The sequence below is a fragment of the Stenotrophomonas sp. Steno-C18 genome (assembly GCF_056393195.1).
Map to the genome: position 1 here is coordinate 339315 of NZ_JBWJOX010000002.1, position 112510 is coordinate 451824.

The 112510-nt window shown below is 67.9% G+C and carries 101 protein-coding genes and 2 riboswitches (2 of these 103 only partly in view); of the genes, 47 read left to right on the plus strand and 54 right to left on the minus strand.

Features of this window, described 5'->3' with window-relative positions; genetic code table 11:
• Positions 1 to 737: the 5' portion of a tRNA dihydrouridine(20/20a) synthase DusA gene (gene dusA, locus AC06FE_RS06135; RefSeq protein ID WP_478072519.1), read on the minus strand. Its footprint begins 253 nt before the window's first position; the window shows 737 of its 990 coding nt (coding positions 1-737); the start codon lies at positions 735 to 737; its stop codon lies off the left edge, out of view.
• Positions 738 to 1339: 602 nt separating this feature from the next.
• On the opposite strand from dusA, the gene AC06FE_RS06140 reads away from it, so the two are divergent.
• The 3 genes from AC06FE_RS06140 to AC06FE_RS06150 all read left to right on the plus strand — a co-directional run bounded on the left by AC06FE_RS06140 (position 1340) and on the right by AC06FE_RS06150 (position 4674).
• On the plus strand, positions 1340 to 1849 hold the full coding sequence (locus AC06FE_RS06140) for a hypothetical protein (RefSeq protein WP_478072520.1): 510 nt from the start codon (positions 1340 to 1342) through the stop codon (positions 1847 to 1849).
• Positions 1850 to 1994: 145 nt separating this feature from the next.
• Positions 1995 to 2672, plus strand: a complete 678-nt coding sequence (locus tag AC06FE_RS06145) for a hypothetical protein (protein ID WP_478072521.1) — start codon at positions 1995 to 1997, stop codon at positions 2670 to 2672.
• A 169-nt stretch (positions 2673 to 2841) separates the two neighbouring features.
• On the plus strand, positions 2842 to 4674 hold the full coding sequence (locus tag AC06FE_RS06150) for a patatin-like phospholipase family protein (protein ID WP_478072522.1): 1833 nt from the start codon (positions 2842 to 2844) through the stop codon (positions 4672 to 4674).
• An 8-nt stretch (positions 4675 to 4682) separates the two neighbouring features.
• On the opposite strand, the gene AC06FE_RS06155 is transcribed toward AC06FE_RS06150, so the two are convergent.
• From AC06FE_RS06155 to AC06FE_RS06170, 4 genes are all read right to left on the minus strand, one after another.
• The gene (locus tag AC06FE_RS06155; protein ID WP_192286932.1) at positions 4683 to 5030 is read right to left on the minus strand and encodes a DUF3307 domain-containing protein; all 348 of its coding nucleotides are present in this window, start codon (positions 5028 to 5030) and stop codon (positions 4683 to 4685) included.
• A gap of 36 nt (positions 5031 to 5066) precedes the next feature.
• Positions 5067 to 7211: a CHASE2 domain-containing protein gene (locus AC06FE_RS06160; RefSeq protein WP_478072670.1), complete on the minus strand. Its 2145-nt coding sequence runs from the start codon at positions 7209 to 7211 to the stop codon at positions 5067 to 5069.
• Between the two features lie 77 nt (positions 7212 to 7288).
• Positions 7289 to 9088 (minus strand): FecR family protein, encoded by a 1800-nt coding sequence (locus AC06FE_RS06165; protein WP_478072523.1) that lies wholly within the window; start codon positions 9086 to 9088, stop codon positions 7289 to 7291.
• 10 nt (positions 9089 to 9098) lie between these two features.
• Entirely contained in the window at positions 9099 to 10532 is a 1434-nt protein-coding gene (locus AC06FE_RS06170; RefSeq protein ID WP_478072524.1) for a tetratricopeptide repeat protein, read from the minus strand.
• A 122-nt stretch (positions 10533 to 10654) separates the two neighbouring features.
• On the opposite strand from AC06FE_RS06170, the gene AC06FE_RS06175 reads away from it, so the two are divergent.
• From AC06FE_RS06175 to pncA, 3 genes are all read left to right on the plus strand, one after another.
• The gene (locus AC06FE_RS06175; RefSeq protein WP_132863597.1) at positions 10655 to 10987 is read left to right on the plus strand and encodes an SMR family transporter; all 333 of its coding nucleotides are present in this window, start codon (positions 10655 to 10657) and stop codon (positions 10985 to 10987) included.
• A 120-nt stretch (positions 10988 to 11107) separates the two neighbouring features.
• Positions 11108 to 11341: riboswitch (cobalamin riboswitch) on the plus strand.
• A gap of 206 nt (positions 11342 to 11547) precedes the next feature.
• The gene (metE, locus tag AC06FE_RS06180) at positions 11548 to 13833 is read left to right on the plus strand and encodes a 5-methyltetrahydropteroyltriglutamate--homocysteine S-methyltransferase (protein ID WP_478072525.1); all 2286 of its coding nucleotides are present in this window, start codon (positions 11548 to 11550) and stop codon (positions 13831 to 13833) included.
• Between the two features lie 475 nt (positions 13834 to 14308).
• Positions 14309 to 14932 carry a bifunctional nicotinamidase/pyrazinamidase gene (gene pncA / locus AC06FE_RS06185; RefSeq protein ID WP_313253298.1) on the plus strand — a complete coding sequence of 208 codons (624 nt, stop codon included), beginning with the start codon at positions 14309 to 14311 and terminating at the stop codon, positions 14930 to 14932.
• A gap of 160 nt (positions 14933 to 15092) precedes the next feature.
• On the opposite strand, the gene purU is transcribed toward pncA, so the two are convergent.
• Positions 15093 to 15944 (minus strand): formyltetrahydrofolate deformylase, encoded by an 852-nt coding sequence (purU, locus tag AC06FE_RS06190; RefSeq protein WP_192286939.1) that lies wholly within the window; start codon positions 15942 to 15944, stop codon positions 15093 to 15095.
• A 216-nt stretch (positions 15945 to 16160) separates the two neighbouring features.
• On the opposite strand from purU, the gene AC06FE_RS06195 reads away from it, so the two are divergent.
• On the plus strand, positions 16161 to 17099 hold the full coding sequence (locus AC06FE_RS06195) for a substrate binding domain-containing protein (RefSeq protein ID WP_478072526.1): 939 nt from the start codon (positions 16161 to 16163) through the stop codon (positions 17097 to 17099).
• A gap of 67 nt (positions 17100 to 17166) precedes the next feature.
• Here AC06FE_RS06195 and AC06FE_RS06200 read toward each other — a convergent pair whose 3' ends face one another.
• The 5 genes from AC06FE_RS06200 to AC06FE_RS06220 form a co-directional block, all read right to left on the minus strand.
• Entirely contained in the window at positions 17167 to 18276 is a 1110-nt protein-coding gene (locus tag AC06FE_RS06200) for an NADH:flavin oxidoreductase/NADH oxidase (RefSeq protein WP_478072527.1), read from the minus strand.
• Between the two features lie 72 nt (positions 18277 to 18348).
• Complete coding sequence (locus AC06FE_RS06205) at positions 18349 to 19212, minus strand: NAD-dependent protein deacetylase (protein ID WP_478072528.1); 864 nt, start codon at positions 19210 to 19212, stop codon at positions 18349 to 18351.
• 10 nt (positions 19213 to 19222) lie between these two features.
• Positions 19223 to 19624 (minus strand): acyl-CoA thioesterase, encoded by a 402-nt coding sequence (locus AC06FE_RS06210; protein ID WP_132863610.1) that lies wholly within the window; start codon positions 19622 to 19624, stop codon positions 19223 to 19225.
• Positions 19625 to 19818: 194 nt separating this feature from the next.
• Positions 19819 to 20838, minus strand: coding sequence for a ribonucleotide-diphosphate reductase subunit beta (locus tag AC06FE_RS06215; RefSeq protein WP_478072529.1), 1020 nt, complete (start codon positions 20836 to 20838; stop codon positions 19819 to 19821).
• A gap of 498 nt (positions 20839 to 21336) precedes the next feature.
• Positions 21337 to 23646, minus strand: coding sequence for a ribonucleoside-diphosphate reductase subunit alpha (locus AC06FE_RS06220; protein ID WP_478072671.1), 2310 nt, complete (start codon positions 23644 to 23646; stop codon positions 21337 to 21339).
• Between the two features lie 264 nt (positions 23647 to 23910).
• Positions 23911 to 24131: riboswitch (cobalamin riboswitch) on the minus strand.
• A 265-nt stretch (positions 24132 to 24396) separates the two neighbouring features.
• Here AC06FE_RS06220 and AC06FE_RS06225 point away from each other — a divergent pair.
• On the plus strand, positions 24397 to 25194 hold the full coding sequence (locus tag AC06FE_RS06225; protein WP_192286944.1) for a DUF2884 family protein: 798 nt from the start codon (positions 24397 to 24399) through the stop codon (positions 25192 to 25194).
• A 76-nt stretch (positions 25195 to 25270) separates the two neighbouring features.
• Here the strand turns inward: AC06FE_RS06225 and AC06FE_RS06230 are convergent, their stop codons facing one another.
• From AC06FE_RS06230 to AC06FE_RS06240, 3 genes are all read right to left on the minus strand, one after another.
• The gene (locus AC06FE_RS06230) at positions 25271 to 26767 is read right to left on the minus strand and encodes a vWA domain-containing protein (protein WP_478072530.1); all 1497 of its coding nucleotides are present in this window, start codon (positions 26765 to 26767) and stop codon (positions 25271 to 25273) included.
• A 118-nt stretch (positions 26768 to 26885) separates the two neighbouring features.
• Positions 26886 to 27980, minus strand: a complete 1095-nt coding sequence (gene zapE, locus AC06FE_RS06235) for a cell division protein ZapE (protein ID WP_478072531.1) — start codon at positions 27978 to 27980, stop codon at positions 26886 to 26888.
• Positions 27981 to 27984: 4 nt separating this feature from the next.
• Positions 27985 to 28656: an alpha/beta hydrolase gene (locus AC06FE_RS06240; protein ID WP_132863620.1), complete on the minus strand. Its 672-nt coding sequence runs from the start codon at positions 28654 to 28656 to the stop codon at positions 27985 to 27987.
• 63 nt (positions 28657 to 28719) lie between these two features.
• Here AC06FE_RS06240 and AC06FE_RS06245 point away from each other — a divergent pair, with 63 nt between their 5' ends.
• Entirely contained in the window at positions 28720 to 29580 is an 861-nt protein-coding gene (locus AC06FE_RS06245) for an EamA family transporter (protein ID WP_323437625.1), read from the plus strand.
• A gap of 141 nt (positions 29581 to 29721) precedes the next feature.
• On the opposite strand, the gene AC06FE_RS06250 is transcribed toward AC06FE_RS06245, so the two are convergent.
• The 3 genes from AC06FE_RS06250 to AC06FE_RS06260 form a co-directional block, all read right to left on the minus strand.
• Positions 29722 to 31452, minus strand: coding sequence for an ExeM/NucH family extracellular endonuclease (locus AC06FE_RS06250; protein ID WP_478072532.1), 1731 nt, complete (start codon positions 31450 to 31452; stop codon positions 29722 to 29724).
• Between the two features lie 109 nt (positions 31453 to 31561).
• The gene (locus AC06FE_RS06255) at positions 31562 to 32080 is read right to left on the minus strand and encodes a c-type cytochrome (RefSeq protein ID WP_478072533.1); all 519 of its coding nucleotides are present in this window, start codon (positions 32078 to 32080) and stop codon (positions 31562 to 31564) included.
• A gap of 124 nt (positions 32081 to 32204) precedes the next feature.
• Positions 32205 to 32822: a TetR/AcrR family transcriptional regulator gene (locus AC06FE_RS06260; protein WP_478072534.1), complete on the minus strand. Its 618-nt coding sequence runs from the start codon at positions 32820 to 32822 to the stop codon at positions 32205 to 32207.
• A 145-nt stretch (positions 32823 to 32967) separates the two neighbouring features.
• On the opposite strand from AC06FE_RS06260, the gene AC06FE_RS06265 reads away from it, so the two are divergent.
• From AC06FE_RS06265 to AC06FE_RS06275, 3 genes are all read left to right on the plus strand, one after another.
• A complete protein-coding gene (locus AC06FE_RS06265; protein WP_478072535.1) occupies positions 32968 to 34131 on the plus strand; it encodes an isovaleryl-CoA dehydrogenase in 1164 nt (387 codons plus the stop codon).
• 201 nt (positions 34132 to 34332) lie between these two features.
• Positions 34333 to 35943 carry a carboxyl transferase domain-containing protein gene (locus AC06FE_RS06270; RefSeq protein ID WP_478072536.1) on the plus strand — a complete coding sequence of 537 codons (1611 nt, stop codon included), beginning with the start codon at positions 34333 to 34335 and terminating at the stop codon, positions 35941 to 35943.
• A 19-nt stretch (positions 35944 to 35962) separates the two neighbouring features.
• Positions 35963 to 37933 carry an acetyl/propionyl/methylcrotonyl-CoA carboxylase subunit alpha gene (locus tag AC06FE_RS06275; protein ID WP_478072537.1) on the plus strand — a complete coding sequence of 657 codons (1971 nt, stop codon included), beginning with the start codon at positions 35963 to 35965 and terminating at the stop codon, positions 37931 to 37933.
• Positions 37934 to 37975: 42 nt separating this feature from the next.
• On the opposite strand, the gene AC06FE_RS06280 is transcribed toward AC06FE_RS06275, so the two are convergent.
• The gene (locus AC06FE_RS06280) at positions 37976 to 39127 is read right to left on the minus strand and encodes a putative peptide maturation dehydrogenase (protein WP_478072538.1); all 1152 of its coding nucleotides are present in this window, start codon (positions 39125 to 39127) and stop codon (positions 37976 to 37978) included.
• Positions 39128 to 39231: 104 nt separating this feature from the next.
• Between AC06FE_RS06280 and AC06FE_RS06285 the strand changes: the two genes are divergently transcribed.
• On the plus strand, positions 39232 to 39588 hold the full coding sequence (locus tag AC06FE_RS06285) for an NHLP-related RiPP peptide (RefSeq protein ID WP_478072539.1): 357 nt from the start codon (positions 39232 to 39234) through the stop codon (positions 39586 to 39588).
• Here AC06FE_RS06285 and AC06FE_RS06290 read toward each other — a convergent pair.
• From AC06FE_RS06290 to aceB, 4 genes are all read right to left on the minus strand, one after another.
• Positions 39528 to 42188 carry a putative peptide modification system cyclase gene (locus tag AC06FE_RS06290; protein ID WP_478072540.1) on the minus strand — a complete coding sequence of 887 codons (2661 nt, stop codon included), beginning with the start codon at positions 42186 to 42188 and terminating at the stop codon, positions 39528 to 39530. The genes AC06FE_RS06285 and AC06FE_RS06290 overlap by 61 nt on opposite strands.
• Positions 42188 to 43210 (minus strand): GGDEF domain-containing protein, encoded by a 1023-nt coding sequence (locus tag AC06FE_RS06295; RefSeq protein ID WP_478072541.1) that lies wholly within the window; start codon positions 43208 to 43210, stop codon positions 42188 to 42190. The genes AC06FE_RS06290 and AC06FE_RS06295 overlap by 1 nt, the downstream gene beginning before the upstream one ends.
• A 172-nt stretch (positions 43211 to 43382) precedes the next feature.
• Positions 43383 to 44714, minus strand: a complete 1332-nt coding sequence (gene aceA / locus AC06FE_RS06300) for an isocitrate lyase (protein WP_132863639.1) — start codon at positions 44712 to 44714, stop codon at positions 43383 to 43385.
• A gap of 40 nt (positions 44715 to 44754) precedes the next feature.
• Complete coding sequence (gene aceB, locus AC06FE_RS06305) at positions 44755 to 46395, minus strand: malate synthase A (RefSeq protein ID WP_478072542.1); 1641 nt, start codon at positions 46393 to 46395, stop codon at positions 44755 to 44757.
• A gap of 108 nt (positions 46396 to 46503) precedes the next feature.
• Between aceB and AC06FE_RS06310 the strand changes: the two genes are divergently transcribed.
• Both AC06FE_RS06310 and AC06FE_RS06315 read left to right on the plus strand, forming a co-directional pair.
• Entirely contained in the window at positions 46504 to 47472 is a 969-nt protein-coding gene (locus tag AC06FE_RS06310) for a LysR family transcriptional regulator (protein ID WP_132863642.1), read from the plus strand.
• A gap of 86 nt (positions 47473 to 47558) precedes the next feature.
• Positions 47559 to 48470, plus strand: coding sequence for a LysR substrate-binding domain-containing protein (locus AC06FE_RS06315; RefSeq protein ID WP_478072544.1), 912 nt, complete (start codon positions 47559 to 47561; stop codon positions 48468 to 48470).
• A gap of 181 nt (positions 48471 to 48651) precedes the next feature.
• Here the strand turns inward: AC06FE_RS06315 and AC06FE_RS06320 are convergent, their stop codons facing one another.
• From AC06FE_RS06320 to lepB, 6 genes are all read right to left on the minus strand, one after another.
• Positions 48652 to 49944: an MFS transporter gene (locus tag AC06FE_RS06320; protein WP_478072672.1), complete on the minus strand. Its 1293-nt coding sequence runs from the start codon at positions 49942 to 49944 to the stop codon at positions 48652 to 48654.
• 345 nt (positions 49945 to 50289) lie between these two features.
• Positions 50290 to 51987, minus strand: a complete 1698-nt coding sequence (dld, locus tag AC06FE_RS06325; protein ID WP_478072545.1) for a D-lactate dehydrogenase — start codon at positions 51985 to 51987, stop codon at positions 50290 to 50292.
• Complete coding sequence (lldD, locus tag AC06FE_RS06330; RefSeq protein ID WP_478072546.1) at positions 51984 to 53123, minus strand: FMN-dependent L-lactate dehydrogenase LldD; 1140 nt, start codon at positions 53121 to 53123, stop codon at positions 51984 to 51986. The genes dld and lldD overlap by 4 nt, the downstream gene beginning before the upstream one ends.
• Positions 53124 to 53127: 4 nt before the next feature.
• A complete protein-coding gene (gene lldR / locus AC06FE_RS06335; protein WP_478072547.1) occupies positions 53128 to 53892 on the minus strand; it encodes a transcriptional regulator LldR in 765 nt (254 codons plus the stop codon).
• A gap of 53 nt (positions 53893 to 53945) precedes the next feature.
• On the minus strand, positions 53946 to 55604 hold the full coding sequence (lldP, locus tag AC06FE_RS06340; RefSeq protein ID WP_478072548.1) for an L-lactate permease: 1659 nt from the start codon (positions 55602 to 55604) through the stop codon (positions 53946 to 53948).
• A gap of 257 nt (positions 55605 to 55861) precedes the next feature.
• The gene (gene lepB, locus AC06FE_RS06345) at positions 55862 to 56482 is read right to left on the minus strand and encodes a signal peptidase I (protein ID WP_478072549.1); all 621 of its coding nucleotides are present in this window, start codon (positions 56480 to 56482) and stop codon (positions 55862 to 55864) included.
• 281 nt (positions 56483 to 56763) lie between these two features.
• Here lepB and AC06FE_RS06350 point away from each other — a divergent pair, with 281 nt between their 5' ends.
• From AC06FE_RS06350 to AC06FE_RS06360, 3 genes are all read left to right on the plus strand, one after another.
• Entirely contained in the window at positions 56764 to 57165 is a 402-nt protein-coding gene (locus AC06FE_RS06350) for a hypothetical protein (protein WP_478072551.1), read from the plus strand.
• A gap of 3 nt (positions 57166 to 57168) precedes the next feature.
• Positions 57169 to 57612: a 3-dehydroquinate dehydratase gene (locus AC06FE_RS06355; protein ID WP_478072552.1), complete on the plus strand. Its 444-nt coding sequence runs from the start codon at positions 57169 to 57171 to the stop codon at positions 57610 to 57612.
• 148 nt (positions 57613 to 57760) lie between these two features.
• The gene (locus tag AC06FE_RS06360) at positions 57761 to 57985 is read left to right on the plus strand and encodes a hypothetical protein (protein ID WP_446540836.1); all 225 of its coding nucleotides are present in this window, start codon (positions 57761 to 57763) and stop codon (positions 57983 to 57985) included.
• 199 nt (positions 57986 to 58184) lie between these two features.
• On the opposite strand, the gene dcp is transcribed toward AC06FE_RS06360, so the two are convergent.
• The 8 genes from dcp to AC06FE_RS06400 all read right to left on the minus strand — a co-directional run bounded on the left by dcp (position 58185) and on the right by AC06FE_RS06400 (position 68891).
• Positions 58185 to 60344 carry a peptidyl-dipeptidase Dcp gene (dcp, locus tag AC06FE_RS06365; RefSeq protein ID WP_478072554.1) on the minus strand — a complete coding sequence of 720 codons (2160 nt, stop codon included), beginning with the start codon at positions 60342 to 60344 and terminating at the stop codon, positions 58185 to 58187.
• Between the two features lie 115 nt (positions 60345 to 60459).
• Complete coding sequence (locus tag AC06FE_RS06370) at positions 60460 to 61062, minus strand: lysophospholipid acyltransferase family protein (protein ID WP_313253370.1); 603 nt, start codon at positions 61060 to 61062, stop codon at positions 60460 to 60462.
• Between the two features lie 3 nt (positions 61063 to 61065).
• A complete protein-coding gene (gene arfB, locus AC06FE_RS06375) occupies positions 61066 to 61497 on the minus strand; it encodes an alternative ribosome rescue aminoacyl-tRNA hydrolase ArfB (protein ID WP_192286969.1) in 432 nt (143 codons plus the stop codon).
• A 202-nt stretch (positions 61498 to 61699) separates the two neighbouring features.
• The gene (locus tag AC06FE_RS06380; protein WP_478072555.1) at positions 61700 to 62650 is read right to left on the minus strand and encodes a hypothetical protein; all 951 of its coding nucleotides are present in this window, start codon (positions 62648 to 62650) and stop codon (positions 61700 to 61702) included.
• The gene (locus tag AC06FE_RS06385; RefSeq protein ID WP_478072556.1) at positions 62647 to 65019 is read right to left on the minus strand and encodes an LTA synthase family protein; all 2373 of its coding nucleotides are present in this window, start codon (positions 65017 to 65019) and stop codon (positions 62647 to 62649) included. Before AC06FE_RS06385 ends, AC06FE_RS06380 begins: the two co-directional genes overlap by 4 nt.
• Before the next feature lie 19 nt (positions 65020 to 65038).
• Positions 65039 to 66304 carry a YaiO family outer membrane beta-barrel protein gene (locus tag AC06FE_RS06390; protein ID WP_478072557.1) on the minus strand — a complete coding sequence of 422 codons (1266 nt, stop codon included), beginning with the start codon at positions 66302 to 66304 and terminating at the stop codon, positions 65039 to 65041.
• 23 nt (positions 66305 to 66327) lie between these two features.
• The gene (locus tag AC06FE_RS06395) at positions 66328 to 67836 is read right to left on the minus strand and encodes a glycosyltransferase family 2 protein (protein WP_192286973.1); all 1509 of its coding nucleotides are present in this window, start codon (positions 67834 to 67836) and stop codon (positions 66328 to 66330) included.
• Positions 67833 to 68891, minus strand: a complete 1059-nt coding sequence (locus AC06FE_RS06400) for a HEAT repeat domain-containing protein (protein ID WP_478072558.1) — start codon at positions 68889 to 68891, stop codon at positions 67833 to 67835. The genes AC06FE_RS06395 and AC06FE_RS06400 overlap by 4 nt, the downstream gene beginning before the upstream one ends.
• A gap of 298 nt (positions 68892 to 69189) precedes the next feature.
• Here AC06FE_RS06400 and AC06FE_RS06405 point away from each other — a divergent pair, with 298 nt between their 5' ends.
• The gene (locus AC06FE_RS06405) at positions 69190 to 69726 is read left to right on the plus strand and encodes a DUF2059 domain-containing protein (protein WP_132863666.1); all 537 of its coding nucleotides are present in this window, start codon (positions 69190 to 69192) and stop codon (positions 69724 to 69726) included.
• 160 nt (positions 69727 to 69886) lie between these two features.
• Here the strand turns inward: AC06FE_RS06405 and AC06FE_RS06410 are convergent, their stop codons facing one another.
• Genes AC06FE_RS06410 through AC06FE_RS06420 form a run of 3 tightly spaced genes read right to left on the minus strand, consistent with a single transcriptional unit; the run spans position 69887 to position 72953 of the window.
• Entirely contained in the window at positions 69887 to 70630 is a 744-nt protein-coding gene (locus AC06FE_RS06410; protein WP_478072673.1) for a pseudouridine synthase, read from the minus strand.
• 8 nt (positions 70631 to 70638) lie between these two features.
• On the minus strand, positions 70639 to 72306 hold the full coding sequence (ubiB, locus tag AC06FE_RS06415; RefSeq protein ID WP_192286977.1) for a ubiquinone biosynthesis regulatory protein kinase UbiB: 1668 nt from the start codon (positions 72304 to 72306) through the stop codon (positions 70639 to 70641).
• On the minus strand, positions 72303 to 72953 hold the full coding sequence (locus AC06FE_RS06420) for a ubiquinone biosynthesis accessory factor UbiJ (protein WP_478072559.1): 651 nt from the start codon (positions 72951 to 72953) through the stop codon (positions 72303 to 72305). Before AC06FE_RS06420 ends, ubiB begins: the two co-directional genes overlap by 4 nt.
• 286 nt (positions 72954 to 73239) lie before the next feature.
• On the opposite strand from AC06FE_RS06420, the gene ddlA reads away from it, so the two are divergent.
• Positions 73240 to 74346, plus strand: coding sequence for a D-alanine--D-alanine ligase (gene ddlA / locus AC06FE_RS06425; RefSeq protein WP_132863671.1), 1107 nt, complete (start codon positions 73240 to 73242; stop codon positions 74344 to 74346).
• A complete protein-coding gene (locus tag AC06FE_RS06430; RefSeq protein ID WP_478072560.1) occupies positions 74343 to 74846 on the plus strand; it encodes a GNAT family N-acetyltransferase in 504 nt (167 codons plus the stop codon). Before ddlA ends, AC06FE_RS06430 begins: the two co-directional genes overlap by 4 nt.
• Positions 74847 to 74915: 69 nt before the next feature.
• On the opposite strand, the gene AC06FE_RS06435 is transcribed toward AC06FE_RS06430, so the two are convergent.
• Positions 74916 to 75071: a DUF1328 domain-containing protein gene (locus AC06FE_RS06435; RefSeq protein ID WP_104940304.1), complete on the minus strand. Its 156-nt coding sequence runs from the start codon at positions 75069 to 75071 to the stop codon at positions 74916 to 74918.
• Between the two features lie 96 nt (positions 75072 to 75167).
• A complete protein-coding gene (gene oleD / locus AC06FE_RS06440; protein ID WP_192286980.1) occupies positions 75168 to 76154 on the minus strand; it encodes a 2-alkyl-3-oxoalkanoate reductase in 987 nt (328 codons plus the stop codon).
• Between the two features lie 304 nt (positions 76155 to 76458).
• Between oleD and AC06FE_RS06445 the strand changes: the two genes are divergently transcribed.
• Positions 76459 to 76794, plus strand: coding sequence for an endonuclease domain-containing protein (locus AC06FE_RS06445; protein ID WP_478072561.1), 336 nt, complete (start codon positions 76459 to 76461; stop codon positions 76792 to 76794).
• Between the two features lie 227 nt (positions 76795 to 77021).
• On the opposite strand, the gene oleC is transcribed toward AC06FE_RS06445, so the two are convergent.
• Positions 77022 to 78668 (minus strand): olefin beta-lactone synthetase, encoded by a 1647-nt coding sequence (gene oleC, locus AC06FE_RS06450; RefSeq protein WP_192286981.1) that lies wholly within the window; start codon positions 78666 to 78668, stop codon positions 77022 to 77024.
• A gap of 104 nt (positions 78669 to 78772) precedes the next feature.
• Here oleC and AC06FE_RS06455 point away from each other — a divergent pair, with 104 nt between their 5' ends.
• Complete coding sequence (locus AC06FE_RS06455; protein WP_132863676.1) at positions 78773 to 79204, plus strand: YkgJ family cysteine cluster protein; 432 nt, start codon at positions 78773 to 78775, stop codon at positions 79202 to 79204.
• A 57-nt stretch (positions 79205 to 79261) separates the two neighbouring features.
• Here AC06FE_RS06455 and AC06FE_RS06460 read toward each other — a convergent pair whose 3' ends face one another.
• The 5 genes from AC06FE_RS06460 to AC06FE_RS06480 all read right to left on the minus strand — a co-directional run bounded on the left by AC06FE_RS06460 (position 79262) and on the right by AC06FE_RS06480 (position 85567).
• Positions 79262 to 79951, minus strand: coding sequence for a phospholipase D-like domain-containing protein (locus AC06FE_RS06460; RefSeq protein ID WP_478072562.1), 690 nt, complete (start codon positions 79949 to 79951; stop codon positions 79262 to 79264).
• A 157-nt stretch (positions 79952 to 80108) separates the two neighbouring features.
• Positions 80109 to 81002, minus strand: coding sequence for an alpha/beta fold hydrolase (locus AC06FE_RS06465; RefSeq protein WP_478072563.1), 894 nt, complete (start codon positions 81000 to 81002; stop codon positions 80109 to 80111).
• Positions 81003 to 81084: 82 nt separating this feature from the next.
• On the minus strand, positions 81085 to 82101 hold the full coding sequence (locus AC06FE_RS06470; protein WP_132863681.1) for a 3-oxoacyl-ACP synthase III: 1017 nt from the start codon (positions 82099 to 82101) through the stop codon (positions 81085 to 81087).
• A gap of 119 nt (positions 82102 to 82220) precedes the next feature.
• Complete coding sequence (locus tag AC06FE_RS06475; protein ID WP_132863682.1) at positions 82221 to 82538, minus strand: DUF4156 domain-containing protein; 318 nt, start codon at positions 82536 to 82538, stop codon at positions 82221 to 82223.
• 167 nt (positions 82539 to 82705) lie between these two features.
• The gene (locus AC06FE_RS06480; protein ID WP_313253403.1) at positions 82706 to 85567 is read right to left on the minus strand and encodes a M16 family metallopeptidase; all 2862 of its coding nucleotides are present in this window, start codon (positions 85565 to 85567) and stop codon (positions 82706 to 82708) included.
• A gap of 352 nt (positions 85568 to 85919) precedes the next feature.
• On the opposite strand from AC06FE_RS06480, the gene AC06FE_RS06485 reads away from it, so the two are divergent.
• Complete coding sequence (locus tag AC06FE_RS06485) at positions 85920 to 86324, plus strand: hypothetical protein (RefSeq protein ID WP_192286985.1); 405 nt, start codon at positions 85920 to 85922, stop codon at positions 86322 to 86324.
• A gap of 41 nt (positions 86325 to 86365) precedes the next feature.
• Positions 86366 to 86845, plus strand: a complete 480-nt coding sequence (locus AC06FE_RS06490; RefSeq protein WP_313253405.1) for a tRNA (cytidine(34)-2'-O)-methyltransferase — start codon at positions 86366 to 86368, stop codon at positions 86843 to 86845.
• 145 nt (positions 86846 to 86990) lie between these two features.
• On the opposite strand, the gene AC06FE_RS06495 is transcribed toward AC06FE_RS06490, so the two are convergent.
• Positions 86991 to 88217, minus strand: a complete 1227-nt coding sequence (locus AC06FE_RS06495; protein ID WP_313253407.1) for a CaiB/BaiF CoA transferase family protein — start codon at positions 88215 to 88217, stop codon at positions 86991 to 86993.
• A gap of 656 nt (positions 88218 to 88873) precedes the next feature.
• Here AC06FE_RS06495 and AC06FE_RS06500 point away from each other — a divergent pair.
• The 9 genes from AC06FE_RS06500 (at position 88874) to AC06FE_RS06540 (ending at position 93227) form a co-directional block, all read left to right on the plus strand.
• Positions 88874 to 89614, plus strand: a complete 741-nt coding sequence (locus AC06FE_RS06500) for a GntR family transcriptional regulator (RefSeq protein ID WP_478072564.1) — start codon at positions 88874 to 88876, stop codon at positions 89612 to 89614.
• Between the two features lie 119 nt (positions 89615 to 89733).
• Positions 89734 to 90132, plus strand: coding sequence for a hypothetical protein (locus tag AC06FE_RS06505; protein ID WP_313253412.1), 399 nt, complete (start codon positions 89734 to 89736; stop codon positions 90130 to 90132).
• A gap of 30 nt (positions 90133 to 90162) precedes the next feature.
• Positions 90163 to 90738: a hypothetical protein gene (locus AC06FE_RS06510; protein WP_478072565.1), complete on the plus strand. Its 576-nt coding sequence runs from the start codon at positions 90163 to 90165 to the stop codon at positions 90736 to 90738.
• Between the two features lie 89 nt (positions 90739 to 90827).
• A complete protein-coding gene (locus tag AC06FE_RS06515; protein WP_192286991.1) occupies positions 90828 to 91217 on the plus strand; it encodes a lysozyme inhibitor LprI family protein in 390 nt (129 codons plus the stop codon).
• A gap of 79 nt (positions 91218 to 91296) precedes the next feature.
• Entirely contained in the window at positions 91297 to 91668 is a 372-nt protein-coding gene (locus AC06FE_RS06520; RefSeq protein ID WP_478072566.1) for a bleomycin resistance protein, read from the plus strand.
• A 136-nt stretch (positions 91669 to 91804) separates the two neighbouring features.
• Positions 91805 to 92227, plus strand: a complete 423-nt coding sequence (locus tag AC06FE_RS06525) for a hypothetical protein (protein WP_478072567.1) — start codon at positions 91805 to 91807, stop codon at positions 92225 to 92227.
• A gap of 65 nt (positions 92228 to 92292) precedes the next feature.
• Positions 92293 to 92661 carry a hypothetical protein gene (locus tag AC06FE_RS06530; protein ID WP_478072568.1) on the plus strand — a complete coding sequence of 123 codons (369 nt, stop codon included), beginning with the start codon at positions 92293 to 92295 and terminating at the stop codon, positions 92659 to 92661.
• Positions 92658 to 92924: a hypothetical protein gene (locus AC06FE_RS06535; protein WP_313253429.1), complete on the plus strand. Its 267-nt coding sequence runs from the start codon at positions 92658 to 92660 to the stop codon at positions 92922 to 92924. Before AC06FE_RS06530 ends, AC06FE_RS06535 begins: the two co-directional genes overlap by 4 nt.
• A 96-nt stretch (positions 92925 to 93020) precedes the next feature.
• Positions 93021 to 93227, plus strand: a complete 207-nt coding sequence (locus AC06FE_RS06540) for a hypothetical protein (RefSeq protein WP_478072569.1) — start codon at positions 93021 to 93023, stop codon at positions 93225 to 93227.
• A 26-nt stretch (positions 93228 to 93253) separates the two neighbouring features.
• On the opposite strand, the gene AC06FE_RS06545 is transcribed toward AC06FE_RS06540, so the two are convergent.
• Positions 93254 to 93916, minus strand: coding sequence for a DUF2306 domain-containing protein (locus tag AC06FE_RS06545; protein WP_478072570.1), 663 nt, complete (start codon positions 93914 to 93916; stop codon positions 93254 to 93256).
• Positions 93917 to 94238: 322 nt separating this feature from the next.
• On the opposite strand from AC06FE_RS06545, the gene AC06FE_RS06550 reads away from it, so the two are divergent.
• From AC06FE_RS06550 to AC06FE_RS06565, 4 genes are all read left to right on the plus strand, one after another.
• Complete coding sequence (locus AC06FE_RS06550) at positions 94239 to 96368, plus strand: TonB-dependent siderophore receptor (RefSeq protein ID WP_478072571.1); 2130 nt, start codon at positions 94239 to 94241, stop codon at positions 96366 to 96368.
• 79 nt (positions 96369 to 96447) lie between these two features.
• Positions 96448 to 96768 (plus strand): iron uptake protein, encoded by a 321-nt coding sequence (locus tag AC06FE_RS06555; RefSeq protein WP_478072572.1) that lies wholly within the window; start codon positions 96448 to 96450, stop codon positions 96766 to 96768.
• A 13-nt stretch (positions 96769 to 96781) separates the two neighbouring features.
• Complete coding sequence (locus AC06FE_RS06560; RefSeq protein WP_478072573.1) at positions 96782 to 98449, plus strand: PepSY-associated TM helix domain-containing protein; 1668 nt, start codon at positions 96782 to 96784, stop codon at positions 98447 to 98449.
• Positions 98442 to 98780, plus strand: a complete 339-nt coding sequence (locus tag AC06FE_RS06565) for a DUF3325 domain-containing protein (RefSeq protein WP_478072574.1) — start codon at positions 98442 to 98444, stop codon at positions 98778 to 98780. The genes AC06FE_RS06560 and AC06FE_RS06565 overlap by 8 nt, the downstream gene beginning before the upstream one ends.
• Positions 98781 to 98953: 173 nt before the next feature.
• Here AC06FE_RS06565 and AC06FE_RS06570 read toward each other — a convergent pair whose 3' ends face one another.
• A complete protein-coding gene (locus AC06FE_RS06570) occupies positions 98954 to 99844 on the minus strand; it encodes a LysR substrate-binding domain-containing protein (RefSeq protein WP_478072575.1) in 891 nt (296 codons plus the stop codon).
• Positions 99845 to 99943: 99 nt separating this feature from the next.
• Here AC06FE_RS06570 and AC06FE_RS06575 point away from each other — a divergent pair, with 99 nt between their 5' ends.
• The 3 genes from AC06FE_RS06575 to AC06FE_RS06585 all read left to right on the plus strand — a co-directional run bounded on the left by AC06FE_RS06575 (position 99944) and on the right by AC06FE_RS06585 (position 101959).
• The gene (locus AC06FE_RS06575) at positions 99944 to 100141 is read left to right on the plus strand and encodes a hypothetical protein (RefSeq protein ID WP_478072576.1); all 198 of its coding nucleotides are present in this window, start codon (positions 99944 to 99946) and stop codon (positions 100139 to 100141) included.
• 212 nt (positions 100142 to 100353) lie between these two features.
• On the plus strand, positions 100354 to 100770 hold the full coding sequence (locus AC06FE_RS06580; protein WP_313253448.1) for a hypothetical protein: 417 nt from the start codon (positions 100354 to 100356) through the stop codon (positions 100768 to 100770).
• An 82-nt stretch (positions 100771 to 100852) separates the two neighbouring features.
• Entirely contained in the window at positions 100853 to 101959 is a 1107-nt protein-coding gene (locus AC06FE_RS06585) for a DUF4241 domain-containing protein (RefSeq protein WP_478072577.1), read from the plus strand.
• A gap of 116 nt (positions 101960 to 102075) precedes the next feature.
• Here AC06FE_RS06585 and AC06FE_RS06590 read toward each other — a convergent pair whose 3' ends face one another.
• Together AC06FE_RS06590 and AC06FE_RS06595 are read right to left on the minus strand one after the other, a co-directional pair.
• Positions 102076 to 102939 (minus strand): PA4780 family RIO1-like protein kinase, encoded by an 864-nt coding sequence (locus tag AC06FE_RS06590; RefSeq protein WP_132863708.1) that lies wholly within the window; start codon positions 102937 to 102939, stop codon positions 102076 to 102078.
• Between the two features lie 170 nt (positions 102940 to 103109).
• Positions 103110 to 104282, minus strand: coding sequence for an acyl-CoA dehydrogenase family protein (locus AC06FE_RS06595; protein ID WP_192287004.1), 1173 nt, complete (start codon positions 104280 to 104282; stop codon positions 103110 to 103112).
• Between the two features lie 286 nt (positions 104283 to 104568).
• Between AC06FE_RS06595 and AC06FE_RS06600 the strand changes: the two genes are divergently transcribed.
• Together AC06FE_RS06600 and AC06FE_RS06605 are read left to right on the plus strand one after the other, a co-directional pair.
• Positions 104569 to 105150 carry a hypothetical protein gene (locus AC06FE_RS06600; protein WP_446540861.1) on the plus strand — a complete coding sequence of 194 codons (582 nt, stop codon included), beginning with the start codon at positions 104569 to 104571 and terminating at the stop codon, positions 105148 to 105150.
• Between the two features lie 34 nt (positions 105151 to 105184).
• The gene (locus AC06FE_RS06605; protein WP_478072578.1) at positions 105185 to 107107 is read left to right on the plus strand and encodes an ATP-binding protein; all 1923 of its coding nucleotides are present in this window, start codon (positions 105185 to 105187) and stop codon (positions 107105 to 107107) included.
• Positions 107108 to 107221: 114 nt separating this feature from the next.
• Here AC06FE_RS06605 and AC06FE_RS06610 read toward each other — a convergent pair whose 3' ends face one another.
• On the minus strand, positions 107222 to 107956 hold the full coding sequence (locus AC06FE_RS06610; protein WP_192287007.1) for a hypothetical protein: 735 nt from the start codon (positions 107954 to 107956) through the stop codon (positions 107222 to 107224).
• 140 nt (positions 107957 to 108096) lie between these two features.
• Between AC06FE_RS06610 and AC06FE_RS06615 the strand changes: the two genes are divergently transcribed.
• The 3 genes from AC06FE_RS06615 to AC06FE_RS06625 all read left to right on the plus strand — a co-directional run bounded on the left by AC06FE_RS06615 (position 108097) and on the right by AC06FE_RS06625 (position 110485).
• The gene (locus tag AC06FE_RS06615; RefSeq protein WP_192287008.1) at positions 108097 to 109473 is read left to right on the plus strand and encodes an amino acid permease; all 1377 of its coding nucleotides are present in this window, start codon (positions 108097 to 108099) and stop codon (positions 109471 to 109473) included.
• Between the two features lie 94 nt (positions 109474 to 109567).
• Positions 109568 to 110152 (plus strand): YdeI/OmpD-associated family protein, encoded by a 585-nt coding sequence (locus AC06FE_RS06620; RefSeq protein ID WP_132863714.1) that lies wholly within the window; start codon positions 109568 to 109570, stop codon positions 110150 to 110152.
• 63 nt (positions 110153 to 110215) lie between these two features.
• Entirely contained in the window at positions 110216 to 110485 is a 270-nt protein-coding gene (locus AC06FE_RS06625) for a hypothetical protein (protein WP_192287010.1), read from the plus strand.
• A 191-nt stretch (positions 110486 to 110676) separates the two neighbouring features.
• Here AC06FE_RS06625 and norR read toward each other — a convergent pair whose 3' ends face one another.
• Complete coding sequence (gene norR, locus AC06FE_RS06630; protein ID WP_478072579.1) at positions 110677 to 112215, minus strand: nitric oxide reductase transcriptional regulator NorR; 1539 nt, start codon at positions 112213 to 112215, stop codon at positions 110677 to 110679.
• Between the two features lie 162 nt (positions 112216 to 112377).
• Here norR and hmpA point away from each other — a divergent pair, with 162 nt between their 5' ends.
• A protein-coding gene (hmpA, locus tag AC06FE_RS06635; protein ID WP_132863720.1) for an NO-inducible flavohemoprotein crosses the window boundary here: on the plus strand, positions 112378 to 112510 show its beginning. It continues 1049 nt past the right edge of the window; 133 of the gene's 1182 nt are visible here — the first part of the coding sequence; the start codon lies at positions 112378 to 112380; its stop codon lies off the right edge, out of view.

Consider the following 112510-nt stretch of genomic DNA (forward strand, 5'->3'; position numbering starts at 1 on the left):
GCGGCCTCCAGCGCGTGCAGCACGTAGGGGTCGTGGTAGGCGGCGCGGCCCAGCATCACCCCGTCCACGTGCTGCAGATGCGCCTGCGCGGCCTCGACGCTGGCAATGCCGCCATTGAGCGCCACCGGCAGGTCCGGGCGTTCGCGCTTGAGCCGGTAGGCCCAGTCGTAGCGCAGCGGCGGGATCTCCCGGTTCTCCTTCGGCGACAGGCCCTGCAGCCACGCATTGCGGGCGTGCACCACCACCATCGCCGCGCCGGCCTGCACCTGGCGGTCGACGAACCCGGCGAAGCGGTCGTACTCGTTGTCCTCATCCACGCCCAGCCGGCACTTGACCGTCACCGGGATGTCCACCGCCGCGACCATGGCCGCCACGCAATCGCCGACCAGCTCCGGCTCGCGCATCAGGCAGGCGCCGAAGCGCCCGGCCTGGACCCGGTCGGAGGGGCAGCCGCAGTTGAGGTTGATCTCGTCATAGCCCCAGTCGGCGGCGATCCGGGCCGCCGCAGCCAGCGCGACCGGCTCACTGCCCCCCAGCTGCAGCGCCAGCGGGTGTTCGCAGCGGTCAAAGCCGAGCAGCCGCTCGCGGTCGCCATGGATCACCGCATTGGCGTGCACCATCTCGGTGTACAGCCGCGCGCCCGGCGCGAGGATGCGATGGAAGACCCGGCAATGGCGGTCCGTCCAGTCCATCATCGGCGCAACCGATACGAGATTAATATTATATTTCAATGACATACGACGAATCTGGATTCGAAATGGGGGCTGCACACTCCCCCGTAAGCCCCTGATTTTCCCTTTAGATCCCGGCGCAACGTACCTCCGCTGCACCAAGGGAATGCCGTGCACCCCATGGAGGTGATCGGGCGACTGGGGTAAAGAATGACGCGCCTTGGCGCGTCCGCGGGGCGCATCCTACCCTCTCCAGGACTCCTTCAACGGAAAAGAAGGCTGCAGGGATTGGGCAAAGCTTACAGAGGAGGCCCTGAAGGCCAGCAAGACCCTCCCGGGAGCCGGCCATGACCAACCTTATCGACCGGTAGCACGAAGGAGGTGGCCGGCTCCAAGCCGATGCCGGCACGAAGCGCGGGAATCTAACGCGCTGGAAGGAGCTCGCTCGGCGTCGGGATGTTTCCCTTCTGCCTCCCAGGACATGCTCGACCAGATCAGCAAGCGAATGACCGGCAAACCGGCATCAAAGGATCTGGCTTGCATGCTCCTGCGCACCGCCGTCCGGCACATGCTGCCTAACTGTTGCCCGTGGCAAACCCAGGTCGGCCACGCAGCGCGCGTTTGCTCCCCCCCTGACATCGACTTGTGCACCGATCCCAGCGCGCGAGTTGGCTTTTTCGTGTATCGGCAACTTGCTACATCCACACGCCATTACCACGGACAATCAGGCGATACCCGAGAACGACGAAATAGCCGTAGCAGCTCGAGTTGCTATCGAAGGCTCAGGGCGCACCAAGAAGAAGATCGCCAATGCGTTTGGCGTGACGGAACAACCTAAGTCCGGCTGGTTGAGGACGGAAAAGGTAAACAAGCGCAAGTTGCCCAAACTAGCAGCGCTGGCCGGAAAGTCCCTTTCCCATTTCGGAAGGGAGGTCGAGGGTGATTCCATCTCTTCATTCGTACGCGAATACATCCGCAACATTGCAGGCTTTAACCGGCCGCGCCTTATCTCCGGCAGTGGAGACTCGATGCTGCGACTGGTCCAACCTGGCGATGCCGTAATGATTGATAACGGGCGTCAGCTCATGCGACGACGATGGAATCTACCTGATCAACATGGGCAACAACCATCAGATCAAACGCCGGCCGGATCGGGATGTGATCCATGTCGCCAGTGAGAACAAAAGGTTAGAGTTACGGTGACCCGTTCCCGATGCCGGAAGGCACACAAATTGGCGGCAAGGTATATCTTCGGATAGGATCGGGCGGCTTAGTCAGGGCGGAGGCTACCTCCGGCAGATGGAATTACAACAGGGGAAATGGATGAACATCAAAGCAATTTCGCTAATGGCGGTTCTTGCTCTCACCGGCTGCGCGTCATCCAGCGTGCTTGTAGGCAATCAGCGCCCGCCAATTGATCCCTCTCGCGTACGTATCTATCTGGATCCGCCGGCCCGATTCGAGAAAGTTGCGCTACTGGATGCCGGCAGCCGTAATTCATGGGCCATCACCGATCAGGGCAAGACCAATAAGGTGATGGAGCGCTTGAAACAGGAGGCGGCTGACCTCGGTGCCAATGGCATCCTTATTGGCGGAATGGGCGATCAGCAGATTGGCTCCGTCGGCTCCGGCCAAGCTTGGGGTTACGGCAACACTGCCTATGGGCTTGGCGTAAGCAGCGGGGTTTTCCAGAAGAAAGGCGCAGGCCTTGCCATCTATGTGTTTGAAGATGGGCAGGCGCAAGCCACTGTCCAGCCACAGGCACCGGTTGCCACCGCTTCGAATGCACCGCAGCCGCAGCAACAAGCCACCCAAGCTCAATCGCAGTCGCAGTCGCAGTCGCAGTCGCAGTCAGGATCGACTGGTGGGTCCGGTTGGCGCAGTTGGGGCTCACAAAGTGCCACCGCTCAGCAGAAAACCCTGTACCGCTGCCCGGGAAGTGATGGCTCTCAGGTTGTCACCGAGACGCCAGCGGCGGGCTGCACTGTTATTGCCCCGTAACGCATAGGCGCGGCTACAAAGTAGCCGTGCCTAACACCTGATCGCGGCCATTGGCCGATCCGTTCAGGTGGCGGGACGGCCGGGGCCATCCGCTCTTACGTTGGCGGGGCACAGTGGCATGCGGACAACCTCCGCTGTCTGATCCCGCCCTTGTCGCATGAGCCCCGCCGTGTCCGCCGATGCTTCCTCCGTTCCCCGCTCCGAGCTACTGGCCGGCCTGTCCGAGACCCAGCGCGACAGCATCCTGGCGCAGATGCGTCGGCTGGCGCTGCGCAAGGGCGACTACCTGGTGCGGCAGGGCGATACGGCCGACCACGTGTACTACGTGGTGCGGGGCCGCTTCGAGGTGCTGCTGGACGGCCGCCACCTGGTGGCCGAGATCGGCGCGGGCGAACCGGTCGGCGAGATCGCCTTCTTCGGCGGGCTGACCCGCACCGCCGACGTGGTGGCCAGCCGCGACTCGGAGGTGCTGGAACTCAGCCGCGAGAGCTTCGACCGGTTGTCCGCGGCGCAACCGGACTTCACCCAGTCCATCCTGCGCACGCTGGGACGGCGGCTGGCGGCGACCACCTCGGCCGCCGCAACCCTGGCCCCCCGCACCGCCGATGCGATCGGCCTGTGCCCGGCCGGTGGCGCACCGGTACCCGAAGCCCTGGTCGCGCAGCTGCTGCAGGCGCTGCGCGACAACGTGCCACGGGTGACCGTGCTGCGCGCGCATGACCTGCCCGCCGGGCTGGAGGCCGCCGACGAGCAGCAGCTGTCGCGCTGGCTGGGCCTGCAGGAGTCGGACGGCGGCAAGCTGCTGCTGGTCGCCGGTGACGGCCATGCCGGCTGGGACCGCGTGGCATTGCGCCACTGCGACCAGCTGCTGCTGTGCGGCCGGCTGGACGAGGCCCGCCAGGGCACCGTGCCGTTGGGCACGCTGGAAGCCTATGCGTTGCCGCTGTTCCGCCCGCGCCAGGTCGGCCTGCTGTTGTGGCGCGAACATGCCAGCGAGCCCATCGCCGGCACCGCACATTGGCTGCAGCAGCGCCCGCTGCACCTGCACCACCATGTCGCCCTGGACAGCCCCACGCACCTCGGCCGCGTCGCGCGCCTGCTCAGCGGCCACGCGCTGGGCGCGGTCCTTGGCGGTGGCGGCGCGCTGGGGGCCGGCCACATCGGTACGTTGCGGGCGCTGAGCGAAGCCGGCGTGGAACTGGACATCATCGGCGGCACTTCGATCGGCTCGGTGGTCGCGCGCGCCTATGCCGCCGGTGACGATGCCGCGCGGATGATGGCCGACTACGACCAGTTCTTCCTGCAGCGCAAGGCGCTGGGCCGCTTCACCCTGCCCTGGTACAGCCTGCTCGACCACCGCCACCTGGATGCCTGCATGCACGACCAGCTGGGCGACTCACGGCTGGAAGACCTGCCGATCAACTGCTTCGCGGTGGGTGCCAACCTGTCCACCAACGAGTTGGAGGTGGTGCGCCACGGCCTGACCCGCGATGCACTGCGCATCTCCACCGCCATCCCCGTCGCGCTGCCGCCGTGGATCAGCGCGCAGGGCCACGTCCTGGTCGACGGCGGGGTGATGAACAATGTGCCGGTGTCGGTGATGCGCGCGATCAAGAGCGGCCCCAACCTGATCTCGATGCTGTCCTCCGACGACGAGTGGCGCGTCAGCAGCGCCTACGCGCAGGTGCCCACACGGCTGTCGCTGGCCTGGCAGCTGCTGACCGGCAGACGCAAGGGCGATGACTTCCCGCGCATCGGCGTGGTGGCCGCGCGCTCGATGCAGATCACCTCCGGGCGCATGCTGCGCGGTGCCGGGCGTGGCAACGACCTGCTGCTCAAGCCGCCGACGGTGCCGGGCATGGGCCTGCTGAACTTCAAGCTGGGCCGTGCGCAGGAGCAGGCCGGCTACGAATACACGCGCCGATTGCTGGAGCGCATCGATGGGCTGGTTGGCCTGCGCGCCTGGCAGCGCGGCGAAACGGTACCGGCGCTGGAGGAATAAGGGCGCGCTCAGGGCAGCGCGGGCACCCAGGCCAGCAGCCCCAACCAGATGAACTTGCACACCACGTGCAGCAACTGGTCGACGTTGTAGCTGATGCGATGGCCGCATTTCAGGTCATCGATCAGCATGTGGCTCAGCGCTTCCAGCACGCCCAGCACGATGCTGCCGGTGATCACGCCGACCGCACCGCCGTGGATCACCGCATGCGCACCCAGTGCCTGGTACCACGGCACACCGGGGACCGGCGCGAAACGGTTCTTGGCCTTGGCCAGGAACTCGCCCTGCAGCGGGTAGTCGGCCAATGCGTGGCCGACGATCAACAGGGTCAAGGTCTGCAGCAGTGCGTGGGAATCCATTGGCAACCTGCCTCGGGCTGAAGGTGGAGTCTGGCACTACTTGGAGGTGGCCGTGAAGATGCCATCCCACCCCTCGGGTGGTTGGTCCAGCAGGTGCTCGAGGCGTTGCGCGTACAGCGCGTGCAGGGCCTGCAACGGCCGCGCCGCCGGCGTGTCGCCCAGTGCCTGCAGCAGCACCCGCGCCTGCTGGAAATCCCCCTGCCGGTAGCTGGCCAACATGGCCGCGTGGTGCCGGGCCAGCGCCAGGAAGGCAGCGTCGACCGCGTGGCGGGCATCGCCCAGCAGCGCATGCAGCACCACCGGCTCGCCGCGCCCCACCACACGCACGCGGTCGACCTCGACGAAGGCCAGGTCCGCGGCCTGCGCGCGCACCGCCTCGGTCACCAGCACGGTGACGCCGTAGAACTTGGTCAGGCCTTCCACGCGCGAGGCCAGGTTGACCGTGTCGCCGATGGCCGAATACGAGAAGCGCTGCTGCGAGCCCAGGTTGCCGACGCAGGCATCGCCGCAATGCAGGCCGACGCCGATGCGGAGCGCGCTGTCGCGGGTCCGGTTGAGTGCGGCCACCGCATCGGCCATGCCCAGGGCGGCCAGGCAGGCCTTGCGCGGATGGTCGGCGATATCCACCGGGGCGTTCCAGAACGCCATGATGGCGTCGCCGATGTACTTGTCGATGGTGGCCTCGTGCGCCAGCAGTACATCGGTCATCGGCGTGAGGTAGTGGTTGAGCAGCGCGGTGAGCGCGTCGGGGCTGAGCTGCTCCGACAACGTGGTGAAGCCACGGATGTCGGAGAACAGCACCGTGATCTGCCGGGTCTGGCCGCCGAGCTGCAACGCCTGTGCATCCTGTGACAGGCGCTCGACCAGGGCCGGCGACAGGTAGCGTCCGAACGCGGTGCGCACGAAGCGTTTCTCGCGGTTACCCAGGAACAACAACGCCGGCATCATGGTCAGGAACACCACCAGCAGGCATAGCAGGCCAGGCAGCGGATCGAGCAGCATCGCGTGGCTGCGGTAGCCCCACCACGCGCCGCCGAGCACGCCGCCCACCAACACCAGCAGTGCCAGCGAGGACAGCACCGGCCGTCCCAGGCGCAACACTGCGAGCAACAGCAGCGTGGCGACCACCGCCGCCAGCACCTCGGCACCGCGTGCCCAGTCCGGGCGTTGCAGGAACTGCTGGTTCAACGCCTGGTCGATCAGCTCGGCATGCACGTTGACACCCGGTTCGGCCGCGACGCGCGGCGTGGCGACGATGTCGCGCAGGCCGATCGCCGAGGTGCCGATCAACACGATGCGGCCCTCGACCTTGTCGGCCAGTGCGGCGCCATCGTCCTGCAACAGCTGCCAGGCCGGGATCACGGTCATGTGCGGCATGCCGGAGAAATGCACGCGGAAGCGGCCATCGGCCATGACCGGAAGCTCCAGCACCCCGACCCGCACCGACGTCATCGCCACCGGGCCAGCCCCCACCTCCCCGCTCGCGTCGCTGGAGCGCAGCGTCAGCCCCGATGCGCCCTGGGCGACGCGCAGTGCCTCCACGCCGAGGCCCGGGTACACCTGGCCGGCCGCGACCGCGGCCAGCGGCAAGGTGCGGATGATGTTGTCGCGCGCCGGCGGGAACGAGAAGCTGCCGATACCACTGGCCGCGTCGGTCAGTGCCGGCAGGTTCGACAAGCCACCGCGTGTGGCGTCCAGGTAATCACGCGGGTCACTGCCGGCAAACGACAGGCCTGCCACCGGCGGCAGCAACGCGCGCCCGCCTTCGTCGGACAGCGCCACGCCCATCACCACCGGATTGCGTGCGATGGACGCGGCGAACAACGCGTCGTTGTCCAGTACCGCCCCGGCCGGAACCTGCACGTCGATGCCCCGCGCCCGCAGCCGTTGCAGCTGCGGGCCGAGCGAGGTGCGGTCCGGCTCGGTGAATACCATGTCGAAGGCGATGGCGGCCGCGCCCATGCCACCGAGCACATCCACCGCCTGGCCGATGCGGTCACGCGGCCACGGCCATTGCCCGATGCGCTGCAGCGAGGCTTCGTCGATGTCGACCACCACCACGCCCGGGTCGGCGGTGGCCGCCCGGGGAGCGGCGCGCTGGAACGCGTCGAAGACCAGGTCGGCCAGGCGCGAGAAGCCGTCGCGGAAGGTGATGTCCAGCGTCAACGCGAGCAGCAGCATGGCCACGCCGGCCAGCAGCAACCGGAATCGGCGTGGGCGTTCACCAGAGTGCGGGCGCGTGGCCAGGACGGGCGACCTCAAAGGCCGTTGGGCGGCGCATCGCCGGTCTTGTCACCGGCGAAGACGCCGCTGGCCGACCAGCTGCCATCGCTGCCCCAGAACGTGCCCAGCATCGCCGCCGCCGGATCGGTGCCGTCACTGGCGAAACCAGCCGAATACTCGCCATAGAAACCGCTGTTGGCATCCATGCCGAGCGAGCCGCTGAACGCTCCGTCCGGCATGCCGGACATGAGCTGGTCCAGGTTGAGTGCGTTGTCGCCGAAGCTGCGCCCATCGAAGTTGGCGATCTGCAGGCTGCCGGTGCCGCTGCCGAAATCCACCGTGGCGGTGAAGTCGCCGGTCACGCCGGTGGTGACCACGCCGTTGTCCGACACGCTGCCGATCGCGGTGCCCGCATAGCTGGCGATGACATCGGTCGGCAGTTCGGCCAGCGGCGTGAGCTGGCCGATGATCCAGTAGCCGTCCTGGGCCGAGTAGGTGGTGCCATTGGCCGCCACGTCCGCCGACCACTGCCCCCAGCTCAGGTAGTCGCAATCACACAGGGCGTTGCTGTCACCGACCACCTGCGCGTCGCCCTCGCCGGTGGTCACCCCATAGCTCAGGTCGTGCAGGTAATCCCCGCTGCCGGTGAACGCCGCCCCTTCCCAGGTCCGCGGGGCGATGCGCGCTGTCACCGTGCCGCCATCCGGGTCGAACTGGAATTCGGCGCTGCCCGGCTGCAACGGCGAGCCGCCACCGAGGCCGCCGGCAAAGCCCTGCAGGATGCCGGAGAAGGTTCGGGTTGGGGCGGGATCCACAGGATCTACCGGATCTACCGGATCTACCGGATCTACGGGATCTACGGGATCTACGGGATCCACGGGATCCACGGGATCTACGGGATCTACGGGATCTACGGGATCCACGGGATCCACGGGATCCACGGGATCTACGGGATCTACGGGATCCACAGGATCTACGGGATCTACGGGATCTACAGGATCCACCGGCGGCCGCTGTTCGATGCCTGTCTCGATCAGGGACTGGCCCACGCTGGTGGCCGGTGCAGCGGTGGGCAGTACAAGCAGTGCCAGCAGCGGATCGACCCCCGGCACACCCAGCTCCGGTGCCATCGGGCCGCCGCTGAAGCCGGCCATGTGATTGGGTTGTGCGTCCAGCCCGCCGGTGAGCTGGCTGCCCGCCGGTGCCGCCGGCAGTGCAGCCGCCGGGTCCACGGGCATGCCCATCACCGGAAGCAGCGTGGCGCCCATGCCGTTGGATGCGAACGAGGTCCCCGGCTGGTGCAACGCGACCGGCGTGCCCTGGTTGGGCGCGAACGTGGCACCGATACCGAACTCGAGATCGCCGCGGGCGCTACCGGCACAGCCGGCCGGCGCGTCATCCACGCACAGCCCGAGGATGCCGCCACGGATGCCCGCCACGCCAACCGGCGTCTTCACCGTCACGCCATCGGCGCTCTTGGAAGCGGCACCGCCGATGAAGCGCATGACCCCGCGCGACATGCTGCCGGCCAGGCGGGCCGTGCCCTTGTCGGGGTCGTACACGAAGTGGTCGATCACCAGCGACGAGCGCGGCCCGATGGTGAAGCTGGAACCGTCCACCAGCAGCACCTGCACCACGCCCTTCGCATCGGTCTGGAAACGCTGCTCGCGCACCACGTTGTCCCCCAGCCGCACCACCTGCAGCGGTGCGTTGCCGGAGCGGCTGCGCGCATCGGGCGCGACTGCCGCGGCCACGCCCACTTTCTCGGCCTGCGCCACCGCCGGCGCACCAAGCGCCAGGCCAATCGCCACTACCAGGGGAAGGGAAATACGCATGCCCATGTCCTCAGAACGCCTGAACCAGCGAAACGCCCGCGAAGCGATTGCGGTAATCGCGCAGGTCGTAGTTCGAGCTCACCCGGCGATAGCCGGCATACACCTGCAGGTCGGTGCCACGGCGCAGCGGGATCGTCTGCATGGCCTGCAGCACCAGGTCGTTGCCGCGCTGGCTGGCCTGCCGGTCAACCGCACGCAGTGGCGCATCGTTCCGGCGTCGCGCCAGCTGCGCGCTCACCGCTAGCAACCATGGCTGGCTACGGCTGCCCAGCAGCGCCGGGAAGCGGTAGTTCACCGCGGTGTTGAAGCGCGGCTCCCAATGGCTGTTGGCGTCCACGGCCGCTTCGCGCCGCTCCACGCCGGGACTCAGCAGCAGTTGCCAGTCGTCATCCAGCTGCCGGCTGTAGGTGAAGCTGGCGCGGTAGCGGTCGCCCGAGTAACCGCGCGCACTGGCCATCGCCGGGGCCGGGGTATAACGCTCGTCGCGCCAGTCCAGGTTCGCGGCGATGGCAGCCTCACGCCCGACCGGCCTGCGGAAGCCCAGCGCCAGGCCGGCGGCATGCATGTAGCGCGCATCATCCAGCCAGGTCTGGCCGAGCAATGCGGCAATGGCCACGCGGCCGTTGCGCATGCCCCAGCGGTTGAGCGAAACCTCCGGCCCGACCTGCAGCTCGGCCACGTCGCTGTCCAACCCATGCAGGTCGCGATAGCGGTTGGAGGCCGTGGCAAGGCGTGTGTCGAGCACGTCGCCCTGCGCCGACAGTGGCAGCCGGTAGCGCAGTTGCAGGCCGAACTGGCCGCTGGCATCACCGGCCGCGCGCGAGTCCGGGCTGAGCTCGAAGTCCAGGCCGTTGAGGCTGATCGCATGCCGGTCCGGTGCACCGTTGGCATTGCTTTCCACCCGTGCGCCGAGGCTGACCCGACCGGAGAAGCCACCTTCGCGCTTCTGCTCGCCGTCGATCACCGCCATGTAGCCGCGGATCCGGCGCTGTACCGCATCCGGCGTTTCCGGCAACGCGTGCACCTTCTCGAACAGCTGGCGCGCGCGTGGATAGGCCCCCAGGCGGAAGTACAGCGCGGCCAGTTCCAGCTGCAGCCGCGGCGTACCCGGCCGCTCGATCAGCATGCGCTCATAGGTGGCGATGGCGGCTTCGTAATCGCCCAGGCGCGTGGACAGCACCGCATAGGCAAACCCGGCCTCCAGGTCGGCCGGGTTGTCCAGCACCTGCTGGAACAGTTGCCGGCGTTCGGCTTCCCGCTGCGGCACCTCGGCCGCGGGCACGCTGGCCGGTACGTTGTAAGCACGATGCTGTGCCAGCACGTTCGTTGCCATCCCCGGGCACAACAGGGCCGCCAGCAGCATGAAGCGCACGCCTCCCCGGCGCGGCTGCATCCCCCCCTTCGCCTGGCGGCGCCCCTGTCGCTTGCCCGTTGCCCTGACCACGTCGCTCTCCTGCCCCTGCGCAGACCGCCATGGCTGCAGCCGGCGGCCACTCTACGCAGGCCCCGTAAGACCCCCGGTACGACCATCGCTAGAATCCCCTCTTCCCCCTGCCGGCCATCGTCATGAACGCCTATGCCCTGCTCGCCTGCGCCATCGCGCTGGAAGTGGCTGCCACCTCCCTGCTCAAGGCCTCCGATGGCATGACCCGGCTCTGGCCCACGCTGGGTGCGCTGTTCGGCTATGGGGTGTGCTTCTGGTTGCTGTCGATGGTGATGAAGACCGTGCCCACCGGCATCGCCTATGCCATCTGGTCCGGGGTGGGGATCGTGCTGATCTCGCTGATTGGCCTGTTCGTGTTCAAGCAGAAACTGGACCTGCCGGCGCTGATCGGCATCGGGTTGATCTGCGCCGGCGTGGTGGTGATCAACGTGTTCTCGCACTCCACTGCACACTGAATGCCGCCCGGCACGGCAGCGCTTGCGGCCGGGGCCGGGGCGAACACCCGTGCGTGGTGCGCTTCCGGCAGCCGCCGCCTTGCATGGAAACCATCGCTTGACCGCGCGCGCGGTCCGGCCTATTTTGTGCGCGCCCCAGGTATTCATCCCTCTATCCGCATGAAGGGATGAATTTAAACGGGAATCCGGTGAAGCGGCCTCGTGCCGCCATTCCGGAGCTGCCCCGCAGCGGTGAATGGAAACAACCGCCGTCATCCAGCACTGGGTTCATCCCCGGGAAGCGACGGCCAGTAGGTGGGCATCCCGGTGCCCGTGTCCATCAGCCCGAATACCGGCCTTGGCCGGGGGACCTGCCGTCCCTCGATTCGACCTGGAGCCTCCGCGGGGAGGCGGCCGGTACCGATGCCCTGCCTCGCCGCGGGCCGGTCCGCCGTGTCCCCGCCATGAATCCGGTTCGCCCGCGGGGGCGAAGGTCGCTGGCGTGGCGGACGTGGCTGCAAGGCCGCGCACGATGCGCGGTTCCTTCGTTCCTCAATGCCCAATGCAATGAGGACACTGACATGACTATCGTTACCAACCTGGGGTTCCCCCGGATCGGCGCGCGCCGCGAACTCAAGCACGCGCTGGAAAGCTATTGGCGCGGCGAGACCGATGCCGCGCAACTGCAGGCGACCGCCGCCGAACTACGTGCCCGCCACTGGCGGCTGCAACGCGATGCCGGCGTCGACGTACCGCCGAGCAACGACTTCAGCCTGTACGACCAGGTGCTCGACACCGCGGTGCTGTTCGATGCCATCCCGCAGCGTTACCGGGCACTGGCGCAGCGCGCGCCGCTGGACGGCTACTTCGCCATGGCACGCGGCCTGCAGCGCGACGGCGTGGACCTGCACGCGCTGGAGATGACCAAGTGGTTCGACACCAACTACCACTACCTGGTGCCCGAACTCACCCAGGACCAGGCCTTCACGCTGCATGCCGACAAGCCGTTGAGCGAGTACCGCGAAGCCCGGGCACTGGGCATCGAGACCCGGCCGGTGCTGCTGGGCCCGGTGAGCTTCCTGCGGCTGTCCAAGGCCACCGACGGCAGCGATACGCTGGCCCTGCTTGATCGCCTGCTGCCGGTGTACGCGCAACTGCTGGCCGAACTGAAGGACGCCGGTGCGGCATGGGTGCAGCTGGACGAGCCGGTACTGGTGCAGGACCTGGACGACACTGCCCGCGCCGCCTTCGAGCGCGCCTACCGTTATCTGGCCGATGTGCCGCGCCCACAGCTGCTGCTGGCCACCTACTTCGGTGCGCTGGGTGACAACCTCGCGCTGGCCACGTCGCTGCCGGTCGATGGCCTGCACGTGGACCTGGTGCGTGCGCCGGAGCAGCTCGACGCCGTGCTGCATGCCCTGCCGGCCACGCGCATCCTGTCGCTGGGGCTGGTCAACGGCCGCAACATCTGGCGCGCCGCGCTGGACAATGCGCTGATCCTGGCGCGTTACGCCCTGGGCCATCGGGGACCGGACACGCTGTGGCTGGCACCCTCGTGCTCGCTGCTGCATTGCCCGGTGGACCTTGGCCAGGAGAAGAAGCTCGATGCCGAGCTGCGCAGTTGGCTGGCGTTCTCGCGCCAGAAGCTGCAGGAACTGCGCGTGCTGGCCGATGCCCTGGACGGCAAGGCCTCGGCGGAGGCGGCGCTGGACCAGGCACGTGCGGCCATCGAATCACGCCGCCGCTCGCCACGTGTGCACAACCCCGCGGTGAAGGCACGCGTAGCCGCGCTGACCGCCACCGATGCCGCCCGCGCCACACCGCACGTACAGCGCCAGCTGCAGCAGGCACAGGCACTGCGCCTGCCCGCGTTCCCGACCACCACCATCGGCTCGTTCCCGCAGACCCAGGACGTGCGCCTGGCCCGTGCGCGGAACAAGTCCGGCAAGCTCTCCGATGCCGACTACGATGCCTTCCTCGCCGAGCAGACCGCGCATTGTGTGCGCGTGCAGGAACAGATCGGCCTGGACGTGCTGGTGCACGGCGAGTTCGAGCGCAACGACATGGTCGAGTACTTCGGCGAACAGCTCGATGGCTTCGCCTTCACCGGCAATGGCTGGGTGCAGAGCTACGGCTCGCGCTGCGTGAAACCGCCGGTGATCTTCGGCGACGTCAGCCGGCCGGCGCCGATGACGGTGCGCTGGTCGCGGTACGCGCAATCGCTCACCGACAAGCCGATGAAGGGCATGTTGACCGGGCCGGTGACGGTGCTGCAGTGGTCGTTCGTGCGTGATGACCAGTCGCGCGTCGATACCTGCACGCAGATCGCGCTGGCGCTGCGCGATGAGGTGAACGACCTGGAGGCGGCCGGCATCCGTGCCATCCAGATCGACGAGCCGGCCCTGCGCGAAGGCCTGCCGCTGCGGCGCGCGCAATGGCAGGACTACCTGGACTGGGCGGTGCGTGCCTTCCGCATCAGCGCCAGCGGCGTGGCCGATGCCACCCAGATCCACACCCACATGTGCTACGCGCAGTTCAACGACATCATCGAAGCGGTGGCCGCCCTGGACGCGGACGTGATCTCGATCGAGACCTCGCGCTCGCGCATGGAACTGCTGGATGCGTTCGCGCGTTTCGACTACCCCAACCAGATCGGCCCGGGTGTGTACGACATCCATTCCCCGCGCGTGCCCGACAGCGCCGAGATGGTGGAACTGCTGCGCAAGGCCAGCGACGTGCTGCCCCCGGGCAAGTTGTGGGTGAACCCGGACTGCGGCCTGAAGACCCGCGGCTGGCCGGAGACCCGGGCCGCGCTGGAAGCGATGGTGGGTGCCGCACGCACGCTGCGTGGGGAAGTGGCCGCGTAGGGCTGCAGTGCGCCGTGCTCCGGCAGATCACCACAGATGCTGCGTCTGCCCCCTCCCTTTCGCGCAGCGAAGGGGAGGGTTGGGGAGGGGGCCTTTCGCAGCGATGGCGCGCGTTGCTGCCCACGCCGAAGCAACGGCAACGTCCAACCCCTCCCCCGCCCTCCCCTTGCCTTCGGCAAAGGGAGGGAGTGTTCCGCGTGCACTGGCAGATCACCGCAAGGCCCCGCTTTTCAATCCCTTTTCGCGCAGCGAAGGGGAGTAATTCCGCGTGCACTGGCAGATCACCACAAGCCAACCTTTTCCCCCTCCCTTTCGCGCAGCGAAGGGGAGGGTTGGGGAGGGGTGCTTTTGCCCCGGAAAGTCCACCTCGTTGCGTCACCGCACCCCACCACCGCGGCGGGCAGGAATTCCCCGGTCATGCCCTGCCATGCTCCACCGCTTAGACTGTCGTCACTCCCGCGTCAGGAAACAGTCGATGTACGCAGCCGATGTAGCGTTGCTGGTGGTGGACCTGCAGCCCGATTTCATGCCCGGCGGTGCCCTGCCCTGCCAGCAGGGCGATGCCATCGTTCCCGGGATCGCCGCGCTGCTGGCGTCGCGCCACTACCGCACGGTGGTCGCCACCCAGGACTGGCACCCAGCCGACCACGTTTCCTTCGCCAGCCAGCATGCCGGGCGTGCGCCGTTCGAGGTGATCGACCTGCATGGCCACGCGCAGACGCTGTGGCCGGACCATTGCGTGCAGGGCAGCCCGGGGGCCGCGCTGGACCCGCGCGTGGGCTGGGACGTGGCCGACCTGATCCTGCGCAAGGGCACCGACCAGCAGGTGGATTCGTACAGCGCCTTCCGCGAGAACCATGGCCCACGCGGTGACCGCCCGGCGACCGGGCTGGCCGGCTGGCTGCACGAACGCGGCATCACCGAGGTCCATGTCTGCGGCCTGGCGCGTGACTACTGCGTGCTGTGGAGCGCGCAGGACGCGGCGATCAGCGGCTTCCGCGTACGTTTCCTGTGGGAACTGACCCGGCCGGTGTCCTCGGCCAACGACGCGGCCACGCGGATCGCGCTGGTCGAAGGCGGGATTGAAGTAGTGGGATAAGCCTCTGCAGGAGCGGCCTTGGCCGCGAAGCCGGGCCGCCTTCCCGGCAACGTGTAGCACCCTCCCCCAGCCCTCCCCTTCGCTGCGCGAAAGGGAGGGTGCACGACAAAGCTCCCTCTCCCCCGTCATCCGCTTCGCTACGCGAAGGGGAGAGAGCAGATCAGCGGAACACCACCGTGCGGTGCCCGTTGAGCAGGATGCGGTGCTCCACGTGACGCCGCACCGCGCGTGCCAGCACCAGCGATTCGGTATCGCTGCCCAGCTGCACCAGGTCACGCGGCGTCATCGCATGGTCCACGCGCGCCACGTCCTGCTCGATGATCGGGCCTTCGTCCAGGTCGGAGGTCACGTAGTGCGCGGTGGCGCCGATGATCTTGACCCCGCGCGCATGCGCCTGGTGGTACGGCTGGGCGCCCTTGAAGCTGGGCAGGAAGCTGTGGTGGATATTGATCGCCCGCCCGGCCAGCGCCTGGCACAGGCGCGGCGACAGGATCTGCATGTAGCGCGCCAGCACCACCAGGTCGATGCGCTCGCGTTCGACCAGATCGATGATCTGCTGCTCCTGCTGCGCGCGGTTGTCCGCGCTGACCGGCAGGTGATGGAACGGCACCCCGTAGGAACCGGCCAGGCCGGCGAAGTCGGCGTGGTTGGAAGCCACCGCGGCGATGTCCACCTTCAGCTGGCGGCTGTGGGTGCGGAACAGCAGGTCGTTGAGGCAATGGCCCTGCTTGCTGACCAGCACCAGCAAGCGCGCACGACGACGGGCATCATGCAGTTCCCACTGCATCGCGAACGCCTCCCCCAGCGCCTGCAGGCGTGCACGCACGGACGGCACATCGCCGGCATTGCTCATGTCAAAGTGCACGCGCAGGAAGAACCGGCCACTTTCCTCGTCACCAAACTGCTGCGCATCCAGGATGTTGCAACCCGCCTCAAACAGCAGGCCGGACACGCGGTAGACGATGCCGGTGCGATCCGGGCAGGACAGGGTCAGGATGAAATCAGGGCGCATGGCCAGCAACACGGCGGGGGACCGCGCAAGGTAACCGCTCCGGCAGCAGCCCGGCAAAACCGGTTGCAGCTGACACGGTCGCCGCCACCGGCAGCGGAACCGTCGACGAACGCGAACCCGCCAGTCTGGCCGGCCCCACCACGGCCAGCTAGATGGCTCGGGCTTGGCGCTTTATAAAGAAATACTTGGCAATCCCCCCGGAAAATGCGCGCCGGCATGAACATCCTCCAGTCCCTCCGCAGTTTCATCCGCACCGCCGATGCCGGCAGCCTGGCCGCCGCCGCACGCACCCTGGGCATCAGCCCGGCCGCGGTGGGCCAGAACATCGCCCGCCTGGAAGCCCACCTGGGCGGGCGCCTGCTCAACCGCACCACCCGCCAGCTGGCCCTCACCGAACGTGGCGCGCTGTACCTGGCGCAGGTGCGCCATATCGAGCGCGACCTGCAGCGTGCACAGGCAGCCGTCACCGACCCGGATGCCACGCCGGCCGGCCGGCTGCGCATCGCCAGCAGCGCCGCCTTCGGCCGGCATGTCCTCGCGCCCCTGTTGCCAGCGCTGCAGCAGCGCTATCCACGCCTTGCGATCGAGCTGCTGCTGACCGACCGCAGCGTCGACCATGCACACGAGGACGTGGACGTGAGCTTCCGCATCGAAACCCAATTGGAGGAAGGCCTGGTGGCGCGGCCCGTCGCGCAGGTGCCGTTCGTGTTCTGCGCGTCACCGGCCTATCTTGCCGATGCGGGAACACCGCGCTCGCCGGAAGACCTGCGCGAGCACCGTTGCCTGTTGTTCCGCCATCCGCTGGACGGGCGCTACCTGCGCTGGGGCTTCACCCGCGACGGCCTGCATTTCGACGCCGACGTGCAGCCGGCGCTGGTCAGCGACGACATCGACGCGCTCGCCGCGATGGCTGCCAACGGGGGCGGCATCACCCGTCTGGCCGCCTTCGTCGCCACGCCCTACCTGGCGCGCGGAGAGCTGCAGCCGCTGTTCACCGCCCCGGGCGGCGACGAGGCCCGTGCTGCTCCGGCACCGATGCGGTTGTTCCTGTGCGTCAGCGACCGGCGCGACCTCACGCCGAAGATCAGGGCGCTGCTGCAGCATGTGGTCGATGCCCTGCCCCCCGCGTGGCGGGTGGACATCGACCACCCGTAGTGCCGCGCCACGCCCGGCGCGGATGCGTTGGCAAAGCCGGGCGCAGCATGGCTGCGCCCGGCCCGGGTCAATCGCAGCGGCCGACGTCGAACAGGCCGCGGGCTTCATGCGGCTCGCAGCGCAGGTACTGCGGCGAGGCGCTGATATGCGTGCCCAGGGCGGCGGCGGCGTGCCACGGCCAGCGCGGGTCGTAGAGGATCCCGCGGGCGAGGCCGATGGCGTCGGCACGGCCTTCGACCAGGATCGCCTCGGCCTGGGCCGGCTCGGTGATCAGGCCCACCGCGATCACCGGCGTGCCGATCTGCGCCTTGATCGCCTCGGCGGCCGGCACCTGGTAGCCCGGGCCCACCGGGATCTGCTGGCGCGGGTCCAGTCCGCCGCTGGAAACATGCAGGAAATGGTTGCCGCGTGCTTCCAGTGCCTTGGCCAACGCGATGCTCTGCTCGACGTCCCAGCCGCCATCGACCCAGTCGGTTGCCGAGATGCGCACGCCCACGGCGACCGTGGCCGGCACAGCCGCACGCACGGCATCGAACACCCGCAGCAGCAGGCGCATGCGGTTCTCCAGCGAACCGCCGTATTCATCGGTGCGGTGGTTGCTCAACGGCGACAGGAACTGGTGCAGCAGGTAACCGTGCGCGGCATGCAGTTCGATCAGGTCCAGGCCCAGGCGCACCGAACGGCGGGCCGCCGCGGCGAACGCCTCGACCACGCCATCGATGCCGGCTGCATCCAGTGCCTGCGGGGTCGGCTCACCCTCCAGGAACGGCAACGCCGAGGGGGCCAGCACCTGCCAGCCATGTTCCTGGTCCGGTGCGATCGCCCGGCCCCCGTCCCACGGCAGGGCGGTGGACGCCTTGCGCCCGGCGTGGGCCAGCTGCACGCCGATCGGCATCTTCGACCAGCGCCGTACCGAGGCCAGCACCTTACCCAGCGCGGCTTCGGTGGCCTCGTCCCACAGGCCCAGGTCGGCCCAGCTGATGCGCCCTTCCGGCAGCACGGCGGTGGCTTCGAGGATCAGCAGGCCGGCACCGGACTGTGCCAGCTGGCCCAGGTGGATGGTGTGCCAATCACTGGCCTGGCCATCCTCGGCCGAGTACTGGCACATCGGCGCGATGACGATGCGGTTGGAAAGCGACAGCGGGCCCAGCGACAGGGGCGAGAACAGGTGGCTCACGGGAAGATCCGCAAAAAGTGGGGAGCGCACATTGCACGCCCCCGCCGGACCCGATTCAACCGGCGTGGTGGATCACTGCGTCTTGGTCCCGTCGAGCAGGAACCCCAGCGCCTGCGCGCAGGGCATCTGCACCTTCAGCGACAGCAGGTGATCGGCGCGGGTGCGGCCCAGGTTCACCGCCGCGATCGGCAGGCCGGCCTTGGCGGCGGCATCGACGAAACGGAACCCGGAATAGACCATCAACGATGACCCCACCACCAGCACTGCATCGGACTGCTGCAGGTGCGCCTGCACCGCCGCCACGCGTTCGCGCGGTACGTTCTCGCCGAAGAACACCACGTCCGGCTTGAGCAGGCCGCCGCAGTGCTCGCAGTCCGGCACCTGGAAGGCACTGAAGTCGGTTTCCAGGTCGGCATCGCCGTCCGGCGCCATGCCGGCGTCGAGCCGGTCCCAGCCGGGGTTGGCGGCGAGCAGGCGCACCTGCAGCTGTTCACGCGACGAACGTGCTTCGCAGGCCATGCAGCGCACCTGGTCCAGCCGCCCGTGCAGGTCGATCACGGTCTGGCTGCCGGCACGCTGGTGCAGGCAGTCCACGTTCTGGGTGAGCAGCAGTTCCACCCGGCCATCGGCTTCCAGTGCCGCCAGCGCGTGATGGGTGGTGTTGGGCCGGGCCAGGCCGAAGCGTGGCCAGCCGAGCAGGCTGCGGGCCCAGTAACGCTGCCGCGTCGCCGCCTCGCCCATGAAGGCCTGGAACGTCACCGGCGGGGTGCGTTTCCACTGGCCGTCGGCATCGCGGTAATCGGGGATGCCCGAGTCGGTGCTGCAGCCGGCGCCGGTCACCACCAGCAGGCGCCGGTGCCGGGCGATGAACTCCGGCAGTTCGGCCACCAGTGCGGGGGACAGGCCACCCAGCGGCGGTGGGGACGAGGTGGTCATCGCAACCGGGTCACAGCGGCGGCAGGGACGGCACGCTGGTCGGATGACCCTCGGCGTCGAGCGCGATCATCACGAAGGTACCCTTGGTGCACAGCTCGCGGGCACCGGTGAGCAGGTCCTCGGTCACCAGCTCCACTTCCACGTGCATCGAGCTGCGGCCCACGCGCACCACGCGGCCGATGGTTTCCACCATCTGGCCGATGCGGATCGGCAGCTTGAAGTCGACCTGGTCCGAGCGCGCGGTGACCACGGTACGGCGCGAATAGCGGGCGGCGGCGAGGAAGGCCGCCTTGTCCATCCATGCCAGCGCCTGGCCACCGAACAGCGTGCCCATGTGGTTGGTGTGGTTCGGGAAAACGATCTCGGCCATGCGTACTTCAACGGGCGGATCGGTCTGCGGGATCGGAGTCATGGGACGTCGGCAATGGGGGAATGCCGGGATGATACGCCGCACGGGCTGTGCGGCTGGTGTACGCCGATCACATCGGCTTCGCGGCCAAGGCTGTTCCTACGCGGCGATCCTGGCTTCGTCCCCGACTGCAATCCGAAAACAGGAACACCCCGGGCGTTCGCACCGGGGTGTCAGGTATAGCCGATGCGCGACGATCAGAACGCTTCGTCGAAGGACACCTCGCCCTGCACGCCGACCTGGTAGGCCGAGACGCGGCGCTCGAAGAAGTTGGTCAGCTCCTGCACGTCCTGCAGCTCCATGAACGGCAGCGGGTTGCGCACGTTGTACTTCTTGGCCATGCCCAGCTTGGCGAAGTGCTGGTCGGCGCAGTGCTGCAGGTACTGGCGCATGTCGCGGGTGGAGATGCCGGCCACGCCGCCGGACAGCACGTCCTCGGCGAACTGCACTTCGCACTCGATGGCTTCCTCCAGCATTTCGTAGACCTGCTGTTCCATCCTGGCGTCGAACAGGTCCGGCTCCTCGGCGCGGATGGTGCGCACGCACTCGAAGGCGAACTCCATGTGGCAGCTCTCGTCGCGGAACACCCAGTTGGTGCCCGATGCCAGGCCCGGCAGCAGGCCACGCGAACGGAAGTAGTACACGTAGGCGAACGCGGCGAAGAAGAACAGGCCCTCGATGCACGCGGCGAAGCAGATCTGGTTGAGCAGGAACTGGCGGCGCTCCTCGCGCGTCTCGATCCGCTTCAGGCCCTGGATGGAGTCGATCCACTTGAAGCAGAAGTCGGCCTTCTTCTTGATCGAATCGATGTTCTCCACCGCGGCGAACGCCTTGAAGCGCTCTTCCGGGTCCGGCAGGTAGTTGTCCAGCAGGGTCAGGTAGAACTGCACGTGCAGTGCTTCCTCGTACAACTGGCGCGACAGGTACATGCGCGCTTCCGGCGCATTGAGGTGCTGGTACAGGTTCAGCACCAGGTTGTTGGAGACGATCGAGTCACCGGTGGCGAAGAACGCGACCAGGCGGTGGATCAGGTGGCGGTCGGCCGGCGTCATCTTGTGGTGCAGGTCGGTGATGTCGATCTGGAAGTTGATCTCCTCCACCGTCCAGCTGTTCTTGATGGCGTTGCGGTACATCTCGTAGAAGTCCGGGTAACGCATCGGGCGCAGGGTCAGCTCGAAGCCGGGGTCGAGCAGCATCTGCTCACGTTTCTCGATCATTTCAGTTTTCCTTACATAAAAAGCTGGGCCACTTGAGTGGCCCAGCTTGTAGCTATTTACCGTTCCTTGTTGGACTGAGCCAAAACACTAGCTGCCAACTTTCGCGTAGCTTCCGAGTACTTTTCACTCGTGAGCACCTTTCCAGCCAGGCCTTCCACCTGAGATCCAGTCTGGCTACCGGTACCCCGTTGCGCCAAAGCCGACCCCGCAAGCCGTTTTGCTACTTGCGATGAAGCGCTATTGAGCAACGTTTTGGACGCAAGAGAAGCAACCGAACTGGAAGTTTCTTTAGTATTTTTACTCATTACAAACCTCGTGACTTTCTTAAGGATGCTTGAGCTCAAATCTTGATCCACACCTAACCTTTTCATTTGACAAAAAAGGTATAGTCGCCGAACTTCTTAGCCGAAGTAGCAGAGCAAGAACACCGTTCCCAAGCGATTGGTGTTTTGGCAAAGCACATGAAGGGGCCCGATCTGCAAATCGGGCCCCTTTTTTTTACTGGCAGGCTTCGCAGGCTTCCGGGTTTTCCAGCGAGCAGGCGACGGCTTCCACCGGCGTGTAGGCGCTGACCGTGGTCTTGGCGATCTTGGTCGCCGGGCGCGAACGCAGGTAGTAGGTGGTCTTGATGCCCTTCTTCCACGCGTACATGTACATGGACGACATCGCGCCGATGTTCGGGCTTTCCATGAACAGGTTGAGCGAGGCGGACTGGTCGATGAACGCGCCGCGGTCGGCGGCCATGTCGATCAGCGAGCGCATCGGCAGCTCCCACGCGGTGCGGTACACCTCGCGCAGCGTTTCCGGGATCTGCTGCAGGTTGCGGATCGAGCCATCGGCGAGCTTGATCGCATCGCGCATTTCGTCGGTCCACAGGCCCAGCTGCTTCAGCTCGCCGACCAGGTAGCGGTTGATCTGCAGGAAGTCGCCGGACAGCGTCTCGCGCTTGAACAGGTTGGACACCTGCGGTTCCACGCACTCGTAGCAACCGGCGATGGAAGCGATGGTGGCGGTCGGGGCGATGGCGATGATCAGCGAGTTGCGCAGGCCGTGCTGCTTGATGCGCGCGCGCAGGTCGTCCCAGCGCGCGGCGTCTTCCGGCACCACGTTCCAGGCGTCGAACTGCAGCTCGCCGTGGGCGGCGCGGGTGTCGTTGAACGAGGGGTGCCTGCCACGCTCGGTGGCCAGCTCGCACGAGGTTTCCAGCGCGTGGAAGTAGATGGTCTCGGCGATCTTCCTGGACAGCGCGCGGGCCGGCTCCGAATCGAAGGCCAGGCGCTTGCGGAAGAACACGTCCTGCAGGCCCATGCAGCCCAGGCCGACCGGGCGCCAGCGCAGGTTGCCGCGGCGGGCGGTCTCGATCGGGTAGAAGTTCAGGTCGATCACGCGGTCGAGCTGGCGCACGGCCAGGCGCACGGTCTCGGCCAGCTTCTCGAAATCGAAGTCACCGTGCTCGTCGAAGTGGTTGCCCAGGTTGATCGAGCCCAGGTTGCACACCGCGGTCTCGTCGTTGGAGCAGACCTCCAGGATCTCGGTGCACAGGTTGGACAGGTGGATGACGTTGCCCGGGCGCAGGGTCTGGTTGCTGGCCAGGTTGCACTTGTCCTTGAAGGTCATCCAGCCGTTGCCGGTCTCGGCCAGGGTGCGCATCATCCGGCCATACAGCTTGCGGGCGTTGATGGTGCGCACGGCCTTGCCCTGCGCCTCGGCCTGCAGGTAGGCCTGCTCGAAGGCCGGGCCATACAGGTCGGTGAATTCCGGCACCACGCGCGGGTCGAACAGCGACCATTCTTGGTCGGCCTCCACGCGCTGCATGAACAGGTCCGGCACCCAGTTGGCCAGGTTGAGGTTGTGGGTGCGGCGCGACTCGTCGCCGGCGTTGTCACGCAGCTCCAGGAAGTCCTCGATGTCGGCGTGCCAGGTTTCCAGGTACACGCAGGCCGCGCCCTTGCGCTTGCCCCCCTGGTTGACCGCCGCGACCGAGGAATCCAGCGTCTTCAGCCACGGCACGATGCCGTTGGAGTGGCCGTTGGTGGACCGGATCAGCGAGCCGCGCGCACGCACGCGGGTGTAGCTCACGCCGATGCCGCCGCTGAACTTGGACAGCTGGGCGATGTCGCCGTACTTGGCGTAGATGGACTCGAGCGAATCCTGCGGCGAGTCCAGCAGGAAGCACGAGGACAGCTGCTCGTGGCTGGTACCGGCGTTGAACAGGGTCGGGCTGGACGGCAGGTAGTCCAGGCTGCCCAGGCGCTGGTACAGCGCCAGTGCCTCGGGCACGTCCTCGCTCAGCGCGCTGGAGATGCGCAGGAAGAACTGCTGCGGGGTCTCGATGACCTTGCGCGAATGCGGGTGGCGCAGCAGGTAGCGGTCGTACAGCGTGCGCAGGCCGAAGTAATCGAAGTTCAGGTCGTACTCGGGGTTGATCGCATCGTTGAGCTTGCGCGCGTTGATCTGCACGAAGTTCAGCAGGCGGTCGTTGATCAGGCCCACTTCGTGGCCGCGCCCCACCGACTGCGAGAAGGCGTGGATTTCCTGGCCGGACACTTCCTTGGCGATGAAGTTGGCCAGCAGGCGCGCGGCCAGGCGACCGTACTCGGGCTCCTCGCCGATCAGCAGCGCGGCGGTGCGGATGGACAGCTCGTCCAGTTCCTGGGTGGTGGCGCCGTTGTACAGGCCGGAGATGGTGCGGGTGGCCACGCGCATCGGGTCGACCGAATGCAGCCCTTCGCAGCAGCGCTGGATCGCGCGGACGATCTTGTTCAGGTCCACCGGCTCGGTGTTGCCATTGCGCTTGGTCACGCTCATGGCGGTGGCGGTGGGCGGCGGGGTCAGTTCAAAGCCGGCCTCGGCCGGGGCGACTTCGGTAGCGGAAGTGGTCACGACGGTGTGTCCTTCATGGCGTGGTGCACGGGGTGCCTGCCCTCGCAGGAACCGGGGCCGGGCGGGTCGTGAGCATGGAAGGGCGGCGTCGCAGCGGCCGCGACGGCATCGACCCGGGGGTCGGCGTCAGCAGCTCCACGTCACCAGCCGTCTTCCCCTCGAAGACACCGCAGCCGGCACCGCGCGGTGTGCTTCGCGCGGCTGTCGGCAGGTCTTCGGACTCATGGGCATGAAGGCGGGGGCCTTCTCCTACTCCGCCGCTTCCCAAGGCCGCTGCCTCAGTGCTGTGTGGCGGGGTCGTTCCCAATTACCGCTGCGGGGCAGTGCCGGACTGGCCTGAAGGCGTCACCGGCTTCCCTTTGAATCCAGCGGGGAGCAAACCCGCCGGAACCGACGACCCACAAGATAGTGGGGGTGTATGACAGGGTCAACACGAAATGTTGTGAAATTTCGCCAAGCCTTGTGGCACAAGGGCTGCGCCGCAACTGTCCGGATAATCACGATCCGAACTGTCTGAATCGACTGCGCAGTCAAGGGGTTTGACGGATTTCTTTGTGCGGAAATCAGTTGTTCTGATGGCGTGAAAATCACGTCCCGCCGTCAGGCGTGACTTTCGACCGGGGCCAACCTGCCGCCAAGTCGCGAAGCTGGCGCCATCCCAAGGACGACATCGCCATGCGCACCGCTGCCCTCGCCACCCTGCTGCTCCTGCTCCCCGTCGCCGGCCACGCCGCCACGGTGAACGCCCCCTCTCTCTCGGCCGACCAATGTGGCGTGGAAACCGACTACGACGTGCTGGTCGATGGCGGCGGCATCTGGCTGCGACGCGACACGCAGGCGCTGCGCGAGATCGTCTTCCACGACGGCGAGCTGAGCATCGATGGCAGGATGCAGCCGGTCTCGGCGGCCGATGCCCAGCGCCTGCGGGCGCTGGAAAACGGCGTGCGCCAGTTGATGCCAGCGGTCACCGGGATCGCCACCGAGTCGGTGGGCATCACCTTCGATGCGCTGGACGCGGTGTACGAGACGCTGACCGGCGACGCCAACTCGCGCAAGGTACGCAAGCTGCGGCGCGAGGCCGAGGACTTCGTGGCGCATACCATCGGCCGCGGGCGCTGGGAACAGGACGCCTTCGACGAGGGCTTCGAGCAACGCGTGGAAGCCGCCGCCGAGTCGCTGGCCGGCTCGATGGCGCGCAGCGTGTTGTGGACGGTGTTCACCGGCGGCTCGGACCGCCTGGACAAGCGCGCCGACAAGCTCGATGCGGAAATGGAACAACGCCTGGAAGCGCGCACGCAGGTGCTGGAACGGCATGCGCAATCGCTCTGCAACCAGGTACTGGCGCTGGACCGGCTGCAATCGGCGCTGGAATTCCGCTACAACGGCCAGCCGCTGCAGATGATGCGCGTCACCGGCGATGCCACCGCCGCCGTGCACGAGCGGGAAACCGGCAACAGCATCCCGCTGCCGTAAGCGCGGCCGAGGTGCCTGCCATTGGCTTGGCAGCCGAAGCCGCGCCCATCGCAGCGCGGCGACGCCTCCCTCCGGATCAGCCCTTGGGCAACCGCGCCAGCTCCTCGCGGACCAGGCGCACCACCAGCTGGTCCAGCGTGTCGACCGAATAGTTGCTCACGTCATGCGTGGTCTGGGTGCCGGCACCGCTGGCCGGGTCGGCGGCGTCCTTGTAGGTCAGGAAGATGAAACGCCCGCCGGTGTACTGCGCGATCTGGCGTTGCACGATCTCGCCGGTGGTGTCCTGGCCGGACGCGGCCACGCTGAACACCTTGATGCCCTTGCCCAGCGCCGCCAACGCGGTCTGGTCATAGCGCGGCGGCGCGTAGTCCATGTGCGGCGGCGCATCGGCCAAGGACACCAGCACGCGGGTGGTCGACGGGCCGCGCCAGCTCAACGACTGCACCGCGTGGTTGAAGGCCTCGTTCATGGCCTCGGGATAGTCGCCGCCGCCATTGGCCTGCACGCCGTTGAGCACCTGCTGGAACGCGCCGACATTGCCGGTCAGGTCCCAGCCGCGCACGAAGTACTCATCACCGCGGTCGCGGTAGGTCACCAGCCCCAGGCAGATGTCCGGGTTGGACGGCAGCCGGCTGATGTCGCGCACGATGCCCTGCAGCGAGCCGCGCAGCTTGTCGATCTCATCGCCCATCGAACCGGTGGCATCGACCATGAACACCAGGTCCAACCGCGCACGGGCCGGCGGCGCGACGTCGGGCATCACCACCTGCAGCGCGTTCTTCTGCCCACGCTGCAGGGTCGCCTCCACGCTCCGGCCGCCACGGCGCACCTGCACCTGGTAGCGCGGCGTATCGCGGTCATCGAAGGCATTGGGGTGCACCCACACCTGGCCACCGGCATCGGTACGCGCCCACATCCGCGCGCCATTGCCGGCAACGACCGACACCTCCGCATCCGGCACCGGGCGGCCCCGGGTATCCACCACCTGCAGGCGCTGGCGCACGCGGATGTCGCGGCCCAGCTGCGCGGACTCGCCATGACGCTGCAGGAACTGCTGGAACGCTCCGAAGTCGGCGTTGTCGTCGACCACGCCGGCCGTCACCGGCACCTGCGACTGCTGGCGCACCGCGACCTCACTGGCGCGGCCGGCCGGCGCCATCGCCTTTGCCGAGGTCCGGTAAGCCGCATCGGCCGCCGGGGCCGGGCGCGGCACGGGCGCCGGCGGAGCCGGCGGCGACGGCGGCATGACCGCCTCGGACACCATCGCCGCTTCGCTCTCGGCGATGGCGTGGCGGCTGCGGCGGGTGTGCTGGACCTGGCCACGATCGGGGTCGGGCACTTCGCTCAGTACCGGGGTGTCGCTGCAGGCGCTGCCTGCCGGCGGCTGGAAGTTGGCGCGTGTTTCGCGCACGCGCTGCACGCCCGGTGCCTGCAGGTCGCCTTCCACCACGGACGACGGTGGCCCGGCGGTGCGCACGGTGGCCAGCACCGGCAAGCCGACCAGCAGGGTGACGGCCGCGGCCAGGGCCGCGGTACGGGCCGGGGACCGCTTCGATGCGTGGGTGTGCTTCATGGCGCTGGCTCCTGTGCCGATGTGGCGTGCGGATACAGGAACGGCCGGGGATGCGGAACGGGGTCAAGCGGTGGTGCGCCGTGGCGCCGAGCGTGGCCCGGCACTCCCGGCGGTGCCCTCAATGGCGGTGCGGGGTACCGAGGTACTCGGCGCTCTGCATCTCGATCAGGCGGCTGGCGGTGCGCTCGAAGGCGCCGGCCAGGCGGGTGCCCGAATACAACAGCGGCGGCGGATCCTGCGCGGTGCAGACCAGGTTGACCTGGCGGTCGTACAACTCGTCGATCAGATTGACGAAACGACGCGCCGCGTCTTCGTTCATCCGGTCGAAATGCGGGATGCCACCGAGCAGCACGGTGTTGAACTCGCGCGCGATCTCGATGTAGTCCGACGGGCCACGCGGCCCCTCGCACAACGCCGGGAAGTCGAACCAGACGATGCTCTTGCCGCGCCCACGCACCGGGATCTTGCGGCCTTCGATGGCGATGTTGCCGTTGCGCGGGTCGTCGCTGCCGCTCAGTTCCTTCCAGCGGCCCAGCAGCCATGCATCGCTGTCATCCTCCAGCGGCGCGCGGTACACCGGCGAGCGGGTCAGCGCACGCATGCGGTAGTCCTCGGTGCCTTCGGCGTACAGCTCCACGCAGTACTTCTGCAGCAGCGCGATCGCCGGCAGGAAGCCCTCGCGCTGCAGGCCGTTGAGGTACAGGTTCTCCACCGCGGTGTTGGAGGTGGTCACCAGCGTCACGCCCTCGGCGAACAGGCGCTCCAGCAGGCGCGCCAGCAACATCGCATCGCCGATGTCGGTGACGAAGAACTCGTCCAGCACCAGCACGCGCAGGTTGTTGCGCCACTCCTGGGCGATCTTGGCCAGCGGGTCGCTCTGGCCCTGGTGCTCGCGCAGGCGCTCGTGGATGCCACGCATGAAGCGGTGGAAGTGGGTGCGGTACTTCTGCTCGATCGGCAGCCCGTCGTAGAACAGGTCGACCAGGAAGGTCTTGCCGCGGCCCACGCCACCCCAGAAGTACAGGCCCTTGACCGGCTCGGGCTTCTTCCAGAAGGCGGACAGGCGGTCCAGCCAGCCGTCCTGCGCCGAATCCACCAGCGCCTCGTGGATGCGGTCCAGCTCGGCCAGCGCCGCATGCTGGGCCGGGTCATCGCGCCAGTCGCCACGGGCCACGCCGGCGGCGTAGCGTTGTGAGGGGGTCAGTGCGTCCATGCGGTCAGCTGCTGCTGTCGGGCAGCCAGCGCCGCACTTCATGCTGGATCGCGCCACGCAGGTCGATCAGCTTGCGATGGAAGAAATGCGAGGTGTCGGGCATGCGCACCAGCTGCGGCGGGTTGTCCAGCGACGCCAGCCACTGGTAGACCGCCTGCGCATCGACCACTTCGTCGGCCTCGCCCTGCACCACCAGCCAGTTCGACGGCGGCTGCACCTGGCTGAAATCCCAGGTCCTGCGGCCCACCGGCGGGGCGATCGAGATCAGGGCCTGCGGCTGCAGCGCACCGGCCGCACGCAACGACACGTAGGCGCCAAAACTGAAACCGGCCAGCCACAGCGTGGCGTCCGGCCGCTGGCTGCGCACCCAGTGCGCCACCGCGCGCAGGTCATCACCCTCGCCTTCACCGTTGTCATAGACCCCTGCCGAGGCACCGACGCTGCGGAAGTTGAAACGCACGGTGGTGATGCCCAGGTCGCGCAGCGCGCGCGAGACCATGGTGACCACCTTGTTGTGCATGCTGCCGCCTTCGATCGAGAGCGGGTGGCAGATGACGGCGATGACCGGCCGCGGCGCGGCGTCGCCATCGGGCAGGTCGACGGCGACCTCCAGCGGCCCGGCCGGGCCTTCCAGGGTCAGCGTCGCCGATTCGTGGGGGAATGGGGGCGTTTGCATGCAGCCATAATACCGGCCCCGACCGGCGGCATCACCGCCGTGGTCTTCACGGTAGCCGAAACAATGCATTTCCTGTTCCTGAGCGTGGCCTGCAGCGTGCTGGTGTCGGTGTTGCTGAAACTGGCGCCACGCCGCGGCATCGACATCGCCCAGGCCGTGACCTGGAACTACCTGGCCGCCAGCGTGTTGTCGCTGCTGGTGCTCAAGCCTTCCCTGCAATCGCTGCAGGGCGGGCACACGCCATGGCTGGCCCTGCTGGGCCTGGCGGTGGCGCTGCCCGGCATCTTCCTGGTGCTGGCGCGGGCGGTGCGGCAGGCCGGCATCGTGCGCAGCGACGTGGCGCAGCGGCTGTCGCTGCTGCTGTCATTGACCGCGGCGTTCGTGTGGTTCGGCGAACAGGCCAACGGCTGGAAGCTGGCCGGGTTGGCGCTGGGGCTGCTGGCCATCGTCGGGGTGAGCGCACGCAACGGCGATGCGACGACGCCGACCGGTTCGAGCTGGGGCTGGCTGCTGGGCGTGTGGGCCGGCTTCGCGCTGGTGGACATCCTGCTCAAGCAGGTTGCCGCCGCCGGCACCCCGTCGACATCGGCGCTGCTGGTGAGCTTCGGCATCGCCTTCGTGCTGATGCTGGCCTGGCAGCTGCAACGCCACTTCACCGGCGCCTCGCGATTGGATGCCCGCAATCTGGCCTATGGCCTGCTGCTGGGTGCGATCAACTTCGGCAACATCCTGTTCTACGTGCGTGCGCACCAGGCATTGCCGCACAGCCCGGCGACGATCTTCGCCGGGATGAACATCGGCGTGGTGTGCCTGGGCGCACTGGTGGGCGTGTGGGTGTTCGGCGAGAAGACCAGCGTGCTCAACCGCGTGGGCCTGCTGCTGGCGGTGGCGGCGATTGGCTTGATCGCGCGCGGGACGCTGTAGTGCTTCTTTCCGCGGTGAGGCTTCAACCGCAACGGCAACGGTACCCCTCCCCGGCCCTCCCCTGCGCCTTCGGCGCAAGGGAGGGGGCAACGCCTTTTCCTCCCTTTGCCTCAAGGGAGGGCGGTCTTCGCGTACGGGAACTTACGGCTCGAAGCCCAGCAGCAGCGGATCATGGTCCGAGCTGCGCCATGGGCCCGGGACGTTGCGGCCCTGGTAACCGGCCTCGTCGGCTTCATCGGCGTTGGTATGCCACTCCGCCGCGCCCTTCAGGCGCGCTGCCATGCCCGGGCTCAACAAGGCGTGGTCGAGGCGCCCGGTCAGGCCGTTGTAGACGTAGCTGTAAGGCTGCTCCACGCCGGCCAGCTTGAAGGCGTCCTGCCAGCCATCGGCGGCGAGCTGGCGAATCGGGTCTTCCATCGCATAGGCATTGAAGTCGCCCAGCAGCACGGCGTCCTTGCTGCCGCTGCCGGTCGGGTCTTCCTGCAGCCAGGCATTGAGCAGGCGGGCCGATTCCACGCGGGTGGCGTTCCAGCAGCCCTGCCCGTCGTTGCGGTCCGCATCGGCACCGCTGGCTTCCGAGCAGCCCTTGGACTTGAAGTGGTTGGCCACCACCACGAACGGCGTGCCCTTGCGGCCCATGCGGAACGCCTGCGCCATCGGCACGCGGCTGCGCTCGCCGAACGGCTCGCGCTCCAGCACCGCCGGCCTGCCGACCGGGCTCACCTTCGAGCGACGGTAGATGATGCCAACGCGGATCGGGTTGTCGCCCGGCCCGTGGCCGGCATCGACGAACGCCCAGTCGCCGTCCCTGCCCTGCCCTTCGTTGATCGCACGCACCAGCTGGTCGATCGCCGAACCGGGGCCGTAGCCGTCGTTCTCCAGTTCCATCAGCGCGGCCACGTCGGCGTTAAGGCTGCGAATGGTGGTGACCAGCTTGGCCTGCTGGGCCGCCTGCTGCTCGGCGGTCCTGGCGCCTCGCAGGGTCGGGTAGCCACCGCCCTTGCCGTCACCGTTGAAGTAGTTCTCCAGGTTGAACGCCGCGATGCGCAGGCCGCCGGCCACCGTCGGCGGCTGCTGCGGACGCTGCGCCTCGGCGACGGTCAGCGGTGCGGTCAGCTGCAGGCGGATGTCACCATCAAAACGCTGGTCGACGATGCCCTGCACGTCGGTGAGCTGCGCGCCGGTACGCAGCAGCGTGCCTTCGGCCAGGTACGGCACGCTGCGCGGATCACGTTGGCTGCTGCCATCGTCCAGGCGGATGCGACGGCGGGCGTTGTCGGCGATCACCGCCGCCTGCTCCGGGCTGCCGGCGACGGCCACTTCGCTGGGCTGCCACAGGCGGCCACCGAAGGCCGCGGTCAGCTCACCGTAACGCGACAGGCCATCCTGACCGGCCAGGGTCAGCGGCACGGCGATGCGGACCTGCATGCCTTCCAGGGCTTCCCAGTTGGCCGGCACGTCCTGCAGCACGGTCACCGCCGGGGCCGGGCGGGCGGCGATGGCGGTGACCTTGTCGGCCTGCAGGGTGGTCAGGCGGTTGTCGCTCTTGCCGGCCGGCAGCTCCTGCACGGTACCGGTGATACGCAGCCACTGCCCGGGCTGCACCGCCTGGTCCTTGGGCAGCTGCACGAACAAACCGTCGGAAGTCCCCGCATCGCCATCGCCGGCGTCCTGCACATAGATGCCACCCAGGCCTTCGCGCAGGTCGGCGCTCACGGCGGCCTCGATGGTGACGGTCTTGCCTTCATGGGCGCTGCGCGCGCCGTTGCCCTGGACCTTGCCGATCGGCAACATCGCTGGCGGGGCGGCCAGCGCAGGACCGGCGCAGGCCAAAGCCAGTGCCAGGGCGAGAAGGGTGGGGGTACGGCGCATGGGCAACTCCGGTTGGCGGCGGCGGGCAAACAAAAAGCGCCGCCCGTCGAGGGCGGCGCCGGATATTGTGCAGCAGCCGATGTGACCGCAAGCCACCGAATCTGGCGGCTTACTTCAGGTTGTCGAGCATCCAGTCCACGGCGGCGTGGATCTGCTCCTCGCTGAGCCCGGCATTGCCGCCCTTCGGCGGCATGATGCCGCCGTCCGGGCCGGTGTAGCCCTCGATGGCGTGCTTGTAGAGGGTGTCCTTGCCCTGCGCCAGGCGGCTGTCCCAGTGCGCGTGGTCCAGCGTCGGCGCCTTGCCCACGCCGGTGGTGTGGCAGGCGGTGCACAGGCTGTCGAAGATCGTCTTGCCGTCGAGGGTGCCGCCATAGGCACCGCTGGCCGAAGCCGCCGCGGCGGCGGCCGCTGCAGCCGCGGCCTGGGCCGAGGCACCGGTCGCACCCGCATACACCGCACCGATCGGCGCGATGCGCTGTTCAACGCGCTTGGCCACGGTGGGCGAGACTTCGGCGGGGATGGAGTGCTGCAGGAAGTACGCGAAGATGATCAGGCCAACCGTGATGACGGCCAGAATGACGATGACGATGGAAAAGCGCTTGAGAAACTCGAGGTCGTAATTCCGCACGTCTCAATACCCCAGGCGAGTAGTCGAAGGACTATGGCTGCCGGCGAGTATAGACCAGCGTTGGGCCGCGCCCGCAACGGGTACGCAGCCTCAATGAATGCGGCGATGCACCATCAAACCGGCTTCAAACCGGCAACGCGGCACCCGCGGCACGCAGGCACAACGTGCCGATCGCATCGACCAGATGCTCGCCATCGCGCAGGCCATCGCGGCTGGGGGCGACGGGCCCGACCAGTGCCTCGGTGAAGGCACCGACGATGCAGGCCGCGCTCACGTCCAGGTCCTGCGGCGGCAACTCGCCGGCATGCACGCCGTCGGCAAGGATGCGCTTGAACACGTCACCGAACAGGCGCCGGCAACGGATGCGCTCGGCCTCCACTTCCGGATCCACCGGCTCGGCGATGAAGGCATAGGCCAGCCATGGCCCGGCCATCGCGCGCCGCACGAACGAAGCCACCGCCGCGTGCAGGCGTTGTGGCGCCGGGCGCGCTTGCCCGGCAATCGCCGACAGGATCTCCAGCTCATGTTCCACCGCCGCGGTCAGCACCTCGACGAACAGCTCCGCCTTGGACGGGAAGTGGCGGTAGATCAACCCGGTGGAGACCCCGGCCTCGGCCGCCACGGCAGTGACCGGTGCATTGCGGTAGCCGCCGGCCGCGACCAGTCGCCGGGCGGCCGCCAGGATCGCCTCGCGGTTGCCGGCGAGGCGCTTTTCCATCAATTCCGAGCGTTTGTAGGCCATGGAGTGATTCTAAGTTCAATTTTTGAATTTGTATTCACTTTTTCATGAAGACCGGCTAGGCTGCGCGCAAACGCCCGTGCGGACGGCCGCAGCCGTCACCCCCACCCCGGAGCGCCCCCTCGCCTGGTTGTACTGGAGCCGCCCCATGCACGTCCCCACCCTGTCCTTCGATCTCGGCGAAGAGATCGACATGCTGCGCGAAAGCGTGGCCCAGTTCGCCGCCGCGCACATCGCCCCGTTGGCCGCGGAAGCCGACGCCACCAATCACTTCCCCAACCCGCTCTGGCGCCAGCTTGGCGAGCAGGGCCTGCTCGGCATGACCGTGGAAGAGGAGTACGGCGGCACCGGCATGGGCTACCTGGCGCATGTGGTGGCGATGGAGGAAATCTCGCGCGCCTCCGGCGGCATCGGCCTGTCCTACGGCGCGCATTCCAACCTGTGCCTGAACCAGCTGCGCAAGAACGCCAGCCAGGCACAGAAGCAGAAATACCTGCCCAGGCTGTGCAGCGGCGAACACGTCGGCGCACTGGCGATGAGCGAGCCGGGTGCCGGCTCGGACGTGGTGTCGATGAAGCTGCGCGCCGACAAGCGCGGCGACCACTACGTGCTCAACGGCAACAAGATGTGGATCACCAACGGCCCGGATGCGGACGTGCTGATCGTCTATGCCAAGACCGACATCAACGCCGGTTCACGTGGCATCACCGCCTTCATCATCGAGAAGGGCATGAAGGGCTTCTCCACCGCGCAGAAGCTGGACAAGCTGGGCATGCGTTCGTCCAACACCTGCGAGCTGGTGTTCCAGGACTGCGAAGTGCCGGTGGAGAACGTGCTGGGTGAGGTGGGCGGCGGCGTGAAGGTGCTGATGTCCGGGCTGGACTACGAGCGCGTGGTGCTGTCCGGTGGCCCCCTGGGCCTGATGGCCGCGGCGCTGGACGTGGTGCTGCCGTACGTGCACGAGCGCAAGCAATTTGGTGAAGCCATCGGTACGTTCCAGCTGATCCAGGCCAAGCTGGCCGACATGTACGTCGGCTTCAATGCTTGCCGGGCATACGTCTATGCGGTGGCCAAGGCCTGCGACCAGGGCCGCACCACGCGCCAGGACGCCGCCGGCGCGATCCTGTACTCGGCCGAGAAGGCAACCTGGGCCGCTGGCGAGGCGATCCAGATCCTCGGCGGCAATGGCTACATCAACGAGTACCCGACCGGCCGTTTGTGGCGTGATGCCAAGTTGTACGAGATCGGCGCCGGCACGTCGGAGATCCGCCGCATGCTGATCGGGCGTGAGTTGTTCCAGAAGACCGCATGATGCCGCTTGAGCCCCTCTCACGTTCACGGGAGAGGGGTTGGGGTGAGGGGAAGCTCCGAGCACGCGGACTCAACGTCCGAAGAGCACCCTCATCCGCCCCTTCGGGGCACCTTCTCCCGCGTGCGGGAGAAGGGAAGCAACCGCCCTGCTCCCGCCTCGGCGAGCCCGGGCATGCTCCAGAACCTCCAGGATTCCGCCGCCATGACCACCCTTACCTCCCAGCTGCAACCCGGCAGCGACAGCTTCGAAGCCAACCGTGCTGCCATGCAGGCGCAGGTTGACGATCTGCGCGCGACGCTGGAAGCCACCGCGCGTGGCGGCAGCGACGCGGCGCGGGCCAAGCACACCGCGCGCGGCAAGCTGCTGGTGCGCGAGCGCATCGATGCGCTGCTCGACCCCGGCAGCCCGTTCCTGGAAGTCGCGCCGCTGGCCGCGCATGGCATGTACGACGACCCGGTGCCCGGCGCGGGCATGGTCGCCGGTATCGGCCGCGTGTCCGGCGTGGAGTGCCTGATCGTGGCCAACGATGCCACCGTCAAGGGCGGCACCTACTACCCGGTCACGGTGAAGAAACACCTGCGCGCGCAGGAGATCGCGCAGCAGAACCGCCTGCCCTGCATCTATCTGGTCGACTCCGGCGGCGCGTTCCTGCCGCTGCAGGACGAGGTGTTCCCGGACCGCGACCATTTCGGCCGCATCTTCTACAACCAGGCCAACCTGTCGGCGCAGGGCATCCCGCAGATCGCCTGCGTGATGGGCAGCTGCACCGCCGGCGGCGCGTATGTGCCGGCGATGAGCGACGAGACGGTCATCGTCAAGGAACAAGGCACCATCTTCCTCGGTGGCCCGCCGCTGGTGAAGGCCGCCACCGGCGAAGTGGTCAGCGCCGAAGAGCTCGGCGGTGCCGACGTGCACACACGCATTTCCGGCGTTGCCGACCACATGGCCGACAACGACCTGCAGGCGCTGGCGCGGGTGCGTGCCATCATCGCCAGCCTCAATTGGCACAAGCCCACGCCAGGCGTTGCGCTGCAGGACGGTGAAGCACCGCTGTTCGACGCGCATGAGCTGTACGGCGTGATCCCCAGCGATACGCGCAAGCCCTATGACGTGCGCGAAGTGATCATGCGCGTGGTCGATGGCTCGCGCTTCGACGAATTCAAGCCGCGCTACGGCAACACGCTGGTCACCGGGTTCGCGCACGTGCATGGCCATCCGGTCGGCATCATCGCCAACAACGGCATCCTGTTCTCGGAGTCGGCGCTGAAGGGCGCGCACTTCATCGAGCTGTGCTGCCAGCGCAACATCCCGCTGGTGTTCCTGCAGAACATCACCGGCTTCATGGTCGGCCGCAAGTACGAGCACGGCGGCATCGCCAAAGACGGCGCCAAGCTGGTGATGGCCGTGGCCAATGCGCGCGTGCCCAAGTACACGGTGGTGATCGGTGGCTCGTTCGGCGCCGGCAACTACGGCATGTGCGGCCGGGCGTATTCGCCGCACTTCCTGTGGATGTGGCCGAATGCACGGATCGGGGTGATGGGCGGCGAGCAGGCGGCCAGCGTGTTGGCGACGGTGAAGCGTGATGGCATCGAAGCCAAGGGTGGGCAGTGGTCGGCATCGGAAGAGGATGCCTTCAAGCAGCCGATCCGCGACCAGTTCGAGCAGCAGGGGCATCCCTACTACGCCAGTGCGCGGTTGTGGGACGACGGCGTGATCGACCCCGCCGACACCCGCCGCATCCTCGGCCTGGCGCTTGCCGCCAGCCTCAATGCACCCACGCAGGACACGCGCTTTGGCGTGTTCCGCATGTAACGGCGACCGGAGACCTTCCATGTTCAACAAGATCCTGATCGCCAACCGCGGTGAAATCGCCTGCCGCGTCATCAGCACCTGCCGGCGCCTCGGCATCGCCACGGTGGCGGTGTACTCCGATGCGGACCGCAATGCGCGACATGTGCGACTGGCCGACGAGGCGGTGCATATCGGCGCCGCGCCGGCGGCAGAAAGCTATCTGCGTGCCGATGTGATTCTCGAGGCGGCGCGCCGCACCGGTGCGCAGGCCATCCACCCGGGCTACGGCTTCCTGTCCGAGAACGCTGGCTTTGCGCGTGCCTGTGCGGACGCAGGCGTGGTGTTCATCGGCCCACCGGCCAGCGCCATCGATGCGATGGGCGACAAGAGCGCGGCCAAGGCGCTGATGCAGGCCGCGCAGGTGCCGTTGACGCCGGGGTATCACGGCGAGCGACAGGAACCGGACTTCCTGCGTGCGCAGGCCGACGCCATCGGTTATCCGGTGCTGATCAAGGCCAGCGCCGGCGGCGGTGGCAAGGGCATGCGCAAGGTCGAGGCCAGTGCCGACTTCGAGGCCGCCCTGGCCAGCTGCCAGCGTGAGGCGCAGTCGGCGTTCGGCAATGCGCACGTGCTGGTGGAGAAGTACGTCGAGCGCCCGCGCCACATTGAAATCCAGGTGTTCGGCGACAGCCAGGGCAACGTGGTGTATCTGTTCGAGCGCGACTGCTCGGTGCAGCGCCGCCACCAGAAGGTGCTGGAGGAAGCTCCTGCTCCCGGCATGACGCCCGAGCGCCGCGCCGCGATGGGCAAGGCCGCGACCGACGCCGCACGTGCGGTGGGCTATGTGGGTGCTGGCACAGTGGAGTTCATCGCCGGGCCGGATGGCGATTTCTATTTCATGGAAATGAACACCCGCCTGCAGGTCGAGCACCCGGTTACCGAGCTGATCACCGGCACCGACCTGGTCGAATGGCAGCTGCGCGTCGCCTTCGGCGAGCCGTTGCCCAGGGCGCAGGAGCAACTGCAGATTCACGGCCATGCGCTGGAAGCCCGCTTGTACGCCGAAGACGCCGACCGCGGCTTCCTGCCGTCCACCGGTACGTTGCGCCACCTGCGCCTGCCGCAGGCCACTGCCCACGTGCGCGTGGATGCCGGCGTCGAGCAGGATGATGCGATCACCCCGTACTACGACCCGATGATCGCCAAGCTGATCGTCTGGGATGTGGACCGCGACCGCGCCCTGCAGCGCATGCAGCGTGCATTGCTGGACTGCCAGGTGGTCGGGGTGACCACCAACGCCGCGTTCCTGCGCCGGCTGGTGATGACCGATTCGTTCCGCCATGCCAACCTGGACACCGCGCTGATCGAGCGCGAGCGCGAGGCGCTGGACATCCAGCACAACGCCGCCACGCCGGCCGACTGGGCGGTGGCCGCGGTGCTGGTTGCCGGTGAACAAGGTCAGGCGCGTGCCGATGCGTCAGCGTGGGATATCGCCGACGGCTGGCGCCTGACCGGCCCGGCCGCACGTGCGGTCACGCTGGAACACCTGCAACAGCAACGTACGCTGCGGGTGCGGCGCATGGCCGGCGGTTGGCAGGTACACGACGGTGACGGGCTGCTGCAGGTCCAGGGCCGCACCCGCGATGCCGGCTATGCGCTGCAGATCGGCGACCGGCTGCACCGCGGCGACAGCGTGCGTGATGGCAACGCGCTGCACGTCTTCGGCGATGACCGCCAACTGCGCTTCACCGTGCACGACCCGGTCGCCGATGCCGCCGACACCTCCGACCATGGCGGCAGCCTGCTCGCACCGATGCCCGGCCGCGTGGTCACGCTGCTGGTCGCCCCCGGCAGCACCGTCACCCGCGGCACGCCGCTGCTGGTGATGGAGGCGATGAAGATGGAGCACACGTTGCAGGCGCCCGCCGATGGTCTCGTGCAGGGCTTCCGTGCCAAGGCCGGCGACCAGGTGGGCGACGGCGCGGTGCTGGTGGATTTCGAGGCCAGCTGAGCCCGGCCCGGCAGGAGGACGGCAGGCAGCCAGGCCCCGGCCTCACCACACCGCCCGGTTCGGGTCGAGCTCGGCGATCTCCTGCTGCTCCGCGCGCCAGCCGAAGCCGCCCACGGCAAACGGGCCGGCTTCCATCGGCGGCAACCCGAAGGCCTGCTCCAGTTGCACCTCATTGATCGCCGCGGTGACGAACGCGCCCAGCCCCAGGTCGGTCGCGCTGAGGTACAGGGTCTGCGACAGGTGGCCCACGTCCAGCATCAAGGCGCGGTAGGCCTTGGGGTGATGCTGGTACTTCCAGTGGCTGCGTGCGATGCGCGGCGCATAGACGACCAGTACCGGCGCCTGTGCGAACCAGTGCTGGCCGGCCAGGGCATCGCGCGCCAACTGTTGCAATGGCAGCACCGGCGCCGGCAACGGCCGCAACGCATGCTCGCCGGGGCGGTAGTGATACAGGCCCGCGGTGATGCCCTCCACGCGCTGGACCAGCAGGTAGGCCTCGGTCGCATGCAGGCTGCCCCCGGAGGGGGTGTACTTCTTCAGGAAATCGACGCCCTCGCCCTGGCGCACGCACGCCTGCGCGGCGAACACACGCTCCAGCATCCGCGAGAACAGGTCCTGTTCCAGCAACCTGTCCGGGTCGAAGTTCCGGCAGGTCACGCGTTGGGCCATCAGCGCCTCCAGTGCGCCAGCCGCGCTGCGCGGCAGCCGCAGGTCCGGCCCGGCCGCTTCCCGCTCGATCGTGGCCGGCGGCGGCGTGCCACAGGCACGCAACAGGCCGGCGATGTTGTCGGTACCCAATCGCTGCATCGACTGGACGCTGTCCACGCCATCCCAACGGGCCGCGTGGTGGGTGATCGCGGCCAGCGGCCACCAGCGCAGCGCGCGATAGCGCTCGTCCGCCTCGCGGTGCGGGCCGGATGCCGGTGCGTCGGCGATCAGCAGGCCACACTGCAGCAACCGCGCCACCGCCGCGTCCAGTGGCACCTGCCGTTCTTCCCAGGCGTCGGGACTGAAGCGGCCCATGAGCAATACCTCGTCATCGGACAGCGGTTGCGCCGCCTCCAGATGCGGTGCCAACGCCAGCCAACGCCGTTCGCGCACCAGTCCATTTCCGCCTGACAGCAGGTCACCCAGATCGAACCGGCAGTTCTCGCGCGGCTCGATCACAACGGCGGTACAGCGACGCACTTTCATCGGTATCATCCTCGGGCCGTGCAGGGGGCACGGCGCAAATACATTTCATTCATGACCGGACGGGCGTCTGCGACGCCTTCCCCGCCGGGCAATGGCGGACGACGATGAACACATCTTCAAACGATTGCGACCAGGCGCCCGAGCACCCGGGGCTGGACCCCGTGCTAGCCGACATCCTGCTGGAAAAGCTGTCCACGGACGACGCGTTCCGCGAACGCTTCCAGGAAAACCCGGGCAACGCACTGGCCAGCCTGGGCGTGGCGGAGGCACAAGCGCTCATCGACCATGCGCCGAAGCCGGGCGACCTGTTCTATTGCATGACCACGCACTCACTGGCCAGCAAGGAAGAGATCGCCTTCGCCCGCGAGCAACTGGCCAAGCACCTTTCCCAGCGGGGCAATCACAACGTGATCTTCTGCTTCGAGGCCGACAGGATCGCCTCTGCCCTGGACCGCAGCTGAGGCGGCATGCGTTCCTGCGGCCAGCGTGCCAGCAGGCGCGCCACTTCCTCACCCGCATGACCTGTCTTTCCCTGCGCGGCCAGGGACTCGGCCAACCACAGGCTGGCCATCCGCGCGTCGGCCACGTTCAACGGCTGCAGTGCCTGGGAGGCGTTGGCCTCGATGTAGGCGCGGCCGCGTTGGCTTGAAAGCCAGCGCGCCTGCGCTTCAGCCTCCGCATGACGACCGGCCTTGCTCAGCAACCCGTAGAGCATGACCCGTGACTGATACATGTCGTCAGGTCGCGGGGAAAGCAGCGCAATGGCCCCCTCCAGATCACCGGACTCGCCCTGCACCCCTGCACGGAGAATCCGCTCGAAGGCACTCAGGACGCTGTAGCGGGTGTCATCAGGCAGTCTCCCAACGCGGGCCAGTGCGTCCTGGGCCAGGCGCGTGTTTCCATCACGCAGCCCAAGGCCTGCATTGACGAGCAACATCGTCGCAAGGTCGCCACGATTCTGCGGGTCCCAGCTTGCCTGCGCCAGTTCCTCGCTCAGTCCCCGCGCGACCAGCTCGCGACGTTGCTGCCTGCCTTCGGACAGCTGCACCTGGTCCACGACGGAGCGGATGAGCTGGAACTGCTGGTACACGAACGGATCGCTCGTCCGGGACGCCGTACGCGCACGCTCGGACAGCATTTCCGCCTTCTGCCAATGCCCCTGGTCCAGGGCGATGCTCACCCGTTCGATGTAGGGCAACAGGTCCACGCCGGGGCTGTCCATTGTGCCGACGCCCTCCAGGATCCGCTCCGCGTCGGCATGCCGGTCCATTACCGCGTAGGCCGCGGCAACCCGCCGGGCATGGCCAATCCTGTTGGCCTGGCCCGCTGCGGTGAAGTGGGCCAGCGCCCTGTCCGGCATGCCCTTGGCCAACCACAACCTGCCGACGTAGTCGGCGGCGTAGTTCCGCAGCGGGTCCTGCGGAACATCTGCCGCATCGGCATACGGCAACGCTTCATCGAAGCGATTGGCCACATACAGGTGCCAGGCCGCATTCGCCTGCCCGGCGAAATCATCGGGATACAGGCCCGCCATCACCTGCCACTTCTCCAGGGCCTGCGAAGGCATCCTCAACTCGGCCTGCCAGGCATCCAGATAGAGCCGCTCACGGTCGGGCAAACGTGCGCGCAGGGCCAGCGCCTTGTCCAGCCACGGCAATGCCTTCGGACGCTCCGAGAGCGCGGCGTGGGCACGCGCGATACCCAGATAGGCCTGGGCGAAATCGGGATCGATCCGCGCCGCTTCGAGGTACATCTGCCGCGAAACCTGCCAGTTACCGTCCCGTGCGTTACGCAATCCAAGCGCATAGGCGCGCAGCGCCTGGAGGTTGGAGGTGGTCACGGCGGGCAGCGGGTCGGATGCGGCCTTCACCGACACCGCCGATTCGCCCAGGCGCGTGCGCAGCCGGGAAGCGAGCCCATCCACCGAACCCAGCACCGAACCCACGCTCGCGCCTTCCATCATCTCGGTCAGCACCGTTGCCTGGGTGCGGGGATCGACCAGTTCAACACGGAGCCTCAGCTTCCCGCCGACTTCGGACGCGGAGGGAAGGATCACCAGGCGCGCCCCATCACGCATCGCCACTTCGGAGGCCAGCTTGCGATCCAGCCGCGTGGTCGCCGGATCACGCCGCATGCGTGACAGCGTGTCACGCGTCTTCATGTCGCTCAGGACATTGACGTACCGCGACTGCTCCAGACTGACCCGGAATGCCTGCGTGACCGAATCATCCAGCATGGTGTTGCCGGTACGGTTCTCCAGGTCCGCCAGCACCACCCAGTCCCGTTCGGCGAAGGCAATGGCCGGTTCGGGGCGGACCATCACCCAGGCGGTGATCGCCAGTGCCGCCACCAGCACGACCTCGGCCACCAGCGCCAGCGGCCTGCGCCACATCGGCAGTTCCCTGCGTGCCTTGGCCGAGGCCGCCGGCATGCGCATCGGCGCGCGCCCCGCCTCGCCGACCTCGATTACCTCCTGCGCGGCGGGAACGCCCTTGAAGCGCCAGCGCCCGTGCGACTTCCACTGCAGCCGGCCGCGCCGCTCCCCCATGGCCTGCAGGTTGCCGCGCAACAGCGATTCGGCCACCGGCGACAACAGGATCTGGCCCGGCCGCGCGAGGTTCATCAACCTCGCCGCCATCGACTTGGCCAGGCCTTCCACTTCCAGCGGCTTGGCGCCCACGGCAACGGCTTCGTCGCTGTTCTGCCACGACAGCACGTAGCCCACGTGCAGGCCCACCCGCGCCTGCAGCGACAGGCTCCGCTCCGCCCCCAGCGCCTGCAGTGCCTGCTGGTAGTCCAGGGCGAAGCCCAGGCCACTTGCCGGAGCGTCGAAGAGCAGGAACATGCCGTCGGAGCGGTCGATCAGGCGGCCGTTCCAGACCTGCAGCAGCTGCAGCACGCGGGTGTCCAGGTCACGGAACAACTCGGCCGCGGCGTTGTCGCCGATCCGTTCGATCAGCGCCACCGAGTCGCACAGGTCGGTCAGTACCAGCGTCTTGAGCTGGCGGCGGGCAAGGGAGGGGTCGGCGTCGTCGGCCACGTCATCACTCCACGCGGCCATCAGCCCGCGAACCACTGGGCGCGGTTGCCGCCCAGGCGCTTGGCCTCGTACAACGCCTGGTCCGCGCGCGCGTAGGCCTCGTTCCAGTGGTAGGCCGCGTTGACCAGCGACACGCCGATGCTGACCGAACGCGCGCCGGGCTCTGCCCCCGGGAACGCGGCCAGGCTGCGCATCGCATCGAGGATGAACTCGGCGGTGCGCATCAGGTGCAGTGCATCGGTACGGCACAAAAGCACGCAGAACTCATCGCCGCCGAGGCGGCAGGCCAGGTCGTCCTGGCCGACCACCGAGTCGAGGATGCGGGCCAGGCGCTGCAGCGCCTGGTCGCCGGCAAGGTGGCCATGGCGGTCGTTGAGCCCCTTGAAGTCATCGCAGTCGATCAGCAGCAGGCCCTGCGGACGCTGCCCGGAACGGTGCGAGCGCTGCAGGTAGGCGGTCAGCGAGCGCCGGTTGTGCAGCCCGGTGAGATCGTCGTTGTAGACCATCTCGCGGGTGTGGTTGAGCTCGTGGGTGGCGCTGTAGAGATTGCCCAGCGCCGCTTCCAGTTCCTGGTTGCGGCGGCTGAGCTGGCCGATCAGGCGCTGCTCGCTGACGACCACGCGCGAGACCGTGCGGCGCAGGAAGAACACCACCATCGCCGGGTCCTGCTCGATCAGCTGCTCGAACCCTTCCTGGGTCAACTCGATCAACAGGGTCTCGCAGCTGGCGCGGGCATCGGAGCTGCGCGGGTGGCGCTCCATCAGCATGGCCAGCTCGCCGAAGAAGTCATTGGCCGCCAGCTGCTTGGCCGGCAGGCCCGGACCGAAGTCCAGGCAGATGGCACCGCTGACGATGATGTACATCGAGGTGCACAGGTCGCCGCGCCGGAACAGCACCTGGTCCGCGGCCAACCGGCGGCGGACGCCGAACGAAGCGAACAGGGCGAACTCCACGGGCGAAAGCTGGGCACGCAGCGTCGATCCCCCTGCGGCCGACAGACCTGCGGGGGGATCCGTCTGCTTGGCCAGACCCCCGGACACCATGCCGCTCATTCCCTGCCTCATGGACCCCCGCCATGCATGGCGGGTTGGTTCACGAGGTTATCACCAAAGTAAACGCCCATCCATGCTGTTTCAGCATGAAAGTGCAAGGACGCAAATCACAAAAAAGAGGGGGCTCGTAAGAGCCCCTCTAAAACAACCGGACAAATCTGACTCAGGCAGCCACTTCCGCCTGGAACTGCTCCTCCTCGGTGGAGCCAGTCAGCGCGGTGACGCTGGAGGCGCCGCCCTGGATCACCGTGGTCACGTCGTCGAAGTAGCCGGCCCCCACTTCCTGCTGGTGCGAGACGAAGGTATAGCCCTTCTCGCGCGCGGCGAACTCCGGCTCCTGCACCTGTTCCACGTAGTGGCGCATGCCCTCGCCGCGGGCGTAGTCATGGGCGAACTTGAAGGTGTTGAACCAGTTGATGTGGATGCCGGCCAGGGTGATGAACTGGTACTTGTAGCCCAGCGCCGCCAGCTCGTCCTGGAACCGGGCGATGGTCTTGTCGTCCAGGTTCTTCTTCCAGTTGAACGAGGGCGAGCAGTTGTAGGACAGCAGCTTGCCGGGGCTGGCGGCGTGCACGGCCTGGGCGAACTCGCGGGCGAAGCCCAGGTCCGGGGTGCCGGTCTCGCACCACACCAGGTCGGCATGCGGGGCATAGGCCACGCCGCGGCTGATCGCCTGTTCCAGGCCATTCTTCACGCGGTAGAAGCCTTCGGCGGTGCGCTGGCCGGTGACGAACGGCGCGTCGTTCGGATCGAAGTCGCTGGTCAGCAGGTTGGCGGCCTCGGCATCGGTACGGGCCAGCACGATGGTCGGCACACCCAGCACATCGGCGGCCAGGCGTGCGGCCGACAGCTTCTGGATCGCTTCCTGGGTCGGCACCAGCACCTTGCCGCCCATGTGGCCGCACTTCTTCACCGCGGCCAGCTGGTCCTCGAAATGCACCGCGGCGGCGCCGGCGGTGATCATGTTCTTCATCAGCTCGTAGGCGTTGAGCACGCCGCCGAAGCCGGCCTCACCGTCGGCCACGATCGGCAGGAAGAAGTCGATGGCGTCCTCGGCCTTGACCTTGCCGTCGATGATGTTCTTCCACTGGATCTCATCGGCGCGCTGGAAGGTATTGTTGATGCGGCGGACCATGGTCGGCACCGAATCGTAGGCATACAGCGACTGGTCCGGGTACATCGTCTCGGAGGTGTTGCCGTCGGCGGCCACCTGCCAGCCGGACAGGTACACCGCTTCCAGCCCGGCCTTGGCCTGCTGCATCGCCTGGCCGGCACTGATCGCGCCGAACGCGTTGACGTAGCCCTTCTTCGCACCGCCGTTGACCAGGTCCCACAGCCGCTGCGCACCGCGCTTGGCCAGCGTGTACTCCGGTTGCACGCTGCCGCGCAGGCGCACCACGTCGGCGGCGCTGTAGGTGCGGGTGATGTGCTTCCAACGCGGGTTGTTGTCCCAATCCTGCTGCAGGGCGTCGATCTGTTGCTGGTAGGTGCTCATCGTTGCGTCCTCGAATGATCGTGATGCGTAAGGGGGAAGGTCAGTCGATCTGCCGGTAGGCCGGCAAGGTCAGGAACTCGGCCAGTTCATCGGCGCGGCTGAGTTGGTCGAGCAGGCCGATGGCCTGGGGGATGCGGCTGCCGCCGGGCAGCGCGGTGGTGTCGCCCAAGCGCGCAGGCAGCGCGCGCAGGGTGCTGTCCAGCAAGGCCAGGTCGATGGCGGTGCCGTCGTCCAGGTGCTGGTTGCCGGCGTGCAACCATTGCCAGATCTGGCTGCGGCTGATCTCGGCGGTGGCCGCGTCCTCCATCAGGTTGTGGATGGGCACGCAGCCGTTGCCGTCCAGCCAGGCGGCCATGTAGCGCACGCAGACCTCGACGTTGTTCTCGAAGCCGGCGCGGCTGATGCTGCCGCTGCACGGTGCGACCAGGTCCTCGCGGCCGACCTGCACGTCACGGCGCAGCACGCTGTGCTGGTTGGGCGTGGGCATGTGCTCGTCGAAGATCGCCCTGGCCACCGGGATCAACGCCGGGTGCGCGACCCAGGTGCCGTCGTGGCCGGCGGTCACTTCACGCAGCTTGTCGGCGCGCACGCGCGCCATCGCCTGCTCGTTGGCGGCGGCATCGTGGTTGATCGGGATCTGCGCGGCCATGCCACCCATCGCATGCGCGCCACGGCGGTGGCAGGTCTTGATCAGCAGTTCCGAATAGGCCTTCAGGAACGGCTGGGTCATGGTCACCTGGCCGCGCTCGGGCAGCACCTTGTCGGCGTGGTGACGGAAGGTCTTCAGGTACGAAAAGATATAGTCCCAGCGGCCGCAGTTCAGGCCGACGATGCGGTCGCGCAGCGCGTGCAGGATCTCGTCCATCTCGAACACCGCCGGCAGCGTCTCGATCAGCACCGTGACCTTGATCTGCCCCTGCGGCAGGCCCAGCATGCCCTCGATGTGCGACAGCGCGCATTCCCACAGCGCGGCCTCCTCCATCGACTGCAGCTTGGGCAGGTAGAAGTACGGGCCACGGTCGATCTCCATCAGCGCATGCGCGTTGTGGAAGGCGAACACCGCCGCGTCGAACAGGCCACCGGCAATCGGCTGGCCATCGATCAGCACGTGCTTCTCGTCCAGGTGCCAGCCACGCGGGCGCACGATCAGCACCGCCTGCTCGTCGTGCGGACGCAGCGTGTAGTGCTTGCCCGGCGTGCCGCCGGCGCCCTGCGCGGTGAACGCCAGGTCCCCGCGCACCGCACCGATCATGGTGCGCTGGCCGGCCAGCACGTTGCGCCAGGTCGGCGAGGTGGAGTCCTCGAAGTCGGCCATGAACACCTTGGCGCCGGAGTTCAGCGCGTTGATGACCATCTTCGGGTCGGTCGGGCCGGTGATCTCGACGCGGCGGTCCTGCAGCGCCGCCGGGATCGGGGCCACCGTCCAGTCGCCCTCGCGGATGGCGCGGGTGTCGTCGCGGAAGTCCGGGCTGCCGCCCTGGTCGAAGAAGGCCTGGCGCTGGCCACGTGCGGCCAGGCGCGCCTGCCGCTCCGGCTCCACCGCGCGGTGCAGCGATACGAGCAACCCCAGCGCACCGGCCGGCAACAGCTCGGACTGGCCGGCCAATTGGGTGGTCACGGTGATGCCCGGGGTCGGGCGGGGGGGGATCGTGGCGGCGACAGCGTGGGCGACGGCGGACATCGGAGGTTCCTGCGGGTGTCGGGGACTCCAACCTGCCGCCGCAACGAGGTATTTAACAAAACAGTTTTTGCAATCTTTTTTATAAATTGTGCTAATACTTGACCTGCCATGCCCAAGAAGACGCCCGTAAACCCGCGTTTTTCCTACAAGTCGGACCGGCTCAAGCCGCTGCGTGCATTCCTGCAGACAGTTCGACTCGGGTCAGTTTCGCGGGCATCGGAGGCCTTGTTCGTCAGCCAGCCGGCAGTGAGCCTGCAGTTGCAGGCGCTGGAACGGGAGCTGGGGATGGTGCTGTTCGAGCGCAGCGGGCGACGCCTGGTACCCAGCCGCGAGGGCCAGCTGCTGTACGACATGGCCCAGCCGCTGGTGGAGAGCCTGGACGGGCTGCTGCCGCGCTTCCGCGAGAAGGTCGGCGGGCTGGACGCGGGCGAGCTCAACATCGCCGCAAATTCGTCGACCATCCTGTATCTCCTGCCCAAGATCGTCGAAAACTTCCGTCGCCAGTACCCCGATGTGCGCCTGACCCTGCACAACGCCATCAGTGCTGACGGCACCGACCTGCTGCGCAGCGATGCCGCCGACCTGGCCATCGGTTCGATGATGGATGTCCCGGCCGACCTCAGCTACGCGCCGGTGTACCGCTTCGACCAGGTGCTGATCACCCCGCCCGACCACCCGCTGGCGCACAAGAAGCAGCTGAGCCTGGAAGACCTGTCGCCGTGGCCACTGATCCTGCCGCCGCGCCGGCAGATCACCTGGCGGCTGGTGGACCTGGTGTTCCAGCAACACCGGGTGCCCTACACGGTGGCGCTGGAGGTCGGCGGCTGGGAGGTGATCAAGCAGTACGTGGCGATGGGCATGGGCATCTCCATCGTCACCGCGCTGTGCCTGAACGACGCTGATCGCGGCAAGCTGGTCACCCGTGCGATGGGCGACTACTTCCCTTCGCGCAGCTACGGCGTGGTGGTGCGGCGGGGCAAGGTGCTGTCGCCGCAGGCGCGCGCGTTCGTGGAACTGATCCAGCCGGACCTGTTCGCGCCACGGCAATACGACGACACCGGGCCTTCGGAACGCTGAGCCCGCGCACGACGGCGCGCATCGCCATCGCCCCCATTCGCGGTGGAGTCCGGCGACAATCACCGCACCTTCCCCGGAACCGGCGCATGTCACTGGAACTTCGCCACCTGCGCTACTTCCTCGCCGTGGCCGACACGCTGCACTTCGGCCGCGCCGCCGAACGCCTGGGCATGTCGCAACCGCCGCTCAGCCAGCAGATCCGCCAGCTGGAGACCCTGATCGGCGCGCGTCTGTTCGTGCGCAGCCATCGCCGCGTGCAGCTCACGCCGGCCGGTGAAGTGCTGCTGGAGCAGGCGCGCGAGATCCTGCAGCGCGTCGATACCGCGGTGGACAGGGTGCAGCGCGCGCAGCGCGGCGAAAGCGGCGAACTGCGCGTCGGCCTGACCCGCGCCACCCCGCTGCTGCCGCAGATCCCGCGCGCCTTCTTCGCCTATCGCCAGCAGCGCCCGCAGGTGCAACTGCAGCTGCGCGAGATGAACAGCCTGCGCCAGATCGATGCGTTGCTGGCCAACGAGCTGGACGTGGGCATCATCCGCAAGCGGGTGCTGCCGTCGGAGCTGGTCGCCAAGCGCCTGCTCGACGATCCGCTGACGCTGGTGGTGCATGCCACCCATCCGGCGCTGGCCGGCAAGGATCCGGACACGGCCTCGTTGTCCCTGCGCCAGTTCGCGCTGGACCCGTTCGTCGGCTTCTCGCGCGATGCCGGTGCCGGCATCCACGACCATGTGATCACGCTGTGCCGCAACGCCGGCTTCAGCCCGCGCATCGTGCAGGAAGCCGGCGAGTCCTCAACCTTGATCAGCCTGGTCGCCGCCGGACTGGGCGTGTGCGTGCTGCCGTCCTCCTGCAGCCATATCCAGGTCGACGGCGCCTGCTTCGTCGCGCTGAGTGATCGCGGCGCGGCATCGGAAATCCAGCTGGCGTGGCGACGCGAAGCGGTGACACCGCTGATGCGTCAGTTCATCGCCTTGCTACGACAGGAAGTGGTGCGGGGCTGAAGGCGTTTACCCCTCTACCCCTCCCCAACCCTCCCCTTGGCTGCGCCAAAGGGAGGGGGTGGTTCATGCGGGTCGATCAGATCGCTGCGAAGCCGTGCTTCTGCCCCCTCCCTTTGGCGCAGCCAAGGGGAGGGTTGGGGAGGGGTAACGCTTTTGGCTTTTGGCTTTTGGCTTTCAACCCTCAGGGCCCCACCACCACCGGCACGTCGCTCGTCGCCTGCAGGTGACGCCATACCTGCCAGGCCGCCCCCACGCCCGCCAACGTCAGCACCAGCACATAGCCACACACGCCGATCCAGCCCCAGCGCGTATAGAACACGCCACCCAGCGCACCCAGCAGGCTGGAGCCCAGGTAGTAGGACAGCAGGTACAGCGCCGAGGCTTCCGCACGCATGGCGCCGGCGCGCACGCCCACCCAACTGCTGGCCACCGAATGCCCGCCGAAGAAGCCGAACGTGACCACGGCGATACCCAACGCCATCGCCCACAACCACGGCAGCATCAGCAGCACTACGCCGCCCACCATCAAGGTGAACGACAACGCCAGCACCGGACCGCGGCCCAGGCGATTGGCCAGCTGACCCATCCACGCCGAGCTGAAGCTGCCAACCAGATAGACGATGAAGATCAGGCCCACCACGGTCTGGCTCAGGCCGTACGGCGGCGCCATCAGGTGATAGCCCAGGTAGTTGTAGACGGTGACGAACACCCCCAGCAGCAGGAAGCCGCAGGCAAACAGCCACGGCAACGCCACATCGCCGAACACGCCGCCGAAACGTGCGGGCAGCCGCGCCGGTTCGGCATGACGGGCACGGAAGTGGCGCGAAGCCGGCAGCTGCGTCCACAGCGCGAACGTGGCCAACAGCGCGATCACCCCCACCGCACCAATGCCGGCGCGCCAGCCCCCGTGGTCGGCCACCACGCCGGCGATCAGGCGGCCGCTCATGCCGCCCACCGCATTGCCGCCGATGTACAGGCCCATGGCCAGGCCCAAGGCGCGACTGTCCATCTCCTCGACCAGCCAGGTCATCGCCACCGCCGGCACACCGCTCAGGCTGACGCCCAGCAGTGCGCGCAGCACCAGCAGGGTGTTCCAGTCATCGACCATCGCCGTAGCCAGGGTCAACAGTGACGAAACCAGCAATGAGGCCACCATCACCGGGCGCCGGCCCACGCGGTCGGAGAGGATGCCGGCCCCCAGCATCGCCACCGCCAGCACGCCAGTGCTGACCGACAACGCCAACGCGCTGTTGGCCGCACTCACGCCAAAGTGGTGGCTGAAGCCGGGCAACAGCGCCTGCACGCAGTACAGCACGCCGAAGGTGGCGAAGCCGGCCATGAACAGCGCCACCACCGCACGCCGGAACGCCGGCGTGCCTTGGCGGATGTGGGGTTGTTCGACGGTGGCGGTCAGCGCAGTCGCAGGCGCCAGGGAATCACGGCAGGTTGGCGTGCCGTTGTGTTCGAGTTCCATCGCATCGAGGCCCATCACCGGGCCGCTTCATTGGAGATGCGGGAAGCTTGGACCTGTTGAACAGGTCGATCCATAACCTGTTGTGTACGGATTGATATGCAGGAAGTATCGATTCAGGAGTCAATGCCGATGCCGCGCCCGCGCCCGCGCCCGCGCCCGCGCCGAACTGTATGACGGCGGATGCCGTCCCTTCTCCCGTGTACGGGAGAAGGTGCCCCGAAGGGGCGGATGAGGGCAGCTTTGGCTCTTGGCTTTGGCCTTTGCCTTTCCAGCTAGAAGCTTCCCCTCACCCCAACCCCTCTCCCGCTCGCGGGAGAGGGGCTTAAGCAAAGGCATGAGCAAGATTCAGCAATCACAGCCCTGCCAGCCCGGCTGCTTGCTGGTCTGGCCAATGCCGGGGTTGAAGGTGTTGCTCGGGTCGAGCTGCCGGTAGAACTGCGCCAGCGCCGGCTTGGCCGGATACAGGTGGCCGACGTTGTGTTCGGCCGGGTACTCGGCGCCGCGTTCGTCGAGCAGCTTCCACATCGCGTGCTCGATGGCCACCGGGTCCTCGCCCTTGCGGGCGATGTAATCCTGGTGGAACACGTGGCACAGGAAGTGGCCGTAATACAGCTTGTGCAGCAGGCGCGCGTCCAGCTCGGCCGGCAGCTGCTCGAACCAGTCGCGGTCATCGCGGCGCAGGGCGATGTCCAGCGCGACGATGTCCTGCACCTGCGTGCGATGCACCTCGCGGTAGCGCACGGCGGCGCCGGCCACCGCGAAGCGGTGCAGGAACGCCTTGCGCCCCTCCTCCGGCGTGCAGTGGAAATACCCCCCTTCGTGGGTGGCGAAGAATCGGTTCAACCAGGCCTCGGTCGCTGCCGCATCCTGCGCCGATACCTTCAGCAGCAGGTGATGTTCATAGCGCTGGCGGAACTCGCCCATGCGCGCCGGCAGGTGCGAGGGCAACAGGCCGGTCACCGCCTGCAGCACGCGGTCGGTGACGCCGCGCAGGCCGATCCGTTCGAACCAGCCATCGACCCGGCTCTTCAGCGCGAACGCCGCCGGCACCCGCGCGGTGCCGAGCGTGTCGATCAGCAGGAAAGTGTCCTTGCCGTAGCGCTCGCCGATGTCATACGCCACCCGGTGGATGTATTCGCCGCTGATCGGCAGCCGCTCGAAGCCGGTCAGCAGGTGGCGCCGGATCCCGGTCAGGCTTTCCGTCTGGTTGCTGCCGATGTAGAACACCTCGGCCGCCTCCCGGGCAAAGGTATCCAGGCGCACCGCGAACACCGCCAGCTTGCCGGCCGAACCGGCGGCTTCGTAATGCCGGCTGGCATCGGCGTTGAAACGCGCCGGCGTGCCTGCATCCACCTGCCGCACCTGTTCCGCATAGCGCGGATCGGAAGCGGCGCGGCCGGAATCCAGCTGCACGTCCGCGGCACTGTAATCACCTGCCTGCACGCGCCGCAGGATCTCCTCCGGGGTATCGCCCAAGGCGATGCCCAGGTGATTGACCAGCTGCAGTTCGCCGGCCGCGCTCACCTGCGCGAACAACGCCATCTCGGTATAGGCCGGCCCTCGCCGCACCAGCGCCCCCCCGGAGTTGTTGCAGACACCGCCCAGCACCGAGGCTCCGATGCACGACGAGCCGATCACCGAATGCGGCTCACGGCCGAGCGGTGCCAAGGCCTGCTCCAGCCGGTCCAGCGTCGCACCGGGCAGGCACAGCACCTGGCGACCACCGTCGAGCAGTTGCACGCCGGTCAGCCGCAGCGTGCTGATCAATACGACCGGCCGGCCGTAGTCGTCGCCATCCGGCGTGGAGCCGCCGGTCAGGCCGGTGTTGGCCGCTTGCAGGATGACCGCCGCCCCGCCCTGCACCGCCGCCTGCAAGGCGCGCCACATTTCCAGCAGCGTGCCGGGGCGCACTACCGCCAGCACCGGGCCATCGCCGAAGCGGTAGCCCTTGCGGAAGCGACGCGTGGCCTTGTCGCCGGTCAGCACGTGGCCATTGCCCACCGCCGCACGCAGCTGCGCCAGCAAGGTGTCGTGCCTGCTCATGCCAGGTTGACCAGCGAATCGCGGCTGATGTCGGCGATGCGGCGCGCGCCGGTCAGCGTCATCGCCACACGCATCTCCTTGGCGATCAGGTCCAGCAGGTTGGCCACACCGGCCTCGCCCTGCGCGGCCAATGCATACACGAAGGCACGGCCCAGCAGCACGCTGTCGGCACCCAGCGCGAGCATGCGCACCACGTCCAGGCCAGTGCGGATGCCCGAGTCGGCCAGGATCTTCAGCTCGCCCTGCACCGCATCGGCAATCGCCGGCAGCGCGCGCGCGGTGGACAGCACGCCATCAAGCTGGCGACCACCGTGGTTGGACACCACGATGCCGTCGGCGCCGAAGCGCACGGCATCACGCGCATCGTCCGGATCGAGGATGCCCTTGATCACCATCGGCCCCTTCCAGAACTCGCGGATCCACTCCAGGTCCTTCCACGAGATAGAGGGGTCGAAATTGTTGCCCAGCCAACCGATGTAGTCGGCCAGCCCGGTCGGGTGACCACGATAGGCGGAGATGTTGCCCAGGTCGTGCGGACGACCGAACAAGCCCACGTCCCACGCCCAGCGGGGATGGGTCATGGCCTGGCCGATGCGGCGGAAGCCGGCGTTCGGCCCGCTCATGCCCGAATGCGCATCGCGGTAGCGCGCACCGGGCACCGGCATGTCGACGGTGAACACCAGCGTGGTCACCCCGGCCGCCTGCGCGCGCTCCAGCGCGTTGCGCATGAAACCACGGTCGCGCAACACGTACAGCTGGAACCACATCGGCCGCTTGATCGCCGGCGCCACTTCCTCGATCGGGCACACCGACACCGTCGACAGCGTGAACGGAATGCCGCGGCTGTCCGCCGCACGCGCGGCCTGCACCTCACCGCGGCGCGCATACATGCCGGTCAGGCCGACCGGTGCCAGCGCAACCGGCATTGCCAGTATCTCGCCGAACAACTCGGTTTCCAGGCTGAGCTCGGACATGTCGCGCAGGATGCGCTGGCGCAGCGCGATGTCGGACAGATCGGAAACATTACGTTTGAGCGTGTGTTCGGCATACGCGCCGCCATCGATGTAGTGGAACAGGAACGGCGGCAGGCGACGCTGCGCGGCCGCACGGTAATCGGTGGAGGCGGAGATGATCATGGGGTCAACCGTGGGGGGAAGGCAGGCGCGAGGCGCGTGCACGCCGCGCCTCGTTCTCATCGAGCGTGCGCAGCGTGGTGTGCACGAAGGCGAGGTGGGCATGCGCGGCGGCGCGCGCGCGTTCGGGATCGCCGGCCAGCACCGCGTCCATCATCTCGCGGTGCTGGTCGGACAGTGGCGAAAACGTGGTCGCCGAGGTGTAGAGCTTCTCGCGGCTCTGCGAGATGTTGGTCTGCAGCAGCTCGAACAGGCCGCGCATCACCTGCAGCAGCACCAGGTTGTGCGAGGCCTCGGCGATGGACAGGTGGAAGGCCGCATCGGCCTGCGCCTCGCCGGCCGGGTCGTCCTTGCCGTGCGCGTCCATCATCGTCTGGAAGGCCTGCGTGATGCGTACGCGGTCATCGTCGGTCGCGCGCAATGCGGCATGCCAGGCGGTGGCGCCTTCCAGTGCATGGCGGATCTCCAGCACGTCGAAGCGGTACTCCGGGTCACCCTGGAACAGCGGCAGGTAAGGGCCCAGTGGCTCATCCAGTGCCTGCCGCGCACGCGCGGCCGGCTCGGCGACGAAGGTGCCGCCGCCCACCCGCGCCACCAGCAGGCCCTGGCTGCCCAGCTGGGCGATGGCCTCGCGCAGGGCCGTGCGCGACACCCCCAGCTGCACTGCCAGGGTGCGCTCGGCGGGCAGCCGGTCGCCCGGCTGCAGCTGTTGTTCGTCCACCAGCGCGCGCAGCTGCGCGGCCACCTTGTCGGAGATGCGTTGAGTGCTCATGTCGACATTGTGGCCCGAAGCCCATGGGCGGTGGCTGGCAGGCTGTCCATGGCTCAGGGAATCATCCAGGTCAGCCAGTACGCCTGCGCGGTGGTGATCAGGCCGACCATCACGGTGAAGATCAGGCTGTGCTTGACCGTGAAACGGAACAGGTCCGATTCCTTGCCGGCCAGGCCCACCGCCGCACAGGCAATGGCGATGGACTGCGGCGAGATCATCTTGCCGGTGACGCCACCGGTGGTATTGGCCGCCACCAGCAGCACTTCGGACACGCCGATCTGCTGCGCGGTGGTGGCCTGCAGCGCCGAGAACAGGGCGTTGGACGAGGTATCCGAGCCGGTCAGGAACACGCCCAGCCAACCCAGGAACGGCGAGAAGAAGGTGAACGCATCGCCGGTATGGGCCAGAGCCAGTGCCAGCGTTGCCGACAGTCCCGAATAGTTGGCGATGAAGGCGAACGCCAGCACCATGCCGATCGAATAGATCGGCGTCTTCAGTTCGTTGACGGTTTCGCCGAAGGTGCGCACTGCCGCGCGCAGCGGCATGCGCAGGTAGACGATGGCGATCACCGCGGCCAGCATGATCGCGGTGCCGGTGGCCGAGAGCACGTCGAACTTGTAGACGGCCTCGTACGCCGTGGGCGTGGGAACAATCGGCGGCATCTTCTGCACCAGCTGGTCCAGGCCCGGCACCGGCAGTTTCAGCACCCAGCCCTGCAGCGGGCCGCCGGCGGCAAACAGCGCCTTGAACGGCTTGATGCTCCACAGCGTGACCATCGCGGTCAGGATCAGGAACGGCGACCACGCCTTGGCAATCTGCCGGGCGCTGTAGGCCGGCGCGTCCAGCGCCTGCGCAGCCGCCGCCGCACTGGCTTCGGTCTCGAAGCGGAAGATGCGCTTGGGCTGCCAACGGCGCAGGAACAGCGTCAGGCACACCAGCGATGCGAGCGAGGCGGTGATGTCCGGCAGTTCCGGGCCGATGAAGTTGGAGGTCAGGTACTGCGCGATGGCGAACGAGCCACCGGCCACCAGCACTGCCGGCCAGGTTTCCTTGACGCCGCGCCAGCCATCCATGATGGCCATGATCCAGAACAGCACGATGATGGTCAGGAACGGCAACTGCCGGCCGGCCATCTGCCCGATCTCGAAGGCGTCCAGCCCGGTGACCTGGCCGGCGACGATGATCGGGATGCCCATCGCACCGAACGCCACCGGCGCGGTGTTGACGATCAGGCACAGGCCAGCGGCATACAGCGGTTTGAAGCCCAGCCCGACCAGCAAGGCCGCGGTGATCGCCACCGGTGCACCGAAGCCGGCCGCGCCTTCCAGGAACGCGCCGAAGGCAAAGCCCACCATCAGCATCTGCAGGCGCTGGTCCTCGGTCACCGACAGGATCGAGGCGCGGATGATGTCGAACTGGCCGGTCTTGACCGACACCTTGTACAGGAACACCGCGCCGATGATGATCCACGCGATCGGCCACAGGCCGTAGATGAAGCCATAGCCGGCCGCGCCCAGTGCCTGCGCCACCGGCATCCGGTAGAACAGCAGCGCCACCGCCAGCGCGATGGTCACGGTGATCGTGCCGGCCAACCAGCCCTTCATCCGCAGCACGGCCAGGGCCAGGAAGAAGAAGGCGATCGGCAACAGCGCGATCAGGCTGGACAGCCACAGGTTGCCAGCGGGGTCGTAGAGTTGTTCCCAGGGCTGCATGCAGGTTCTCGACAGAGGCGGAAGCGGCCACCCGCAGGTGGAGTGCCGTGGTCGCATTATTGGTATTACCAATAATAAAATGATCAGACCAACGAAGCGCGATTGAATCGCTGTTTCCGCGAAGATCCTATTAGACCATAGGGTTACTACGGGTTATTGGTAATACCAATAACCCGCCGCGACCGGAACGTCATCCACGAAAAAGCCGGCGACGTTTCCGTGCCGGCTTCGTGCCTCCCAGGTGTTACCCGCCCGCGCTAGAGCCGCAGCCACTCCAGGCCTTCGCCCCGCCGCCAGTACACCGCCACCGCCTTGCCGTAGACCTTGTCGGCGTCCACCAGGCCGAAGAAGCGCCCATCGAAGCTGTTGCCGCGATGGTCGCCCAGCACCAGCAACTTGCCCTGCGGGATGGTGATGCCGGTGATGTCCGGGCCACCGCCGTCGGCCAGGTCCAGCCGTACAGCCTTGTCGCCGAACAGTTCCTCGGCGACCTGCCGCTGCAACGGCTGCCCGTTGATGTGCAGGTAGCCTCCGTGCAGTTCCACCCGGTCGCCGGCCACGGCCACCACCCGCTTGACCAGGCGCGTGCCGTCGGCCGGCGAGTCGAACACCGCCACGTCGCCACGCCGGGGCTGCCCGGTCGCCAGCACCTGCAGCTCGGTGAAGGGCAGGCGCAACCCGTAGGCGCGCATGTCCACCGCGACCCGGTCACCCGGCTGCAGGGTCGGCTGCATCGATCCACTGGGCACCTGGTAGTGGTTGGCCAGGCTGTCGCGGGCGGCGCCCATCAGCACCAGCATCACCGCCAACGGCAATGCCTCGCGACGCAGCCAGGCCAAGGCCGGGTGGGGTTTGCACGCGACGGTCGTCTCGTTCATGGCACGTTCCTGAGGGAAGACAAGGCAGTGGACTGGCAGGAAGGAGCGAAGTTCCCGGGCAGGAGTGGCCTTGGCCGGCAGACTGATGGCCACTGGCGCCCCGCGATGTCCGGGCATTTCGACGCAGCATTGTCACCGGCTTCGCGGCCGAGGCCGCTCCTGCGGCGATGGCAGCGCTACGCAATCTTTACGCGCACACCCCTGCTCCGACGTAGCGGTGTTACCTGCCCGGCGCGCATCGTGTCACCACCGCGCCAAACGGCGCTCCGCAAAGGTGTCACATGAGCATCCTGTTGATCCGGCAAGCACCGCAGGGCGTGCCGCCGGCGCCGCTTCCGGCCCGCATCGGTGGCCACGCACTGCACTGCCGCGACGGCGATTCACTGCCGGCCCTGCTCGACGGCCTGCACCAAGCGCGGGACACACGGCCCGCGTGGGTGCTGATCGAAACCGCCGTGGCGGGCGCGCCGCAATGGGACCAGCACGGCCAGGCCCTGCTGGCGGCACTGGAGGCACTGCCCGTGCCCTACATCGAAATGGTGCGCAACGATGCCGATGCGCTCGACGCGCACCTGCACCCGCAGCACGCACCGGCAGTGGTGGTCTGCACCGCGCAACGCGACCAGGCCTGCCAACTGTCGTTGGCCATCGCCGCGCGGCGCCTGCAGGCAATGGAGGCCTGAGCCATGTCGATCAACATCGTGCGCGGCCCCCAAGGCAGCGGGGCGCTGCAACGCGCCGCCGCGCCGCTGCCGGAGGCGGTGATGCACTCGCTGGTGCAGCGCGCCCTGGACAGCGGCACCAGCATCGCCGTGCGTGACTGCCGCTGCGAACAGGAACTGCTGGAAGCGTTGTGCGTGGCCGACCACAGCCCCGGCGAGGTCACCCTGCTCGCGCCCGGCGCCTGCGTGCGCAGCGCCCGCCTGCAGCGGCTGCTGCCGCGCCTGCACACCACCTACATCGAAGTGCATGACGACGACGGCCAGGAACCGCGCCTGCCTGCCGCGGACGGCCACCGTCTCGGCGTGGCACAGGGCTTCCGCGCGCAGAGCTACGTGCTGGCGCTGGAGATGGCGCTGGAGCACCTGGGCTGCAACGAAGTGGGCAACCGCGTGCATGTGGGCACGTGAGATACGCCTGTATAGGAGCGGCCTTGGCCGCGAGGCCGTTGAGGCAGAACGCCGTTCCTGCAGATTGCAACTGCAGACGTCTTGCATACATCGCCAGCGCCAGCTTCGCGGCCGAGGCCGCTCCTACGCAGTTGGCCGGATATCGCCGATGGACATCATCAATCTGCATCACGAACACCAATACGTGGCCGGCTACGAAATCTACGTGGACGGCCACCCGTTCTGGTGGGGCCATCTTGCCGTCCGCATCGGTGATGCGGACCCGCTGCTGCAGGACCCGCAGGCGCTGCTGGATCGGCTGTGTGCGATGGCCGCGCAGCGCCACGATGTGGCCGCCTCGCAGGTGCGGCTGAAGATGGTCAGCCGGTTGTAGATTGCTGCCGCAGGAGCGGCCTCGGCCGCGAAGCTGACGAGCCGGAACGACGTCATGGCGGATGCAGTTGCAGATTTCATGCAGGCTTCGCCATTACCAGCTTCGCGGCCGAGGCCGCTCCTACAACAACGCTGGATACACGAACGGCAGGGTTTCCCCTGCCGTTCGTCGTTTCAATCAAACCACTGTGATGCCGCGATTACTTCAGGCCGCGGTTGTGCAGCAGCGGCTCCACGCTCGGGTCCTTGCCGCGGAAGTCGCGGTAGGCCGTGGCCAGGTCGCGGGTGTTGCCGATGGACAGGATCTTGTCGCGGAACACCTGGCCGTTCTCACGGGTCAGGCCACCGTTCTCCTTGAACCACTCGAAGGCGTCATGGTCGATCATCTCCGCCCAGAAGTAGGCGTAGTAACCGGCCGAGTAACCGCCACCCCAGATGTGGTCGAAGTAGCTGCTGCGGTAACGCGGCGGCACCTGCGCCAGGTCCACCTTGTAACGCTTGAGCGCATCGGCCTCGAACGTGTCCACGTCCTGCTGCGGGGCATCGGCCGCCTGCGTGTGCCAGGCCAGGTCCAGCAGCGCCGCCGACAGGTATTCGGTGGTCATGTAGCCCTGGTTGAAGGTCTTGGCCTTGGCGATCTTGTCCACCAGCGCCTGCGGCATCGCTTCCTTGCTCTGGTAGTGCTTGGCGTAGTTGGCGAACACCTTCGGGTCCGACGCCCAGTGCTCGTTGAACTGCGAGGGGAACTCGACGAAGTCGCGCGGCACCGCGGTGCCGGCCACGCTCGGGTACTTGGTGTTGGAGAACATGCCATGCAGGGCGTGGCCGAACTCGTGGAACATCGTGGTCACGTCGTCCCAGCTCAGCAGCGCCGGCTGGCCGGCGGCGGGCTTGGTGAAGTTGCACACGTTGTAGACCACCGGCTTGCTGCCGGTCAGCCCGTTCTGCTCGACGAACACGTCCATCCACGCGCCGCCGGACTTGCTGTCACGCTTGAAGTAATCGGCGTAGAACAGCGCCAGCGGCTTGCCGTCGGCGTCGCTGACCTCGAACACGCGCACGTCCGGGTTGTACACCGGCAGGTCCTTGCGCTCCTTGAAGGTCAGGCCATACAGCTGGTTGGCGGCATAGAAGACGCCGTTCTGCAGCACGTTGTCCAGCTCGAAGTACGGCTTGATCTGCGACTCGTCCAGGTCGTACTTGGCCTTGCGCACCTGCTCGGCGTAGAAGTCCCAGTCCGAGGCGGCGGCCTTGAAGCCACCCTTCTGCGCGTCGATCACCTGCTGGATCTCGGCCAGTTCACCCCGCGCCTTGGCGGTGGCCGCCGGCACGGTGTCGGTCAGCAGCTTCAGCGCGTTGGCCGGGTTCTGCGCCATCTGGTCGGTCAGGTTGTAGGCGGCGTAGTTCGGGAAGCCAAGCAGCTTGGCCTTGGCCGCGCGCAGCTGGGCCAGGCGCTGGATGATGCGGCGGGTGTCGTTGGCGTCACCGTGCTCGGTGCGGGTCTCGGAGGCTTCCAGCACCTTGGCGCGCACGTCGCGGTCCTGCAGCGACATCAACGCCGGCTGCTGGGTGGTGTTCTGCAGGCTCAGCACCCACTTGCCGTCGAGCTTGCGCTCCTTGGCGGTACCTTCGGCGGCGGCGATGTCGGCCTCGGAGAGGCCGGCCAGCTGCGCCTTGTCATCCAGGGTCACCGCGCCGGCGGCGGTGGCCGCCACCAGCTTGTTGTGGAAGTCGTTGGAAAGCGTGGCTTCCTCGGCGTTGTACTGCTTCAGGGTTTCCTTGTCGGCGTCGTTGAGTTCGGCGCCGGCCTTGACGAAGCCCTTGTAGGTCTCCTCGACCACGCGCAGCTGCTCGGCGTCGAGCCCGGCGCTGGCGCGTGCGTCATAGACCGCCTTCACGCGCGCGAAGAGCTTGGCATCGAGATAGATGGCATCGCTGTGCGCGGCCAGCTTCGGCACCACGTCTTCCTGGATCTTCTGGCGCTCGGGGTTGGTATCGGCCTGCACCACGCTGAAGAACACACGGCTGACGCGGTCCAGGATTTCACCGGACTGCTCCATTGGCAGCAGCGTGTTGTCGAAGGTGGCCGGCTGGGTGTTGTCGGTGATCTGCTTGATCTGCGCCAGGTGCTGGCGCATGCCTTCCTCGAAGGCCGGCAGGTAGTCACTGTCCTTGATCTTGTCGAACGCCGGGGCCTGGAATGGCAGGCTGCTGGCGGTCATGAACGGGTTGGTCGAGGCGTCGGCCGGCTGGCCGGCCTGGGCGGGGGCGTTGGCGCTCACGGGGGTGGTGGACTCCTTGCCGGAACAGGCCGCCAGCGCAAGGCTGATGGCAGCGGCCAGAACTACGGTACGCGACATGAAACGGCTCCTTGGGAACGGGCTTCGAACAGCCCATCACCCTACTCCGATCACCGGTTTCCAGCATGTGCCGATGGTGGCGCCTTGGGCCTGACCGGCCCCGTCGCGCGGCCGCTCAGGTAGTGCCGCGGTTGCGGCCCCGCCACGGCCGGTACCACGCGCGGATGGCCGCCATGTCGGCCACGTCGTCACCGCTGGTGTGGAACGGCGGGCCGAAGCCGATCACCCGTTCGGTGTAGTGGAAATAGGCCGGGATCACCGGCACCTGGGCGGTGCGCGCGATGCGCAGGAAACCGGTCTTCCACTCCTTGACCGGCTTGCGCGTGCCTTCCGGGGCCAGCGCGAACCAGATCCGGTCGCTGCCCTGGATCATCGCCACCGCCTGCCCGACCGTGCCCTGCGGCGAGCTGCGGTCCAGCGGCACCACGCCCAGTCCGCGCAGCACGCTGCCCAGCGGCCACCAGAACAGCTTGTCCTTGCCCAGGATGCGCGCTTCCACGCCCAGCGCCATCTTGGCCGCCAGCCCCCACAGCCCGTCCCAGTTGGAGGTATGCGGCGCGGCGATCACCACCGCCTTGGACAGGTCCGGGATCGGGCCGCGGATGCGCCAGCCGCCCAGGCGCAGCACGGTGCGCCCCAGCCAACGGACGAACGCATTGGGTTTGACCCTGGGCACATTGGATGGAATGACGGGCACCACGGGCTCGGAATGGCTCAAGTACTACTCCCAATTGCGGGTTGAACGGCCGCGCTTGACCTGGGCGCGTTCCTTTTTCTGGTCCAGCCGGCGCAGCTTGGAACCGTAGGTGGGCTTGGTCGCCACCCGCGCCTTGGGCACCGACAGGCTGGTCTGGATGAAGGCCACCAGCCGCTCTCGGGCATCCTGGCGGTTGCGGTCCTGGGTGCGGAAGCGCTGGGCGTCGATCACCAGCACGCCCTCGCCGGTCATGCGGCGGTCGCGGCGTGCCAGCAGGCGCTGCCGCAACGGCTCGGGCAGCGAGGGCGAGCCGGCCACGTCGAAGCGCAGTTCCACCGCGGTGGATACCTTGTTCACGTTCTGCCCGCCGGCCCCGCTGGCGCGCACGAAGCGTTCGACGATCTCCGTTTCCGGTATCGCCAGCTGCGCCGAGATTTCGATCAGGCCTGTCCCCATCGGCGCATTGTAAGCAGCCGACCCATGCCGGGCCATGCTCGGCGGGCGTGCTCGGCGGAAGTTCCTATCCAACCCTCCCCTTGGCGGCGCCAAAGGGACAGCGGAACGCAGCATCACGATGCGCTTTCCCGTCCAGCGAACCCTCTCCCTGCACGGCAGGGGAAGGCTGGGCAGGGGCCGGCACAGGCAGCCCGGAGAGAACTCAGCGCGCCTGCGCCGGATCCCACTCCCGCGCTTCCCAACGCCGCCAGGCGCGGTAATGGTGGATGGCGAAGCCGGCGAACGACGGCTCCTTGCGCAAGGCACGCTCCACCTTGGCCACTTCCTGCTCGAACACCTTCGGCCCTTCCTCGTCGAAGGTGATCTTGTCGATCTCGTTCGGCGACACCTCCAGCCCGATCACCACCTTCCTGCCCACCTGGTTGGCATAGGCGATCTCGCTGGCCGCATGCGAAAGAATGCTGTCACTGCCTTCGGCCTTGTCGCGATAGTCCATCAGCGCGACGTAGTCATACAGATCGATGGTGTGTTCGCTGACCGGGCGGCGCCTGCCCTTCCACTCCAGCTCGATGCCATCGAGCCAGAACGGTATCGCCGGCCCCACGCTCAAGGTCGCGCCATGCGCATGCTTGATCTGCATCAACGCATCGCTCATGTCCAGGAAGCCGGCGAGCAGGCCCTCGCGGGTGTCCTCGTCCCATGCATCCAGGATGTGCGGCTCGATGTCCAGGTTGGCGCCGTCGAAGCGCGCCGTCTCCGGCACGCTGGCGTTGTACTCGACCACCCGCAGGAACATCGCCTCGGCCTGCGCGCGATGCGATGGCAGCACGTAGTTCTCGGTGTTCAGGTAGGCCGAACCGAGCAGCGCGTAGACCTTCATGCCCTGCGCATGCATGCGCTCGATGAAGGCACGGTACAGCTGCGGCTGCTCCACGATCAGGTTGCGGCCCTGGTAGGCATCGGCATACAGGTACAGCGTGTCGACATGCCGGGGCTTGAGGTAGGCGATGGCCTCCTCGGCCACGCCCGGATCCTCGACCAGCGCATACGACTCCGCTTCCCAGGTCCAGAACGCGCGGCTGGCGGGGCTTGCCGCCGTGGCCGGCAGCGCGCACATCAACCAGACCAGGCCACCGGCCCACAGCGACCTCATGGCGCGCTCCCGCCGGCGGTGGCGGCACCGGCCTCCACCGGCAGGTGGTAGCGGCCGATGCCGACCGGCTTGCCGTTGTCCGGGTCGGACGGGAACACCGACACGAAGCAGCGGCCGGCGCATGCCTGCGGATAGGGCAGCAGCAGCTGCACCTGCTGTTTGCCACCCACCGGCAGCTGCACGGCGCTGCCGTACACCTCCTTCAACTCGCGGCCATCCTCGGTCGCCAGCACGGCCAGCGGCACGAACGGCTTGCTCGGGACCGCGTCGCCATTGCTGAACACCGCCGTCAGCTGCACGCCCTCGCCGATGCGCGCCACCTGCGCGGACTCCATGCCCACGCCGTGCGCGGTCGGTGCGACCACCGCCAGGGCATCCGGCCGTGCCGGTGCCTGGTACGCCACCAGCGGCGCGTTGGCACCGTCCGGGGTCAATGCCCGCCGCTGCATGAAGATCGCATTGGCCTGCACGTAATGCGCCCGTCGCGCGGCCACCCAGTCACGCACCGCGGGATCGTCGGCTTCGGCCAGGTGCATGCCGTCCTGCAGCTCGTACAGTTTGCCCTCGCGCAGCCACCAGCGTTCGGCCAGGTACTCCGGCGCGCTGGTCTTGGTCTGCTGCAGCGGCAGCGCATGGATGTTGCGGAAGCTCTCGGCCATGTCCAGGCCGGTGCCCAGCCACGGCGTCCGCGCCGGGCGTTGCAGGCCGTAGGTATTGGACAGCAGCGCCACCAGCGACGGCGTCACGTCCAGCTGCGAGGACACCGCGCGCACGCGTCGCGGCTGCTTGAGCAGGGGCGAGAAGATGATCAGCGGCACGTGGTAGCGGTCCACGTGCTCGCCCATCGGGATCTCCGGCAGGCGATGGTCGCCGGTCACCACGAAGATGGTGTTGGCGTACCACGGTGCACTGGCCACGCTGTCGAAGTAACGGCGCAGCTGGTCATCGGTGTACAGGATGGTGCTGTACTCCGCGGCGTTGGCGCGGTACGCCGGCAGTTGCGCGGCGGGCACCTGCAACGCCTGCAGGCGCTGTTCCAGCCGCGCGCGGTAGACCTCCTGGCCGGGGAACGCGTAGCTGGTGTGCATCGAGATGGTCTGGATCGCCGCCAGGAACGGGGCCTGCAGGCGGTTGCTGTCGGCCAGCACGCGCGAGACCAGCTCCTTGTCCGGATAGCCCCAGGCACTGAAGGGGTTGCGCTGGTAGCCGTCGCCGAAGGAGTTCATGTCCACCAGCTGCTGGACCTGCTGCAGCTGCATGTATCCCTTCTCGTCGTCGAAGGCGGTGTCGGTGCCGTTGTAGAAGGCGGTGTGGTAGCCCTGCTGGCCGAGCACGCTGAACAACCCCGGATGCGCCGGCATGCCGGTCCCCAGCGCGGTGAAGCCCTGCTCGGCGAACGGTGCCGAGCCGAACAACGTCGGCAGGACGCCGAAGGTCCGGCCCTGGTTGGCCAGGAAGTTGTCGAAGTACAGGCTGCGCGCGGCCAGTTCGTCGAGGAACGGCGTGAAGCTGCCCAACGATGCCTGCGGCCCGGAGAACGAACGCCCCAGGCCCTCGACCACGATCACCACCACGTTCGGCCGGCTGCCGTCGCGGGTCGGCGAGAAGTAGTCGCCCAGCGTGTCGGGGGTCGACTCCTGGCGCAGGAACGGGTACTGCGGATCCAGCGCCGGCAACTGCGTGGCTGCGGCCACCGGCGGCGGCGAAACGATGCCTGCGCCGTCCCGGCGCCAGCGCCATACATCGCCACTGAACCAGGCCAGCTTGTTACAGGCCAGGCCGCGTGCGGCATCATCGCCCAACACCTTGGCCCCGGCCGGCAGCGGCAGCAGCCATGCGGCAATGCCGGCGACCAGCAGTACCGTCGTGGCCAGCGTCGAGCCCCGCCCGTCGCGGCGATGCCAGAGCAACAGGCCCAGCCACAGCACCACCAGCGGCAGCACCAGGGCGAGCACGCCGCGCGGCTTGAGCGCTGCACCATCGGCCAGCGTGGTGCGGATTTCCGCCGTGCTGTAACCGAACAGGTCCGCGCCCAAGGGCACCTGCGCCACCTGGTAGTACTGGTCGAGCATGGCCTGCACCACCAGCAGCAATGACCACACCACCGCCAGCAGCAGCACGCGCGGCACGCGCCGGCGGATCGCCAGCACCGGCAGGCTCACCAGCAGCAGCAACGGCACCAGCCGCAGCAGCACCAGGCCGGCCTGCACCAGTGCGATGCCCGCGATGGCCCACCGCTGGTTGCCGTCCCAGCTCGCGCCCTGGAGGCCATTGAGCACCGCGCCGGCCACCAGCACCGCCTGCGCCAGCAACAGTGCCGGGAAGGCGGAGGAGAAACGCGACCACGCATTGCCGTTGTGTTCGGTCATCGTCATCACCGCGGCCCGGCTACCAGCGCGTGTACAGCGACGCGGAGACACGCTGCTCGTCGTAGCCGCCGTCGTCATCGGCATAGCCGAGCCCGATCTTGAAGCCCCAGTTCGGCGCGAAGTAGTGCTTCCATGCCACCCCGACCGCGGCGTTGCTGTCGCGCACCACGGTGCCGAAGCGGTCCATGTCGGTGCTGCGGCCGCTGCTGGCGCTGACCTCCAGGTAGTCGTCGGCATCGCCCTTGTAGTAGTTGCGCAGCAGCACGCGGTGGCTCCAGCTGCCATTGCCGACGCCGGGCACGTGCTGCAGCTTGTAGCGGCCGTACCAGTTGCCGACGTAGCGCCCCACGCCGATCCCGTAGAACTCGGTATCGCCGGAGAAGCGCAGGTGGTCCACGCTGGCCGACAGCTCCCAGCCACTGCCCACGCCCTGGAACACTTCCGCGCGCCAGGCCTGGCGCGGCAGCACCCCGCCGGAAGGGCCGTGCTGGTAACGCAGGTTGGCATAGGCGCGCGGCCACAACGGGACGTAGCCATCCAGTGCCCACGCCGTATCGCGGGTGCCGAAATGATCGGCGCGCAACAACTCCAGGCCCAGCGAGCCGCGGCTGAACTGGCGGCGCACGGTCAGGTCGGCGTCGTTCCAGCTTTCCCGGTCACCGCTGAAGCCGGTGTGGTCCCAACCCGCACTGGCGCTCCAGCGGTAGCCGGCGACGATCACGTCCGGGTTGGACAGGCGCGGCAACAGGCTCTGCTGCAGGCCGGCGATCTCGCCGGGATCGGCGCCCAGGCCGGCGGCGGCATCGAAGTCGGCGCGCGCCGCTTCGCGCTGCCCGGCATCGCGCAGGGCGCGCCCGCGGGCGATGCGCGCGGCCGGGTCCTGCGGTGCCAGTTCCACCCAATGGGAATAGGCGTCGGCGGCCGGTTGCGGACGGTCGCTCCAGCGGTACACGTCACCCAGCGCCGACCACGCGTCGGCATAGGTCGGACTCTTTTCCACCACCGCGCGCAGGTCGTTCTCCGCCGCCGCATACTGGCCGTCCCACGCGTAGGTGCGCCCACGTGCCAGCAACAGGTCGCCATTGCCGGGGTGCTCGACCAGCAGGGCCGTGTAGCGCGCCAGGGCCTCGGTACGCTGCCCGCCGGTGGCCAGTGCCTGCACCTGGCGCATCTGCACGGTGAGCGCGTCCGGCTCGGCATCCTGCGCCATCGCGGCGGCACTGCAGCTGGCCAGCACCAGCAGCAGCGCCACGTGCAGCGTGCGGGGAGTGGAAGGCGGTTGCATGGCCAATGAATCGCTCCTGGTCTTCATGGTAGGTGGCTCCCCTCCGGCGCATGCGGTTGGCTCGCCGGCTCGGCACCGGCCGCGTTCTGCTGCCAGGAACCATCGCGGCTGACATGTCCCCAGCTGTGGCGCCGGCGCCGACTGAACAACCAGCGCATGGTGCCGACGAAGCGCCAGCAGGAATTGATCTGGCGGTAGCCGAAGTTCTCCAGCACCGCGACGACGAACATCCGCAGCTGCTGCAGTGGCCGCTTGTACAGGCCGAAGGACAGCTCCTCCAGCAGCATCGCGTTGACCGAGAGCAGGATGCCCATGCCCACCGCGGCGGCCAGGAACACCAGGAACACATCCAGCGGCACCAGCCCCACCAGTGCCAGCACGATCATCGAGGCATAGCCGATCACCTCGATCACCGGGCCCAGGAACTCGAACACCAGCATGAACGGGAACGCCACCCATCCGGCCGCGCCACCGTGGCGGCTGAACATCAGCCGGATGTTCGACCACAGGCTCTCGGCCAGGCCGCGTTGCCAGCGCACGCGCTGGTTGCGCAGCGAGGCCAGGTCGGTCGGTGCCTCGGTCCAGCACACCGGGTCGGGCACGAACACGATGCGGTAGTCGCGCTGTTCTTCGCGCAGGTTGCGATGCAGGCGGATCACCAGATCCATGTCCTCGCCCACGGTATCGGTGCGATAGCCACCGATGGCGATCACCCGTTCCTTGTAGAACACCCCGAACGCGCCGGAGATGATCAGCAGGGCGTTCATCGGCGACCAGCCCATGCGCCCGAACAGGAACGCGCGCAGGTACTCCACCAGCTGGAAGCTGGGCAGCAGGCGGCGGGGCAGGCCGACTTCGGACAACATGCCGTCCTTGACCGTGCAGCCGTTGAGCACGCGCACCACGCCACCGCTGGCCATCACCCGGCGGTCCTCCAGGAACGGGCGCACCACCCGCGAGAGGCTTTCCGGCTGCAGGATGCTGTCGGCGTCGATCACGCAGAACAGCGGGTAGCGCACGCAGTTGATCCCGGCGTTGATCGCATCGGCCTTGCCGCCGTTGGCCTTGTCGACCATGCGCACGCGCGGGTAGCGGGCCGAGGCATAGACGCCCTTGACCAGCTCGGTGTGCAGCCGCGCGCGATAGGCCTCCGGCACCAGTACCAGGCCGAAGGCCTCGATCAATGCCTCGCGGGTGCGGTCGCTGGAACCGTCGTTGACCACCACGATCTCGAAGTCGGGGTAGCTGGTCTTGAGCAGCGAACGCACCGAGGACACCACCGAGGTTTCCTCGTTGTAGGCCGGCAGCACGATGCTGACCGGCGGCTGGTACTCGCGCAGCGCCGCCGGCAGGTAGTTGGCCCGGTATTCGCGCATGTAGCGCACGATCTGGTAGGCGGAGATGTAGTTGAGCACCAGGTAGGCCAGGTTGATCGCCACGAAGTAGGCGACGAACAGCCACTGCAGCGCGGCCAGCTGCTGCAGCCATGGCAACTGCTGCAGGTACTCCACGAAGGATTGCCAGTAGTTCATGTCGCCCCCCTGAGCCCGTGCTCGGACAACACCTGGTCGATGATGTCGCGGCCGAAGGCATCCCCCTGCCGCTGCTGCACCTTGCGCATGGCCTCCACGCCGTTGCCGCTCAGCGCCATCAGCGCCTGCGCCGCGCGGTAACGCACCCACCACACGCTGTCGGCCAGCAACGGCTCCAGCCGCGCGGCGTCGGCGGCCTCGCCGATGCGGCCCAGCGCGACCGCCGCATGCATGCGGACATGCCAGCGCGAGGCGGCAAGGAACCCGATCACCCGCTCGCGCTCGTGGCGGTCGTTCACCAGCTGCAGGCAGACCGAGATGATGTGGTCGTCGACGTGCCCGTCCAGCAACTGCCGGAGCACGCCGCTGGCGCGTTGCGGATCGATGTCGGCCAGGAAGCGCACCAGCTTCACCGTGGTATCGGCGTTGGCACGCAGCAATGCATTGCCGAGCTCGCGGGCGGCGCTGCCGTCCTTGTTCTCGGCCAGGATGCGTGCGACGTTGCCCGGCACCCAGTCCTCGCGCTCGGCCACCAGTGGCACGAACATCGCCATCGCGCGGGGCGGGTCCACCTGGGCCAGCGCACGCGCCGCGCACAGCGACACGATCGGGCTGCGGTCGGTCAGGAACGGCGACAGCCGGTCGAACAGGCGACGGTCGCGCAGGTGGCCCAGGGCGATGATGGTCATCGCCCGGTCGTGGTAACTGCCGCGCAGCAGCCGTGGCGAGACCTCCTCCAGCCCGACCCGCTGCCCGACCGGGATCAGGCGCCGTGCGGCCTCCTCCGGCAGTGATTCGTGCAGGGCGTTCCAGGCGTCGACGAAGCCCTGCACTTCACCCGGCTGCAGCCGCTGCACCTCCACCGGCCCCAGCAGGGCCTGCTGCAGCACCCGCGTCCAGTGCTCGCGTGCCTGCAGGTCACGTTGCTCGCGGCGCTGCGCGCGCATTCTCAGGATCACGATGAGGGTCAACAGCACGCACGCGAGCAGCAGGGTCAGCACCGCGACCCAGCCCGCGATCATCACGACAGTCGACCCCTTGGCCAGCTCTTCCATCGCCCTTCCCCCCCATTGATGCAGGGGCCTGGCTACCGTGCCTGCCCCTCCCCTGTGTCGCACCTTCAGGCAGAGCCTACGCCTAAAAATGTGATTTAAATCTCATTTTCCGTAAAATTTTCATCCAGGTGACATCTTGATCTGCTAGGCCCTTCACGCGGATTGCTGTTTTTACATTGAAAACAACAACTTGCCGAAAACACCCGGTCACACGTCCGGTCGGCCAGGCCCAGCGAGCGGCACGCCGATGCTGCACCGCAGGTATGCTCCGGGCATGCCCCGGACTCCAGGAAGGCCCATGTCTGCACATCGCACCGTCCGCTCCCGCCTCACGCCCCTGCTGCTGGCCGGCAGCCTGCTGCTGGCCGGCATCGCGCCCGCCCTGGCCACGCCACCGTCGGACAGCGACATCAACCGCCTGCTCGCCGCCTCGCGTGCGCAGAACATGCTCGACGCGATGCTGCCGCAGATGGAAGCCATGCAGCAGCAGCAGTTCGCCCAGCTCAGCGGCAACCAGCAGCTGAGCCCGGAGCAGAAGCAACGCATCCAGCGCATCCAGCAGCGCACCTCGCAGACCATGCGCGAAGCGCTGTCGTGGTCGCAGATGCGGCCGATGTACGTGGACCTGTACAAGCGTTCGTTCTCGAAGGAGGACGTGCTGGCGATGGCCGAGTTCTACGAGAGCCCGGCCGGCCAGAGCCTGCTCGACAAGACCCCGACGCTGATGCAGAACCTGATGGTCGCCATCCAGCAGAAGATGACGCCGCTGCTGGCGGACCTGGAAAAGGACCTGCAGCAGATCGTCAATGAGCCCGAGGCCAAGGGCGGGAAGTAAACGAAAGAGGAAGCAACGCCCCCCCGCCTGGTCCTGCCCTTGGCGATGCCAAGGGAGGAGGCCGGAGCGTGGCGATCGCTGTGATCGGACCGACCTGCAGGAACCGTCCCCTCCCTGCGCAGCAGGGCGGGGTGCAGTCGGGGGCAACGGCCCCCTCACCTCACGGCTGCAGCGACCACCCGAACAGGTCCATCGCCTTGCCGAACTCGCGGTCCAGCGGCGCGCTCACGTCCACCCGGCCGCCCTGCGGATGCGGGAACGCCAGCCGCTCGGCGTGCAGCAGCATGCGGTGCACGCCCTGCATGCGGAACGTGCGGTTGTGCCGCCCATCGCCGTGGCTGGTATCGCCGATCAGGTGATGGAACAGGTGCTTGAGGTGCCGGCGGATCTGGCGGAAACGCCCGGTCTGCGGCTGGCAGCGCAGCAAGGCATAGCGCGAGGTCGGGAAGCCGTTCGAGGGAATCGGCAGCTCGCCGGTCAGCAGCTTCTGGAAATGGGTGATGGCCGGCTTCTTGACCGGTTTACCCGGGCCGCCGTCCAGGTCGTGGTCGACGGTGAACGCGTCTTCGGCCGGCCAGCCCCGGCACACCGCCAGGTAATCCTTGCTCACCTCGCCACCCATCAGCGCCTTGCCCAGCGCACTGGCCGTTTCACGATCGAAGGCCAGCAGCAGGCAGCCGCTGGTGGCACGGTCCAGCCGGTGCACCAGGAAGATCGGCTTGCCCAGCTGCGCGCGCAGGCGGTCGGCGAGGAAGTCATCCTCGCCGCGGGCCAGCTTGCTGTCGTGGACCATCAGCCCAGCCGGCTTGTTCACCACCGCCAGCCATTGATCCTCGTACAACAACGGCAACGGCTCGAACACGACCTCCGCTTCGGTGGCTTCGATGGCTTCGATGGCTTCCATCGCCGCGCTCATCGCCGCAACCAGGCCGACGCCAGCGCCAGCACGCCCACGCCGCCGGTGATCCACGACCACAGCGGCACCGAGGCAAGCAGCGGGCCACCGGTCTGCAGCCCGTACAGCAGCGCCGACACCACCACCAGGCCGACGCCGGTCACCGCGGTGACCACGCGTCGCTGCATGCGGCGCAGGGTCTCGTTGAGGCTGACGATGTCCTGCGAGCGCATCGCCAGCTCGTGCTTGCCCTCGACCTGCTGGCGCAACCAACTGTGCAGCAGCGCCGGCATGTCCGGGGCCTGGGTCATGATTTCCGGCAGGCGCTTGGCCAGTTCCTTCAGCGCGCGGCGCGGGCTGTAGCGCTCGCGCAGGATGCGTTCGAGCACCGGCTTGGCGACCGCCCAGATATCCAGCTGCGGGTCGAGCTGGCGGCCCACGCCCTCGATGTTGAGCAGGGTCTTCTGCAGCAGGATCAACTGCGGCTGCAGGGTCAGCTGGTAGCGCTGCGCGGTGCGGAACAGCTTGACCAGCACCTCGGCCAGCGAGATCTGCGACAGCGGGCGGGTGAAGTACGGCTCGCACACCGCGCGCACGGCCGCTTCCAGCTCGTCGATGCGCACCGTGGCCGGCATCCATTGCGCCTGCAGGTGCAGCTCGGCGATGCGCCGGTAGTCGCGGTTGAAGATCGCCATGAAGTTCTCGGCGAGGTAGTACTGATCCTCCTCCGAAAGCTGGCCCATGATGCCGAAGTCCAGCGCGATGAAACGCGGGTTGTCGCGGCGCGCCGGGTCGATGTCGACCCAGATGTTGCCGGCGTGCGCATCGGCGTGGAAGAAGTTGTCGCGGAACACCTGCGTGTAGAACACGCGCACGCCCTTGGCCGCCAGCGCCTGGCGGTTGATGCCGGCGGTGTCCAGCGCGGCGATGTCGTCCGAGGGGATGCCCCACACCCGCTCCAGCGTGAGCGCGCGTTCGGCGGTGTGGCTCCAGATCACCTCCGGCACGTACAGGTCATCGGAGTTCTCCCAGAACCGGCGCAGCACGCTGGCATTGGCGCCTTCGCGCTGCAGGTCCAGCTCGGCGGCCAGGGTGGTCTCGATCTCGGCCACCACTTCGCGCGGGCGGATCTTGTCCGCACGCGGATGGGTGCGCTCGACCAGCGCGGCCAGCGACTTGAGCAGGGCGATGTCGCCGGCGATCTGCTGCTCGATGTCCGGGCGCAGCACCTTGACCACCACCTGGCGGCCACCGTCCAGCGTCGCGGCATGCACCTGCGCGATCGAGGCCGAGGCCAGCGGCGTGGTATCGAAGCTGGCGAATGCCTCGGTGATCGGCAGGCCCAATGCCTGCTCGACGATCTGCAGCGCGCGTTCCCCGTCGAACGGCTTGACCCGGTCCTGCAGCAGGGTCAGTTCGGCGGCCACGTCCGGCGGCACCAGGTCGCGGCGGGTGGACAGGATCTGCCCGAACTTGACGAAGATCGGCCCCAGCTCCTGCAGCGCCAGGCGCAGCCGTGCGCCGCGCGAGAGCGAGGCGATGTCGGCACTGGCGCGCGGCACGAACGGCTTGGCCAGGCGCAGCCAGCGCTCCACCGGGGTGCCATCGAGCAGCGCGTCCAGGCGGTAGCGCAGGATCACCCGGCCGATGCGGCTGGCGCGGAACATCGCGCGGGTCGCCTTCATGCGGCACCTCCCAGGCGCTGGCGCAGCCGCGCCACGCGCACGCCCAGGCGCTCGACGTCGTCGCGTATCACATCCACGTCGTCGTGGAAGGCCTCCAGCTCGGCGCGCGGCACCACGTCACGCGACTCCTCGGTGACGTATTCGGCCGCGCTTTCGGCCAGGTCCCTTGCACTGCGCCGCGCCTGCACCAGCGCCGCGCGCAGGGTCTGCGCGATCTGTACGCCCAGCACCTCGCCGAAAGCCTTGACGAAGGGCTGCTGCCAATCCGGATCGAAACGGCTGGCCAGCTGCTGCAGCCGGCGCGCCAATTCAGCATCACCGGACACCTTCACCCGCCCGGCCGGGGCGCTGTTGCCGCGCCGTGCGTTGGCCAGGAACGGCAATTGCGCCAGCACGCCGCCCAGCGTGCTGCGCACGGCCAGGTCGGCCTCCTGCGCGGGATCGACCGGGCCCACGGTCAGGCGCTGCCCGCTGACGCCGATCTGCATCGCCAGCGCCGGCGATTCCAGGGTCAGGCCGATGCGTTGCCCGTCCAGCGTGGCCAGCGCACTGCGGGTATCCGGGTCCAGGGCCAGCGCACGGTTGAGCGCCACTTCCAGCGCTCGCCCGGCCAGCGGCTTGATGACATTGAAGGGGGATGGAGACATGCCGGGCATTCTACCGAAGCAGGCAACCGGGAATGGCCGTGGTCGGGGACCGGGAACGCGGGGGCGCATGCGGCCGGCGGCGCGAGGGGCGTTTGGCTGAATGTCACCTTTCCAGACACGCCGGTGCTTTCCGCCGTGGAACGGCAACGGGCGCGGGAGCGCGCGAAACCGCCTTGCCCGTTCCTGCTCGCCCGCTCCCCGCAAGAACATTTCCTGTTCCCCCTGCCCCATTCCCTGCTTCATGCTATGCATACCCCCCACAGGCATTCGGCAGGAGCAACAGGCAATGGGCAAGACCCGGGTAGGCATCATCTTCGGCGGTCGTTCGGCCGAACACGAGGTCTCGCTGCAGTCGGCGAAGAACATCCTCGACGCGCTGGACAAGGAGCGGTTCGATGTCAGCCTGATCGGCATCGACAAGCAGGGCCATTGGCACGTCAGCGACCCGCAGCAGTTCCTGCTCAACGCCAACGACCCGGCGCGGATCGCGCTGAACCGTTCCGGCAATGCCGTGGCGGTGCTTCCGGGCCGCGAGCAGGCGCAGCTGGTGCCCAGCGACCCGGCCTCGGCGCTGCAGCAGATCGACGTGGTGTTCCCGATCGTGCACGGCACCCTGGGCGAGGATGGCTCGCTGCAGGGCCTGCTGCGCATGGCCAACCTGCCGTTCGTCGGCTCCGGCGTGCTGGGCTCGGCCGCGGCGATGGACAAGGACGTGACCAAGCGCCTGCTGCGCGACGCCGGCCTGGCCGTCGCCCCGTTTGCCTGCTTCAACCGCAGCACCGCCGCCGGCGCCGACTACGCCACGCTGGTCGCGCAGCTGGGCACGCCGCTGTTCGTCAAGCCCGCCAACCAGGGCTCGTCGGTCGGCGTGAGCAAGGTGCGCAATGCCGGGGAGTTCGCCACCGCCATGGCGCTGGCGCTGTCCTTCGACCACAAGGTGCTGGTGGAATCGGCCATCGTCGGCCGCGAGATCGAATGCGCGGTGCTCGGCAACGACCACCCCGAGGCCAGTGTCTGCGGCGAAGTGGTGGTGCACGACGACTTCTACGCCTATGACACCAAGTACATCAGCGCCAACGGCGCCGAAACGGTGATCCCGGCCGACATCAGCGACGACGCCCAGCAGCGTATCCGCCAGATCGCCATCCGTGCCTACCAGGCGCTGGAGTGCGCCGGCATGGCGCGCGTGGACGTGTTCCTCACCGAGGCCGGCGAGGTGGTCATCAACGAGATCAATACCCTGCCCGGCTTCACCCGGATCAGCATGTATCCCAAGCTGTGGGGCGCCTCCGGCCTGGATTACACCGCGCTGATCACCCGCCTGGTCGAGCTGGCGCTGGAGCGCCATGCCGCCGACAAGGCGCTGTCCAGCTCGATCACCTCCACGCCATGAACCCAGCGCCCGCCGCCGGTGACGCGCCCCGCGCGATCACCGGCGACGACCTGCCGGCACTGCTGGCGTTGAACAACGCCCACGCGCAGGAGCTGTCCTGGCAGGAGCCGGCGGCCTTCGCACGGCTGCTGCGGCAGGCGTTCTTCGCCCGCACCTGCGCCGATGCGCAGGCGCTGCTGATCGCGCTGGACCAGGACGCCGACTACGACAACCCCAACTTCGCCTGGCTGTCGGCGCGCTACCGGCGCTTCGTCTACATCGACCGCGTGGTGGTCGACGCGCGGGCGCGCGGCAAAGGGCTGGCACGGCAGCTGTACGCCGCGTTGGCCGCGCACGCACGCCTGCATGGCCATGATTGCCTGGTCTGCGAGATCAACGCCGATCCGCCCAATCCCGCTTCCGTGGCCTTCCACCAGCAGCTCGGCTTCAGGCCGGTGGGCGAAGCCCGCCTGGACAATGGCAAGACGGTAACCTGCTTCGCGTGCCCGCTCGCGTCCTGACCGGCGCCAGGCGGCAAACGCAACGGCCCGCCCGGGGACACCAGGGCGGGCCGTTGTGGTTCAAGCGGTTCAGCCCTTCTTGCGGAACAGCGAGATCACCGCAAGGATCAGGAACACCACGAACAGGATCCAGGCGATGTTGCTCGCCGCACCGGCGATGCCACTGAAGCCCAGCAACGCGGCGATGATGGCGATCACGAAGAAGACGACGGCGTAATGAAGCATGGCGACCTCCTGTATATGAAAACAGGGTCCATGCTGGACAAGACGCGGTGGTCAGACGGTGATGGAGGCGTGAGCGCCGGATGACGACCCTGCGCTTCAGCGACCGGCCGCCAGGCGGCGCAGGCCTTCGGCGATGCTCACCTGCGGGACATAGCCGAAATCGCGGCGCGCCGGTTCCATCGAATACCAATGCGGCGTGCACAGCTGTTCGGCCAGGAAGCGCGTCATCGGCGGCTCGCCGCGCAGCCGCAGCAGCGGCCACAGCCGCTCGCACACCGCGCCGATGCGGTAGGCGGTCTTGAACGAAACGGTCTTGGTCACCGGCGGTGCATCGACCGCGGCCAGCAGCTTGTTGAGCAGCACGCGCATCTCCAGCGGCTCACCGTTGGAGATGAAGTAGGCCTTGCCGGCGCAGGCCGCGCCGACCACCAGGTGATCGAAGGCATCGAAGTGCGCCTGCGCGGCGTTGTCGATGAACGTGGTATCGACCTTGTTGCTGCCGTCGCCGACGAAGCGCAACCGGCCGGCGCGGGCACGCTCGGCCAGGCGCGGCACCAACTGGTTGTCACCCGGGCCCCAGATCAGGCGCGGACGCAATGCCACGGTGGCCAGCTCGGCACCGTTGGCGGCCAGCACTTCCTGCTCGGCGAGGGTCTTGGTGGCCGCATAGGGTGCCTGGAAGTCCTCGCCGTAAGGCACTTCATCCGCACCGAGGCCTTCCACCGGATGGGTCGCGCGATGGGTCACGCTGGGCGTGGAGGTGTAGACCAGCCGGCCGATGCCATGCGCGCGGCACGCGGCCAGCACGTTGCGGGTACCGACCACGTTGGCCTGGAAATAGCTGTCATAACTGCCCCAGGCACCGGCCTTGGCGGCGTTGTGGAAGATCGCGTCAACGCCGGCGGCGGCGTGATGCACCGCATTGGCATCGGCCAGGTCACCCCGGATCTGGCCCACGCCGAGCGCCTGCAGCGCCGGGTAATGGCCGCGATTGAAGCTGAGCACCTCATGCCCGCGCTCGACCAGCCCGCGGCACAAGGCCTGGCCCAGGAACCCACCGCCACCGGTGACAAGAATCTTCATCTGTTCGATCGCCTCTGCTGCCGGCCCCTGTGCCGGCTGTTCGGGTTGCAAGTATCGCAGCAGCGGAGGGCCTGGGGTTTTGGGGATCTGGTCGGAACTGCGTTCTCCCCCTCCCCAACCCTCCCCTTGGCTAGGCCAAAGGGAGGGGGCAAGAGCGTGGCTTTCGCGATGACCTGACCGAACCGCATGACCCCCCCTCCCTTTGGCCTAGCCAAGGGGAGGGTTGGGGAGGGGTAAAGCCCGATACCGCTCCCGATGCGGAGCTGCCAGCGTCAGCCTCCACACCAGGGAAGGAAACCGCGCCATGGATCGACTGCGCGAACACGCACGCCGACTACGCAACCACCCCACCGATGCCGAACGCGCGCTCTGGCAGTTCCTGCGTCGCCGGCAACTGGCAGGTGCACGCTTCCGCAGACAGGTGCCACTGGCCGGTTACATCGTCGATTTCGTCTGCCTGGAGCGGCGGTTGGTCATCGAGCTGGATGGCGGGCACCACCTGCAGCAAGCCGGTTACGACGCACGCCGGACCGAGATGCTGGAGGCCTTGGGCTACCGCGTGCGGCGCTACTGGAATGATGCGGTGCTCACGCAGACCAGCGACGTGCTTGAGGATGTGCTGCGGGCGTTGGGTACGTAGAGCAGAAGCAGAAGCGACCCCTCCCCAACCCTCCCCTTGGCTGCGCCAAAGGGAGGGGGCGGTTCATGCGGTTCGGTCAGGTCATCGCGAAAGCCACGCTCTTGCTCTTGCTCTTGCTCTTGCTGTTGCTCTTGCTGTTGCTGTTGCTGTTGCTGTTGCTCTTGCCGTTACCCCCTCCCTTTGGCGCAGCCAAGGGGAGGGCTGGGGAGGGGTCGCGCTTTGGGGCCTTAAGCCCCCAGCTTCTCCGTCGCCCACACCGCCAGCTTCTCGCGCCCGATCTTGGCGTTATGACGGATATCGACCGGAAAACCCGGATGGCGCAGGAACGTGGCAATCCCGGCCAGCGTCTGTTGCGCCGCGGCCAGCGCACGCAGCTGCGCCTCCACCCCCACGGCATCGGCGCCCGGCAACACTTCGTAGCACAGCACCGGGACCTGGCTGCCCGGTGCGCCGACGCCGACCAGCGCAGTGCGGCGCACGCCGGCGACGGTGTTGAACACCGGCTCGACCTGCTCGGTGTACAGCGGGCCCTGCGCGGTTTCCACGCGCTGGGTCTTGCGCCCGCAGAACCACAGGCGGCCCTGCGCGTCGAACCATCCCACGTCGCCCATGCGATGCACGATGCGCTCACCGCCATCGCCGAGCACCTCGCGGATCTTCGCCGCGGCCGTGGCCTGCGGACGATTGAAGTAACTGTCGGTGGTGGTCGGGCCAACCACGGTAATCTCGCCCACTTCGCCAACCGGCAACTCGCGCACCCCGCTCCACTCCGGGATCGGCGCGTCGGTGATGGCGATGATGCGCACCTGGTTGGGCGGCACCACGCGACCCACGCAGGTACCGGCACCGGCCTCGGTGGCGCCGCGCGTGTCCTGCAGCTCGCGGCCCTCGATCACCGCCACCGGCAGGCATTCGGTGGCCCCGTACGGCGTCCAGAACTGCGCATGCTCGGGCAGCAGCGCGCGGATCCTGGCCACCGTCTCCGGTGGCACCGGCGCGCCGGCCGAGGTGGCGCGGGTGATCGTCGGCAGCGGCTGGCCGTGTTCGGCCAGCACCCGCATCAACGCCGGTGAGCCGAACAGCTGGGTCACGCCGAAGCGATTGATCGCGTCATGCAGCTTGCGCGGGTCGGCGCTGCCAGGCCGGGTCGGGTCCATGTCCGGGATCACCGAGGTCAGGCCCAGCGCCGGGTCGAACAAGGCGAACGGCGGGAAGGTCGGCAGGTCCACGCCACCGGGTTGCATGCCGAAGGCATTGCCCAGCAGCTCCACCTGGCCGACGAAATGGCGATGGCGGTACACCACGCCCTTGGGCACGCCAGTCGAGCCACTGGTGAACAGGATCGCGGCCACGTCATCGGGCGCGGTATCAACCAGCTGGCTGCCCTTGCCACTGCCGGCCGCCTCCAGCGCGGCCAGCGTGGTGCCCCCCCAGCCCCAGCGCCGGCCCACCGTGACCAGGCGCGTGGCGGACTTCGACCAGCCCAGCAGCAGGCGCGCCAGGTGCGCCAGCGGGATACCGATGAAGGCCTGCGCCTGGGCTTCGTCCAGGCATTGGCGCAACGCACGCCTGTCGATGCCCGGGTCGACCAGCACCGGCACCGCGCCGATCTTGAACAGGGCGAACATCAGCAGGAAGAACGCCGGCCCCGGGCGCACCATCACCACCGTGCGCACGCCGCGACCGATGCCATACGCGGCCAGCCCGGCACCGATCGCATCGCTGCGCGCATCCAGGCTGCGGTAATCCAGGGTCACGTCGTAGGCAGCCATGCCCCCGGGACCGGGTCGGCCCGGGCAACGGATGGCGATCTGGTCGGGGCGTTCACGCGCCAGTTCAGGCAGGCGCGCGGCGATATTGCAGTGTTTGTTCATCTTCCTATTGTCGCCGCTGAAGAAAATTCTTGCGCGCGGCCCGGCAGCGTGGAAAATTCCGTGCCTTCCCCATCACCCCGCTGCCGCCCGAAGGCCGGCTTCCCATGCCCCATCCCTGCCTGACGTGTGGTGCCTGCTGCACCCAGTACCGTGTCGCCTTCCATTGGATGGAATCGGATGAAGTCACCGAAGGCGGCGTGCCGCACCAGCTGACCCAGCGCCTGGACCCGCATCGGCTGTGCATGCAGGGCACGTACTCGGACCCGATCCGCTGCGTGGCGCTGGATTCGGAGATCGGCGTGTACTCGCGCTGCACCATCCATCCCAACCGCCCCAGCGTGTGCCGCGAGGTGGATGCCTCGTGGGAGTACGGCAAAGCCAGCTCGCAGTGCGACCGCGCGCGCATCGCGCATGGCATGGCGCCGCTGACCCTGGCGGACTGGCGCTGGCGCGATGACGCCGACAATGACGACGACCATCCCGACGACAACGGCAACAGCCCCTCCTCGCCACCGAACACGCCGGTCGCCGCCTGAGCTCCCGCCGCCGCGCTTACCCGGGGCTGCCAAGCCGGCAGCCCGCTGCAGGGCGCTTCACAGCGCGGTGTAACGCCCCCACAGTTCCTCGAACTCCTGCGCGAAGCTGCGCACCAGGTTGCGGTCGTTGGTGACCACCAGGTTCTCGTCGTTGTACGAGGTGGCGGTGCGCGTCCAGTTGAAGCTGCCGTTGGCCAGCAGCTTGCCGTCGAACAGCGCGAACTTGTGGTGCATGTGGTACTGGGTGTGGTCCACGTGCACCGCGATGCCGGCCTCGTGCAGGCGACGGATGTCGCTGCCATCGTCGTAGAGCTTGTCGTTGTCGCTGACGATGCGCACCTGCACGCCGCGCTTGTGCGCATCGAGGATGACGCTGGTCAGGCGGTCGTCGGAAATGGTGAACACGCAGATGTCCAGACTCTTCTTTGCACTGGTGCACAGCCCGCGCAGGCGCTGCATGCAGGCATCCCCCGGTGAGAAGTAGACGCTGCTCAGGGTCTCCGGGACATCGGCGGTGGCATCCAGGGTGCGCACGATCTGCTCGACCCACTTGAGCAGCGGCAGCGCGTCGGCCGGATTGGCGGCGATCTGTTCACGGGCGATGTCGAAGGCCCGGTTGCGCAGGAAACGCACGCGGTCCGGTGGCAGCTCTTCGCCGAGCTCGCGCAGCTCGACCTTTTCCTGCGGGCTGAGCACCCGGTCCTGCACGCTGTCGCGCAACTCACGGTCCAGACTGTCGAAATCCATCCATCGCTCCATGTACGGGTAGGCGGACAGCTTGGCACAGACACCGCCGGCAGGAGCGGCCTCGGCGGCGAAGCCACCGATCTTTCAGCGCCCTGCAGCAACGCGGCGTGGAGACGCGTGCACCCACCCGGGCGGCCACGCCGCCACGCCAGGCGCATCAGGCGATGGGGTTGCGCTCCAGGAACGCACGCACGGCCGGCACGATCACCTCGTGCTTGTCTTCCAGCACGTAGTGGTTGGCATCCTCGAACGCGGTCACCTCGGCCTGCGGCAATGCCGCGCGGAAGCCGGCCAGGAAGTGATGGTCGAAGCAGATGTCACGCAGGCCCCAGGCGATGTACACGGGGCGATCGGCGAAGGACGGCAGCGCCGCGGCGGCACGCTCCAGCAGCGACCAGGCCCTGTCGGCAGGCGACAGCGGGATGTCCTGCATGAAGCGGATGGTGGAGATGCGGTTGTCCCAGCTGTCGTACGGGGCCACGTAGGCACGCCGCACGTCGGCCGGCATGCGCCGGCTCACGCCCAGCCAGGACGCACCGGAGGAGAACGCATTGAAGGTGCGGATGAACCACTCGCCCGGCTTCCAGTGCCGGCCCATGGCGATCTGCCACGGCATCGGCTTGGCCGCCGGCAGCGGGAACGAGGCGGTATTGGTGATCACCAGGCGCTTGACCTGGGCATGGTGCGACAGCGCCCAGCCGAAGCCGATCATGCCGCCCCAGTCGTGCACGGCCAGAGTCACCGGGCCGGTGATGCCCAGGTGGCGCAGCAGCGCGTCCAGGTCATCCACGCGCGACTGCAGGGTGTAGTCGTAGCGGCTGTCGTCCGGCTTGTCGGACAGGCCCATGCCGATGTGGTCCGGCACGATGCAGCGGTATTTGTCGCTCAGGCCGTTGACCAGGTGCCGCCACAGGTAGCTCCACGACGGGTTGCCGTGCAGCATCACCACCACCTCGCCATCGCGCGGGCCCTCGTCGATGTAGTTCATCGACAGGCCGGGGCGTACTTCGAAACGGTGGGTGTTGCTGGGGTAGCCGGGGAACGTGCTCATCGGGTCACACCTGCGAAAAAGGCCGGCAGAACCGGCCCCGTGATCAAAGCCCTTCTCCCCTCGGGGAGAAGGGAAAAGCGCGTTACCAGACGACCTCGGCCATCGTGCAGTTCAGGCCCGAGCCAATGCCCATCAGCGCGACGCGGTCGCCCTTCTTGAGCTTGCCGAGCTGGCGCAGCTTGCTCAGCACGATCGGCACCGAGGCCGGGCCGATGTTGCCGTGCTCGCCGAAGATGGTCATCACCTTCTTCGGGTCGATGCCGAAGGCCTTGATGAAGGCGTTGGTATGCGGCTGGCTGACCTGGTGGATGACGAACTGGTCGATCTCCTCCACGGCCCAGCCCAGCGCGATGCGGGTGGCCTCGAAGGTCTTGGTGGCCAGCTTGATGCCTTCGATCAGCAGCAGGCGGGTATCGGTGACCATGCGGTCCAGGTTGCCCACGCACAGCTTGTTCCACTGGTTGGCCGCGCGGGTCACCCCGCCCTTGTAGCGCGGTGCGTCCGGCACCAGCTCCGAGCGTGCCAGCACCATGGCGGCGGCACCGGAACCGGTGGTCAGCGCGGCCACTTCGTCGCGCAGCTGCTGGGCGGTGATGTCCGGGGACATCATGCGCTCGAGCGTCTTCTCGTAGACCAGGTTGGAGGTCTCGCCGTCGACGATCAACGCGTAGTCGATGTCGCCGCGCTCAAGCATGCGCGCGGCCACGTCCATGCCGTTGATGAAGGCCAGGCAGGCGTTGGCGATGTCGAAGGTGACGCAGTCCTCGCCGATGCCCAGGTTGCCGGACACGATCGAGGCGGTGGACGGCTCTAGGTAGTCGCGGCTGACCGAGGTATTGACCAGCAGGCCCACCTTGTCGGCGGTGATGCCGGCGTCTTCCAGTGCCTTCTGGCCGGCCATGGTGGCCGCGTCCGAAGCCTGCGTACCCTGGTCCCACAGGCGCCGTGCGTGGATGCCCGCGATGTCGCCAAGCACGTCGGCACGAATCCCCAGGCGCTCCAGCGTGGGCTGGAGACGCTCGTTGATTTCCTTGGAGGTCAGCGTATGCGGCGCATCAATATGCGCCAGTCCCGCGATCGAGACATTCTGGAAAGGCATCGGAAAGCGCCAAGACTCAGGCGAAGGGGGCGCTATTCTAGCGTCTGCGCCTTTTTACCGCATCTTTACAAATTCCGGCCCCGGCGTATGGAGTCGCCAGGGCCGCAGCTCCCCCCTGCTCAGCGCGGCGGGCACTGGTAGGCGGCGAAGCGCTGGCTGCCATCGGCCGGCTGGCTGGTGGCCTGCACCGCGTTGGCGCCGGCGCTGGGGGCCTCGTTGCGGGCCAGGGTCTCCAGCTCTTCCTGCACGCGCAGCGGGTTGCGGTTGTAGAAGCCCACCTTGTTCTTGACCGAGACCACGATCTCGCCCTTGTTGATGCAGCCCGGCGCCACCGGGCCGGCCGGCAGCACGCGCGTGGCCTTGCCGCTGGACTCGATCGGCACCCAGGTGCAGGCGGCGGTGCTGGCGATGAGGACGGACAGAAGCAGGACGCGCATGGACTATTCCTTGTGAAGTGCAGAACGGATTGTGCCGTCAATGGATGAACACGTCATGATCCCGGACGCGGGGGGCGGCCCTCACCCCACCCCCTCCCCCGCGGGCGGGAGAGGGGCCTGTTCCTCCTTGCCTGCCCGCTCCCGCGCACGGGAGCGGGCGCTGCGGCTTACTTGGCCTTGGCCACCGGCTTGCCGTCGGCATCGATCACGGTCACTTCGCCCAGCTTGAGCGCGCGGACCGGGGCCTCGATCTTGGACAGGTCGCCGACGATCACCCAGGTCAGGGCGTTCGGGTCGATTGCCTTGGCCGCGTCCCTGGCCTGCGCCGGGGTGAAGTTGGCCACCTGCTCGTTGCGCACCTGCACCCAGTTGTCCGGGCGCCCGTAGCGGACGATGCCACCAATGGTGCCCATCACCGCCTGCGCGGTTTCATAGGCGCCGGGTTGGCTGCGCAGGTCGTTGTCGACCACCTTGGTCACTTCGGCCTGGGTGGCCGGCACCTTGCCGGTGCCGTACTCGGCGATCTCGCGCAGCATCTCGGCGGCCGATTCGGCGGTCTTGTCGATCTGCACCGGGGCAATGCCCAGGAACGGGCGCTGGCCCTGCGCCGAAGTGATCACGGTGCGGGCCCCGTAGGACCAGTGCTTGTCTTCGCGCAGGTTCATGTTCAGGCGCGAGGTGAACGAGCCGCCCAGCACTTCGTTGGACATCTCCAGCTGCACCGCACCCGGGTCACGGGTGGAGGGCATCAGCTCGCCGGCATAGATGTTGGCCTGCACCGCGCCGGGCTGGTCGATCAGGAACACGCGCGGCGCGGTCGGGCGTGCCACCTGGGCCACGTCCACCTTCGCCGGTGCGGCACCCTCGCCCTTCCAGTCGCCGAAGTGCTTGTCCAGCACCGGCACGATCTCCGCCAGCGTGGTGTCGCCGACCACGATCACCGTTGCCTGCTCCGGGCGCAGCCACTGCTTCTGGTAGTTGAGCAGGTCCTGGCGGCTGATCGCCGCGACCGAGGCTTCGGTGCCGCTGCCGGTGAACGGCATGCCGTACGGATGGTCGGCGCCGTACAGCAGCGGCGGCAGCACGCGCAGCGCGGCGGTCTGCGGACGCGCCTTCTCCTGGGCAATCCCGGACAGCCACTGGCCCTTGACGCGGTCGATCTCGGCCTGGTCGAAGCGCGGCGTGCGCAGCATGTTGGCGAACAGCTGCACCGACGCGTCCAGGTTCTCGGTCAGCGCCGACAGGTAGGCGTTGGAACCGTCCAGCGCGGCACCGGCACTGAGCTGCGCGCCCAGGTCCTCAGCACGGGCCTTGAACGCCAGCGAGTTCAGTTCACCCGAGCCCTCGTCGAGCATCTGGCTGGCGAAGTTGGCCGTGCCCAGCTTGCCGCCGTGGTCACTGGAGTAGCCACCGGCGAACTCGTAGCTGATGTTCACCACCGGGGTGTCATGGCGCTCGGCCAGGATCACCTTGCTGCCGTTCTTCAGGGTGGCGTGCTGCAGCGCCGGGAAGACCAGCTGCGGAAAGCTGTCCACGCCCGGCACGCCGGCCTTGCGGTCGACGTTGCTGGCGGTGGTGGTGTACTTGGCATCCACCGCCGGCAACTGGAACGGCGCCGGCTTGGCCGAGGCCTCCTCGACCAGCGGCTTGCGCTCGCCCGGCTTGACCACGAAGGTGTGGCTCGGGTTGCCCAGCCACTTGGCGGTGGCCGCACGCACCGTCGCCGGCGTGGCGCTGGCCACGGTGGCCAGCGACTCGCGGAAGCAGGCCGGGTTGCCGGTGAAGGTGGCGCAGGAAGCCAGCGCGTCGGCCTTGCCGCCGAAGCCACCGATGCGCTCGATGCCGCGGATGAAGCCCGCACGGTAATCGGTCTGGGCGCGGGCCAGTTCCTCGGCGGTCGGGCCGTCCTTGATCAGGCGCTGCAGCTCCTCGTCGATCACCGCTTCGACCCTGGCCGGGTCCACGCCCTGCTTGACCAGCGCGCGGATCGAGAAGTTGCCGGCCAGCTGCGAGCCGTAGTTGCTGGTGCTGACGCTGTCCACCAGCTTGTCGCGGTGGACCAGGCGCTCGTCCAGGCGCGAGCTGGCGCTGCCGCCAAGCACCTGCGAGGTCAGGTCGAGCAGGTCGGCGTCCTTGTCGCCGACCTGCGGCACGTTCCACATGCGCTGCACCAGCACCTGCGGGACCTTGTCCTCCAGCTCGGTGCGGCCGTTCTGCGCGAGCACCGCCACGTCCACCTTGGGCTGGGACATGGTCGGGGTGGCCGGGATGTCGCCGAAGTAGCGGGCGACCTTTTCCCGGGCGGTGGCCACGTCGATGTCGCCGGCCAGCACCAGCACCGTGTTGTTCGGGCCGTACCAGGTGCGGAACCACGTCTTCACGTCTTCCAGTGAAGCCGCGTTGAGGTCGTTCATCGAACCAATGGTGGTGTGGTGGTACGGGTGGCCCACCGGGAACATCGTGCGCGAGACGACTTCGCGCAGCTGGCCATAGGGCTGGTTCTCGCCCTGGCGCTTTTCGTTCTGGACCACGCCGCGCTGTTCGTCCAGGGTCTTCTGGTCGATGGCGCCGAGCAGGTGGCCCATGCGGTCGGACTCCATCCACAGCGCCATGTCCAGCGCGGTGGTCGGGATGTTCTCGAAGTAGTTGGTGCGGTCGGTGTTGGTGGTGCCGTTCATGTCGGTGGCACCGGCCGCCTCGAACGGCGTGAAGTATTCGCCCGGCGCGTTTTCGCTGCCGTTGAACATCAGGTGCTCGAACAGGTGGGCGAAGCCGCTGCGGCCAGCCGGCTCGTCCTTGCTGCCCACGTGGTACCAGAGGTTGACCGCCACGATCGGCGCCTTGCGATCGGTGTGCACCAGCACGCGCAGCCCGTTGGGCAGGGTGAACTCGTCGTAGGGGATGTCGACGGTGGCTGCGGCGGTCACCGATTTGGTCTTGGCCTGCGCCGGCAGCGGCGTGCCGACGAATCCTCCGAGGGCAGCACTCAGCGCGAGGGTCAACAGGGCGGTACGGGGTGCAGCGTTCATTCCACTTTCCTTGGGCATGAAGTGAGCGCCGATCCTAACCGTCCTGCGCCTTCCACCGCATACGCCAAGCGTCATGGCCGCCCGTCAACGGCGGCCGGTGTCCGCGGACAACCCCTGCGCACACCCAGTGTCCGGACAGCGGACACTTTCAGAATCAAAAACATCCTTTCAATTCAACAAGATGCAGTTGGCACGCGTCCTGCGTACTCCTGAGTGCGTCCAGATCAACCCCAAAGCAACATGACTGGATGCTGAATAAACATCGGGAAGTTGAAAAAGTTCTTGCATCCCGATGTTTGGTGTACTACTTTACTACCACACCGCTGTTCACACACACCACACAGGTATCGCCATGAACGCCAAGTCCCTCGCCTTCGCCATCGCCCTCGTTGCCGGCACCGGGTTTGCCTCCGCGGTGCACGCTTCGGACATCACCACCCTGGAGACCGTGCAGGTCCGCCCGTCGGCCGACCAGATCGCCCAGGCCACCCATGAAGCCAACAGCAGCATCCCGACCCTGGCCGCCGTGCAGGTGCGCCCGACCGTCGGCCAGATCGTCGAGCTGATGGCAGAACAGGCCGCCTCGCGCCTGGCCGCCAACACCCCGGTGGCCATTGGTGCCAACGTTGGCCAGTGGATCGTCTCGCTGCCGGCCGTCAACGTCCGCCCGGACCTGGAGCAGGTGCAGGCCAAGGCCGTGGAAATGGCTGCCGGCGCCGTCGAAGGCGTGGTCGTGCAGAGCGTGATCGCCAAGTAAGTCCACGCCCTGCGGGAGGCACCGCGGCGTAAACTTCGCCGATGACTTCCGCACCCGTTTTCGATGTCCTGCTGTACCAGCCCGAGATCCCGCCCAACACGGGCAACGTGATCCGGCTATGCGCCAATACCGGCGCGCGGCTGCACCTGATCGAGCCGTTGGGCTTCGACCTCAGTGACAAGCAGCTCAAGCGCGCCGGCCTGGATTACCACGAGTACGCGCAGATGCAGGTCCACCCGGACCTGGACACCGCGTTGGCGCGCATTGCGCCCAATCGCCTGTTCGCCATGAGCACCCGCGCCAGCGTGCGCTACGACAGCGTGTCCTTCGCCGACGGTGATGCCTTCCTGTTCGGTCCGGAAACCCGTGGCTTGCCGCAGGAAGTACTCGATGCCCTGCCCGACGGCCACCGCCTGCGCCTGCCGATGCAACCGAACAACCGCAGCCTGAACCTGTCCAACTCGGTCGCCGTGGTGGTGTTCGAGGCGTGGCGCCAGCACGGGTTCCCGGGCGGCGCGTAAACGCGCCCAATCCCTGCCCTGTGCCTGCGGCGCAAGGGAGGGGGGCTTCTGCGCGAGCTGATCGTTCGCAGCAAAACCCGTTTCCGCTCCCTCCCTTTGGCGTAGCCAAGGGGAAGGTTGGGGAGGGGTCGCTTCAACCCACACACTACCCGCCGATCACGCCCTGCCCGCGCAGCCGCTGCAGTTGCGCTTCACCCATCGCCAGCACCTCTCCCAGCACCTGCGTGGTGTGCTGCCCCAGCAGTGGCGCGGCCTGCGTGTACTGCAACGGCGTGGCCGAGAACTTCAGCGGGTTGCGCACCATCGCCACCGTGCCGCCCGTGGCATGCGGCACATCGATGCGCAGGCCGCGGGCCTGTACCTGCGGGTCGTCGAACACCTGGTCGATGCGGTTGACCGGATTGGCCGGCACCACGGCAGCCTCCAGCGCGGCCAGCCATTCGGCGGCCGGCCGCGTCCGCAGCCGCTGCTGCAGGTGGGGCACCAGCTCGGCACGGTGGGCGACACGGGCACGGTTGGTGGCATAGCGCGGATCAACGGCCAGTTGCGCCTCGCCGATCACCTCGCAGAACCGCGCGAACTGCGCGTCGTTGCCGACGGCGAGCATGAAGTAACCGTCCGCGGCCGGCATCACCTGGTACGGCACGATGTTGGGATGCGCGGTGCCCTGGCGGTCCGGCACCAGACCACCCACCAAGTAATTCGAAGCCTGGTTGGCCAGCCAGGCCACCTGTGTATCCAGCAATGCCAGGTCGATCTGCTGGCCCCGGCCGGTGCGCTCGGCATGGCGCAATGCGGCAAGGATGGCGGTGGCCGCATACATGCCGGTCATCAGGTCGGTGGCCGCGACGCCCACCTTCTGCGGGCCGGCGCCGGGCGCGCCATCCGGCTCGCCGGTGACGCTCATCAACCCGCCGATGGCCTGGATGGCGGCGTCATAGCCGGCGCGCTGCGCGTACGGACCGTCCTGGCCATAGCCGGTGATCGAGCAGTACACCAGCTTCGGGTTGATCGCCAGCAGGCTGGCAGCGTCCAGCCCGTACTTCGCCAGGCCACCGACCTTGTAGTTTTCCACCAGCACGTCGCAGCGCCCGACCAGTGCATGGATCAGCGCCTGCCCTTCGGTGGTGGTGAAGTCGATGGCCAGCGAGCGCTTGCCGCGGTTGGCGCACAGGTAATACGCCGACTCGGCCGTGTCGTTGCCCTGGCCATCCTTCAGGTAGGGTGGCCCCCAACCGCGGGTGTCATCGCCCACGCCAGGGCGTTCGACCTTGATCACGTCGGCGCCGAAATCGGCCAGCACCTGCGTGCACCACGGGCCGGCCAGGATGCGCGACAGGTCAAGGACACGGACACCTTCAAGCAACGTCATTTCAGCCACCCTGCAGCACGGACTCGGGGAAGGCGCCACCACTGCGGCGCGTCACCCATGGTAGCGGGCTGCCGGGCTGCTTCCGGCCAGCCGAGGGCAAGCGCACCGCGCCGGGCTTCGGGTATCCTGCGCGGCCCACGCATGCCCGCCAGCGCCTGAAGGCCGCCCGCCAGCCATTGCGTGTGTCCCGTCACCGCACGCCGGCACCGTCCCACAGGTGTCACCTCGCGTGCACGGGTACGGCAGCTGCCGGCCGCGCGCAACATTCCGTTTCGTGCCGCACGCGCTGCCGGTAATCATTCCACCGGTGGTTCAATCCACTGGCTGACAGCGGTGGACGTCGCACAAGCGTCACGTCATTGGGACAAGCGGGCAGCGCAAGCGCAGGCACGGGCCTGCAGGCAGGCGACGTGAGGTCATGCCGGTGCTCGCCAACCCACGCCCGGCCACGGCATCATTGCCGTCCCCACCCAACGCGATGCGGCTTCCGGCAACGGCGATCACGGCGTGGTTGGATGCGGACAGCAGCGCCGGCCAACCCCGGCCATCCCACGCACGCCGCTGCCCTGGCCTTCCGGGCCGTCATGGGACATCGCCGGGGCCTGGACGTTGCGGGCAGGAGCCTTCGCAATGACGTTGAACAAGGATCCGTACAGATGACTGGTACCAGACGCAGCAAGCCCCGCTACGCCGAACTCGGCGACCTGCTGCAGGCGGCGATCGAGAAAGGTGACCACCCGGTGGGCACCCTGCTGCCGACCGAACTGGAGCTGTGCGAGCGTTTCAACGTCAGCCGCCATACCGCACGCGCGGCGTTGGCCCAGCTGATCAGCGCCGGGCTGGTGCAGCGCCGTCCGGGCGCGGGCACCCGCGTGATCGCGCAGAACGCAGCCATGCGCTATGAGCAGCAGATCGACACCGTCGACCTGCTGATGCAGTACGGCAACACCGCCCGCCTGAAGGTGCTCGAAGCCGAACGCCTGATCGCCGACCAGGCCATGGCGCAGTACCTGGACATCGCCGAAGGCAAGGACTACCTGCGCCTGCACTGCCTGCGCCTGGAAGAGCACACCCACGCGCCCGGCGCGGTCATCGAGGTGCTGATCCCGATCCGCACCGGCGTGCCCACCGAGCGCTTCCTGGACATCGCCAGCACCGCGCGCACGCTGGCCCGGTTCCTGGAGCCGGGGCGGCTGTCGCGGGTGGAACAGGTGTTCGACGCCACCGCCTTCGACGCCGGTGACGCCAAGCTGCTAGATATCAGGAAGCACGAACCGGCGCTGCGCGTGCAACGCCGTTACCGCGACACCCAGGGCCGCCTGCTGCTGATCACCATCTGCCTGCACCCACCTGGACGCTTCGCCTATTCGATGGTGCTATCACGCAATCCTCGGTGAACGCTGCCGTGCCCGCCGTCCATCGACACCCTGGCGGCGTCCGGGGGCCGATGGAGGGCAATAGCAACGCGCCGTGCGACCACTAGCGTAAAGTAGCGGCCCGTTACACGCAGCCCCCCATGAAAGTACCCGCCACCGCTGCATGCATCACCGCCGCCCTGCTCTGTCTGCCCCAAGCCCGTGCGCAGGGCCGCACGCAGCAATACGCCCAATGCAGTGGCTACTACTACACACTCTCCTTCGCCACGCCAGAGTTCGTTATGGACCTGACCGAACAACAGGCAAAGCAGGCGGCATTCGCGATGCTGATGAAGGTCAACCCCGACATCACCTCACCGGAGGCCATACGGGTGCTGGGCGAGAACTGGAACGCGCTCCAGGCGCCATTGCCGCGACCGCTCACCCAGCAGGGCATCGACGCATTGCGGGCCGGGCATGACGGAAGCTGCCGGGCCCTGCTCAGGCAGGCCTGGTGCGATGCCTACGGTGACCATGGCCGTTCGACCTGCGATGACTGACCCGCTGCACGCCCGGCGATGGCCCTCGCCATGATCAGCGCGACGCAAGCGCAGCACATCGTGCTGGAAGCCTGCGAAGCCGAAGCCGGCGAGGCATTCGCCATCGCTTCCTGCCGGCTTACAACGCAAGGTGACTACTGGATCATCGGCTGCAACAGCGCGCGCTTCGTCCTGCACGGCGATGACAGTGCATGCCACGTCGGCGTTGCCGCCTACCTGGTCGACGCCCACAGCGGCGCACTGGAGGTCGTGGGCAGCGCGCAATCCTGCGAGGAATACCTGCAGGACAAGCGCGACCTGGCTGCGGCCGGTGATGGCCGCTACATATTGCAGGCAGGTTTCGGGCGAGCCGACAAGGTGGCTCTGATCCGCCTTCACCAGCGGCTCGGCCTGCCGCTGGCCCACGCCTTGCAACGGACCATGGACGAGCAGCGGCATTGGTTCAGTGGCCGACGCCGCATCCTGCGACAACTACAGGGTCGGCTCGACGCCGAAGGCATCGCCACCGAACTCATCCTGCACGCAGGCAACAGCACGGCCATCCCGATCGAGGACAGCGGCCTGTGCTGGGAGGCGCTTGGCAGGCTGTTGCAGCGGAAAGCCTGATAGCCTGAGATGCAGCGCATGGACAAGGTGGAGCCCCGGCCCGCCGATGACCTGGCCACTCATCCTCCACAACCGGACGTTCCATGCACATGCCCAAGCGACTGCTGTTTCTCCTCCTCGGCCCCTGCGGCATGGCCATGGCCGCGCCGCCCCCGGTCGATTACGAGCGTATGTACAACGATTGCCTGGACCGGACTGGCCCGATCAACAACGGTGTGGTCGACGCCTGCTCATCGGGCACCTCGCAACGGGTGAAGTCGGAGATGAACATGTTGTACACACGCATCCACGACCGGCTGTCCGCCGAAGCCCCGGCCGATGCCGAACGGCTGGAGCAGGCGCAGAAGTCCTGGCTGGTCTACCGCAACACGCATTGCGACCTCGCCGGTGCCTACGTGGGCTCGCCGATGTACGCGTTCTGCCCAATGCAGCTCAACATCGCGCGGGTGGCCGAGCTGCGCGAGCTGGCCGGCGACTGAGCGGCAGCGACGATGACGACCGCGTCCACGCGCGCGACACCCTCGCCCTTTCCCCCGTCAACCAACGTGAGCTGCGGCCATGAAATTCGAATCCGTTTCGCCCCTGCTTTCGGTGCGTGACCTTGCGGACGCGTTGGCGTTCTACCAGCACACGCTGGGATTCTCGCTGGCGTGGTCGTGGGGCGAGCCCGCCGAGATCGCCGCCGTGTGCCGGGATAACGTCGAAATCACCCTCACCCGGCGTGCGGATGCCAAGCCGGTCGGCGCCTCGCACCTGTACCTGCATGTGGCCGGAATCGACGACTACCACGCCGCGCTGGTGGCCGCCGGCGTGCCGATGCTCGTGCCCATCGGCGACCGCCCGTATGGCATGCGCGATTTCCGCATTGCCGACCCCAGTGGCAATGAACTGAGCATCGGCCAGTCCCTGGCCAATGTTGCAGGCCACTGAGCACGCCCCCATGTCGAGCGCACGTACCGGTGCCAGCGGCACGCCATCGCGGCATCCGCATGCCATCAGGCGTGGCACTGGCTCCAGGAATCAGTGATCATCACCTGGCGCAGCCTGCATCCCGAACGGAGCCCCCATGTTGAAGCGGGTCGTCCTCAGTCTCGTCCTGTCGATCCCACAGCCGGCCATTGCCGTTTCCTGCGGCAAGCCGTTGCCCGTCAAGCAGGCCCATGCTGCGGCCGACAATGTGTTCTCCGCCCACTTGGAGCAGATCACGATAGGCAACGGCTTCGGCCGCGAGGATGCCCGCCTGGCCAGACTCCGGGTGCTGCAGGTCTGGAAGGGCAACCTGGAGCGGGGTGACGTCGTCACGTCCAGCGCCGAGGATTCGGTCCACTTCACCAGTGATGGATTCGTGCCCGTGACCGGCTCCAACGTGCTCGTCTACACCCACGGGCCGCAACCGTTCATGCTCAGCAGCTGTTCCCGGACCAGCGCGCTGGAACACTCGCGTGACCTTCATGCCTTGCAACGCCTGGCCCACGCAGGAGCCAGGTAGATGCATCGCGCACCGTTGCCGGAAGCCGGCTTGGCCTGCTGCTGGATCCCATGGGCTGCACGCCGTTGACCGCTGACATCTTCATCGCACTGTTCTATGCACTGGGCGGCTTCGGCTTCTTCGCCATCACCGCCCTTCCCGTGCGGGCATGGCGGCACCTGCATCGGCATCGCGGGGCCCTGCGTGGCGGGGCTGCCCAATGCCTGGCCTACCTGCTACTGGTGCTGGCCAGCATCGCTGCGATCACCTTCGCCGGCGCCTGCCTGCTGGACGTGGCCCGATGCCTGCTGGGACTCTACTGCGGCCCCAATATCGCCAGTGGCTGGATCAGGCTGGGCTCCATCAGCGTCTTGTACCTCAGCTTCGAACTGTTTGCCTTCGCCATCATCCGCACCACATTGCGCCGGCGCGTGCCGGATGGCACCTCGGCATGAAGCCGCGCAGCCAACTGCAGCAGACGATCCTCAGCACCGGCGTCGTCGGTGCCCTGTTTTCAGCGGTACCGGTGCTGTTTCTGCTGGCGTCCCTGCTCACCGATCCTCCCACGGGAATGCCACTACGCGTGCTGGTCCAACAGGCGATGGAACTGGCCCTGCTGTTCTGCGCGGGCGTTGTGTTGTGCATCACACTCTTTGGGCTTTTGCCCATGGCGATCGTGCATGCTGGCGTGTGGCTGATGCGACGCTGGACGGATTGATCCGGCGTGCACGATGGCGGGCATCAGTGGCAGGATGCAGCGCGTGCTTCTTCCCCCTGCCGTTCCTTTCCACGTTGGACCTCTGCGGGACATTCCATGTCGCTTTCCGATCTGCTGGACGTGCTGGACATCGCCGATTTCCTGATGGCATGGCGGTTCTGGCTGCCCACCTTCAGCGGTGCCGCGCTGGGGCTGCTGATCTACTTCGGCGGCGCGGGAGGCGTGCTCCCGGCCGTGCTTGGGACAGGCATCGGCCTGGCCGGCGTGGTCACCGGCCTGGTGTGGCAACACCGCCACGGCTGAAGCGCGCCACCGACCGGCCGCCGACCTCAACCGGCCGCCATGACCGGCGAACGCCTGGGCCAGTTCACCCAGACCACGTGCAGTGACACCGGCAACACCCAGCTCACCCACAGCAGGACCGCGATCACGTCCGGTGACGGCGCGTTGCCCAGCGCGATCCATGCCGGCAACAACAGGCGGAAGCTCACCGGTGCCAGCGTCACCAGGTAGGCGCGCGTCATCCAGCGACGATGGCGGGCAACGTCGCCGCGCCGGATGCCCCGCATCGCCACCAGCGCGGTCACCAGCCACGCCAGCGCAGTGGCCGCGAAGGCCAGGGTGATCGCCAGCGGCGCCGGCGAGGTGGCGATCAGGCCCACCGCCGCCGCGCAGGCCAGCAGCATCCCGCCGAAGTAGAAGCGGCCGGACCAGCGGTGCAGGCGTGGCCGGGCACGCGGCCAACGGCTCAGGAACTGCACCGGCCCCAGCACGATGCCAAGCACGCCGCCGCTGATGTGCAGCCACAGCCAGCCGCGGCGTGACCAGTACATCGTGTAGTGCTCCGGATCCAACTGTCCGTACTGGCCGAGCACCTTGAACAGGAAATGCAGGCTGATCGCGGCCAGCAGCAGCCAGAGCACCCACCATCCCAGGCGCCGGGCGCCGGAAGCCCCCCCGACGGGAACCGCAGACTCGAACACGTCGGACATGGCGCCTCCAGGCAATGGGCCAGCGCGAGCATACAAGGCGGCCGGGGAGCCGCGCGTCCATACGGCAATGGCGCACACCGTCCGTTTGGACGGCAAAGCGCGACCGGCCGCCTCACCGGCAGAACCTGACTGGGCCGGATATTGCAAAATGCAAATCATTCGCATTTAATTTCTCAATCGCTATTCCCTGCCTGTCCATCGGCAGATGCCCACAACGGATGTGGCATGCGCCCGTCTCCGTCACGCGATTTCCCGCCTTCCAACCCCCAGGCCTTCCATGTCCCCCAGTCGCTCCCACCGTCGTCCGGCCCCTGGCGCCGGCTTGCCTCCCCGTTGCCGCCGTTCCATTTCCGGCCACCTGCCGTGGGCGATCAGCCTGGCCCTGGCGGCCAGCCCGGGGATGGCAGTGGCCGCCGAAGGCACCGTCGCCGATGCCAGCGCCACCACCCTGGACGCGGTGCGGGTGGTCTCCCAGCGCGCCAACCGGGTCAGCAACGGGGCGACCAACCTGGACCTGGACATCAAGGACACCCCGCAGTCGATCAGCACGGTGGACCGCGCGCAGATGGCCCAGTTCGGCGCCAACAGCATCAACGATGCGCTGCGCCTGGCCACCGGCATCCAGGTGGAGGAATGGGAAACCAACCGCACCAACTACCTGGCCCGCGGTTTCGAGATCAAGAACACCCAGATCGACGGCGTCGGCCTGCCCAATGACTGGGGCATCGTCACCGGCGCGATGGATGCCTTCGGCTACGAGAAGCTGGAGGTCATCCGCGGTGCCAATGGCCTGTTGACCGGCGTGGGCAACGCCTCGGGCACGATCAACTACGTGCGCAAGCGCCCCACCAACGAAGCCAGGGGCGAAGTGGGCGTGAGCGTGGGCTCGTGGGGCAAGCGCCGCGTGGAGGTGGACTACTCCACCCCGATCACCACCGACGGCCGTTGGGCCGCGCGCGTGGTGGCCGCGCACGAGGACGGCGACTCGTACCTGCGCGGCTTCACCAACGACCGCAACTTCCTGTACGGCGTGGTCGATGGCCAGATCGGCGAGAACGGCACGCTGACGCTGGGCTATTCGTGGCAGAGGGCCAACAGCGACCAGAACATGTGGGGCGCGTTGAGCTTCGCCAACACCGATGGCAGCCAGCCGAGCTGGGGACGCAGCGCGTCCACCACCCAGGACTGGACCTACTGGAACACCCGGACCCAGACCGCCTTCGCCGAGTACACCCACCACCTGGGCGAGAACTGGGAGGTCAAGGCGTCCTACAACTATCGCCAGATCGGCAACGATGACCAGTTGTTCTTCGCCTTCAGCACCACCGGCCTGGACCCGCAGACCCACACCGGCCTGGTCGGCTGGGCCTACAAGGGCATCGATGACATGGACTCGCACCTGGGCGATGTCACCCTCAACGGTCGCTTCCAACTGTTCGGCCGTGAGCAGGAGGCCATGCTCGGCGTCAGCGTGGCCAAGAGCAGCGCCACCACCTGGGAACACCCGGTCGATCCCAACGATCCGGCGTTCGGCGCGCTACCGGCGTTCCCGTATGCCGGCAACGCCATCGCCGAGCCGGAATGGGGCCCGCGCACCCGCTCCAACTGGACCAACCAGCGCCTGAAGCGTGGCTATGGCGCCACCCGCCTGGCCCTGACCGACCGCCTCAAGGCCGTGGTCGGCTTCAACTGGGCGCAGTACCACCGCGATGGCAACAACGGCAACACCTTCGACCAGACCGAAAGCAACATCAGCCCCTACGCCGGCTTGACCTGGGACTTCAACGACCGCGTGCTGGGCTACGTGAGCTACTCGGACATCTACCAGCCGCAGGACCAGTACGACCGCAACCGCGTCTACCTGGACCCGACCAAGGGCGTGAACTACGAGGTGGGCGTCAAGGCCGAGTGGCTGGACCGCCGCCTGCTGACCACGCTGGCGCTGTTCAAGGCCAAGCAGCAGGGCCTGGCGACTTCCGGCGGCTATGACCTGGATACCGCGATGTACTGGTACTACGGCGTGGACGTGGAATCCAAGGGCGTCGAATTCGAGGCCACCGGCAAGCTCGGCGAGCACGCCAGCCTGGTGTTCGGCTTCACCCACCTGTCGATGAACAACCAGGACGGCGGTGATACCTACACCTGGGTGCCGCGCCGCACCGCCAACCTGGTGTTCAGTTCGCGCCTTCCCGGCTACGAGGCGTTGTCCTATGGCATCGGCGGGCGCTGGCAGAGCGCGATCTCCACCCGGGACACCTACACCGGCACCACCATCGCCCAGGGCAGCTATGCCCTGCTCAACGCCTTCATCGGCTGGGACGTACTGCCCAACGCCACCGTCCGCGCCAACGTCAACAACCTCACCGACCGCAAGTACATCAACAGCCTGTACCAGGTGGGCTACTACGGCGCACCGAGCAACTACACGTTGAGCTTCAACTACCGGTTCTGACCCCGGCCCCTCCCCGCGCGGGAGAGGGGCGATTCGCCGCACCACGCCACTTCCCATCCACCTGAGACCAGCCATCGCCATGCCACAGGTATCCACCGCTTCCGCACCGCCTCCCGCGTCCCGGCGCCTGCAGGTCCTCCCGCGCATCCTTGCCGCCATCCTCGGCGGCTATGTGTTCGCCTGGGGCACGGTGGCATTGACCACCAGCGCGCTGTTCGCGGTGAAGCTGGCGTTCCATGACGCCGAGTTCCTCGGCGCGCTGGTCGGCCTGCTGGCCTACCTGGGCGCATTCCTGTGGGCCATCGCCACCCACCACGTGGCGCGGCTGTGGATGGTGCTGGTCGGCGGCGGTGCGCTGATGGCCGCGGCCGCATCACTCCTGCAATCCCGACTGGTCTGAGCCGGAGGCATCCATGTTCAACAGCTTCCGTCAGGCCATGGCATGGCTGCACACCTGGTTCGGGCTGGTGCTCGGCTTCGTGCTGATGGCCGCCTTCTTCTTCGGCGCGCTGTCGGTGTTCGACCGCGAGATCGACCGCTGGTCGATCCCGGCCACGCGCATCGAGCCGCAGCCGATGCCGTCGTTCGACGCCGTGCTGCGGCCGGCCTTCGAGCGCATGCAACCCACCGCCGAAGCCATCGCCGCGATGCGGCCGATGGTCAACGGCGACATGCCGCAACGCTTCGACCAGGTCGGCAGTTGGAGTGCCTACACCACCCATCGCGACCCGGTGCTTGCGCTGTACGCCGGCTACGACGTGCCCAACGCGAAGAACCCGGACGAGCAGATCTGGGCATACGCCACCATCGACCCGCGCAATGGCAAGGCCTTGCCGGACGACCAGCTCAAGATCGGCAGCGGCTTCTTCTTCCCGCTGCATTACGGCCTGACCCTGGACTGGAAGAACCTGGGCGTGTGGATCGTCGGCTTCTCGGCGCTGGTGATGCTGGCTGCGCTGGTCAGCGGCGTGGTCATGCACCGCAAGCTCTTCCGCGAGTTCTTCACCTTTCGTCCGGACAAGGCGCGCCTGCGCAGCGTGCTGGACCTGCACAACCTCACCGGCGTGGTGGCGTTGCCGTTCCATTTCTTCTTCGCGCTGACCGGCCTGCTGATCTTCGCCGGCACCTATTACTTCCCGGTCGGCCACACCCAGCTGCATGGCCTGCATGACCTGCACGAGCAGGTGGAGGCGCGGGAGACCGGCCTGCCGCACACGCGTGCCGGCGTCGCCGCCGGGCTGGCCTCGGTGGATGCGATGGTGGCCCAGGCGCAGCGGCGCTGGCAGGCCCATGACAAGGCCGGCGACGTCGGCTTCCTGGTGCTGCAGCACGTGGGCGATGCCAACGGCTACGTCAGCGTGTACCGCGCCGGTACCGACCGCATCGCCCTGGTCGGCGACGGCATCCACTTCAAGGCCGCCACCGGCGAGCTGATCCGCGAAGACCCGCCGGCCACCCCGCTGGCACGCATGAACGAATTCCTCACCGGCCTGCACCTGCAGCACTTCCGCCATTGGCTGCTGCGCTGGTTGTACGTGCTGGGCGGCCTGGCCGGTGCCACCTGCATCGCCACCGGTTTCATCTTCTTCGTCGAGAAGCGCAAGCGACAACACGCGCAGCAGGGCCGCCAGGGCGCGCGCATCGTCGATGCGCTGGCGGTCACCACGGTGACCGGCATGGTCCTGGCGACACTCGGCATCCTGATCGCCAACCGGCTGTTGCCGGAGGCGCTGCCGGCGCGCGGTGACTGGGAGCGCTACGCGTTCTGGGGCACCTGGGCACTGGCGCTGGTGCATGCCGGTTGGCGCAGTGCGCCGGTGGCACGCGGTCTGGTCAATCCGGCGTGGCGCGAACAGTGCTGGGCGATCGCCCTGTTCGCGCTTGCCGCGGTGCTGTTGAACGGGATGACCACGGGGGATCACCTGCTGCGCACCCTGGCCCAAGGGTATTGGCCGGTGGCCGGCGTGGACCTGTCATTGCTGGCCACCGCCCTGATCGCGGTGATGGCGGCCCGCAAGGTGGGCCAGCGGATGCGGGCGACGGTGGCGCACGCGCCGCGCGAGGAGGCCGTGCATGCCTGAGTCGTTGCTCGACAACCTGCTGCTTGCCACGGCACTGCTGAGTGCGCTGGCCGGCATGGGATGGCTGGCCCTGTCGATGGACGTCCACGCCCGGCAGGTGTGGGCGCGCGCCCCGTCGAGGGGCGGCCTGCGCGTGCTGCGGGGGCTGGGTACGCTGGGCATCGTCATGGCGTTGCTGCTGTGCCTGGCCGTGGACCACGCCTCGATGGCGGTGCTGGTGTGGGTGATGGCGTTGGCCGGGGCGGCGCTGGTGACCGCGTTCATCCTGTCCTGGCAGCCCACCCGGCTGCGGCTGCTGGCCCCCTGGATCAGCGGCCACCGGCTGCGCTAGGCGCGGCCTTCAGCGCGAAGCACGCATACGACCGGCCTGCCAAGGGCCCCCTCCCCCTTGCCGCGCAACAGGGGGCCGATCCGTGCACGCTGCGAACCTGGCGGGAACGACCACGGCCGCCAGGCACGCGTACCGCCAACCGGCCCAATGGCAGCCGTCCCGCGTTCCCCGTGCTAACCGCCCACGTGTGCACGATGCTCCGCGGCCTCGTCGTGCAGCCATTGGCGGAAGGCAAGAAAGCCGCGATGCGTGGCCGAACGCTCCGGGTAGACGAGCCAGTGTGACCAGGGCGTCTTCAGACGCTCCGGCGACAGCAGCACCAGCTGCCCGGACTCGAGCAGCAGCCGCGCGCGCGTGACGCGCCCCAGCGCGACGCCGACGCCATCCAGCGCGGCGCGGTGGTGGGATTCGGAGTCATCGAGGATGGCGATGTAGCGCTTCGGCGGTGCCTCACCGACCAGCGCAAACCAGCGGTCCCATTCGCCATCCGGGTCGCCCAGCAATGGCCATTGCGACAAGGGCAACGCGTCGATGCCGCCCATGCGTGCCACCAATGCCGGGCTGGCCATGGGCACCAGCCATTCGTCGATCAACGGCTCGGCGGTCAGGCCCGGCCAGTGGCCGTTGCCCACGCGCATCGCGGCATCGAACTGCAACTGCTTTTCGAAATCGACCAGGTGCTGGCTGGACTGCAGGTTGATCTCGATCTGCGGATGCAATGCCACGAACCGCCCCAGCCGCGGCACCAGCCAGGCCGATGCCATGCTCGGCACCGCACTCACCGTCAGCACGCAGTCGTGGCGTGCGGGGAAGGGGCGGAACGCTTCGTTGATCGCATCCAGATGCGGGGCAACCTGGTCGAACAGGCGCCGCCCCTCCGGGGTCAGTGCCACGCCACGCGCCTGCCGCAGCAGCAGCGGATAGCCCAGGCGCTCCTCCAGCTGGCGCATCTGGTGGCTGAGTGCACTGACGGTGACATGCATCGTTTCCGCCGCCCGCGAAAGGTTGCCCAGACGGGCGGTGGCGATGAAGCCCTGCAGGAACTGGAGGGGTGGCTTTGACATTGAGCCTTCAATTTCCCTCAAGCCTTGCTTGAGGAATGATCGCTATTCCAGCCAACAGCTTGGACGCAACATGAGCCCTACTCAAGTAGGAGCATGGAAATGCGCATCTTCAGCGACCTGTTGTTTCTGCACGGGCACGTCACCAATGCCGATCTGGCACGGCAGCTGGCCGGTGAAGCACCGACATCGGCCGCGAAAGACGCCCGCGACCGGCCCGCCAAAGGCACCCCTCCCCAACCCTCCCCTTTGCTGCGCAGAAGGGAGGGGGTCGATCCGTGCACCCTGCGTCCCTCGTAGGCGCGGTCTCGCGCAGGGGCGGCCTCCGCCGCGACGCCCGCCTATGACCGGCCTGCCCAACGCATCCGGCCTCAACCCGTTCCTTTGCGGCGCAAAGGAGCGGACAGGTCTGCACGGCACGTCCGCATTGACGCGCCAACGGTCCCACTTCGGGTAAAACTCTCCCCGGCGCTGCAAGGCTGCACGCCGTCATCGCACAGGGAGAGAGAACCATGTCTACCCCCCATCCGCCCGCGTCCAGCCGCCGACTGCACTGGATGCTCGCCGGCCTGTTGCTGCCGTTTACCGTGGGCGCGGCCCCCCCTGGCCCACTCGGGACCATCAGCGATGTCCGGATCACCGGCCAGGGCGTGGACACGCCCAGCGATGCGCCGCTGTGCGAATCGTTCAAGCCCACCCCGCGCGAGGTCGTGGCGTTCTTCCGGCATGCGGTGGTGATCACGCCACGCCAGGAGCACGACTACTTCCTGCATGGGCCCTGCTATGTCGAGGGCACGCTGCGCACGCGCTACGGGCAGTGGCGATGGCGCCTGCGCAACTTCGGCACGGCCTATGTCAGCGTGGACGGCGGTGAAGATGCCTTCCTGTTCGCCGACCCGCGCCAGGAATCCTCGCTGGGCGACGACTGATGGCCCTGCCAGGCCTCGCCCGCATGGGCATCCATGGGTCGCCGGCGCGCTACGACACGCTACTGATTTCCGCGAGCATCACATGATGAAGAAATTGTTCGACCTGTTGACCGGCAAGCCATCCACACCCGCACCGGCGTCTGCCACCATCGCCCCGACGCCGGAAGCTCGGGTACGGGCCTTCATCCAGCACTGGCACCGGCAATGGACACATGCCCGCGAAACGATGGGCGACGACGTGGACTTCGGCCGCTGGCACAGCCTCGTTTCCGAAGCCGACCAGGCCCACTTCGACAGGGATTGCGGCTCCGGCACGAGCGATGCGTACGGCTCGGACCCGGACTTCGACCCGACTACCACCGAGGTCATCGGGCAACGGATCGACGGTACGCGGGCGCAGGTGCATACGCGCCGCAACGGCGCTGCCAGCACCCGCTATCACGTGTACGACCTGCAGCACGACGCCAATGGCGATTGGCGGATCAGCCAGGTGTTCACGCTCTTCGATCCACCCACTGCCCCGGTGATCAACGCCGCGCGGTATGCCGAACTGGGCACGCTCAGCACGGCGGATGCGCCGTTGGCCGCACCCAACGATGACCTCGCGCTCGACGAGAACCTGCTGTTCCGGGGTGATCGCCGCATCGAGCAGGACGACCTCCGTGGCCAGATCACCCAGCAGGTGATCGGTGAGATCGACATCCGCTCCGGCGTGTTGGCCATCAGCGATTTCGGCTATGGCTTCGATGACCTGCAGCCACTGGCGCGGCGGGCACCGCTGGGCCGCCATCCGGTGGAAACGGTGATGGTCGACCGGCGCGTGGCCGGCATCCGCATCCGCTTCGACCCGCACCGTCGCGCGGTTACCTGGAAGGCCGCGCGCACCCAGCACGGCACCGGCATCTATGGGGTGGACGCCGGCAACCTGGCGATCTTCGATGTCAGTGGGCTGCAGACGCTGAGCCACATCGCGCAGGAGCGCTGCTTCCGCCAGTGGTCAGGCGCAGGCATCGCGCGGACGTTGGCACTGGCCCACCCGGACGACTGCGTCATCACGCCCAGCGGCTACGGCGATGGCGCCTATCCGGCGTTCTGGGGCCTGGATGACAGCGGCGCGCTGGTATCGCTGTACGTCGATTTCATGATCCTGATCGAGGAGCGCGACGCGGGCCGCTACGTCTCGCTCTGACCTGCCTTGCAGTTCCACTGCCCCCTCCCCTTGCTGGCGCAACGGGAGGGGCGGTTGGCCATGCACTGGCAACCCCCTCGCAGGAGAAGCCGGCGCATGCGAACGCAACCCGCGCCTCAGTACCCGTCTTCCTCGGCCGCGGCCTCGCGGCCCTGTTGCCGGATCAGGGCTTCCTCGCGTGCATCGTTGATCGCGTGGCGGACACTGTCCAGGTCCACCGCGCGCTCGTCGGGCGTGTACTGGCCACGCAACTCGGTCTCCGGCAGCAGGTCGCCGGCCTGGAACAACTCCCACATCTCCTCGCCGTACCAGGTATCGAGCAATTCGGGCGCCGAGCGCCCCAGGTAGGCGGTGAGGTTGTTGACGTCGCGCAGCAGCATGGTGCGCGCGGCGTTGTTGCCGCCGGCGCTGACCACCTGCGGGAAGTCGATCACCACCGGGCCATCCGGGCCGACCAGCACGTTGTAGGGCGACAGGTCGCCGTGGATCAGGCCGCAGCACAGCATCAGCTTGACCTGCTGCACCAGCACCGCGTGGAACTGGCGGGCCTGTTCGGCGGCCAGTTCCACCTCGCCCAGGCGTGCGGCGCTGAAGCCCTCGGCGTCGGTGACCAGTTCCATCACCAGCACGCCGTGGAAATAGCCGTACGGCTCGGGCACCCGCAGGCCGGCCTCGCGCAGCTGGTACAGCGCGTCGACCTCGGTGTTCTTCCACGCCACTTCCTGCTGCTTGCGGCCGTACTTGCTGGCCTTGCCGATCGCGCGCGCCTCGCGGCTGCCGCGCACCTTGCGCCCTTCCTGGTATTGCACGCGCTGCTGGAAGCTGCGCTGGGCCATGTCCTTGTAGACCTTGGCGCAGCGCACGTCATCGCCGCTGCGCACGACGTAGACCGCCGCCTCCTTGCCGCTCTTCAGTGGGCGCAACACTTCGTCGATGACGCCATCGTCGATCAGGACCTGGAGTTGGGGGGGTGTCTTCACGGGTTCTCGGTGCTGCCAACAGGAGTGAAATACGCCTGGCCACGTGTGCCAGGCGCGCCAATTGTCACCGATGGTAGGCGAGCGGGGCCAAGGCGGGTGTGACCGCCGTTGTCAGCCAGACATGGAAACGGCCGGCAGGGCCGGCCGTCCGTGTCACGCAGCGCGCGCGTTCAGAACGCGTTGATGCCGGTCAACTCGCGGCCGATGACCAGCTGGTGCACGGTCTCGGTGCCTTCGTACGTGATCACCGATTCCAGGTTCAGGGCATGCCGGATCGCACCGTGTTCGGTGGTGATGCCGGCACCGCCGAGCAGGTCACGACACTCGCGGGCGATGTCGATGGCCAGGCGGCAATTGTTCCACTTGGCCAGCGACACCTGCTGCGGCTGCATCACGCCGGCATCCTTCAGGCGACCGAGCTGCAACACCAGCAACTGGCCGGCGGTGATGCGGCGGGCCATGTCGGCCATCTTGATCTGCGCGCTCTGGGTGGCCGCGACCGGGCGGCCGAACAGGATCCGCTCCTTGGTGTAGGCCAGCACTTCGTCCAGGCAGGCGATGGCCGCGCCCAGCGGGCCCCAGGTGATGCCGTAGCGGGCCTGGGTCAGGCAGCCCAGCGGCCCCTTCAGGCCCTTCACGTTGGGCAGGCGGTTGGCATCGGGCACGCGCACGTTGTCGAAGAACAGGGCGCCGGTCACCGAGGCACGCAGGCTCATCTTGTGCTTGATCTCCTGGGCGGTGAAGCCCGGGGTGCCCTTCTCGATCACGAAACCCTGCACGCCCTCCTCGGTGTTGGCCCAGACGATGGCGATGTCGGCCACCGAGCCGTTGGTGATCCACATCTTCGAACCGTTGATGACCCAGTCCCCGCCATCCTTCACCGCGCGGGTCTTCATGCTGGCCGGGTCCGAGCCACCGTGCGCCTCGGTCAGGCCGAAGCAGCCGATCACCTTGCCGCGCGCCATGTCCGGCAGCCAACGCAGGCGCTGCTCCTCCGAGCCGTAGGCGTAGATGGGGTACATACACAGCGAGCTCTGCACCGACACGAAGCTGCGCAGGCCCGAATCACCGCGCTCCAGTTCCTGGCAGATCAGGCCGTAGCTGACACCATTCAGCCCGGCGCCGCCGTACTGCTCCGGCAGCGTGCTGCCCAGCAGGCCCATCTCGGCGATCTCGGGGATCAGTTCGTTCGGGAAACGCCCTTGGTCGAAGCAGTCGCCGATGATCGGCAACACGCGCTCGTCGGTGAAGCGGGCGACCGAATCCTGCACGGCGCGCTCTTCCTCGCTCAGCAACGAACGCACATCGAACAAATCGTAGGGGTTCAGGGTCTTCAGGCTCATTACGGTCTCTGGAAGGCGCATCCGCGCGCGGAAGGTAGGGATAAGGTAGTTCAATCGGGCGCGGAGGATTGCTGCAGGCGCACGCTCACCGGGCCTCTCGCTCGCTTCCATGCCCTTGCCCGGCGGCCGGCACGCACCTGGCCAGCGCAGCCAGCCCCTGCACACCGGGCCTGCACACCGGGCCTCCACACCGGGCCTCCACACCGGGCTACGGATACTTGGCCACGGGGGCGCGTTGGTCGATGCCGGTGCCGCTCCCGCCCAGGCAGTCAGGAGTGGTGCGGTAATGCAGGGAACCCAAGGCAATACCGGCGCGCGCGGGACGATCACGGTCACCCTCAACGCACGCCTTCAACCGGCCCACCGGACAGAGCTGGAGGACGCATTCAGCGATGCCTGCCAGCTTCACGGCATCCGTGCCGAGGTGATCGGCGGCGGCACCCTGCTGGCGTCCAGCGGCGAAGTCGCCAACTGCGACCTGCGGATCCGGGTGGATGACCTGGGCGGTGACAGCGTGCTCCTGATCCGGCGCCTGTTCGAGGCGATGCTGGCCCCGGTCGGCTCCAGCATCAGCCTGCCCGGCGGTGGCCCACGCATTCCATTTGGCGTGCACCAGGGCCTGGGCCTGTACCTCAATGGCACCGACCTGCCCGCCGAGGTCTACCAGACCTGCGACATCAACCACGTCCACGAGGAATGCATGCGCCGCCTGGAAGGCGTGGGCATGCTCAACAGCCACTGGCAGGGCCCCACCGAAACCGCGCTGTACATGTACGGCGACAGCTTCGATCGCATGCACGCGGCCATCACGCCGCTGCTGGACAGCTACCCGCTGTGCCAGCGGTGCCGGGTCGAGCGCATCGCCTGAGCACGGCCGCCCCCCCTTCACCGACAGGACGCCCATGGACCGCGCACCCGCTGACCCGATGGCAATGGCGCTCTGCCGGGGTATGGAGCACGCCTCGGTGGCGTTCGCGCTGCTGATCGGCCAGGCCACGCGGCCGCACCTGCAGAACGCGGCCTTCGACGCCCTGCTCGTGGCCTGCCATGCGCGCACCGGGGATGCCGCCCACCTGTGGGACGACCCACAGGTACAGGCCGCCGTGCAGGCATGCCGCCGGCACGGCAGTGAACGCCGGCTGGCCCGCGACGGGCTCGGCTACCAGCTGGTGTTCGTGCCGCTGCCGCGCGCGGATGCGCCGCTGCTGGTGCAATGCTTCGCGCTGGCCACGCCCGGGGCCGCGCCACCGGGCCTGTCGCCGCTGCTGCACGACGCCCTGCAGGCGACCGATTGCCAGGTCTGCGTGTTCGGGCAGGGCGGCGAGATCTTCTGGATGAACGATGCCGCCCGGCGGACCCTGTACGGGCGCACGCAGGTGCGGCAGTTCCACGTCGACGACTGGATCCAGCGGGTCCATCCCGACGATGTGATGCACCTCAATGCCGCGGTCAGCCGTGGCATGGCGGCCGGGCGCATGCCACCGGTGGAGTACCGCATGCGCGCCGCCGACGGCAGCTACCACGGCTTCGTCAGCGCCGCCTCGCCGCTGCCTGCCACCGACGGCATCGCCGGCCACTGGGTCAGCGTCAGCCATGACCTGCACGGTCTGGGACAACGCGGGCTGGACCTGCGTCACGGCGGGCAGGAAAACAGCGAGCAGATCGAGGCGCGCATGCAGCGCCTGCTGCGGATGCAGAGCGAAGTGGCCAACACGCAGAAGATGGAGCTGGTGGGCAACCTGGCCGGCGGCGTCGCCCACGACCTCAACAACCTGCTGACCGTGATATCGCTGAGCATCTCGCTACTGCGCAAGGGCAGCGACGAGGACGCGGTGCTGCGCCACGCCGCGATCATCGAGAAGGCGGTGGAGAAGGCCGGGCGCATGGCCAACCAGCTGATGACCTTCACCGGCCGCAAGCCACGCACCGCCACCACCATCGACCCGCGGCAGCTGCTGGCCGATATCGGCGACCTGCTGCACAAGGCGGTGGGCGAGGAAGGGGAGTTCATCCTGCGCTGCGCCGAGGACATCCATGCCGTGCACGTGGACCGCGCGTACTTCGAGAATTCGCTGATCAACCTGGCGGTCAACGCGCGCGATGCCACCCATGGCCGCGGGCGCATCGTGATGTCGCTGGTCAACACCGTCTCCAGCCGCAGCGGCACGCCGGGGCCGTACGTGCAGGTCACGGTCAGCGACAACGGCATGGGCATGGCCGAGGAAGTGCGGGCCAAGGTGTTCGAACCGTTCTTCACCACCAAGCCCACCGGCAAGGGGTCGGGCCTGGGCCTGCCGATGGTGGCCAGTTTCGTCGAGCAGGCCGGTGGCTTCATCGACGTGAAATCCAGCCCGGGAGCCGGCACGTCGGTGAGTTTCCTGCTGCCGGTTTCCGGCCACGCCGCCGAGCCGGTCGCGGCAGCGCGCGCCGCCCCGCCGGCCTGTGGCAACGGCGAATCGGTGCTGTTGATCGAAGACGATGCACAGGTCCGCGACGCGCTCGCCGACATGCTGCGCAACCTCGGCTACCGGGTGTCCACCGCCTACAACCCGCAGGCGGCGCTGCATTACCTGGGCACCGGCCTGAAGGTGGAGTTGATCATCTCCGACGTGCGCATGCCCGGTCCGGTCACGGTGCTGGACATGGTGCACACGCTGGAGCGCGCCGGCACCCTGCCGCCCCTGCTGTTCATCACCGGCTACGCCGGCGAGGTGCTGGTGCAGGAGGGCCTGATCGAGGGCCGCTATCGCACCCTGTTCAAGCCGTTCTCGCAGGACGAGCTGTGCGATGCGATACGCGCGGTGCTGCCCGGAGGGAACGGCTGACCGTCGGCCGGTCCCGGTTGGATCGGGGAAGCACGGCAGCGACAGAACCACGGCTCTCCTTCGCTGCACGGAAGGGAGCAGGGCATGCGCCCTGCCGGATCATCGCCAAGGCCGCTACTGCGCCTCCTCCTCGCCGCCGCGCCCGGCGCCGTAGCCGAGCCCCGCGCCCATGCCCACGCCGGCCCCCATGCCGCCCATGCCGCCACCGCCACCCTTGCCTGCGCCGCCGGCCGCACCCTCCTTGTCCTTGCCGCCGCCTTTTCCGCCACCGCCACTGGAGGTCGGGCGCGCCGGCCCCTGCTGTGGGATCGCCACGCTAGCCGGGATGGTGTCCAGGTCGAGCACGCCCCGGATGAAGTCGCGCAGCGACACCACCAGTGCCGCGGTATGGATCGGCCGGCCCTCGACCATGTCGGTGGCCGCGCGCGCCGCCAACCGCACCTGTTCCTCGGTGCCGAGCAGGATGACGTCCGACAGGGCCGCCTCCACCGCATCGCGGATGCGCCGCGCCCGGTCCCCGGCCTCGCCGCCATCGATCGGCGGCAGCAACAGCGCGCCCTCGGCATTGGGGGTGGCCTGGCCTTGTGCCAGCCCGGCGGCGCGTCGGCGGATCTCGCGCAGGTGGATCGGGTCCACCGACAGGTCACCGGTGAAAGAACCACCCAGGGTCTTGTAGGCGGCGATCAAGGTCTTGAGCCGTTCGTTGATCTGCCGGTTGGCTGCCTCGCGCTTCTGCTGCACTACCTGCATCACCAGCAGGCGGATGCCCACGCCGATCAGGGTGATGATCGCCAGGCCCACCAGGGTGGAAAGCAGGCCCTGCCACGAGCTGAAATCCAGGCCGCGCATCCGTCATCCATTGCTGCAGGCGCACATCGGGCGCCGGGATGTCCATCCTACTGGCAGCGGGCCGTGGCGGGCGCTATGGACAGACACGATGACAATCGAACGCGGTAAGGTGTCGCACTTCTCTACACCAGATCGTTCAGATGTCCGCCAATTCCACCGCCCCGGCCAGTGCGCCGTCGCAGAATCTGGAACGCGCGCTCAAGCCGCGCCAGCTGATCATGATGGGACTGGGCAGCGCCATCGGCGCCGGCCTGTTCCTGGGCTCGGGCGTCGGCATCCACGCCGCTGGCCCGGCCGTGCTGATCTCCTACCTGGTCGCCGGCACCCTGGTGATCATCATGATGCACGCGATGGGCGAGATGGCCGCCGCGCGCCCCACCAGCGGCGCGTTCTCGGTCTACGCGGCCGACGCGCTCGGCCCGACCGCCGGTGCCACCGTGGGCTGGCTGTGGTGGGCACAGCTGGTGGTGGTGATCGCCGCCGAATCGGTTGGCGCGGCCGGCCTGCTCAAGACGATATGGCCGGAGCTGTCGGTGCCACTGGTATCGCTGGCCTTCATGGTGGTGTTCACCATCATCAACCTGATGGGCGTGCGCAACTACGGCGAGTTCGAGTTCTGGTTCGCCATCCTCAAGGTCGGCGCGATCATCGGCTTCATCCTGATCGGCATCGCCCTGCTGTGCGGGCTGCTGCCCAACGTGCCGTCGCCGGGCCTGTCCAACATCACCGGCCATGGCGGCTTCATGCCCAAGGGCCTGGCCGGCATCGGCGCGGCCTTGCTGGTGGTGGTGTTCGCCTTCGGCGGCACCGAGATCGTGGCCGTCGCCGCGGCCGAAACCCAGGACCCGGAGCGCAGCCTGGCCCGCGCCATCCGCACCGTGGCCTGGCGCATCCTGGTGTTCTACATCGGCTCGATCGGCGTGATCATCGCCGTGGTGCCATGGACCAGCGATGCGCTGCGTTCCCCGTTCGCCGCGGTGCTGCAGGTGGCCAACATCCCCGGCGCGGCCACCGCGATCACGCTGATCGCGGTGATCGCCCTGCTCTCGGCGCTCAACGCCAACCTCTACGGTGCCTCGCGGATGATGTACTCGCTGGCCTCGCGTGGCGAAGCACCGCGCTGGCTGGGCCGCACCAACGCCCGCCAGGTGCCGCTGATCGCGGTGCTGGCCAGCGTGCTGTTCGGTTTCGGCGCGACCGTGCTGGAGCTGCTGTACCCGGACAAGGTGCTGCCGGTGCTGCTCAACGTGGTCGGCTCGACCTGCCTGCTGGTGTGGACCCTGACCCTGGTCTCGCAGTTGATCCTGCGCCGCCGCGCCGAACGCAACGGCACCCCGTTGCCATTCAGGATGGCCGGTTTCCCCTACCTGACGGTGCTGGCGCTGGCCATCCTCGCGCTGATCTTCGCGCTGCTGTTGAGCACCCCGGAGACCCGCCTGCAGTTCCTGTCGATGGCCGTGTTCACCGCCTTCATCGCGTTGTGCAGCGGCCTGGCACGGCGCCTACGCCGCGCCTGACCGTACCCAAACAGGCCGTTGACGAGCCCGCCGCATCGGCGGGCTTGTTTTGCCGGCCGACTGACGGCAGGCTTCGCGCATCCGAGGCCCCGTCATGTCCCCCGATCCCCGCGTCGACGCCTACATCGCCAACGCCGCCGATTTCGCGCAACCCATCCTGCGCGAGATCCGGGCACGCGTGCACGCCGGTTGCAGCCAGGCCGAGGAAGCCATCAAGTGGGGCATGCCCAGCTTCCTGTACAAGGGCAAGCTGCTGTGCGGGATGGCCGCTTTCAAGGCGCATGCCACGCTGGGCTTCTGGCAACGCCAGGCCGGCCCGGGCGACAACACCGAGGCCATGGGCCAGTACGGGCGCCTGCAGCACGCCCGGGACCTGCCGGACAAGCGCGCGTTCGCCGCGCAACTGCGCGAGGGCATGCGCCGCATCGACAGCGGCGTGAAGGCCCCGCGGCGTGCGCCGCGGGCCGCCCTGCCGATACCGCCGGCCTTCGCCCAGGCGCTGGCCGCGGCCCCACAGGCCCAGGCCGCCTTCGACGGCTTCGCCCCCGGCTACCAGCGCGACTACCTGGAGTGGATCGGCGAGGCCAAGCGCGAAACCACCCGGCAACAACGCATCACCCAGGCCATCGCGTGGTTATCCGATGGCAAGCACCGCAACTGGAAGCACGAGAAGCATTGACGCAGGACGCGCCAGAGATTCCACTTCACCCGAAATCACGACCCCCAGCCCTACCGTCCCCCCATGATCGACCAAGAAGCCCTCATCCAGCGCGCCATCGACCCGTCATCCGTCAAGCTGGAAGGCACGCTGACCAATCCGCCGTCCTTCGGCGTGTACGCCATCGATACCGATGACGGCAGCACGCATTACCGCTTCGGCAGCCACCCGGTGCGCATGCACGAACTGGAAGACAAGTTCGGCGGCTGCGAGCTGGAATACCTGTTCCTCGCACGCGAGGACGCCGCGGCGATGACCGCGGCATTGAACCGTCCGGAAGACGAGGAAGGCTGAGCAACGGGGACGACGCCGGGCGCACTGGCTTCCCCCCTCCCCGGCCCTCACCCCTGCCTGCGGCACAAGGCAGGGGGCCGTCCATGCGAACGGCCGGTCCACTGCAGTACCGCAATTGCCCCTCGCTTGTGCGGCAGGCATAGGGGAAAGGGGCAAGTGCCACCGGCAAGCCCCTCGAACCCCAACCCCGGCTACTTCAGCCCAAGGCGTTTGGCCAGGCGATTCAGGTTGGCCCGATCCAACCCCAGCAGGCGCGCGCTCTCGGTCCAGTTGCCCGCCGTGCGCTCCAGCGTGGCGGCGATGCGCTGGCGCTGGAAATCATCCACGGCCTTGCGCAGGTCCTCGGCCTGCAGCGCTTGTCCGGCACCGGCCGGGGCCTGCACGCTGGCATCGCTGTGCACCGGCAACTCCAGCGCCGCCGCATCGACGGTGAGGATGCGCGGGCGCGTCGTGCCACTGGCTGCCAGCGCGCGCAGCACCGCACGACCGATCAGATGCTCCAGTTCCCGCACATTGCCCGGCCAGTCGTAGCCAAGCAGCGCGGCCTGGGCATCGGCGGACAGGCGCAGGCTGCGCAGGCCCATCCGCGAACGCGCCTCTTCGATGAAGAAGCCCGCCAGCAGCAGCACGTCGCGCTCGCGCTCGCGCAGCGGCGGCACCCGTAGCGGATAGGCGCCCAGGCGGTGGTACAGGTCGGCGCGGAAACGCCCCTGCCGCACCGCGTCGGCCAGGTCCAGGTTGGTGGCGGCGATCACCCGCACATCCACCTGGTGCTCGCGGTCCGAGCCCACCCGCTGCAGTTGCCCGCTCTGCAGCACGCGCAGCAGCTTGGCCTGGCTGGCCAGCGGCAGCTCGCCGACCTCGTCCAGGAACAGCGTGCCGCCATCGGCCAGTTCGAACTTGCCGCGCCGCTCGCCCACCGCACCGGTGAACGCGCCGCGCACGTGGCCGAACAGTTCGCTTTCCACCAGTGCATCGGGCAGGGCGGCGCAGTTGATGACCACCATCGGCTTGTCCTTGCGCGCGGACTGGCGATGGATGCCGCGCGCCACCAGCTCCTTGCCGACGCCGGTTTCGCCGCTGATCAGCACGCTCAGGTCACTGGGCGCGACCAGCGCGATCTCCTTGCGCAGCGCCTTGAAGGCCGTGCTCTGCCCCACCACCTCCGGTGGCGTGCGCTGCCCGGCCGCCGCACGCCAAGTTTCGGCCAGCGCCTGCTCCTCGCTCAACCGGGCCGCCAGCGTGCCGATCCGTTCGCCGGCCTTGACCGTGGCCGCGGCGAGGCTGGCGAAGGCTTCCAGCCGGTCGCGCTGGATCTGCTCGAACTGGCCGGGGGTGAGTGCGTCCATGGTCAGCATGCCCCACGGGCGGCCGTCGATGTACAGCGCGCAGCCCATACAGTCATGCACCTCCAGGTGGCCGTGCACCGACTCGACGAGGCCGTCGTAGGGATCGGGCAGGCCGCAGTCGGCGGCGAAGTGCACGGTGCCCTGCCCCTGCAGGATCGCCGCCAGCCGCGGGTGCTCGTCCAGCCGGAAGCGGCGGCCCAGCGTGTCAGTGCTCAACCCTTCCACCGCCAGCGGCACCGCCTGTTCGCCCTCCAGCCGCAGCAGCGCCACCGCATCGCTGGGCAACAGCTGCCGCAGCACCCGCAGCAACCGGCCATAGCGCTCAACATCGGCCAGGTCGTCGCGGGCCAGGTCGTCGACCAGCGGGATGATCCCGGACATGAAGGGGTTGCAGGTCATTTTGACACCACAGAGTCATCCCGACCCGGACCGAACCGGGTCGTTTCAACCCGCACATAAGCCAAGTCATTGATTTTCATATGCAGAAAAGCTGGCACGAAACATGGAATCCACAGGGTACCCCAAGCAGAAAGAGAAACACCCATGTTGACTGCTGCACAGCGCGACCTGATCAAGGCCACCGTTCCCCTGCTGGAAACCGGCGGTGAAGCCCTGACCAAGCACTTCTACGGCCTGATGCTGACCGAGAGCGATGCGGCGCGCCCGTTGTTCAACC

Bases quoted from the DNA above. Each gene is read 5' to 3' on its own strand.
- AC06FE_RS06615 (WP_192287008.1), top strand. From the start codon at position 108,097: ATGTCCGCCAATTCCACCGCCCCGGCCAGTGCGCCGTCGCAGAATCTG.
- AC06FE_RS06225 (WP_192286944.1), top strand. From the start codon at position 24,397: ATGCGCACCGCTGCCCTCGCCACCCTGCTGCTCCTGCTCCCCGTCGCC.
- AC06FE_RS06410 (WP_478072673.1), bottom strand. From the start codon at position 70,630: ATGGAAGCCATCGAAGCCATCGAAGCCACCGAAGCGGAGGTCGTGTTC.
- dcp (WP_478072554.1), bottom strand. From the start codon at position 60,344: ATGTCGCGTACCGTAGTTCTGGCCGCTGCCATCAGCCTTGCGCTGGCG.
- AC06FE_RS06195 (WP_478072526.1), top strand. From the start codon at position 16,161: ATGAACATCCTCCAGTCCCTCCGCAGTTTCATCCGCACCGCCGATGCC.
- AC06FE_RS06210 (WP_132863610.1), bottom strand. From the start codon at position 19,624: ATGACTCCGATCCCGCAGACCGATCCGCCCGTTGAAGTACGCATGGCC.
- AC06FE_RS06420 (WP_478072559.1), bottom strand. From the start codon at position 72,953: ATGTCTCCATCCCCCTTCAATGTCATCAAGCCGCTGGCCGGGCGAGCG.
- AC06FE_RS06485 (WP_192286985.1), top strand. From the start codon at position 85,920: ATGAACGCCAAGTCCCTCGCCTTCGCCATCGCCCTCGTTGCCGGCACC.
- AC06FE_RS06360 (WP_446540836.1), top strand. From the start codon at position 57,761: ATGGACATCATCAATCTGCATCACGAACACCAATACGTGGCCGGCTAC.
- lldP (WP_478072548.1), bottom strand. From the start codon at position 55,604: ATGCAGCCCTGGGAACAACTCTACGACCCCGCTGGCAACCTGTGGCTG.
- AC06FE_RS06545 (WP_478072570.1), bottom strand. From the start codon at position 93,916: ATGTCCGACGTGTTCGAGTCTGCGGTTCCCGTCGGGGGGGCTTCCGGC.
- AC06FE_RS06275 (WP_478072537.1), top strand. From the start codon at position 35,963: ATGTTCAACAAGATCCTGATCGCCAACCGCGGTGAAATCGCCTGCCGC.
- AC06FE_RS06220 (WP_478072671.1), bottom strand. From the start codon at position 23,646: ATGAGCGTGACCAAGCGCAATGGCAACACCGAGCCGGTGGACCTGAAC.
- AC06FE_RS06290 (WP_478072540.1), bottom strand. From the start codon at position 42,188: ATGGCCGCGTGGAGTGATGACGTGGCCGACGACGCCGACCCCTCCCTT.
- AC06FE_RS06605 (WP_478072578.1), top strand. From the start codon at position 105,185: ATGGACCGCGCACCCGCTGACCCGATGGCAATGGCGCTCTGCCGGGGT.
- AC06FE_RS06480 (WP_313253403.1), bottom strand. From the start codon at position 85,567: ATGAACGCTGCACCCCGTACCGCCCTGTTGACCCTCGCGCTGAGTGCT.
- aceA (WP_132863639.1), bottom strand. From the start codon at position 44,714: ATGAGCACCTACCAGCAACAGATCGACGCCCTGCAGCAGGATTGGGAC.
- lepB (WP_478072549.1), bottom strand. From the start codon at position 56,482: ATGAACGAGACGACCGTCGCGTGCAAACCCCACCCGGCCTTGGCCTGG.
- AC06FE_RS06575 (WP_478072576.1), top strand. From the start codon at position 99,944: ATGCGCATCTTCAGCGACCTGTTGTTTCTGCACGGGCACGTCACCAAT.
- lldD (WP_478072546.1), bottom strand. From the start codon at position 53,123: ATGATCATCTCCGCCTCCACCGATTACCGTGCGGCCGCGCAGCGTCGC.
- AC06FE_RS06270 (WP_478072536.1), top strand. From the start codon at position 34,333: ATGACCACCCTTACCTCCCAGCTGCAACCCGGCAGCGACAGCTTCGAA.
- dld (WP_478072545.1), bottom strand. From the start codon at position 51,987: ATGAGCAGGCACGACACCTTGCTGGCGCAGCTGCGTGCGGCGGTGGGC.
- AC06FE_RS06395 (WP_192286973.1), bottom strand. From the start codon at position 67,836: ATGAACTACTGGCAATCCTTCGTGGAGTACCTGCAGCAGTTGCCATGG.
- AC06FE_RS06315 (WP_478072544.1), top strand. From the start codon at position 47,559: ATGTCACTGGAACTTCGCCACCTGCGCTACTTCCTCGCCGTGGCCGAC.
- AC06FE_RS06595 (WP_192287004.1), bottom strand. From the start codon at position 104,282: ATGAGCCTGAAGACCCTGAACCCCTACGATTTGTTCGATGTGCGTTCG.
- AC06FE_RS06155 (WP_192286932.1), bottom strand. From the start codon at position 5,030: ATGGATTCCCACGCACTGCTGCAGACCTTGACCCTGTTGATCGTCGGC.
- AC06FE_RS06240 (WP_132863620.1), bottom strand. From the start codon at position 28,656: ATGCAAACGCCCCCATTCCCCCACGAATCGGCGACGCTGACCCTGGAA.
- AC06FE_RS06585 (WP_478072577.1), top strand. From the start codon at position 100,853: ATGATGAAGAAATTGTTCGACCTGTTGACCGGCAAGCCATCCACACCC.
- AC06FE_RS06510 (WP_478072565.1), top strand. From the start codon at position 90,163: ATGATCAGCGCGACGCAAGCGCAGCACATCGTGCTGGAAGCCTGCGAA.
- ubiB (WP_192286977.1), bottom strand. From the start codon at position 72,306: ATGAAGGCGACCCGCGCGATGTTCCGCGCCAGCCGCATCGGCCGGGTG.
- AC06FE_RS06610 (WP_192287007.1), bottom strand. From the start codon at position 107,956: ATGCGCGGCCTGGATTTCAGCTCGTGGCAGGGCCTGCTTTCCACCCTG.
- AC06FE_RS06310 (WP_132863642.1), top strand. From the start codon at position 46,504: ATGCCCAAGAAGACGCCCGTAAACCCGCGTTTTTCCTACAAGTCGGAC.
- AC06FE_RS06385 (WP_478072556.1), bottom strand. From the start codon at position 65,019: ATGACCGAACACAACGGCAATGCGTGGTCGCGTTTCTCCTCCGCCTTC.
- AC06FE_RS06505 (WP_313253412.1), top strand. From the start codon at position 89,734: ATGAAAGTACCCGCCACCGCTGCATGCATCACCGCCGCCCTGCTCTGT.
- AC06FE_RS06540 (WP_478072569.1), top strand. From the start codon at position 93,021: ATGTCGCTTTCCGATCTGCTGGACGTGCTGGACATCGCCGATTTCCTG.
- AC06FE_RS06515 (WP_192286991.1), top strand. From the start codon at position 90,828: ATGCCCAAGCGACTGCTGTTTCTCCTCCTCGGCCCCTGCGGCATGGCC.
- AC06FE_RS06555 (WP_478072572.1), top strand. From the start codon at position 96,448: ATGCCACAGGTATCCACCGCTTCCGCACCGCCTCCCGCGTCCCGGCGC.
- AC06FE_RS06145 (WP_478072521.1), top strand. From the start codon at position 1,995: ATGAACATCAAAGCAATTTCGCTAATGGCGGTTCTTGCTCTCACCGGC.
- AC06FE_RS06175 (WP_132863597.1), top strand. From the start codon at position 10,655: ATGAACGCCTATGCCCTGCTCGCCTGCGCCATCGCGCTGGAAGTGGCT.
- AC06FE_RS06380 (WP_478072555.1), bottom strand. From the start codon at position 62,650: ATGAGGTCGCTGTGGGCCGGTGGCCTGGTCTGGTTGATGTGCGCGCTG.
- AC06FE_RS06160 (WP_478072670.1), bottom strand. From the start codon at position 7,211: ATGCTGCTGCTCGCGTTGACGCTGGACATCACCTTCCGCGACGGCTTC.
- AC06FE_RS06165 (WP_478072523.1), bottom strand. From the start codon at position 9,088: ATGCGTATTTCCCTTCCCCTGGTAGTGGCGATTGGCCTGGCGCTTGGT.
- AC06FE_RS06460 (WP_478072562.1), bottom strand. From the start codon at position 79,951: ATGGATTTCGACAGTCTGGACCGTGAGTTGCGCGACAGCGTGCAGGAC.
- AC06FE_RS06625 (WP_192287010.1), top strand. From the start codon at position 110,216: ATGATCGACCAAGAAGCCCTCATCCAGCGCGCCATCGACCCGTCATCC.
- AC06FE_RS06390 (WP_478072557.1), bottom strand. From the start codon at position 66,304: ATGCAACCGCCTTCCACTCCCCGCACGCTGCACGTGGCGCTGCTGCTG.
- AC06FE_RS06430 (WP_478072560.1), top strand. From the start codon at position 74,343: ATGAACCCAGCGCCCGCCGCCGGTGACGCGCCCCGCGCGATCACCGGC.
- AC06FE_RS06350 (WP_478072551.1), top strand. From the start codon at position 56,764: ATGAGCATCCTGTTGATCCGGCAAGCACCGCAGGGCGTGCCGCCGGCG.
- aceB (WP_478072542.1), bottom strand. From the start codon at position 46,395: ATGTCCGCCGTCGCCCACGCTGTCGCCGCCACGATCCCCCCCCGCCCG.
- AC06FE_RS06495 (WP_313253407.1), bottom strand. From the start codon at position 88,217: ATGACGTTGCTTGAAGGTGTCCGTGTCCTTGACCTGTCGCGCATCCTG.
- norR (WP_478072579.1), bottom strand. From the start codon at position 112,215: ATGTCCGGGATCATCCCGCTGGTCGACGACCTGGCCCGCGACGACCTG.
- AC06FE_RS06405 (WP_132863666.1), top strand. From the start codon at position 69,190: ATGTCTGCACATCGCACCGTCCGCTCCCGCCTCACGCCCCTGCTGCTG.
- AC06FE_RS06260 (WP_478072534.1), bottom strand. From the start codon at position 32,822: ATGGCCTACAAACGCTCGGAATTGATGGAAAAGCGCCTCGCCGGCAAC.
- AC06FE_RS06580 (WP_313253448.1), top strand. From the start codon at position 100,354: ATGTCTACCCCCCATCCGCCCGCGTCCAGCCGCCGACTGCACTGGATG.
- purU (WP_192286939.1), bottom strand. From the start codon at position 15,944: ATGCGCCCTGATTTCATCCTGACCCTGTCCTGCCCGGATCGCACCGGC.
- AC06FE_RS06285 (WP_478072539.1), top strand. From the start codon at position 39,232: ATGAACACATCTTCAAACGATTGCGACCAGGCGCCCGAGCACCCGGGG.
- AC06FE_RS06620 (WP_132863714.1), top strand. From the start codon at position 109,568: ATGTCCCCCGATCCCCGCGTCGACGCCTACATCGCCAACGCCGCCGAT.
- AC06FE_RS06245 (WP_323437625.1), top strand. From the start codon at position 28,720: ATGCATTTCCTGTTCCTGAGCGTGGCCTGCAGCGTGCTGGTGTCGGTG.
- AC06FE_RS06500 (WP_478072564.1), top strand. From the start codon at position 88,874: ATGACTGGTACCAGACGCAGCAAGCCCCGCTACGCCGAACTCGGCGAC.
- AC06FE_RS06400 (WP_478072558.1), bottom strand. From the start codon at position 68,891: ATGGAAGAGCTGGCCAAGGGGTCGACTGTCGTGATGATCGCGGGCTGG.
- arfB (WP_192286969.1), bottom strand. From the start codon at position 61,497: ATGGGGACAGGCCTGATCGAAATCTCGGCGCAGCTGGCGATACCGGAA.
- AC06FE_RS06520 (WP_478072566.1), top strand. From the start codon at position 91,297: ATGAAATTCGAATCCGTTTCGCCCCTGCTTTCGGTGCGTGACCTTGCG.
- zapE (WP_478072531.1), bottom strand. From the start codon at position 27,980: ATGGACGCACTGACCCCCTCACAACGCTACGCCGCCGGCGTGGCCCGT.
- AC06FE_RS06565 (WP_478072574.1), top strand. From the start codon at position 98,442: ATGCCTGAGTCGTTGCTCGACAACCTGCTGCTTGCCACGGCACTGCTG.
- AC06FE_RS06535 (WP_313253429.1), top strand. From the start codon at position 92,658: ATGAAGCCGCGCAGCCAACTGCAGCAGACGATCCTCAGCACCGGCGTC.
- AC06FE_RS06320 (WP_478072672.1), bottom strand. From the start codon at position 49,944: ATGGAACTCGAACACAACGGCACGCCAACCTGCCGTGATTCCCTGGCG.
- AC06FE_RS06280 (WP_478072538.1), bottom strand. From the start codon at position 39,127: ATGAAAGTGCGTCGCTGTACCGCCGTTGTGATCGAGCCGCGCGAGAAC.
- AC06FE_RS06435 (WP_104940304.1), bottom strand. From the start codon at position 75,071: ATGCTTCATTACGCCGTCGTCTTCTTCGTGATCGCCATCATCGCCGCG.
- AC06FE_RS06465 (WP_478072563.1), bottom strand. From the start codon at position 81,002: ATGAGCACGTTCCCCGGCTACCCCAGCAACACCCACCGTTTCGAAGTA.
- AC06FE_RS06560 (WP_478072573.1), top strand. From the start codon at position 96,782: ATGTTCAACAGCTTCCGTCAGGCCATGGCATGGCTGCACACCTGGTTC.
- AC06FE_RS06250 (WP_478072532.1), bottom strand. From the start codon at position 31,452: ATGCGCCGTACCCCCACCCTTCTCGCCCTGGCACTGGCTTTGGCCTGC.
- AC06FE_RS06295 (WP_478072541.1), bottom strand. From the start codon at position 43,210: ATGGTGTCCGGGGGTCTGGCCAAGCAGACGGATCCCCCCGCAGGTCTG.
- AC06FE_RS06525 (WP_478072567.1), top strand. From the start codon at position 91,805: ATGTTGAAGCGGGTCGTCCTCAGTCTCGTCCTGTCGATCCCACAGCCG.
- AC06FE_RS06490 (WP_313253405.1), top strand. From the start codon at position 86,366: ATGACTTCCGCACCCGTTTTCGATGTCCTGCTGTACCAGCCCGAGATC.
- oleC (WP_192286981.1), bottom strand. From the start codon at position 78,668: ATGAACAAACACTGCAATATCGCCGCGCGCCTGCCTGAACTGGCGCGT.
- AC06FE_RS06265 (WP_478072535.1), top strand. From the start codon at position 32,968: ATGCACGTCCCCACCCTGTCCTTCGATCTCGGCGAAGAGATCGACATG.
- metE (WP_478072525.1), top strand. From the start codon at position 11,548: ATGACTATCGTTACCAACCTGGGGTTCCCCCGGATCGGCGCGCGCCGC.
- AC06FE_RS06445 (WP_478072561.1), top strand. From the start codon at position 76,459: ATGGATCGACTGCGCGAACACGCACGCCGACTACGCAACCACCCCACC.
- pncA (WP_313253298.1), top strand. From the start codon at position 14,309: ATGTACGCAGCCGATGTAGCGTTGCTGGTGGTGGACCTGCAGCCCGAT.
- AC06FE_RS06475 (WP_132863682.1), bottom strand. From the start codon at position 82,538: ATGCGCGTCCTGCTTCTGTCCGTCCTCATCGCCAGCACCGCCGCCTGC.
- AC06FE_RS06600 (WP_446540861.1), top strand. From the start codon at position 104,569: ATGCAGGGAACCCAAGGCAATACCGGCGCGCGCGGGACGATCACGGTC.
- AC06FE_RS06230 (WP_478072530.1), bottom strand. From the start codon at position 26,767: ATGAAGCACACCCACGCATCGAAGCGGTCCCCGGCCCGTACCGCGGCC.
- AC06FE_RS06470 (WP_132863681.1), bottom strand. From the start codon at position 82,101: ATGCCTTTCCAGAATGTCTCGATCGCGGGACTGGCGCATATTGATGCG.
- AC06FE_RS06570 (WP_478072575.1), bottom strand. From the start codon at position 99,844: ATGTCAAAGCCACCCCTCCAGTTCCTGCAGGGCTTCATCGCCACCGCC.
- oleD (WP_192286980.1), bottom strand. From the start codon at position 76,154: ATGAAGATTCTTGTCACCGGTGGCGGTGGGTTCCTGGGCCAGGCCTTG.
- ddlA (WP_132863671.1), top strand. From the start codon at position 73,240: ATGGGCAAGACCCGGGTAGGCATCATCTTCGGCGGTCGTTCGGCCGAA.
- AC06FE_RS06205 (WP_478072528.1), bottom strand. From the start codon at position 19,212: ATGACCACCTCGTCCCCACCGCCGCTGGGTGGCCTGTCCCCCGCACTG.
- lldR (WP_478072547.1), bottom strand. From the start codon at position 53,892: ATGAGCACTCAACGCATCTCCGACAAGGTGGCCGCGCAGCTGCGCGCG.
- AC06FE_RS06355 (WP_478072552.1), top strand. From the start codon at position 57,169: ATGTCGATCAACATCGTGCGCGGCCCCCAAGGCAGCGGGGCGCTGCAA.
- AC06FE_RS06455 (WP_132863676.1), top strand. From the start codon at position 78,773: ATGCCCCATCCCTGCCTGACGTGTGGTGCCTGCTGCACCCAGTACCGT.
- AC06FE_RS06215 (WP_478072529.1), bottom strand. From the start codon at position 20,838: ATGATCGAGAAACGTGAGCAGATGCTGCTCGACCCCGGCTTCGAGCTG.